Source organism: Pseudomonas rossensis (assembly GCF_039888995.1).
Taxonomy (GTDB): Bacteria; Pseudomonadota; Gammaproteobacteria; order Pseudomonadales; family Pseudomonadaceae; genus Aquipseudomonas; species Aquipseudomonas rossensis.
Window position 1 is genome coordinate 1 of the sequence record NZ_JBBWCB010000003.1, and the last position, 115343, is coordinate 115343.

The window sequence follows — 115343 nt, forward strand, 5'->3', positions numbered from 1 at the left end:
AGTCTGAGCAGTGAAGAAATGGCCGCGATGGCCCCTCCGCCGCCACCGCCACGGGACCAGGCACCGAACACCGAACTGGCTGACGCGCTGATCAGCGCCCTGGACGCCGACGGTGACGGCGCCATCAGCAGCGATGAACTGAGCAACGGTCTGGCCAGCGCCGGCAGCACAGCCGACAGCACAGAAATCTTCTCGGCACTGGACAAGAACGAAGACGGTTCCGTCAGCCAGGACGAACTCGCCGCCAGTCTCGCCCCGCCTCCGCCGCCACCTCAACAAGTGTCCAGCGAAGAACTGTTCAGCCAGCTCGATGCGGACAGCGACGGCAGTGTCAGCGCCACCGAACTGACCAGCGCGTTGCAGACCAGCAGCACCTCATCGACCAGCACCGATACCAGCGCCGCGTTGCTCAAAGTGCTGGATAGCGACAGCAGTGGCGGCGTCAGCAGCGACGAGTTGAAAGCCGCGTTGCAAGCCGGCCGCGAGCGAAACACCGACAGTTCCACCGATCAGTCGAACGTGACCGAAGCCCTGAACAAAATGATCGCCAACCTGAGCAAGCAGTACTCGCTCGACAACGTGGCGACCGTGGGTAAGTACCTGAACGAGGCCACATAAGTCAAAAGCTTCGCGAGCAGGCTCGCTCCCACAGTTGATCTGCATTGATCACATAATTTGTTATCGATATAAAATCAATGTGGGAGCGAGCTTGCTCCGGGCGGCGTTCCGACGAAGAGGCCCTAAGCCCCAACAAAAACCTCAGGGCCGGCGATCCTCAACCCGAGCCTGACTCTTGCTCCAGTCGTTCAGCAGGCTGTAGGCCACCGCCAACAACGTCGGGCCGATAAACAAACCAATAAACCCAAAGGCAATCAACCCGCCAAACACCCCGAGCAGGACAATCACCAACGGCAAATTACCGCCCCGGCTAATCAGGTACGGTTTGAGCACGTTGTCGACGCCACTGATGATGAACATCCCCCAAATTCCGAGAAACACCGCCATCCCGTACTCACCCTTCCAAGCCAGCCAGGCCGTGGCCGGAATCCACACCAGCGGCGGCCCCATCGGAATCAGGCTCAACAAAAACGTGACGATCCCCAGCACCAGCGCCCCGGGTACCCCGGCAATCAAAAACCCGATCAACGCCAGAACCGCCTGGGCCGCCGCCGTCCCGATCACGCCGTTCACCACCCGCTGCACCGTGCCCGCCACCAATTCAATGTAATACCCGGCACGGTCACCAATCAGACGTTCCAGCAACCCGTGAACAAACGCCGCCAGACGCGGCCCGTCACGGTAGAAAAAGAACACAAAGACGATACTCAACGTCAGCTCAAGAATCCCGCCGCCAATCTGCGCGCTGCGCGCCAGCAACCAATTGCCGACCTGACCCAGATAGGGTTTGACCGCCAGCATCATCGCCGCGCCCTGCTGATCGATGCTGTTCCAGACCCCCACCAGCCGCTCGCCGACCAAGGGAATACTGCCCAGCCAGGTCGGCGCTTCCGGCAGCCCGTCGACCTGCACATCCTTGATGAACGCCGTGGCATCGCGCACATGGTCCGCGAGGTTGAACCCCAGCCAAACCAACGGCAACGCCACCAGCAACATCCAGCCCAGCGTCAGCACTGCGGCCGCCAGAGATTCGCGACCATTGAGTAAACGCGTCAGCAAACGCATCAGCGGCCAACTGGCAAACGCCAGCACCGCGCCCCAGAACAGCGCCGACCAGAACGGCGCCATCACCCAGAAGCTCGCGCCAAACAGCACCAGGAGCAGGATCTGCACCAACAGCCGATCGTTATTGATCATCTAGATCTCGAAAAAAGTCAGTCCGCAAAAGAGTCGGCGAACGCAGCGTGTACGTTCGCCTGATAAAGCTTATCGCAACAGTTGGATGTGCAAGCCTGCGCCCTCGACGCTACCGGCTTCCATCCTGGCGGTACGCACACCCTGCCCGATCAGTGCCTGACGCCAGGCTTCGGCCTTCGGCCCCGAAACACTGACCCGCAACGTGGTGTCCAGATTCAGCCCACGAGAGATCAGGCGCAGCCAGGCATCGTCAGGATCGCCGGTCAATTTGGGGAAATCGAGTTCACCGGTGCTTTTGAGTTCTCGAAGCAAGGTTGCAGAAGTCGGCAGCAAATCACCCAGCGGCGCGGCAGCGTCAAACTGTTCGACGTGCAGATAAGCTTTGCGATTGCCGCGCGTGATGCTGTAAAGCGCTACCAGCGTGTTGTCCTGTGGGGCCGCCAGGCGCAACAGCAAATACGCTTGCTGATCATCAGTGCCATAAAGCTTGGCATTGCCAAAGACATCATTGGCCCACAGGCTGCTTTCGCCGCAATCACGGGCCTGGCACCAGAACAGCAACTCGGCATCCTGCTTCTGCAAGGCTTCACGAGCAGCGGTGAAGGCCTCGGTGGAGGAATGCTCCGGTGGCAACTCGTAGGTTACCGAAGTGGTTTGCCCTCGGGCAGCGACCTGGCCGTCAAAGCGCAACTGGCCGCTGATTTTGCGGATCGAGCCCAGTGGATAGATCCGCTCAAGTTCGGCGACCGGACGATAGTCAACGATCTGCGCATCGGCCATACGCGGCATGATCGGCAGGTCCTGACTGCCCGGGACATCGGCGGCAAATAACAGCGGACTGAAGCAACACAGCGCCAGCAGACTGAATGAACGCATGGATAGACTCATCGGATCAGCATGGCCTGGGCACCCTTGATGATACTGGCGTCATCGATGCGCTCAGGCACCAGCAAACCGCGCTGTACCGCCGGACGCGCCTCCATGGTTGCCATCCAGCGCTGCAGGGCCGGCAAACCGTCGACCTCGACACCCGACCACTCATGGCCACGGACCCACGGATAAGTGGCGATGTCGGCAATGCTGTATTCACCGGCCAGAAACTCGACGGCTTGCAGGCGCGTGTCGAGCACTTCATAGAGGCGGCGGGTTTCATGTTGATAGCGATCGATGGCGCCCTGGAGCTTCTCCGGGAAATAACGGAAAAACACGTTGGCCTGGCCTTGCATCGGGCCGATTCCACCCATCTGGAACATCAGCCATTGCAGGACCACCGAACGCCCCTTGGGGTCTTTTGGCAGCAGTTTGCCGCTCAGTTCAGCCAGGTAAATCAGGATCGCTCCGGATTCAAACACGGCGAAATCGCCGTTGGCGCGGTCGACAATCGCCGGGATCCGGCCATTGGGATTGATCTTGAGGAAGCCCTCGGACTTCTGTTCCTTTTTGTCGAAACTCAAGGCGTGCACCGTGTAGGGCAGGCCGAGTTCCTCGAGCACGATAGAGACCTTGTGGCCATTCGGGGTCGCAGCGGTGTAGAGATCTATCATGGTTGTCTCCCATTTCAACCCGCCCAGCCTCGACAGTTGCCCGGCGCAAGTCAAGGAACGGCGAAGAACCGATTGAAACAGTCTGCGACAAGGTCGGCACCGGGTTCGTCATTCAGGTGTAAATGATGGCCGCCAGGCAGCTGTTCACGGCTAAAGGGTAGACGCTCCAGCAACTCGGGATGTTTGGCGAGCATACCGTCGGCAGCCACCACCAGTTTTGCAGGACAACTGACTCGCTGGACGAAAGCCATCGCCTGTTCGGAGGTCAGACGCAGCGGCGACGGTAAGGTCAGGCGGTTATCGGTGCGCCAGGTATAACCGCCCGGCACCGGCATCAATCCGCGCTGGGCCAGCAGTTCTGAGGCTTCGCGACTGACAGCGACCAAGCCTTTCATCCGCGCCTCGATGGCCCGGTCGAGGGTGTTGTAGACCGGTTTGCGCTTCTCCCGCAAATCCAGCTGCGCTTGCAGGGCCATGCCCATCCGTTCGGCAGCGTTTTCGCCTTTGTCTGTAGGAGGAATGATGCCGTCGATCAATGCCAGATGGGTCACGCGTTCCGGTAAAGAACCGGCCAGCACCAGCGAAACGATCGCGCCCATGGAATGCCCCAGCAGCCCAAAGCGCTTCCAACCCAATTGCTCGGCCACTTGCAGCACGTCATGGGCGTAGTCCCACAGTGCGTAACCGGCTCCGGTCGGCCGATGCCCGGAATGACCGTGACCGGCCATGTCCAGCGCAATGATGCGCAAGCCTTTGAGCTTCGGCGCCAGCCGGGCGAAGCTGTTGGCGTTGTCCAGCCAGCCATGCAAGGCGATCACCGGCATGCCGTCTTCGGGGCCGAACAAGTGCGCTGCCAGTTCGATGTGCGGCAGGCTCAGGCGAACTTCTTCAACGACGTTGCTCATGCGCAATCCTGTTGGCGGCGACCTTCCCAACGGCTGAGCAGGTTCTTCAACAGCGTGGCCGTGTCCTGGGGACGTTCGAGGGGAAACATGTGGCCGCCAGGCATGGTCAGGGACTCACCCAGCGGCAAGCGCCCCACGAGGCTTGCGTGATGACGCATCACCACCCGGCTCTTGTACCCCCGAACCACTGCCAGCGGCACTTTCAGTTGCCGTGTGCGGCCGGGACTGGTGTGCGGCACGCCACGGTAGATACTGATTTCCGTGGCCGGGTCGAAGCGCAGGCGCAACTTGTCGCCCACCTTGTGCAAACCGTGTTGCAGGTAAGCGTCGAAGCATTCCGGGTCGAAACTGCGAAACAGGGTTTTGCCAGCGAAATAGAGTCGGGCCGCTTCCAGATCGGTGAACTCTTCCCGACGTCCCAACGTACGGCCGGCCGGGGTCAGACGATCGATGAAACCGAAGCGTTTGGCGGCGCGGATCACCCATTGATCAGCGCGGGTCAGCACCGGCGAATCAAGCATCACCACGCCGCGATAGAGCTCGGGGCACCGCAACGCCGCGTGCAGATGCAGCACGCCACCGAAGGAATGGCCGACGCCCCACACAGGTTCCGGTTGCTGCTTGAGGTGATGAATCAGCTCGTCGACCAGGTTGTACCAGTTGTCGTCCGCCGGAAAACGCGGGTCATGGGCGTGCTGCTGCAGATGCGTCACCTGATACTCGGGCGCCAGCGCCGCGAACAACTTGCCGTAGGTGCCCGAGGGAAAACCGTTGGCGTGGGCGAAAAATATCTGTTTCGACATACCGGTGATCCATCAACGAAAACAAGGGTTGATTGTCCGTAAGACGACGTCCTACAGCAATGACCGTAAGTGCCAGGAATGATGACAGTCCGGTCAACAGGATTTCTGATGAAGATCTGTGTAGCAGCTGCCGAAGGCTGCGTCCGGCTGCGCAGCAGTCGTAAATCCAGCGACCTCAATCTTCCTGAACCAACGCAGTGAATGGTTTTACGATTGCTGCGCAATCGAACGCAGGCTTCGCCAGCTGCTACATGGAATCGTGTTTCAGCGGGCGGGCGGATTCTCACCCAACGGCACCACCGCCATGGTCAACCGCGATACACAACTGGCCTTCCCCTCATCGCTGGTCAAACGGATATCCCAGACATGCGTCGTACGGCCAATGTGAATCGGCTTGGCCACCGCCGTGACCCGCCCGCTGCGCAAGCCGCGCAAATGGTTGGCGTTGATTTCCAGGCCCACGCAGTAAAACCTGCTGGCGTCGATGCACAGGTAACTGGCCATCGAGCCGACCGTTTCGGCCAGCACCACCGAGGCGCCGCCGTGCAGCAAGCCATAAGGCTGGTGAGTGCGATGGTCGATGACCATGCTCGCGGTCAGGGACGCTTCGTCGAAGGCTTCGAAGCGAATATCCAGCACTTCGCCGATGGTGTTTTTCTGGATTGCGTTCAACTGCTCGACGTTGGGAGTGGTACGCCACAGACTCATCGTTGCTGTCCTTTGTTGGTTTTATTCGTGACTCAATCCTGCCACAGCACCGCTTCACTGCGCTCGCTCCATTCTTCGAAACGGGCACCGTAGACGGCTTCGATCACGTTGCGTTTGATCTTCAGGGTCGGCGTCAGGAAGCCGTTTTCCACCGCCCAGCTGTCCTTGACCACCACCAATCGATGCAAGCGTTCGTGTTTGTCGAGGACGCCATTGACCTCCTCCAACAGTTTTTCCAGGCTTGAATGCAGGCCCGCCCGCGCCGTTCCGCTGGCGTCCTGCTGACCGACCGCCGAGAGCACGCACAAACCCAGCGGCGCACTCAGGCCATCGCCGACCACGCAGACCTGCTCGATGCGCGAATGCTCCGCCAGACGATTTTCGATCGGTGCCGGGGCGACGTATTTGCCCTTGCTGGTCTTGAATATTTCTTTCAGTCGCCCGGTCAGGCGCAGGTTGCCTTCGGCGTCTTCCTCGCCCTTGTCTCCGGTGCGCAGGAAGCCGTCCTCGGTGATGGTTTCGGCGGTTTTCTCAGGCTCCTTGAAATACCCGAGCATGGTCGCGCCACTGCGCACCATGACCTCGCCCGACTCAGCGATCCGCACCTCGACCTCCGGGCAGGGCTTGCCGATCCAGCCGGGTTTGTTCTGGCCCGGCAGGCCAACGTGCGAATAGCCGCAGCTTTCGGTCATGCCGTAGACCTCCAGCACATCCAGCCCCAGTTTGCGGTACCACAGCAGCAAGGTCTGCGGCACTGGCGCGGCGCCGGACAAGGCGATGCGCAAGGCATCCAGCCCGAGCCCGGCCAGGACTTTGTGGCCGACCCGCCTGCCGATGATCGGCAGACCGAGCAGGAAGTCGAGGCGCTTTGCCGGGATCTTGCTGTACACGCCCATCTGGAATTTGGTCCAGATCCTCGGCACACCGAACAGCGCGGTCGGTCGTGCACGGCGCAAATCGGTCAGGAAGGTATCGAGGCTCTCGGCAAAAAACACCGTTTGCCCGGTGTAGATCGACGCCAGCTCGACGAACATCCGCTCGGCGACATGGCACAGCGGCAGGTAGGACAGCAGCCGATCCGACTCATTCAAGCCAAACAACTGCGTGCCGCGAGTGGTGGCAAACCCCAGGTTGGCGAAACTGTGCATCACGCCTTTGGGCGTGCCGGTGGTGCCGGAGGTGTAAATGATGGTCGCCAACTGGTCGGCGGACGGCTTGGGATCGTCCTGGATCGGTGAGCTCTTTTGCAGGTCGGCCCAGCTGAAATCGAACGTGCCGGGTGGATGCAACGGCAGGCTGATCGTCGGCAGATCAGCGCTGACCCCGCGAGACATGCCTGGCCAGTCATCGAGTTTGCCGATGAACACCAGTGCCGCTTCGGAGTGTTCAAGGACCTGGGCCACGGTCTCGGCGGTGAGGTTCGGGTAGAGCGGCACCGACACGTGGCCCGCCATCCAGATCGCCAGGTCGGCGATGATCCAGTGCGCGCAGTTTTTCGAGATCAGGGCGATGTGGCTGCCTTGGGGCAGTTCGCGTGCGCGCAGCCAATGCGCGGCGCAGCGCGCCTGATGACCGACGTCGGCCCAGCTCAGGGTCTCGACCTGTCCGCCACCCACGGGCTGGACCAGAAAGCGCTGGCGGGGATGACGGGCCTCACGCTCGTAGAAGACGTCCAGCGGCAAACGAAAAGCAGCAGGCATGCGACTCGCTCCTTTGTTTTTGGTCTGGAGCAAGCGTAGTCAACCAAGCAACTGCTTGGTTGACTATTTCACACAAAAATCAGGTACGAAGCAGAACCTGTGGGAGCGTGGCTTGCCCGCGATGCAGGCGCTGCGGTCTGTCAGGTAGACCGCGTTGATGCCATCGCGGGCAAGCCACGCTCCCACAAAGAGCAGAGCTATGGGTGCTTGATGCCCTTGAGCTTCATCGCGCCGGCCAGCGGCAAATCGCCTTCAAGTTCTGCAAGGCCGGCGGTTTTCACCGCTTCCGGGTCTTGCACATGGCCGTGCTGCAAGTAACCCAACAGGTTGCCCACCAGCGGGTTATGACTGATCAGCAACGCGTGATCCACAGACACCAACTGCTCCGCCACCGCTTGCGGGCGGTTATCGGGGGTCAGCCAGTCGACGGTGCGAATCTCCGGCGCGAAATTCAGCGCTGTACGGACAATTTCTGCGGTCTCCTGCGCTCGCAGGTAAGGACTGGCATAGATCGCGGTCAGCGGCTTGCCGGCCAGCTCGGCAGCAGTGCGCAGCACTTCTTCACGACCATGGGCCGTCAGTGCCCGTTCCGAATCAGGACGCTTGCCGTGTGGCTCGGCTTCACCATGACGCAGTATCCAGAGTTTCATAGCTTTGGCTCCTCATCTCGGGCCGGGTGTGGTGCCGGCGCCACAGTGTGCGGCGCTTCACCTTCCGGTGTACGCGGCGTCGGCCAGTCGGCGAACGGCCACGGTTTCTGGTCGCTGTGGAAGCTGCCGAAACGACCGATCTGCGCCAGAAACTGGCTCAGGCTGTCGCCGAAGTTCATCAGGCTGGCGCTCGGGGCGCCATATATCAAACGATAGATCAGTTGAACCAACACCACGGCACCAAGGATGAACTGCGCCACTTGCCAGACCAGCACGTAGACGATCATCCACAACACGCGCAGCAGGATGGATTCGTACTTGGCTTCTACTTTTGGATCGTTCATGTCTCGCTCCCTGCCCCTGTCAATTGAGTGCTCAGTTGAAACCGCTGGTGGAAATAAAGTCGACGTCGGTTTTCGGCTCGGCACGCATCAATAGACCGATCACCTGCTCCAGCGTGCGCCCTTCGAACAGGATGGCATGCAGCCCGGCGACCAGCGGCATGTACACGCCCACCTCCTGGGCCTTGGCCTTAAGCACCTTGAGGGTGTTCACGCCTTCAGCGACTTCGCCCAGGCGCGTCACTGCATCTTCCAGGCTCAAGCCCTGGCCGAGGGCGAATCCGACCTGGTAGTTACGGCTTTTCGGCGACGAGCAGGTGACGATCAAATCGCCGACGCCCGCCAAACCGAGAAAGGTCATCGGGTTGGCGCCCTGATTCACCGCAAAGCGGGTCATTTCCGCCAGCGCCCGGGTGATCAACATGCTCTTGGTGTTTTCGCCCATGCCCAGCGCCACCGCCATGCCGGCGATGATCGCGTAAACGTTTTTCAACGCGCCGCCCAACTCCACGCCGAAGCGATCGGCGCTGGCGTAAACGCGAAAGGTCCGACCATGCAACGCCTCCTGGACCCGCTGGCAGAGTTCTTCGTCTTCGCTGGCGACCACCGTGGCGGTCAGCGCGTGTTCGGCGATTTCACGGGCCAGGTTCGGCCCGGACAGCACGCCGATGCGCGCTTGCGGGGCGATCTCTTCGAGGATTTCGCTCATTAACTTGAAGGTGTGGGCTTCGATGCCTTTGGTCAGGCTCACCAACAATTTGCCGCTCAAACGTTCGGCGTGCGGCATCAATACCGAGCGCAGCGCGCTGGACGGCAGTGCGACGAAGCACAGGTCGCAGGCTTGCAGAGTGGCCAGCAGGTCGGTGACCGCTTCCACGGCCGGCAGAATCTTGATGCCTTTGAGGTAACGCGGGTTCTCGCGATTGACCCGAATGGCCTCGGCCTGCTCGGGGTCACGCATCCACAGCCGGACCTGATGCCCGTTCTCGGCCAGCAGATTAGCCACGGCGGTACCAAAACTTCCGCCTCCCAGGACCGCAATTGGGCGCTGTTCAGTCATATGCAATCCGTTAATCCATACCAGTGGCGATGTCGGCATTATACGGAGCGGCCCAGTGGCGGCCAGCCCCCGCATCAATTACCGGCACTTGTAGGAAGAAGACCAAGAAAACCGAGGAAAATGCCCACAACGTGACTGGAAAAGTCATTGCGCTCGGTTAACATGCGCGCCAATTGTTCGCTATCAAGGATGTGTTGTGTCGTTTGGCTCTCCATCACCTCGCTCACCTCTGGTACTGGCGCTGATTTTCAGCTCGCCATTGCTCGCCGACGACTTGTTCCTCGACAGCGAGCCGCTGCCGCAAGTATTGACCGCGACGCGACTCAAGCAGTCGCCGGCCGCGGTACCGGGGAGCATGACGGTGATCGACAGCGAACTGATCAACGCCAGTGGCGCCCGGGACATCAGTGAGTTGCTGCGACTGGTGCCGGGAATGATGGTCGGCAACATCAACGGCAACCAGGCGGCGGTGAACTATCACGGCACCAATGCGACCGAAGCGCGACGCATGCAAGTGTTGATCGACGGCCGTTCGGTGTACCGCGCAGGCCTGGCCACGGTGGACTGGAGTGACATTCCGGTGGCCCTGGAAGACATCGAACGCATCGAAGTTTTTCGCGGCCCGAACACCGTCAGCTATGGCGCCAATGCGCTGATGGCGGTGGTCAACATCATCACGCGCAACCCGGCCGACAGCCACGGCACGCGGATGAAAGTCACCCGTGGGCAGCGCGGCATCGACGACTTTTACGCCAGCCAGGGCGTGGGCTGGGACGGCGGCGACCTGCGCCTGTCACTCTCCGGCCAGCAAGACGACGGCTTCGACTCGGACCGTCATGGCGCCGACTACCGCGACAGCCGCCGCTTGAACCGCTTCAACCTCGCCGTCAGCCAGACGCTCACTGAAAACCAGAGTATCGACTGGCAATTGAATGCCAAGGACGGGGCCAACCAGCGTCCGTATACCTACCGCCCGGTCTTCTCGGGGATTACCGCTGCGGGGAACAATTCCGACGTCATCGCCAAGGACTACGCCGGCTCGCTGCGCTGGAACCTCGACATCAATCCCGATCACAGCCTTTACATTCAGGGCTCGGCGCAGCACTGGGATCGTCAGCAGACCTGGCGTGCGTGCGATGCCGAGGTTTCGTTCAGCCCGCAGTTGACCGAACTCTGGCAGCTCAACCCGAATTACACCGAACGCCTGGCGCGCAACGTGGAGCGCTACACCGGCCCCGGCGCGCCCGCAGGTGACCCGGCCCAGCGCGCACTGGCCAATCAAGTGCTGGACCAATGGCGAAACGGCGCCCGACAAACCCTCTGTGGCGATATTGACCAGAGCACCCGGGAATCGCGCTACGACCTTGAATTGCAGGACACCCTCAGCCTGTCCGACAGTCTGCGGCTGGTCAGCGGCATGAACTATCGTTACGACCGGGCAGATTCCGAGACTTACTTCAATGGCACCCTCGACGACACCACCTGGCGGGCGTTCGGCCAACTCGAGTGGCGCGCCACCGAGCATTGGTTGCTGCAGGGCGGAGCGATGTTCGAAGACACGCAATTGATCGGCAGTTCGCTCACCCCGCGGGTGGCGGTCAACTACCTGATCAACCCGCGCCATGGCCTGCGGGCGGTGTACTCGGAAGCCATCCGCTCGCCGGACATGTTCGAGAACAACGTCAACTGGAGCTATCAGGTAAAGAACCTGCGGCCCAGCGCCTATGGCCAGTCCAGCGCCCGTTATTTCGTCAAGACCCGTGGCCCCGGTAACCTCGAACAGGAACACATGCGCTCCCGGGAGCTGGGCTATAACGGCTACTTTGCCGACGTGGGGCTGGCGGTCGATGTGAAGCTGTTCTACGACGAAATCACCGGGATGATCAGCGAACCGCTGCGCAACAATCAGTACATCGCCAGCAACTCGAACAACGCGCGCTTCTCCGGGGCAGAAACCCAGCTCGACTGGCGAATCAGCAGCGCCGATCGCCTGCGCCTGACGTATGCCTACGTCGATGCCGAGGCGAGCAACCCACAGGATGCACAACAGACCGCTCGAAACAGCGGTTCCGCCGGTTGGCTGCGCAACTGGGGCCACGGCTGGAACAGCGCGCTCTTCTACTATGGTGACGATGCCCTGAACGGCTACCGCTTCGAACGGGTCGACACGCGCATCGCCAAACGCATCGGCCTGGGCAAGGCCAGCCTGGAACTGGCCGGTGTGCTCCAGCAACGCCTCGACAGCCAGCCCACAACCTTCGTCGACAACAACTACGACGAACGCCGGGTGCTTTACTTCAGCGCAGAGCTGGCGTTCTAAGATGCTGTATAGCCCGTCACGCAAGACGCCAATCCTTGGCCGCCTGCTGGCCGTTTTGTGCCTGGTGTTTGCCGGACTGCTGAGCAGCCTGGAGGCCACCGCCGCGGACATTTTGCTGACCGGCGCCGAGGACAGCCCGGGCATGCAATCCTTCACCAAGGCCCTGAGCGCCTTGCGGCCTGCCGATAACGTGCGCTTCCAGCCACTGGCCAGTCTGCCGGCGCCAGGCAAACTGCCCGCCGGCACCCGTTTGATTCTGCTCGACCTGCCGAGCCTCGACTGGCGCCTGCAAGACACCCAGGGCCCGGCGACGCTAGTGCTGCGCATCAGCCGCCTGCAAGCCCGTCAGCATCTGGGGGCCATCCTGCCCCCGCGCCTCAGCCTGCTCTGGAGCGACCCGCCCCTGGACCGACAATTGCGCCTGACCCGACTGCTGCTACCTCAGGCCAAACGGGTCGGCGTGCTCTTCGACAGCCACAGCGAATTCCTCTTGAAAGAACTGCATCAGGCCGCCCACTCCCTGGGCCTTGAAGTGGTCACCGAGCGCTGGGATAACACGAACGACAGCCGGCCGCTGCAGACCTTGCTGAAAAACAGCGACGTGTTGCTGGGCCTCGACGACCCCGATCTGTACAACCCGAAAACCGCGAAAAACCTGTTGCTCAGCAGCTATGCACGGCAACTGGCGCTGATCGGCCCTAACGCCGGGTTCGTCAGGGCCGGGAGCCTGGCCAGCACCTACAGCGATCAGAGCGATTGGCTGGCGATGCTCGACGAACTGCTCGACCGGCCACCGGCCACGTGGCCACGCACGCACTACCCGCAACGCTTCAAAGTCTTAAGCAACCCGCAAGTGGCTCGTTCATTAGGGATTGAACAGATGAATGAAGCGTCTGTCGCAACACAGTTGGCCGAAGGAGAAAATCGCCCATGACCTTCCGTCGCCGTTGGGACATCAACACCCGCACGCAAATCATCAGCCTCGGCCCTGCCCTGTTGCTGACGTTGCTGTTGATCAGCTTCTTCACCTTCGTGCGGATCCAGGACCTGCGTCAGGAGCTCAATCACACCGGGCAACTGATCGCCAACCAACTGGCGCCGGCCACCGAATACGGGGTGATCTCGGGCAACAACGAGGTGCTCGACAGTTTGCTCAAGGCCACCCTGGCCACGCCCAATGTGCGCTTTCTGGAAGTCCAGGACAGCGCCAACCGGATTCTTGTGTACGTCGAGCAACCGTCGGAAACCCACAACCGCTCGCACCAGGTCGAAGTGTTCCAGGCCCCGGTGCGGCTGCAACGAATCCAGCTGCACAATGATTTCCTGCAGGGCAGCCGCGTCGCCAACACGGCGCCCTCCGAGGACTATCTGGGTCGGGTGATCGTCGGCCTGTCCAATGACGCCTTCAACCAGCGTCAGCAGGAAATCCTGCTCAAGGCCGGGATCCTGGCGCTGTTCGCCCTGCTGTTTACTTTTCTGGTCGCCCGGCGCCTGGCCGGCAGCCTGTCGCAACCGATCCGCGACATCGGCAACGCGGTCAAGGCGATTCAGGACGGTGACTACAAAACACCGCTGCCGATCGTCGACGACACCGAGCTGGGCGCGTTGTCGCAACACATCAACAACCTCGCCAACGGGCTCGAACAAGCCAGTCGCGAACAGCATCAAGCGATGGCGCAGTTGATTCAGACGCGCGAGGAAGCGGAAAAGGCCAACAGCGCCAAATCCGATTTCCTTGCAATGATGAGCCACGAACTGCGCACGCCGATGAATGGCGTGCTGGGCATGCTGCAACTGCTGGAAACCACCGAGATGACCGAGGAGCAGGTCGAATACGCGGCGCTTGCCTCGGAGTCCACCGAACACCTGCTCAAAGTCATCAACGACATTCTCGATTTCTCGCGCATTGAGCGTTCGGAACTGGAGCTGGAGCACATTCCATTCCACCTCGCAGACCTGATCGGCAGTTGCGCCCAGTCGTTCTCGCACAGCGCCGTGCAACGCGGGCTCGACCTGGCGCTGTCGATTCCGGACGACATGCGCGCGTTGCAGGTTCAGGGCGACCCGACGCGGATCCGGCAGATCCTGGTCAACCTGATCGGCAATGCGCTGAAATTCACCGAACAGGGCCGCGTCAGCATCGAACCGCAATGGCAGTCGCTGGATCACGAATTGCTGTGGTTCACCTGCACCGTGCGCGACAGCGGGATTGGTATCTCGGCTGAACGCCTGGAATTGATGTTCAACGCCTTCCAGCAGGCCGACAGTTCTATTTCGAGGCGATACGGTGGCACCGGGCTGGGCCTGCCGATTGCTCGCACGCTGGCTGAACGCATGGGCGGCACGTTGCGCGCCCAGAGCGAGGAAGGTCGCGGCTCGGTGTTCACCCTGGAAATCCCGCTGGCGCTCTATAAACAGACGCTGCCCGTGCTGGCGCCGCGCATACCGACCGGCAGCGGTGATGGCGAAGGGCGCAACGTGTTGCTGGTGGAAGACAATCCGGTCAATCAGACGGTCATCGAAGCAATGTTGCGCAGTCTGGGCTTTACTGTCAGCGTCGTCACCGATGGTGCCCAGGCAGTGCGCAGTGCGGAGAGTCTGATTTTTGAAGCCATTTTGATGGACTGCCGGCTACCGATCATCGACGGCTACGAGGCTACCCGACAAATCCGACAATTGCCCGGCTGCACAGACTTGCCGATCATCGCGCTGACCGCCAACGCCTTGCAGGGTGACCGCGAAGCCTGTTTATCGGCGGGAATGAACGATTACCTGGCCAAGCCCTTCAAACGCACAGATTTGCAGCAAATTCTGCAACGCTGGGTGCAGTAGTGCAGGCCTTTCGGCTATCTGCGACTGGCGTGAAAGGCGAAAGTGCGGCAGTCTTAGGCACCCGAACAGGCCCGAAAAGGGGCTTGAATAATAATTTCAGTGCACAAGTGTACATTCATGTCCTTGGTGCTGTGACTTTCACCACAACGCAATAGTCTATGAGTAGGCTGCTGACTCGAGGCATGAACGCTTCGATCGGCCGGGAAGATTTGCCCCACCTGCCGCATGGGACTATTGAGGAGCTCGCATGACCCAACAAAACGCCTTTACTCGGGAAGACCTGCTGCGCTGCAGTCGCGGTGAGCTGTTCGGCCCAGGTAACGCACAACTGCCCGCCCCGAACATGTTGATGGTGGATCGCATCACCCATATCAGCGCCGAGGGTGGCAAGTACGGCAAGGGTGAATTGGTCGCCGAGCTGGATATCACTCCGGACCTGTGGTTCTTCGCCTGCCACTTCGAAGGTGATCCGGTGATGCCAGGCTGCCTGGGCCTCGACGCCATGTGGCAACTGGTCGGCTTCTTCCTCGGCTGGCAAGGTCTGCCAGGCCGCGGTCGCGCCTTGGGTTCGGGCGAAGTGAAATTCTTCGGTCAGGTTCTGCCGACCGCCAAGAAAGTAACCTATAACATTCAGATCAAGCGCGTACTGAAGGGCAAGCTGAACCTGGCCATCGCCGATGGTTCGGTCAGCGTCGACGGCCGCGAGATCTACACCGCCGAAGGCCTTCGGGTCGGCGTTTTCACCTCCACTGACAACTTCTAAGGGTTATCCGCATGCGCCGCGTCGTTATCACTGGTCTGGGCATCGTTTCGTGCCTGGGCAATGACAAAGAGACCGTCTCCGCTAACCTGCGTGCAAGCCGCCCTGGCATCCGGTTCAACCCGGAATATGCCGAAATGGGTCTGCGTAGCCAGGTTTCCGGCTCCATTGACCTTCCCCTCGAAGAGCTGATCGATCGCAAGATCTTTCGCTTCGTCGGCCACGCGGCGGCTTACGCCTACCTGGCCATGAAAGACGCCATCGCCGACTCCGGTCTGACCGATGAGCAAGTCTCCAACCCGCGTACCGGCCTGATCGCCGGCTCCGGTGGCGCCTCCACGCTGAACCAGATGGAAGCGCTGGACATCCTGCGCGAGAAAGGCGTCAAGCGCGTCGGCCCATACCGTGTCACACGGACCATGAGCAGCACCGTTTCCGCTTGCCTGGCAACGCCGTTCAAGATCAAGGGCCTGAACTACTCCATCGCTTCTGCCTGCGCCACCAGTGCTCACTGCATCGGTACCGCCATGGAACAGATCCAGATGGGCAAGCAGGACATCGTGTTCGCCGGCGGCGGTGAAGAAGAACACTGGAGCCAATCGTTCCTGTTCGACGCCATGGGCGCACTGTCCAGCCAGTACAACGAAACCCCGGAAAAGGCTTCCCGTGCCTACGACGCCAAGCGTGACGGTTTCGTCATCGCCGGCGGTGGCGGCATGGTCGTGGTCGAAGAGCTGGAACACGCTCTGGCCCGCGGCGCGAAGATCTACGCCGAAATCGTTGGCTACGGCGCGACCTCCGATGGCTACGACATGGTCGCCCCAAGCGGCGAAGGCGCCATCCGCTGCATGCAGATGGCCATGTCCACCGTTGACGCTCCGATCGACTACCTGAACACCCACGGCACCTCGACTCCGGTCGGCGACGTCATGGAAATGAAAGGTGTGCGTGAAGTGTTCGGTGACAAGGCTCCGGCCATCAGCTCCACCAAGAGCCTGTCGGGTCACTCCCTGGGCGCCGCCGGCGTTCACGAAGCGATCTACTGCATGCTGATGATGGAAGGTAACTTCATGGCGGGTTCCGCCAACATCGACGAACTGGACCCGGAAGTGGCTGACATGCCGATCCTGACCAAGACTCGTGAAGACGCCACCATCAACACCGTGATGAGCAACAGCTTCGGCTTCGGCGGCACCAACGCCACGCTGGTACTGAAGCGCTGGGCCGGTAAGTAATACCCCCGCTACGCTGCACACAAAAACGCCCCGACTGGTTCGGGGCGTTTTTATGTGTGTTTGAAACACATAGCCTTGGCCAGGTACAAAACCTGTGGGAGCCGAGCTTGCTCGCGATGAGGCCATTTCATTCACCATCATCATCGACTATGAGACCGCCATCGCGAGCAAGCTCGGCTCCCACAGGTTCTGTACCTTCGGCCTCAATCAACGGTTTTGTTTCTCACGAACATGAAGCTTTTGTCATGAAACTCAACGCCCTGCGACCGAATGCCGCGTGTTTGGCGGGCTGCAGGACTTTTACCAAATTCGCAAAAATCCGCTACCGAACTCAGTCGTTTACTTAGCCAGCTAACCAAACATATAACGGAGTCCTGCACACGCCTTGCTGCAGATAACAGAGATTGGAGCTAGCAGATGACTGTAAAAGTAACTGAACGCGACGATTCACATATGTCCCACGAAGGCGTAGCCGCCGGTATCCGGATCTGGGACGTGCACCAACAAGACATGCTGGTGGGGATGTTCCACTCCGAAACCGATGCCCACAGCTACAAGGCCGAACTGGAAAAACTGGAGCAGCAACGAGAGCTCCAATCCGCATAAGCAATGACAGCATTGAAAACGACAAACCCCGCCATGAGCAGGGTTTGTCGTTGTTGCAGCCTTTAACGGCTTACCACATCAGATCGTCCGGGATCTGATAGGCCGCGTACGGATCGTCTTCGACAGCGACTTCTTCGGTCTTCACATTCAGCTGCACGATACGCTGTGGATCGCGCTCCTGGATCTTCAGGGCCGCCTCACGCGGGATCACTTCATAACCGCCGGCGTGGTGCACGATGGCCAGCGAACCGCTGCTGAGCTTGTTGCGCATCAGCGTGTTGACGGAGATGCGCTTGACCTTCTTGTCGTCAACGAAGTTGTAGTAGTCCTCGGTCGTCAGCTTCGGCAGACGCGAGACTTCGATCAACTGTTTGACCTGGGCGGCGCGAGCCTTGGCCTCGGCCTTCTCCTGTTGCTGACGGTTCAGCTCCTGATCGCGCTTGACCTTCTCGGCCATGGCTTCCTGAGCCGCCCGCTGCTGCGAGTCATCAAGTTCGCTCTGACCTTTGTGGGCCAGACGCTGCTGTTTCTGCTTCTCTTTGCCGACCTGTTTGGCCTGCTTCTGGTTGACCAGCCCTGCTTTGAGCAACTGGTCGCGAAGGGAAATGCTCATGGTGCTTATTACTCACTTAGGCAACTGCTCAACCGCAGCTGGGCAAATTCTTTTCCTGACGTTTGGCTTCGCCCCACAAGGCGTCCAACTCTTCGAGGGTGCAATCTTCTATGGGACGGTGGGTGTCGCGCAATGCCTGTTCGATAAAACGGAAGCGTCTTTCGAACTTGCTGTTGGCGCCACGCAGTGCAGTTTCGGGATCGACCTTGAGATGGCGTGCCAGATTGACCACGGAAAACAACAGATCACCGACTTCATCGGCAATCGCTGCCGAGTCATTGTCGGCCATGGCTTCGAGCACTTCATCGAGCTCTTCGCGCACTTTGTCGAGCACCGGCAAGGCGTCCGGCCAGTCAAAACCGACCTGCCCTGCACGCTTCTGCAACTTCGCCGAACGGGACAATGCCGGCAGTGCTGCGGGTACATCGTCGAGCAAGGACAGTTGTTCGGGCGCCGAAGATTTCTCCGCCCGTTCTTCAGCCTTGATCTCTTCCCAGCGCTGCTTGACCTGATCTTCATTCAGACGCGGAACATCCAGCGGTGCGTACAAATCACCCGTGGGAAACACGTGAGGATGACGGCGGATCAGCTTGCGAGTGATGCTGTCGATGACACCGGCGAATTCGAAGCGCCCTTCTTCCCGTGCCAGCTGGCTGTAATAAACCACCTGGAACAGCAAATCCCCCAACTCACCCTGCAAGTGATCGAAGTCACCGCGCTCGATGGCGTCGGCGACTTCGTAGGCTTCCTCAAGGGTGTGCGGGACGATGGTTTCGTAGGTTTGCTTGATGTCCCACGGGCAGCCGTACTGCGGGTCGCGCAGAAGGCTCATCAGGTGCAGCAAGTCTTCAAGGCTGTACATCGGTTTCACGGCGTCCGGTTACGACGGGTTTCGATGATGTTCGGCAACTGGGAAATCCGCCCCAGCAACCGCCCCAGTGCATCCAGCCCCGGAATCTCGATGGTCAGGGACATCAACGCGGTGTTGTCCTCTTTGTTCGAGCGGGTGTTGACCGCCAGCACATTGATCCGCTCGTTGAGCAGCACTTGCGAAACGTCACGCAGCAGACCGGACCGGTCGTAGGCGCGGATGATGATGTCCACCGGATAGGTGAGCACCGGCACCGGCCCCCAGCTGACCTGGATGATCCGCTCGGGCTCGCGCCCGCCCAGTTGCAGCACCGAGGCGCAGTCCTGGCGGTGAATGCTCACGCCGCGGCCCACGGTGATGTAACCGACGATCGCATCCCCCGGCAGCGGCTGGCAGCAGCCGGCCATTTGGGTCATCAGGTTGCCGATGCCCTGGATCTGGATGTCGCCGCGCTTGCCTGGTTTGTAACCGGTGGCCTTGCGCGGAATCAGTTCCAGCTGTTCGTTGCCGCGTTCCGGCTCGACCAGTTGCTGCGCCAGGTTCACCAGTTGCGCCAGGCGCAAATCGCCGGCGCCCAACGCGGCGTACATGTCCTCGGCCGTCTTCATGTTGGCCTTATCGGCCAACTTGTCGAAGTCCACCGCCGGCAAACCGAGGCGATTGAGTTCGCGTTCGAGCAAGGTTTTACCGGCCGCGACATTCTGATCGCGCGCCTGCAATTTGAACCAGTGAACGATCTTCGCCCGTGCCCGCGACGTAGTGATGTAACCCAGGTTCGGGTTCAGCCAGTCACGGCTCGGGGTACCGTGTTTGCTGGTGATGATCTCGACCTGTTCACCGGTTTGCAGGCTGTAGTTGAGCGGCACGATGCGCCCGTTGATCTTCGCGCCACGGCAGTTATGACCGATTTCGGTGTGCACGCGGTAGGCGAAGTCCAGCGGCGTCGCGCCCTTCGGCAAGTCGATGGCGTGACCGTCCGGGGTGAAAATGTAGACCCGGTCCGGTTCGATATCGACCCGCAGCTGTTCAGCCAGGCCGCCGATGTCGCCCAATTCTTCATGCCACTCGAGGACCTGACGCAGCCAGGAGATTTTCTCTTCGTAGTGATTGGAGCCGGATTTGACGTCGGTGCCCTTGTACTTCCAGTGCGCGCACACGCCCAGCTCGGCTTCTTCGTGCATGGCGTGGGTGCGGATCTGCACTTCCAGTACCTTGCCCTCGGGGCCGATCACTGCGGTGTGCAGCGAGCGGTAGCCGTTTTCTTTCGGGTTGGCGATGTAGTCGTCGAATTCTTTCGGGATGTGCCGCCACAGGGTGTGGACGATACCGAGCGCGGTGTAGCAGTCGCGCATTTCCGGCACCAGCACGCGAACGGCGCGCACGTCGTAGATCTGGCTGAATTCCAGACCCTTGCGCTGCATTTTGCGCCAGATCGAATAGATGTGTTTGGCCCGGCCGCTGATGTCGGCATCGACGCCGGTGGCCTGCAATTCATTTTTTAGCTGAGTCATCACGTCGCTGATGAAGCGCTCGCGATCCAGGCGCCGCTCATGAAGCAACTTGGCGATCTGCTTGTACTGATCGGGCTCAAGGTAACGGAAGGACAAGTCCTCCAGTTCCCACTTGATGTGACCGATACCGAGACGGTGAGCCAAAGGCGCGTAGATGTCGAAGACTTCACGGGCGACGCGGTTGCGTTTTTCGTCATCGGCGGTTTTCACCGCACGGATCGCACAGGTGCGTTCGGCCAGTTTGATCAGCGCAACGCGAACGTCGTCGACCATGGCGACCAGCATCTTGCGCAGGTTTTCGACCTGGCCCTGCGTGCCCAGCACCAGGGATTGACGAGGGCTGAGGCTGGCGCTGATCGCCGCCATGCGCAACACGCCGTCGATGAGCTTGGCGACCACCGGACCGAAGCGCTGGCTGACCGCCGGCAACTCAATCTGGCCTTCGCGCACGCCGCGATACAGGATCGCGGCAACCAACGAATCCTGATCGAGTTTGAGGTCGGCGAGAATCTCGGCGATCTCAAGGCCCGTGCGAAAACTCGAGGTCCCTTCGGACCACAGGTTTTTCGCCGCATTGGCTTGTTGTTCAGACGCACGAGCAAACTCGCACGCTTCCTTCAAGGCTTCGCGATCCAGTGCCGGATCGACACTGACCGCGTGATCGAGCCAAGCCTCGAGATTGATACTGCCGTCGGTGTTGATCGGCTGGTGTGCTCTCACCTGTACCATCTTGCTTACCTTCCCTACGACGCAGATTCAATGCGTCAAATCGCTGGCCTTCGTTGCCCGTGTGCCCACGTCAGGGCCGGTACGCGGCTGCACGGGCGGGCCAGTCGGACCAGACGAGCCGTCCTAGCTCGCTTCAAATAACGCCATGGCCTCGACATGTGCCGTCTGAGGAAACATATCGAGAATCCCGGCACGTTTTAACCGGTAGCCCTGCTTGATCAATTCGACCGTATCGCGCGCCAGCGTTGCCGGATTGCACGACACATACACCAACCGTTTGGCGCCCAGGGACGCAAGCTTGCGCACTGCCTCGAAAGCACCGTCACGCGGTGGGTCCAAGAGTACCGCACAAAAGCCTTCGCGCGCCCATTCGACATCGGTCAAAGGCTGGGATAAATCGGCCTGAAAAAACTTCGCATTATGAAGATTGTTGCTAGCAGCGTTCGCGGCTGCTCGCTCGACCATCGCCTGCACACCTTCCACCGCCACCACTTCGCGAACGACCTTGGCCAGCGGCAACGCAAAGTTACCCAAACCACAGAATAGATCGAGAACTCGTTCATCCGCCGTCGGCTTCAGCCAGTCCAGCGCTTGGGCGATCATCGCTTCGTTGACCCCGGCGTTGACCTGGATGAAATCCCCCGGCCGGTACGCCAGGTTCAAATCCCACTGCTCGAGTCGATAACCCAACGACTGGTCCGCCTCGACCGGTTGCGGTTCACCGTCACCGTGCAGCCACAGTTGGGCTTCATGGAAGGCGCAGAAATCCTTGAGGATCGTCATGTCGGCGTCGGACAGCGGCGCCATGTGCCGCAACAAAACGGCCAACTTCGATCCTGCAAATAATTCCACATGCCCGAGCGCCTGAGGTTTGCTCAAGCGCCGAAGCATTTCCGGCAAGCGGGTCATGATCGGTTGCAAGGGCTGTACCAGCACCGTGCATTCGTTGATCGCAACGATGTCCTGACTGCCCGCCGCGCGGAAACCGACTTCGAGTTTTTTCGCCTTCATGTCCCAGCGCACCGCCACTCGGGCGCGACGCCGGTAACCGAATTCCGGACCGCTCAACGGCGCGGCCCACTCTTGGGGTTCGACACCGGCGACCTTGGACAGTTGCTCGGCGAGCATGCGCTGTTTCAGGGCGAGTTGTTCGTTGTGCGGCAGATGTTGCACGCTGCAACCGCCACAGCGACCGGCATGCGGGCACGGTGCCGGGCGGCGCAGTTCGCTGGCCTGGAACACCCGTTCGGTGCGCGCCTCGACCACTTTGCCGTGGGCACCCAACACGCGTGCTTCGACTTCCTCACCGGCCAATGCGCCGATGACGAACCAGGTGCGACCTTCAAAAAACGCGATACCGCGACCGTCATTAGCCAGGCGCTCAATACTCAAGCGCTGCTTTTTGCCGGTCGGAATTTGTGGGGCCTTGCTGCCGCCGGTGGGCTGGAAGCGCAGGCCTCTCTCTTGCTTGGCCATCAGTTGGGCGCGTCGAAAATGCCGGTCGACAAGTAACGGTCGCCACGGTCGCAGATGATCGCGACGATCACCGCGTTTTCAACTTCTTTGGACAGACGCAGCATCGCTGCCACCGCACCGCCCGAGGACACTCCGCAGAAGATGCCTTCTTCGCGGGCCAGACGACGGGTCACGTCTTCGGCTTCGCTTTGCGCCATGTCGACGATTCGGTCCACGCGCTCGGCCTGGTAGATCTTCGGCAGGTATTCCTGTGGCCACCGACGGATGCCCGGAATCGCCGAGCCTTCCATCGGTTGCAGACCGATGATCTGCACGCTCTCGTTCTGCTCTTTCAAGTAGCGCGAGACGCCCATGATGGTACCGGTGGTGCCCATGGAGCTGACGAAATGGGTGATGGTGCCTTCGGTCTGACGCCAGATTTCCGGGCCGGTGGTGGTGTAGTGCGCTTCGGGGTTGTCCCCGTTGGCGAACTGATCCAGCACCTTGCCGCGGCCTTCGGCCTCCATTCGCTGGGCGAGGTCGCGGGCGCCTTCCATGCCCTCTTCCTGAGTGACCAGAATCAGCTCGGCGCCATACGCCGTCATGGCGGCTTTACGTTCGGCGCTGGAGTTGTCCGGCATGATCAGGATCATCTTGTAACCCTTGATCGCGGCGGCCATCGCCAGGGCGATCCCGGTGTTACCCGAGGTCGCTTCGATCAGCGTATCGCCGACGTGGATCTGCCCGCGCAATTCAGCGCGGGTGATCATCGACAGCGCCGGACGGTCCTTGACCGAACCCGCCGGGTTATTCCCTTCGAGCTTGAGCAAAAGGGTATTGCTGGTGGCGCCAGGCAGGCGCTGCAAACGGACCAGCGGAGTGTTGCCGACGCAATCGGCGATGGTTGGGTACTGCAAGGTCATGGCGTATTCGCAATCCAGACTGCGGGGGCGCCTATCATACCGGCAAACCTTCGCAGGCCATATCACGCAAAGTACGGTGCTTATGGTTTATGGGAATAAGGGGTTGGATCAGTACTCTTCGCCTTGTGCGACATTCAATGCGTAGAACTCATGCAACTTGGCCTGCAACAACTGTTTGTCCGGTAGCTGCACCTGGTATTCAGCGATCAGCGCTGGCGACAGGCTGCGGTTAAGGGCGTACTCGACCACCTCGTCATCCTTGCTGGCACAAAGCAACACACCAATGGCCGGGTTTTCGTGGGGTTTGCGCTCCTTGCGATCCAGCGCTTCCAGATAGAAGTTCAGCTTGCCCAGATACTCCGGTTTAAAACGACCGACCTTAAGCTCAATGGCTACAAGACAATTAAGGCCTCGGTGGTAGAACAGCAGATCCAGGGCAAAATCACACCCACCCACTTGAAGCGGATACTCGGAACCGACAAAGCAGAAATCGCGGCCGAGCTCGCTCAGGAATTCTTTGAGCCGCGCCATCAACCCTTTATGCAGATCAGTTTCGGCATGGCCGCCCGGCAGGTCGAGAAACTCGAGCATGTAGGCGTCACGGAATATCTCAAGCGCTGCCGGGTGGGCTTGTCTCAGCACTGCTGAGATTTTTGCTGGTTGGGTCACGCTTCGTTCGAACAGTGCGGTTTTGAACTGACGCTCTAGTTCGCGCTTTGACCATTTTTCCTGAACGGCCAAACGGACGTAGAACTCCCGCTCTTCCGGCCGTTTACTCTGGCTGAAAATGATCAGGTTGTGCGACCAGGACAATTGTCGCACCAGTGGTGCGACTTTCTCTTCAGCATGATAAGTCTCATAGAATTGTCGCATCCGGAACAAATTCGACCGGGTAAACCCGCGCAACCCCGGTTGAGTCTGAGCCAGATGCTCAGCCAGTTGGCTGACCACAGAATCGCCCCACTCAGCTTGTTCCAGCTTGCGACTGATGTAAGCACCCACCTGCCAATACAGCTCGATCAACTGGGTATTCACCGCCTGTATGGCTTGCTGCTTGGCACTTTGAATCAGCGCAAGCACTTCATTGAAACGGTCGTCGGCTGCGTTGCCGGAGATGCTGGATACATTCATGCCGAACTCCTGGAGGACGAGGAAAAACGCGAGTCTATTCCGTCAAGTCAGGCTTAAGGTGTCGGTGATACCCTTTAGGAAAGGTCGTACAAAATAACGGGAACGCTCCGGCAAACTCAGAACGGTGGTGCAGGAGAGGGCCTCTTCGCGAGCAGGCTCGCTCCCACAGGGTTAAGGGTTGATCACACCATTTGTGACCGACACACATCCACTGTGGGAGCGGGCTTGCCCGCGAAAGCGTCATCACTGACGCCATCAATATCAGCCACCAACCGCATATTCAGCCGCAATCCCTGCCCGGTGTTCTCAGCCCAAAGCGCCCCGCCCTGGCGCTGCATCGCATTCCTGGCAATGCTCAACCCCAAGCCAAATCCACCATCCCCCGGCCGCGATCCATCAAGCCGGATGAACGGCGAGAAGATCCACTCAAGATCCGCCCCAGCCACCCCGCCACCCTCATCCTCCAGCCACACATGCCAGAAATCGCCATCACGCTGCCCACCCAGACGCACCACGCCGCCCTGCGGTGAATGACGAATGGCATTGCGCAGGATGTTTTCCAGCGCCTGAGCCAACGTATTGAGATGGCCGCGTACCCAGCAGGACGAATCCACCGCACACTGCAACTGGCTCGCCGGCCAGCCACTTTCATAGCAGGCATTTTCCGTGAGCATTTCCCACAACGCCTGAATCTGGATCGATTCGTCGGGCAGCGGCGCGCGGTCGGTGTCGAGCCAGGCCAGTTGCAGGGTGTCTTCCACCAGACGCTGCATGCCATCGACCTCTCGGCCAATGCGCTCGCGCAATTGCGTCAACCCCTGCTCGCTTTCGCTGGCCACCCGCAGGCGACTCAGTGGCGTGCGCAATTCGTGGGACAGGTCGCGCAGCAGTTGTTGTTGCAGGGCCACCGTGCTTTGCAGACGCTCGGACATGTGATCGAAGGCCCGGCCCAGTTCACCCAGCTCATCCGGGAGATGGGTGATGCGGCTCGACAACCGCACGTTCAACTGGTCGGCACGCCAGGCATTGGCCTGTTCGCGCAGACTGTTCAAAGGCACCACCAGTAACCGATACAGACCGACGCACAGCAGCAAGGTGAACAATCCGGGAATCACCCCGTTGGTGATCACCCGCCAGAACACCCGGTAACGGCCAGGCACGAAACGCTGGGGCAGTTCGATCACCAGACTGCCGGCGGACGGATCGTTGGGAAAAGGCACTCTCAACCACGGCAAACCTTTGGTATGGCGACTCGTCGGCCAATCCAGACCGCGTAAAAAGGTCAGGCGCTGGGTTTCTTTTTCCGTCAGCGGGTAACTGCTCAATGACTGCAAATCGCCGCCAATCACACCGACCCATGTCGACTCGCGATGGCCGACGCTCTGCAACCAAGCATCGATGCCCGCACTCTGGCGCTCATTCCACACCTGCTCGGCCTCGGCTGCGTAGCGCATCAGCGTGCCCCGTGCCTCGTCGGACAGGAACAGGTTTTTCTTTTCCATGTAGCGCCCCCAGGACCAACTGAGCCAGATCATCAGCAGACAGAACGCCACCAACAAACACGCCAGTTTCCAGAACAGCGAATGTCTGCCCGGCAGGTCAGTCCACTTCATCGACAGCACTCAATACGTAACCCTTGCCCCACACCGTGCGCACTTCGCGCTCGAGGTAACCGACAGCCTTGAGCTTGCGGCGGATCTGACTGATATGCATGTCGAGGCTGCGGTCATGGGGCGCGTAACCGCGCTGCAGTACATGTTGATAAAGGAAGGCTTTGCTCAGGACTTCATCGCCGCTGCGGTTCAGCGTTTCCAGCAACCGGTACTCGCTGCGGGTCAGGCCGCCAGCGTGTTCGCCATAAAAGACATCACAGCATTCATCGTCGAAACGCAGGCTGTCCGCCGAAGAGGCAATCGGTGCCGGCGCTGGCCGGCGGTCGAGCGCGACGCGCCGCAGGATCGCTTCGATGCGCACCCGCAACTCGACCATGCTGAAGGGTTTGGGCAGGTAATCATCGGCGCCCAGCCGAAAACCACTGATGCGATCCGCCTCGGCACCGAGCGCCGACATCAGCACCACCGGAGTGGAATGGCTCTGGCGCAACTGCGTCAGTACGTTCAGCCCGTCCAAGCCCGGCAGCAGAATATCCATCAGCACCACATCGAAGGCTTGCTGGCGGGCGATGGTCAAGCCTTCCAGACCGTTCTGGCACCACGTCACCTGAAAACCGCAACGTCCCAGGTGCTCATGAACATAAGCACCGAGTACGAGGTCGTCTTCTATAGACAGGATACGAGGATGGCCAGCAGCGATGGGAGTCATGACTATCTGCAAATAATTCTCAGTTGGCGATTATTCAAGATTGCCTCGCTGCGGGCAACACAAGGTTTGCCCGTGAGGTAAAAGTGGGGATCCAGCCGACGAATGCCGACATCAATTTTACGAAGATTGCCCGCCTGCAAATCGCTACACTGCGCAGGTGGCGCGTGCTGGACGTACGTGCAGGTCATTAAATAGCTGGATGCAGGAGAGATGCGTGCTCAAGAAACTGGGAATTAAAGGCCGCGTGCTATTGCTGACCCTGTTGCCGACCAGTCTGATGGCCTTGGTTCTGGGCGGCTATTTCACCTGGATGCAGCAATCCGACCTGCAAACCCAGCTCATGCAGCGTGGCGAGATGATCGCCGAACAACTGGCGCCCCTGGTGGCCCCGGCCATGGGCCACAAGAACACCGAGCTTTTGGAACGCATTGCCACCCAATCGCTGGAACAACCGGACGTTCGCGCCGTTTCGTTCCTCGCGCCCGACCGCGCCCTGTTGGCCCATGCCGGCCCGACCATGCTCAATCAGGCGCCGATCGGCAACAGTTCGCAGATGCTGCGCCGCAGCGGCAATGACGCGACGCGTTACTTGCTGCCGGTGTTCGGCAAGCACCGCAATCTGGCGGGTGACTTGATTCCCGAAGAAGCCGAGCGCCTGCTGGGTTGGGTAGAACTCGAACTGTCCCACAACGGCATGCTGCTGCGTGGTTATCGCAGCCTGTTCGCCAGCCTGTTGCTGATCGGCGCAGGCCTGGCCGGTGCGGCGTTGCTGGCGTTGCGCATGGGCCGGACCATCAATCGGCCGCTTAGCCAGATCAAGCACGCGGTGGCCCAACTCAAGGACGGTCATCTGGAAACCCGCCTGCCGCCCCTCGGCAGCCAGGAGCTGGACACACTGGCGTCCGGCATCAACCGCATGGCCGGCACCCTGCAGAACGCGCAGGAAGAATTGCAGCACAGCATCGACCAGGCCACCGAAGACGTGCGTCAGAACCTGGAAACCATCGAGATCCAGAACATCGAACTGGACCTGGCGCGCAAGGAAGCCCTTGAAGCCAGCCGGATCAAATCCGAGTTCCTGGCCAACATGAGTCATGAAATCCGCACGCCGCTCAACGGCATTCTCGGCTTCACGCATCTGCTGCAAAAAAGCGAGCTGACCCCGCGCCAGCTCGACTACCTGGGCACCATCGAAAAGTCCGCCGACAGCCTGCTGGGGATCATCAACGAGATTCTCGACTTCTCGAAAATCGAGGCCGGCAAACTGGTGCTTGACCATATTCCGTTCAACTTACGCGACCTGCTCCAGGACACGTTGACCATCCTCGCCCCGGCCGCCCACGCCAAGCAGCTGGAGCTGGTGAGCCTGGTTTATCGCGATACGCCGCTGTCGCTGGTGGGTGACCCGCTGCGGCTCAAGCAGATTCTCACCAACCTGGTCAGCAATGCGATCAAGTTCACCCGCGAAGGCACCATCGTCGCCCGGGCCATGCTCGAGGAAGAGCACGAAGACAGCGTGCAACTGCGCATCAGCATTCAGGACACCGGCATCGGGCTATCGAACCAGGACGTGCGGGCCTTGTTCCAGGCCTTCAGCCAGGCCGACAACTCGCTGTCGCGGCAACCCGGCGGCACCGGTCTGGGGTTGGTGATTTCCAAACGTCTGATCGAACAGATGGGCGGCGAGATCGGTGTCGACAGTACCCCCGGTGAAGGCTCGGAATTCTGGATCAGCCTGAGCCTGCCCAAAACCCGCGACGACGCCGAAGACCTGCCCGGCCCGCCGTTGCTCGGGCGTCGGGTGGCAGTGCTGGAAAATCACGAACTGGCCCATCAGGCATTGCAGCATCAACTGGAAGACTGTGGCCTCGAAGTTACTCCGTTCAATACATTGGAAAGCCTGACCAATGGCGTGACCGGCGCGCATCAGACCGATCAGGCGATCGACCTGGCGGTGCTCGGCATCACCAGCAACGACATGCCGCCAGAGCGCCTCAACCAGCACATTTGGGACCTCGAACACCTGGGCTGCAAGGTGCTGGTGTTGTGCCCGACCACCGAACAGACGCTGTTCCACCTCTCGGTGCCTAATCCGCACAGCCAGCTCCAGGCCAAACCGGCCTGCACCCGCAAGCTGCGGCGGGCCTTGTCCGACCTGGTCAACCCGCGTCAGCACCGCAGCGAACCTGGAGAACCGGTGTCCAGCCGTGCGCCAAAAGTGCTTTGCGTCGACGACAACCCTGCCAACTTGCTGCTGGTGCAAACCCTGCTCGAAGACATGGGCGCCAAAGTCCTCGCGGTGGAAAGCGGTTACGCGGCGGTCAAGGCGGTGCAGACCGAAACCTTCGACCTGGTGCTGATGGACGTTCAGATGCCCGGTATGGACGGGCGGCAAAGCACCGAAGCGATTCGCCAGTGGGAAAGTGAACGGCATTGCACGCCGCTGCCGATCGTTGCCCTCACCGCTCACGCCATGGCCAACGAAAAGCGTGCGCTGCTGCAAAGCGGCATGGACGACTACCTGACCAAACCGATCAGCGAACGGCAACTGGCCCAGGTGGTGCTGAAGTGGACCGGCCTGGCGCTGCGCAATCATGGGCCGGAGCGCTCCAGCGACAGCCACGGTGGTAGCCATGAGTTGCAGGTGCTCGATCACGAAGAAGGTTTGCGCCTGGCCGCCGGCAAGGCTGATCTGGCGGCGGACATGCTGGCAATGCTGCTGGCGTCGCTGGAAGCCGACCGCGAGGCGATTCGCTTCGCCCGGGAAACCAACGACCAGAACGCCCTGATCGAGCGCGTCCATCGCCTGCACGGTGCGACCCGCTATTGCGGCGTCCCGCAACTGCGCGCTGCCTGCCAGCGCAGCGAAACCCTGCTCAAGCAACAGGACCCGAAAGCTCCCAGCGCGCTGGAAGACCTCGACCGGGCCATCAATCGCCTGGCGGCCCATGCCCGTATAAATGCTTGATGAATACCTGTAGCAGCTGGCGAAGCCTGCGTCCGACGGCGAAGCCGTCGTAAAATCAGCCGATGCGGTCTTTCAGGTAAACCGCGTTTGCCGGATTTACGACGACTGCGGTCGAGCGCGACCCCGGACCGAACGCAGGCTTCGCCAGCTGCTACATAAAGCGTGACCGAGTCAAATGGAGGACCGCATGCGCACGATTCTTTTCAGCAGCCAGACCTACGACCGCGACAGTTTTCTCAGTGCCGAGCTACCGGCCGGCATTGAACTGCACTTTCAATCGGCGCGACTGAGTCTTGATACGGTAGCGCTGGCCGAGCATCACGAAGTGGTCTGTGCCTTCATTAATGATGACCTCAGCGCGCCGGTGCTCGAACGCCTGGCCGCGGGCGGCACACGCCTGATCGCCCTGCGCTCGGCCGGTTACAACCATGTCGATCTGGCAGTGGCAAAGCGCCTGGGGCTGGCGATTGCGCGCGTCCCGGCCTACTCGCCCCACGCGGTGGCGGAACATGCGGTGGCGCTGATCCTGGCGCTCAACCGGCGCCTGCACCGCGCCTACAACCGCACGCGCGAAGGGGATTTCAGCCTGCACGGACTGACCGGCTTCGACCTCGTGGGCAAGACCGTCGGCGTGGTCGGCACCGGGCAGATCGGCGCGACCTTCGCGAAAATCATGAACGGCTTTGGCTGCCAATTGCTGGCGTACGACCCCTTCCCCAACCCGCAAGTCGAAGCCCTCGGCGCCCGTTACCTGAGCCTGCCGGAACTGCTGGCCGAGTCGCAGATCATCAGCCTGCACTGCCCGCTCAACGAACAAAGCAAACACTTGATCAATCGCGAGTCACTGGCGCACATGCAAGCGGGTGCGATGCTGATCAACACCGGCCGCGGTGGTCTGGTGGACACACCGGCGCTGATCGACGCGTTAAAGGACGGTCAACTGGGTTATCTGGGGCTGGATGTGTATGAAGAGGAGGCACAGCTGTTCTTCGAGGACCGTTCCGATCTGCCGCTGCAGGACGATGTGCTGGCGCGGCTGCTGACCTTTCCGAACGTGATCATCACCGCTCACCAGGCCTTCCTGACCCGCGAAGCCCTGGGCGCGATTGCCGCGACCACCCTGCTGAACATCGCAGCCTGGGCGGCGGGTGGGCCTGCGAATCTGGTAAAGGGTGACTGAACCAGATCGAAGGTCATACGCCCGCGCCATGCTGCGCCGATGTCCGTGCTAGCATGCCGCGCATATTTGGAGGACCCATGGTCGAACACGATTTCCGCTATAGCCTGATGAACCCGCAACACACCCTCACCGAATGCCGCGCCCTTGTGCCGGGGCGTTATCAAGTCACCGGCAACGGCGGCTCGATTCGTAACAACGACGTGCTGGTAGTGACCCTCAAAGGCGCCAAGGACTTGTCCATGCGCCTGACCGTCGAAACGGTTCGCCACTTGATCAATCCGCCAGGCCAATGGGTCGCGGTGGCCAGTGGTCCGGTGTTCGGTGAACTGGCGATCCACACCTGGAAAGTGAACTGCGACAGCTGCGCCAAAGAGCTGAACTTCGAGTTTGCGGTCGACGCCAAGCTGGGCAACAAGGCTGAAAAGCCTGCTGCCACCGCACGGATCGCCGAACTGGGCTGGACCACGGTTGGCGAGAAGCACCTGTGCCCGAAATGCCAGGAGCCCGCGTGATGAAACGCCTCGCTCTGACCGCAATGGTTGGCGCCAGCCTGCTGGGCTGCGCCGCCGAGCCGGTGCAATTGCAACACAACCGCAGCTACATTCTGGAGTGGATTGGCGAACGTCCGTTGATGGATTACAGCCACCTGACCGTCACCCTCGGTGAAGATGGTCGGGCCTACGGCAACGGCGGCTGCAACCACTGGTTCGCGCCGTACACCCTGGAAGGCGACAAGCTGAGCTTCGGCAAGGTTGGCAGCACCCGCAAACTGTGTGCACCGGCGCTGATGGAGCAGGAAAAGCGTTTCCTCCAGGCGTTGGAAAACGTTCAGCGCTGGGACGTCTCGCCGATCGACCAGATGCGCTTCTGGCCGGCCGAAGGCAAGCCGCTGCGTTGGTGGCTTGAAGAGGGTTGATCATCAGCCCCGAAAAGATCGCAGCCTCGCCAAGGCTCGACAGCTCCTACATGGATTACCGAACACCCTGTAGGAGCTGTCGAGCCTTGGCGAGGCTGCGATCTTTTGCTTCTAGTTCTTGGCCTGCAACGCCTCAAGCTTCGCCATCACCCCCGCCGCCGTCTGCTCGCCCATCAACTGCTCCCTTACCTTGCCCTTGTTATCGATGATGTAAGTCACCGGCAACGCCTCACTGCGCGGCAACTCAAAAAGATCGGCCGGATCAGAAGCCAGCACGGTGAACTTGATGCCCAGTTTTTCACTGGCGCTTTTCAGCTCTTCACCCTGCACATTGTCGAAGTTGACCCCGAACACACCAATCTTCTTGTCCTTGAGCTGATCGGACAAGGTGTTCAGTTCCGGGATCTCGGTGCGGCACGGCCCGCACCATTCAGCCCAGTAATTGAGCACCAGCCATTGTTTGTCCAGACGTTCGGCGGCGACTTTCTGGCCGCTCTGGTCGATGCCATAGTCGTTACCACAGCCCCCCAGCAATAACGTACCGATGATCGCCAATGCCGCTGCCAGTCGCCTAGTCATGTCGTATTCCTTGTTCAAAATTGAATGCGCCTGCGACCCATCGCCTCCCAAGGTTCTGGATTACGCGCTGCACAGTTAGAATAGCCGTCACCTTACGCAAGATGCGAACCGCACATGACCGATCTGACGCTTTATCACAACCCGCGCTGCTCGAAATCCCGCGGTGCGCTCGAACTGCTCGAAGCCCGTGGCCTGACCGCAACGGTGGTCCGCTACCTGGACACCCCGCTGGACGCTGCGCAAATCCAGAGCCTGCTGACCAAGCTCGGCATCAGCGCCCGGCAACTGCTGCGCACCGGTGAGGACGAGTACAAAACCCTCAACCTGGCCGACAACAGCCTGAGCGAGGCGCAATTGATCGCCGCCATCGCCGCCAACCCGAAACTCATGGAGCGACCGATTCTGGAAGTCGGCGACAAAGCCATCATCGGCCGTCCGCCGGAGAATGTGCTGGAGTTGCTGCCGTGAGTGCGCCGTACATTCTGGTTCTGTATTACAGCCGCAGCGGCTCGACCAATGAAATGGCCCGGCAGATTGCCCGTGGCGTCGAGCAGTCCGGGATGGAAGCGCGCCTGCGCACGGTGCCGCCGATTTCCACCGAGTGCGAAGCCGTGTCACCCGATATTCCGGACGAAGGCGCGCTGTACGCCAGCCTCGACGATTTGAAGAACTGCGCGGGCCTGGCCATGGGCAGCCCGACCCGGTTCGGCAACATGGCGGCGCCGCTCAAGTACTTCCTCGACGGCACCAGCAACTTGTGGCTGACCGGCGCGCTGGTGGGCAAGCCGGCTGGCGTTTTCACCTCCACCGCGAGCCTGCACGGCGGCCAGGAAACCACGCTGCTGTCGATGATGTTGCCGTTGCTGCACCACGGCATGCTGATCACCGGCCTGCCGTACAGCGAATCGGCTCTGCTGGAAACCCGTGGCGGCGGCACGCCTTACGGCGCCAGCCATCACGCCGGGGCCGATGGTAAAAGCGGTTTGAATGAACATGAAGTCGCGCTGTGTCGGGCCTTGGGCCTGCGCCTGGCGAAGACTGCACAGAAACTGGGGAACTGACGTGGCCAAGAAGCCGAAGATTCTGCCCTCCATCGAGTGGCTCGAACCAAGGGTCCGGGCGATGCGTGTCATCAGTCTGCTGTGCTACTTCGGTTTGGTGGGTTTGCTGTGCGCCTACTACCTGGTGGTCGCCGACCTGCACGGCGCCCGGCCGTGGGTGATTCTGCTGATCGAACTGGTGCCACTGCTGTTGCTGGCGCCGGGGATGATTATCGGCAGCGCGCGCGGGCATTCATGGATGTGTTTTGTGGTGAACCTGTATTTCATCAAGGGCGCATTGGCGGCGTATGACCCGAACCGGCAGCTGTTTGGTTTGCTCGAAATGGGCGCGAGCCTGGCGGTGTTCTGCTCGGCGCTGTTGTATGTGCGGTGGCGGTTTCAGTTGAACCGCAAGTTGGCGGGTGAAGGCGAAACCTCCGCCGCCTGACACACCGCCATCGCGAGCAGGCTCGCTCCCACAAGGACAGCGTGAACCCTGTGGGAGCGAGCCTGCTCGCGAAGGGAGCGACTCGGTGTTAATGATTCACTGTGTAGGCGAGCATCATCGAAATCTGGCTCATCGGCCGCCCACCACTTTCTTCATGCCACTGGTTGAACACGCCCTGCACCGTGGCCAGGTCTCGCAGACTGGTCGGCACCTTGTCGACGATCTTCTGCGCATTCAACGCCGCGACCACGTCGTAGCTCGGCACAAACGTATCCTTGCCCACCATCCGCAAGAACCGCGGTGCCGACAACCCGCCCAATTGATGACCGCGCTTTTTCAGGCAGGTCCACAACCCAACGATATCCGTGACCGGCCAATCGGCGATCAACGCGCCGAAGCTGCCCTTCTCATGCGCCACATCCAGAATGAACTGCGCGTTGCGCGGCACGCTCTTGAGTTTGCCCAGGTGACGAATGATCCGCGCGTCCTGCATCAGACGCTCAAGGTGTTCGGCACTCATCAGCACGACTTTCTCAGGGTCGAACTTGAAGAACACTTCTTCGAACGCCGGCCATTTGGCGTCCACCAGACTGTGCTTGAGCCCGGCGCGGAAGACGCGCAGCGCCATGGTCGAGAGGTAGCGGTCGTCGCTGATCTTGCGCAATTGCGCCGGGGTTTTCGGAACGGGCAGATGGGCTTCCAGTTCAGCCGCTGAACCGAAGCGGTTCAGACAGTATTCGTGCAGCCACTTGTAATCGCGCATGCCCTCTCCTGATGAGTAAGTGAATAGACTCATGTGGGAGCCAGCCTGCTGGCGATAGCGGCGGGTCAGTCAACAATGATGTGCCTGACCCACCGCTATCGCCAGCAGGCTGGCTCCCACAGTGATTGTGTTTAGAGGTTTACAACATTGACGAAGCGCGAAGCCGCCGTTTCGTCGATCTTGAGGCTGGTGAAGTCGAACAGGTTGCGGTCCGCCAGCTGCGACGGGATCACGTTCTGCAAGCTTCTGAAGATGCTTTCGGTCCGGCCTGGCGTCTTGCGTTCCCATTCCTGAAGCATGTCCTTGACCACCTGACGTTGCAGGTTTTCCTGAGAACCGCAGAGGTTGCACGGGATGATCGGGAATTGCTTGAAGTCCGAGTAGGCCTGAATGTCTTTTTCGTTGCAGTAGGCTAGCGGGCGGATCACCACGTTGCGGCCATCGTCGGCGCGCAGCTTCGGCGGCATGGCTTTGAGCGAACCGTTGAAGAACATGTTCAGGAAAAAGGTCTCGACGATGTCGTCGCGGTGATGACCGAGGGCCATCTTGGTCGCGCCGATTTCGTCGGCGAAGGTGTAGAGCGTGCCGCGACGCAGGCGCGAGCACAGCGAACAGGTGGTCTTGCCTTCCGGGATCAGCTCTTTGACCACCGAATAGGTGTCTTTCTCGACGATGTGGTACTCGATGCCCAACTCTTTGAGGTAGGCCGGCAGCACGTGTTCAGGGAAACCCGGCTGTTTCTGGTCCATGTTCACGGCCACGATCTCGAACTTGATCGGGGCGACCTTCTGCAAGTGCATCAGCACATCGAGCAGGGTGTAGCTGTCCTTGCCACCGGACAGGCAGACCATGACCTTGTCGCCGCCTTCAATCATGTTGAAATCGGCAACAGCCTCACCGGCCTGGCGGCGAAGGCGCTTTTGCAGTTTGTTCTGGTTGACCGTAAGAGTGCCCATGACGCGAAATCCGTGAGGTGTGACGAAAGGTCGGCATTTTACGCAAATCGCCGGTAGATCAAAAGATCGCAGCCTGCGGCAGCTCCTACAAGTCATAACCGCGATTAAGCCTGGGGTTTACAGCGCAATTTGCTCTAAAGCCCTGCAACCTGCGTCGTTAAGACCTTTCTATACTGCGACATAAGGTCGCACACATATCCAGACCTTTCCTTACTCGGCCACTTTGGCCCGTAGGCGCTCCGCTGGGGGGCGACGGTAAAAATAAGAGGAGTGACTGGCATGATCCATCACGTAGTGGGGCTCTTCACCCACCCTGACCAAGAATGGAAAGAGATCCGTGGCGACCAGGAGGAAAGCATCAGCCACATGTATCTCACTCATACCCTGATTCTGGCGGCGATCCCTGCGGTGTCGGCGTTTATCGGCACCACTCAGGTCGGCTGGGTCATTGGCAGTCGCGCACCGGTGATGCTGACGGTGGAAAGCGCGATTTGGATGACGGTCATGTCGTACCTGGCGATGCTCGGCGGTGTGGCGGTAATGGGCGCGTTCATCCACTGGATGGCTCGCACCTATGACGCCAACCCGAGCCTGGCACGCTGCGTTGCCTTTGCGACCTACACCGCGACACCGCTGTTTATCGGCGGTCTGGCGGCGCTGTACCCACACATGTGGCTTGGGATGATCGTCGGCACCGCGGCCATCTGCTACACGGTGTACCTGCTGTATGTGGGGCTACCCACTTTCATGAACATTCCATCAGACGAGGGATTTCTGTTTTCGAGTTCGGTGCTTGCGGTAGGCCTGGTGGTGCTGGTGGCCATCATGGCGTTCACGGTAATTGTTTGGGGACTCGGCGTGGGGCCGGTCTATACGAACTAGCAACACATCACCCAAAAACAAGATCTGCCAACACAGGCCGCCGCAAGGCGGCCTTCTAATGCTCAAGGATAGAAAACGGTGACGACCATTCGGCGCCTCGGCGATTCGCAACTCTCGAGGGTTGCGGCATACTCGACGTCTCTGGAGATCCATCAAGCATGCCCGAGCAACTCAATACCCGCGTCGAAGACTGTTACCAACTAGCCGAATCCTTTTTCAAACGACCTTTCAAACGCCCCGTGGTGAGCCTCAAGCTGCGCGGGCAAAAAGCCGGTGTCGCGCATTTGCACGAGAACCTGCTGCGCTTCAATCCGCAGCTGTACCGGGAAAACACCGAAGACTTCCTCAAGCAGACCGTGGCCCACGAGGTTGCACACCTGATCGCCCATCAACTGTTCGGCGACCGCATCCAGCCGCATGGCGAAGAGTGGCAACTGATCATGCGCGGCGTGTACGAGCTGCCACCCAATCGCTGCCACACCTATGACGTCAAACGCCGTAGCGTGACCCGCTATATCTATAAATGCCCGTGTGCGGACAGTGACTTCCCGTTTTCCGCCCAGCGCCATGGTTTGGTGCGGCAAGGGCGGCGTTATTTGTGTCGGCGGTGTCGTAGCACGTTGGTGTTCAGTGGGGAAATGCGGGTCGAGTAGCAAGATTTGTGGTGTTTTTGCCGACTTCTTCGCGAGCAGGCTCGCTCCCACTGGGGATCTCCTGCGTGACACAAATCCAATGTGGGAGCGAGCCTGCTCGCGAAGGCGTCTGATCAGACGCTACACAACCACCTTGGTACGGCGCAATTCTGCAATCCGCTCAGCACTAAACCCCAACTCCCCCAACACCTGATCCGTATGCTGCCCCAACACCGCACCAATATGCCGCGGCTCCGGCAACCCCTCTGAAAACTTCAACGGACAGGCCATTTGCGGCTGCGTAGAACCATCCCCACGCGGCACCTTCGTCACCAACTCCCGCGCCTGCAACTGCGGATGCTGCACCGCCTCGCCCAAACTCAGCACCGGCTCGACACACGCATCGACCCCGGCAAACAACTCGTACAGCTGCGCAAAGTCATGCTTTTCGAATTCGGCTTTCAACTCATTCTTCAGCGCCTGTTGCTCGGCGGGTTTGGGCGACAGGCCCTTGGCCGCCAGTTCCGGCCGCCCCAGCGCACTACACAGTTGCTGCATGAAGGCCGGTTCCAGACTGCCCACCGATAACCAGCGCCCGTCCCGCGAGCGGTAATAGTCGTAGAAGCTGCCACCGTTGAGCATCTGATCCTCCCTGCCCGGCTCCACGCCACAGGCCAGATACCCGGCGCCGGCCATGGCGTTCAGGCTGAACACACAGTCAGTCATGCTCACATCCAGATGCTGCCCCTGCCCGGTTTGCTGTCGGGCGATGACCGCCGCCAGCAGCCCGATCACCCCGTGCAACGAGCCACCGGCGATATCCGCCACTTGCATACCCAACGGCAGCGGTCCGCTGTCGGCGCGGCCGGTGTAGCTCGTCAGCCCCGCCAGCGCCAGGTAGTTGATGTCGTGGCCGGCGCGGTCCTTGTAGGGGCCGGTCTGGCCGTAACCGGTGATCGACACGTAGATCAGTTTCGGATTGATCGCCTTCAAGGCTTCATAACCCAGGCCCAATCGTTCCATCACGCCGGGGCGGAACTGCTCCAGCACAATGTCGTGGTCCTGCAGCAACTGCTTGATCACCTCCAGCGCCTCAGGCTGCTTGAGGTCCAGCGCCAGGCTGCGCTTGTTGCGATTGAGGTAGGCGTGGCTGGCGGAGACGCCCTGATCGTGAGGCGGCAATACCCGCAGCAGGTCCATGCGCGTTGGCGATTCGATGCGCAGCACCTCGGCACCCATGTCTGCCAGCAACAACGAGGCGAACGGCCCCGGCAGCAGTGTCGAGAAATCCAGAACCTTGAGTGATGCCAGTGGACCGAGCATGGGCGTTCTCCGTAAACGATGTTCCCAGACTAGGCAGCCGACGGCATTGCAGCAATCACCTTATGCGTCAGATGCGCTGACCGTTACGCTCAAATCGCAGGCATGAAAAAACCCGCCGAAGCGGGTTTTTTCAGTGCAGCCGTCTTACTTGACGTTGCTTGGGGTTGGGCCTTCGGCCACACCCAGGTCGTCTTCTTCACGCTCGTCGGAGATACCGCGACCGCCGGAAGCGAGCTCGACTTGCAGCTTGTCTTCGTCCAGCTCTTTCACCCACTTGGCCACGACCAGGGTCGCAACAGCATTACCAACAAGGTTGGTCAGCGCACGGGCTTCGGACATGAAGCGGTCGATACCGAGGATCAGCGCCAGACCGGCCACCGGCAGAGTACCTACGGCCGACAGGGTGGCCGCCAACACGATGAAGCCACTGCCGGTCACGCCCGCAGCACCTTTGGAGGACAGCAACAGCACCAGCAGCAGAGTGATCTGGTGGGTGAGGTCCATTGGGGTATCAGTCGCCTGAGCGATGAACACAGCAGCCATGGTCAGGTAGATCGACGTACCGTCGAGGTTGAACGAGTAACCCGTCGGGATCACCAGACCCACTACCGATTTATCCGCACCCAGGCGTTCCATCTTGATCAGCATGCGTGGCAGCGCGGATTCCGAAGAGGAAGTGCCCAGCACGATCAGCAGTTCTTCACGGATGTAGCGGATCAGCTTGAGTACGCTGAAACCGTGCGCGCGGCAGATGGCGCCCAGTACCAGGACCACAAACAGGATGCAGGTGATGTAGAAGCAGATCATCAGCTGACCCAGCTGCACCAGCGAGCCGACACCGTAGGCACCGATGGTGAAGGCCATCGCACCGAACGCGCCGACTGGAGCGAGCTTCATGATCATGTTGATGATGTTGAACATCACGTGAGCGAAGCGATCGATGAAGTCCAGCACCGGTTTGCCGTAGGCACCCAGGCGATGCAGGGCGAAACCGAAGATCACCGAGAACATCAGCACTTGCAGGATGTCGCCGTTGGCGAAGGCGCCGACGATGGTGTTCGGGATCACGTTGAGGACAAAGGCGATGATGCTCTGGTCTTTACCGGCCGAGATGAAGCCCGCGATTTTGCTGGTGTCCAGAGTCGTCACGTCGATGTGCATGCCGGCGCCCGGTTGCACGACGTTGACCACGACCAGACCGATCAGCAAGGCAATGGTGGAAACGATTTCGAAGTACAGCAGCGCATAGCCGCCGGTTTTGCCGACCGACTTCATGTTCTGCATGCCGGCGATACCGCTGACGACCGTACAGAAGATGATTGGCGCGATGACCATTTTGATCAGTTTGATGAACCCGTCACCCAGCGGCTTGAGGGCTACACCGGTCTGCGGGTAGAAGTGACCGAGCAGGATGCCGATGGCAATAGCAACGATCACCTGGAAATACAGGGATTTATACAGTGGCTGACGAGTCGTCATTGCAAAGTTCCTCAAGAGTGCCCCAGTAACAACATCCATCTGTTGTCCCTGACACCTCAATTGCGAACCCTCCTGCACTGGAGGGATTTGTTTTGTCGAGCTGCACGATGGCAGACCTCTGCGGCTTGTATCGCAAGGCCCGTGCCACCTTCGTCAAATCGCCAGCAAGCCTTTTGACATCAAGGGTTGCAGGTTTTTCTTTGTCACCAAACGGTTACGGCAAAGTGGCGGATTTCCGCCCATCGACCAAACCGCGTCCTACAATTTGGCGGATATCCGCCTTGTTCACCCTCGGCCACCACAGCTACCATCCGCCGTTCAATGGACGGACTTGCCCTCTATGCGCGAACGCACCATCGCCAGCCATTTCGCCCGCGCCGCCCTCGGTGGCGCGCGTCGGCGTGGCTACGACTATTCAAGTCTGTTGCAGCAACTGGGGATCAGCCCCGAGTTGCTTGAGGAGCCGCGCGCCCGAATCGCACCCGAGCAGTTCGCTCGATTGATCCAGGGGCTGTGGCTGGCCTTGGACGACGAATACCTGGGCTTCGGACAGGCGCCGAGCAAACCCGGCAGCTTCGCGATGATGTGCCATGCGGTGATCCACTGCCGCAATCTGGAGAAAGCACTCCACCGCGGCCTATTGTTTTACAGCTTATTCCCCGACAGCCCGCGTCTGACCCTGACCCGCGAAGACGACATGATCCGCCTCAGCCTCGACGATTCGCAGTTCCGCGACCCCGACCACTTCCTCACCGAGAGCCAGCTGATGGTGTGGCATCGACTCGGCAGCTGGCTGATCGGCCAGCGCATTCGGCTGGAACAGGCGACGTTCAGCTACCCGAAACCCGAGCACGGCGCCGAATACGATTTGCTGTTCCCCTGCCCGATGGAGTTTTCCACGACTCAGAGCAGCCTGCTGTTTCACAGTCGCTACCTGAACATGCCGCTGTTGCAGGACGAACGGACACTCAAACATTTCCTCGAACGCTCTCCCGCCGACCTGTTGTCGCGCCCGGACGACGGCGACAGTTTGAGCAGCCAGTTGCGCCGGTTGCTCAGCCGCGACAGTTCACGCTGGCCGGACCTGGAAGCAGTGGCCGCGAACTTGCACATCAGCCCGCAGACCTTGCGGCGGCATTTGCGGGAAGAAGGGTCGAGTTTTCAGGAATTGAAGGATCAGCTGCGGCGGGACATCGCGATTTATCACCTGGGGCGGGCGGATTTGTCGTTGCAGCAGATTGCCGAGCAACTGGGGTTTTCCGAGCCTTCGGCGTTTCACCGGGCGTTCAAGAAGTGGACCGGGTTGACGCCCGGGGCTTACCGCGCGCAAGAGAACTGAGTTCTTGCGCTGGTTTTTCGGGCGTAGCCACTGACCCCATCGCGAGCAAGCTCGCTCCCACATTTAACCTTCAGTGAACACAGCATTTGTGTACGACAGAAATAAAAAGTGGGAGCGAGCTTGCTCGCGATGAGGCCCTAAAGAACACCGCATAGCTCTTGCAACCAGCAATGCTTTTGTGGCGTTCCGACAAGCCCCCTCGCCACAGGTCCACGCTAGCCTTGCGGATCGATGTTATCCAGCGCCCGATTTACCGCCAGCTCCCCCAGCATGATGATCTGCGCAATACCCAACAGCGAATTGCGACTCGGCCCCTCCATATGATCCGCCAGGTCCATGGTCATGACATTGGCCGAGGCCAGCGACTCGCACGCGTGGGCCAGCAGGGTTTCGGTATCGAGCTCCGGGTTGACGATGAACATGGTGCCGGGTGTGCGCGGGGAGGCTTTGATGTGGGCGGCCGGGTTGAGGTAGTAATCGAGGGCGCGGTCGGCGGCTTCGTTGAGTATTTTGGAATCGGGGGTTTCGTGCGGGCAAACCGTGTCGGTTTCCGGGGGGTTGGGTGTGATCTTGAACATTTGAGCTCCTAGAGTGATGGAGCCGCAACGTATCGCTGCTAAACGAAAAAGGGGTGGCGGCTGTACGCGGGTTAGCAGACCAGGACTCTAGAACCCGGCGCACCGAAGTGCCCCACGCAAAGCCGCCATAACATCAGGGAGACGATAGAGCCCCAGACCCAAGGCGCACAAGCCGGCGGATTCTGGCGTAGACGTAGGCAGCGGCGCAAGGATGTGTAGCCTGAGTGAGTGTCTGGAGATGTGTTTTAAACACCGCTGTTTATAGGTCTTATCTGCACGTTTTGTAGTGAATGGGCCGGCCTCTTCGCGGGCAAGCCCGCTCCCACAGGTTTCGAGTCCGAACACAAAATTTGTGTACGACATAGCCCACTGTGGGAGCGGGCTTGCCCGCGAAGAGGCCCGTAAGAACACCATCAAACCACCGGAAAATGAATCCGGAACGCCGCCCCACCCATCGGCGAATCCCCCAGCGTCAACTTGGCGCTGTAGCTCTCGATAATGTCCTTGACCACCGCCAACCCAATCCCCTGCCCCGGATGCTGGCGATCCAGCCGCTCTCCCCTTTGCAGAATCCGCGCTCGCTGATCCGGTGGCACACCCGGCCCGTCATCCTCAACGCACAACTCAACCCCGCCAAGGCTTTCACTCACGCTGATGCGCACTTCGCCGAGGCACAGGCGATAGGCGTTTTCCAGCAGGTTGCCCATCATTTCCAGCAAGGCGCCCTGTTCGATCGGCACGTAACACTGTTCCGGCAGATCGAAAGCCACCCGCACGCGTTTGTCGCGGTAGACCTTGTCCAGTGTGTCGCACAGGCTTTGCAGCACCGGGCGCAGGCGTACCTGATGGCGCACAAGACCGCTTTTGCGCAGGCTGGCGCGTTGCAGTTGATAGCTGATCTGCTGGCTCATGCGTTCGATCTGGGTTTGCAGCACCCAGGCCTGATCGCGATCGGCCGGGCGCTGGGCCATGTCTTCGCTGACGCCTTGCAGCACGGTCAGCGGGGTTTTCAGGCTGTGGGCCAGGTCGTCGAGGGAATCGCGATAGCGGCTGCGTTGTTCGCGCTCGCTGTGCAGCAAGCGGTTGAGGGAGCCGGTCAGGCGCAGCAGTTCGCGCGGGTGTTGTTCGCTGAGGCTTTCGCGAGTGCCGCTTTCGATCTCGTCCAGCTCCTGACTGAGCCGGCGCAATGCCTGCAAGCCCCAGGTCAGGCCGATCCACAGCAGCGTGAGCAACACCAGCAAGGCTGCACCGAATCCGAGGTAGAGGTTTTCCCGCAGGCCTTCGAGGGTGGCTTCGTACTCGCGCACCGGTTGCAGCGCGACGATGCTGAACGCAGCGCTCTTGCCGCCGAGCAGTTTGACCTCGACGTCATAGACGAAGAATTCCTGGCCGTTGGCTTCGCTGATCCTTGCGAACTCGTTACCGCGTCCGTCGTAACGCGGTTTGTAGTTGATGTTCTCTTCCTGGGTGCCTTTCGAGCGCCAGACCAGATGCCCTTCGCGGTCATAGATGTAACCAAGCAAACGGCCGTCAGTGAGGTTGAAGCGCTCATCGGGCAACTGCGCCGGCATCTGCAAGCGGTTGTTCTCCACCCGGGCGGCGGAGATCAGGGTGGTGACGTCCGACGCCAGGCGCTGTTCGATCGAGTCCTGCAACGCGAGGCTGAACGCGCCCTGCATCGCCGGCAGCAACGCCAGCATGAACAACACCGCCAGGATCGTGGCGGCGAGCATCAACCGGACACGAAGAGAACGAATCAAGTGCAGCGCTCATTGAACAGGTAGCCGAGGCCACGCACGGTATCGATCGGTTTGAAGCCGGCCGGGCCTTCAAGTTTGCGGCGCAGACGGCCGACCAACACTTCGATCACGTTCGGATCGCGCTCGTCGTCGTCCGGGTAGAGCTGCTCCATCAAGCGATCCTTGGCCACCACTTGCTGGTGATGCCGCATCAGGTACTCGAGGATCCGATACTCGTACGCCGTCAGCGCCAGCGGTTGTTCATCGAGGGACGCCTGTTTGCGATTGAGGTCCAGCAGCAACGGCCCGGCGACGATGGTCGACTGGGTGAAACCGCTGGAACGGCGCAATAACGCGTTCAGCCGGGCATCGAGTTCTTCGAACTGGAACGGCTTGACCACGTAATCGTCGGCGCCGGCGGCGAGGCCTTCGACCTTGTCCTGCCAGTTGCCGCGGGCGGTGAGGATCAGGATCGGGAAGGTCTTGCCGCGCGAGCGCAGTTGACGAATCAGGTCGAGCCCGCCCATGCCCGGCAGGCCGAGGTCGATCACCGCCAGGTCATGGTTGAACTGCTCGGTCTGGTACAGCGCCTCTTCGGCATTGGCCACGGACTCGACCACGTGGCCGCTGTCTGTCAGACGGGTTTGCAGGTGATGGCGCAACAGCGCTTCATCTTCGACGACCAGCAGTTTCATAACGCTCTCCCAGGCAAATCATCATCTCCAGAGGCATGCGTACCTCGATGGCTAACATGGCGACGCCGGATCAGTCTTTTGGATTGATCCGGCGCAGGCCTTTTCGGACGCGCTTCTTAGAAAGCGTAGTTCGCCGACAGGTAGGTCTGAGCGCTGCTGGTCAGGTCCAGCGAACCCTGTTTGCTGCCACCGCGCTCGCTCATCTCGGTGCTGGCGTTGCTGCGCAGGTAACGGTAACCCAGTTCCACCGAGGTGTTCTGCGAAACCTGTTGCAGGACACCCAACTGGCCGCCGATGGCGTAACCGATGTCGCTGTCGCGGCTGAAGCCTGGCGAATCCTGAGTCATTTTGGTCAAACCGGCCGTGGCGCCGCCGAACAGCTTGGTGCTGCCGCCCACCGGGTAGAACAGATCGTAACTGCCCAGGAGGTTTTCCTGACGCAGTTTAATGCCATTGTGCGAGCCCGACACGTTGTCGTAAGTGGCGTAGTAGCGGCCCTGGCTGTTTTGCTGGCCCAGACGCACACCCCAGGTGTTGTCTTTGCCGATCACGCCGTCAGCGTTCGGGCTGTTGAGGTTGTCGTTCAGGGCGTGGGACTTTTTGACCTTGTCGCTGGTTTGTCCAAAAGTAAGGCTGGCGAAATTGTCGTCGGAAGCGAAAGCCGCGGTACTCGCGCTCAGGACAGTGAAAGCCAGAAGCAGTTTTTTGAAGCCAGTCATAGGGGGAGTTCCTTATGTGCTATTTGCTATTTGGGTACGGGGCAAGGTTACTCACCCGGCCCTGAACTCCCCCTGAACGCACTCTGAACCTGAGCTGAATCAAATCGACTCAGCTGTTTTGATGACTTTTTTGCTGGAGACCCGACGATGCGTATTTCCCTCGCCCTGGTATTACTGGCCTTGAGCGGGCTCAGCCAAGCCGCTATCAAGACTCAGGAAATTCTCTATCCAAGCGTCGCGCCCGTGATCTCGCCGGTCTGGGTTACAGCGCGCTGGCCATCGACATGTATGGCGATGGCAAAAACACTGAGCATCCCAAGGACGCCATGGCGTTCATGCAGGCTGCGTTGAAAGACAGTGGCGCGGCGAGCGCGCGCTTTCAGGCCGGGCTCGATCTGCTGAAGAAACAGCCGCAAACCGATCAGTAATCCTGATGCGGATCGTCTGAGCCATGGCGATCATGCCGGGCCGGATATTGGCTACAACAAAGTGGCGGATGAAAAATCCTGGGCGGATATGCAGGCGTTCTTCAAGAAGATTTTTGGTTGAGCCGGTAGACCGCGGCGGGGCCATCGCGAGCAAGCTCGCTCCCACAGGGATTTATGGTGCTACATAGATCCAGTGTGGGAGCGAGCCTGCTCGCGAAGGCCACGACGCCGATCTGAACCTTTGCACTACCCAGCCCGAGAGCAACCCGGCAAAATGCCCCACATGAATCGCGCCCCCGCCCTCCCCGTCTGCTGCACTCCACTCGATGCCCATTGGCCGCTGCCGTTTGCGCTGCCCGATACGGTGCTGTTGAGCACTCACTTCGATACCTCGCAACTGGCCAGCGATGATTTCCAGCGCAGCGCCATCGAGCCGCCGCCCACCATCCAGCGTTCGGTCGCCAAGCGTCAGGCGGAGTTCCTCGCCGGGCGGGTTTGCGCTCGGGCGGCGTTGCAACAGTTGGAAGGGCTAAGCTTCATCCCGGCCATCGGCGAGGACCGGGCACCGGTGTGGCCGACGCACATCACGGGTTCGATCACCCACAGCACCGGCCGGGCCTCGGCGATTGTCGCGAAGAAAACCCACTGGCGCGGCCTGGGGATGGACCTGGAAAATCTGCTCAACCCTGAACGGGCCGAACGACTGGCCGGGGAAATCCTCACCCCACCTGAGTTGCAACGCATGACCGCTGGCCGTCGCGATCAGTTGGCGATGCTGGTAACCCTGACGTTTTCGGTGAAGGAAAGCCTGTTCAAGGCGCTGTATCCGATCGTTCAGCAGCGCTTTTATTTTGAACATGCTGAAATGTTGGAGTGGACCGAAAGCGGTGAAGTGCGGCTGCGGCTGCTGACTGATTTGTCCAGCGAATGGCGCAATGGCACTGAGCTGGATGCGCAGTTCGGGGTGGTGGATGGGCAGTTGTTGAGTCTGGTCAGCATCAAGGCCTGAATATTTATAGCGTCTGTGAGGGCCCCATCGCGAGCAAGCTCGCTCCCACATTGGATCTATGCAATACCACAAATCCCTGTGGGAGCGAGCTTGCTCGCGATGAGGCCAGAACAGACACCAACAATCTCACCGCTTCTCCTGATTCCTCGGCCAGCTCAGGCTGAAACACGCCCCACCCAAACTCTTGCTCTTGCTGATCAACGCCCGGCCATCATGCCAATGGATGATTCGCCGCACGATGGACAGCCCCAACCCATGCCCACCGGAGGCGCGGGTGCGGCTGTCATCGAGGCGCAGGAATGGTGTGAAAATCTTCTCCCAGGCCGTTTCCGGTACGCCCGGCCCGTCATCCTCGACATCCACTCGACAGCGCTGCTGCCCGACCTGATAGCTGACGGTCACCCGTGATTGGGCGTGGCGCATGGCGTTGCTCACCAGGTTCTGCAACGCCCGGTGCAGGTAACGCGGCTCGGCCTCGACCCAGGCGTCGTCGTTGTCAGCGGCGGACAAACACAAACCGCGCTGCACCGTGACCTCGGCGCGTAACGGCGCCAGTTCTTCGATCACCTGATTGACCAACGCATCCAGATCGATCCGCTGAAAATTCAGCGCCGGCGAACCCTGCTCCAGTCGTGCGTAGGTGAGCATCTCGTCCACCAGTCGATCGAGATCTTCGATGTCGTGGTCCATGCCTTCACAGTATTTTTCCAACGCCTGCGGCGTGGTGGCCGAGCCGATCATTTCCAGACCAAAACGCAACCGCGCCACGGGTGTGCGCAGCTCATGAGACACAGCGCGCACCAGCTCACGCTGGATCGCCAGCAACTGCTGCAAGTGCTCGGCCATGCCGTTGAACGCCGAGGCCAGCCGTCCCACCGAGTCCGCGCCGCGTGCCGGCACGCGGGTTTCCAGGCTGCCCTTGGCGATGCGCGTGGCGGCCGCTTCCAGGCCACGCAAACGGCGTTCAAGTTGGCGCACCAACAAATAGACGATCAAACCGATCAGGCTCAAACCCAGGGCGGCGATCAGCACCAGCCACTCCGGCGGATAAGGATTCATCTGATACAACGGACCGATTTCCAGCACCCACGGCGTACCGACCATGCCGGCAAATACCCGGATCGAATCGCCGCCCTTGCCCAGCGCCATCACCGTGTCGCCCTCAGACACCCGGCGACTCTGGTCCTCGTCCATGTCCGCCTGTTCGATCGTCACCAGCCGCAAGTCGAAACCAAACCCTTTATCGCGCTTCAACTGCGCCAGGCGCTCGGGCTGCTCGGCCACCGGGTAGCGCACCAGTTCGTCGGCCAGCAGGTAAATAGTCGCCCGGGCCAGTTGTTCGCTGATCTGTTGGACTTCACCGGTCAGCACCAGCTGTTCCTTGTCGCTGACCAGTCGATACACCTTCGCTGCATGCGGACCGGTCTGCTCCACCAGCGCCTGACCGCGGAGCACTCGGGTGCGCTGGGTGAGGTCGAGGTCGGTTTGTGCAAAGGTCTTCAGCGCCAGAGGAATCCCCAACAACCGTTCCCACACCAGCAAGGCACGGTGGCGCTCGGTTTCGTTCATCGGGTTCAGATTGTCGGCCATCAGCGAGAACGTGCCGTGGGCGAGGCGTTCGCGGTATTGCTCGCCGCGCACCTGGTTGAGCAGGTGCAAGGCCAGCACGCCGAGTACCGCCACCAGAATCAGCGCCGCGCACATGCCGCCATAAATGCGCAGGAAGATCGAGTTCACAGCGTGCAGGCTTCAGGAACGAACAGATAACCTTTGCTGCGAATGGTCTTGATCAGCCGCGGATGCTCCGGGTCATCGCCGATTTTCGGGCGAATGCGCGAGATGCGCACATCGATGGAACGGTCCTGGCCGTCATAGCCAATGCCACGCAGTGCGGTGAAAATCTCTTCCCGGGACAGGATGCGTCCGGCGTTGGCGACCAGCAGCCAGAGCAAATCGAACTCGGCGCTGGTCAACTCGATGCCGTTGTCGTTCAGCCAGGCTTCGCGCAATGCGTTGTCGACCACCAAGGGACCGAACTGCAGACGCCGTTGTTTTTCCGGCGCCACTTCAGGAGTTTCACTGCGTCGCAACAGGGCCTGGATGCGCGCCAGCAGCAGTCGTGGGCGAACGGGTTTGCACACGTAGTCGTCGGCGCCCAGGTCCAGGCCAAGAATCTGATCGGTGTCGTCGGTGCGGGCGGTGAGCATCAGGATCGGGCCGTCATACTTGTCGCGGACCTTGCGGCAGATGCTCAGGCCGTCTTCGCCCGGCAACATGAGGTCGAGGATCACCAGGTCCGGTTTCTCCTTGATGATCCGTGCCGCGGCCAAGGCGCCGTTGCCCTCGATCGATACGCGCAGACCATTGGCTTCCAGGTAGTCGCGGGTCAGTTCGGCCAGACGCTGGTCGTCCTCCACAATCAATACCTGCCAGGCTTCTTGCTCCACGGTGACCTCTGCTTGCCAACAACACTTAATAAGGAAGGATCCGCCCGTCTTTTTGTAATGATTGGGGAGGATAAGAATGCATCTGCATTGGCCGATTGTATAAACGCCGCTCGCCAAGAACACAAGCCGGTAAATGCGTTCGGACAACGCGGTTTTTTGTGATAGGGTTCGCGCCCTTAAAAATCCAAATGACCGTTTTCAATCATTGAAAATCAGTGAAAAACGGTCCGCTCCAGCTAGGTCGCGGCCTACACGCTCGTTCTACGTTTCACACACAATTTACGCACAGGTTTATCCACAGGTAGTACGTTGCAACACCCTCCAAAACGCATTATCTTGTACCTCGCCGCGAAAAAAACCCTACATGTAGGGTTTTACGCCAAAAACCAAACACAAACCGGACACCGATTTCAAGCGCTTTTATTGCCTCTTTCCGGTTGAACCAAACGTATTTTTGAAAGACCAAACCGCGCGTGCGGATGGCTACTGTTTTTGAGCCGAAAACGGCGTTAACGGTACGGGTGTTGCAGTCAATTACTGTCACCCAAAAGGATCCCGGTTTCAGGTTCAAGGCCTGGGACCAAAGACTTCGGCATGGAAGCGGCGCCCCAATTGCCCCTTCCTGATCTGTCCCGAAGTTGGTATGCCCGGCCCCTCGCCGGTTGTAGTGCTTCAGGACGGAACGGTGGGCACCGTGATGGTGCCCAAACAAACATAGAGAATGTGGAGACAACCCCCCATGCAAACCGACACAACTCGCGAGAACCCGCAGGGCACCTTGCCGCAGGCCGCTGATTCGACTTCGGATCTGTCCGCCACCGCGCCTGGCCAACTGCGCGTGATCAAGCGTAACGGCACTGTCGTTCCTTACACCGATGACAAGATCACCGTCGCCATCACCAAAGCGTTTCTCGCAGTTGAGGGCGGCACCGCTGCCGCTTCGTCGCGAATCCACGACACCGTTGCCCGTCTGACCGAACAAGTCACCGCGACCTTCAAGCGTCGCATGCCATCGGGCGGCACGATCCACATCGAAGAAATCCAGGACCAGGTCGAACTGGCCCTGATGCGTGCCGGCGAGCAGAAAGTGGCGCGTGACTATGTGATCTACCGTGACGGTCGTTCGAAAGAACGCGCTGCCCACGCACCGGCCGAAGAAGCGGTCAACGCTCACCCGTCGATCCGCATCACCCGCGCCGATGGCACCTTTGCTCCTCTGGACATGGGCCGCCTGAACACCATCGTTACCGAAGCGTGCGAAGGTCTTGCAGAAGTCGACGGCGACCTGATCCAGCGCGAAACCCTGAAAAACCTGTACGACGGCGTGGCTCTGACCGACGTCAACACCGCGTTGGTGATGACCGCCCGTACGCTGGTCGAGCGTGAGCCGAACTACTCGTTCGTCACCGCCCGCCTGCTGATGGACACCCTGCGTGCCGAAGGCCTGAGCTTCCTGGAAGTCGCCGAAAGCGCGACCCACCACGAAATGGTCGACCTGTACGCCAAGGCCCTGCCTTCGTACATCGCCAAGGGTATTGAATTCGAATTGCTGAACCCGGTCCTGGCTACCTTCGACCTGGAAAAACTCGGCAAGGCGATCAACCACGAGCGCGATCAGCAATTCACTTACCTGGGCCTCCAAACCCTGTACGACCGTTACTTCATCCACAAGGACGGTATCCGCTTCGAACTGCCACAAATCTTCTTCATGCGCGTGGCCATGGGCCTGGCGATCGAAGAGAAGCAGAAAGAAGACCGTGCGATCGAGTTCTACAACCTGCTGTCGTCCTTCGACTACATGTCGTCGACCCCGACCCTGTTCAACGCCGGTACTCTGCGTCCACAGCTGTCGAGCTGCTACCTGACCACCGTGCCGGATGACCTGTCGGGCATCTACCACGCGATCCACGACAACGCCATGTTGTCGAAATTTGCGGGCGGCCTGGGCAACGACTGGACCCCGGTTCGTGCACTCGGTTCATACATCAAGGGCACCAACGGTAAATCCCAGGGCGTTGTTCCGTTCCTGAAAGTCGTGAACGACACCGCCGTCGCCGTTAACCAGGGTGGCAAGCGCAAAGGCGCTGTCTGTGCCTACCTGGAAACCTGGCACATGGACATCGAAGAGTTCATCGAGCTGCGCAAGAACACCGGTGATGACCGTCGTCGCACCCACGACATGAACACGGCCAACTGGATCCCTGACCTGTTCATGAAGCGCGTCTTCGATGACGGCAAGTGGACCCTGTTCTCGCCGTCCGAAGTGCCGGACCTGCACGACCTGACCGGCAAGGCCTTCGAAGAGCGTTACGAGTACTACGAAGCCCTGTCCGAGTACCCGGGCAAGATCAAGCTGTTCAAGACCATCCAGGCCAAAGACCTGTGGCGCAAAATGCTGTCCATGCTGTTTGAAACCGGCCACCCATGGCTGACCTTCAAAGACCCGTGCAACCTGCGCAGCCCGCAGCAGCACGTCGGCGTGGTTCACAGCTCAAACCTGTGCACCGAGATCACCTTGAACACCAACAAGGACGAGATCGCCGTTTGCAACCTGGGCTCGATCAACCTGCCGAACCACATCACCAACGGCAAGCTCGACACCGCCAAGCTGGAACGCACCGTGAACACCGCCGTTCGCATGCTCGATAACGTTATCGACATCAACTACTACTCGGTGCCACAAGCGAAGAACTCCAACTTCAAGCACCGTCCGGTCGGTCTGGGCATCATGGGCTTCCAGGACGCGCTGTACCTGCAGCACATTCCTTACGGTTCCGACGCTGCCGTCGAGTTCGCCGACAAGTCGATGGAAGCGGTCAGCTACTACGCGATCCAGGCTTCCTGCGACCTGGCCGACGAGCGCGGCGCCTACGAGACGTTCCAGGGTTCGCTGTGGTCCAAAGGCATCCTGCCGCTGGATTCGCAACAGATCCTGATCGAGCAACGTGGCCAGAAGTACATCGACGTTGACCTGAACGAATCCCTGGACTGGGCACCGGTTCGTGCCCGCGTTCAGAAAGGCATTCGTAACTCCAACATCATGGCCATCGCACCGACCGCGACCATCGCCAACATCACTGGCGTATCGCAGTCGATCGAACCGACCTACCAGAACCTCTACGTGAAATCGAACCTGTCGGGCGAATTCACCGTAATCAACCCGTACCTGGTTCGCGACCTGAAGGCTCGCGGTCTGTGGGACTCGGTCATGATCAACGACCTGAAGTACTACGACGGTTCGGTGCAACAGATCGAGCGCATCCCGCAAGAACTCAAAGAGCTCTACGCGACAGCCTTCGAAGTGGACACCAAGTGGATCGTTGACGCGGCAAGCCGTCGTCAGAAGTGGATCGACCAGGCTCAATCGCTGAACCTGTACATCGCTGGTGCATCGGGCAAGAAGCTGGACGTGACCTACCGCATGGCCTGGTACCGCGGTCTGAAAACCACTTACTACCTCCGTGCCCTGGCCGCAACCAGCACCGAGAAGTCGACCATCAACACCGGCAAGCTGAACGCTGTTTCCAGCGGCGGCAACCACGGTGAAGATTCGGTCCTGACAGCACCTGCCGGCCCTGCTCCAGTGCCGAAGGCTTGCGCCATCGACGAGCCGGATTGCGAAGCTTGCCAATAAGCTGAGCCGGTAGGCGCCGCAAGGCGCTGACTCGAAACCCCCGACAGGCCTCTGGTTTGTCGGGGGTTTTCTTTTGCCTGCGAGGAAGCAGGATCAAAAGATCGCAGCCTCGTTGCACTCGACAGCTCCTACATAAAACCGCGTTCACCTGTAGGAGCTGTCGAGTGCAACGAGGCTGCGATCTTTTGATCTTTATCCAGCCCACAAAAAGCCCCTCGATCGAGGGGCTCTTTATGCAGCGCTTTCAGCTAACCCGCATCAGGTCATCTGAATGATGGTCTGCATGATGGTGCTCTGAGTCGAGATGGTCTTGGCGTTCGCCTGGTAGTTGCTCTGCGCCTTAATCAGGTCGACCAGTTCATTGGTCAGGTTGACGTTGGACTCTTCCAGTGAGTTGGAGTGGATCTCGCCCAAGGTCCCGGTGTTCGGCGCATCGTAGCCCGGGATACCCGACGAAAAGGTTTCTTTCCAACTGGTGCCGCCTACAGGCTGCAAACCTTGTTCGTTAGTGAAGCTAGCGAGCGAGATCTGGCCGATGGGCTTGGTCTGGCTGTTGCTGAAGTTGGCGAGCATCACACCGCTGGTGTCGATGGTCAGGTTGGTGATCTGGCCGGTGGCGTAGCCGTTCTGCGAAGGAATCGAACGCGCGGTATCAGCGTTGTACTGCGAGGTTTTGTCCATGGAGACCGTAACGACGCCGGAGGCAGCGCCGTTGGCTTTCCACACGCCATTGGTCACGGTACCCGGAATCCAGCCGGTGACTTTCAGGTCAGGGCTGACAATCGGCGTAGGGGTGGCAGGAGTGGTGACGGAAACCAGTTTGCCTGACGAATCGAACGCCATGGTCGACGCGACAGGAGGAGTAAGGGTAGGGTCGCTGCCATCCGGGTTGCGACCCTCGATCAGGGTGTAGGTCTTCCAGGTGTTGTCACCCGTCTTGACCATGTATTGATCCATGACGTGCTTGTTACCCTGGGTATCGTAAATCGGGGTACTAAACTGTTTGGTGAAGGACGCTTCCTTGGACGGGTCAAACGGGTTGGTCGTCTGGTTGATGATGGGAGCTGTGGAGTTCAGGTTGATCGTCGACGAAACCGTGGAGGTGTTTTTTGGCGCCAGGTTCGAAGTATCGATGCGCAGGTCAGTCAAAACGCCATTGAGGATCTTGCCATTGGCATCCACGCCATAACCCTGCAGACGCGCAGAGCCATCGCTATTGGTGACGTAACCGTCCTTGTCGACCTTGAACGTACCGGCACGGGTGTAGGACATCGAACCGTTCTCGCTCAGCACGAAGAAGCCGGAACCGTTGATGCCCATGTCCAGCACGTTGCCGGTGTTGTTGACGTCGCCCTGGGTGAACTGCTGGGAAACGTTGGCCAGGCGCACGCCGTTACCGATGGTTTTGCTGCCGGAACCCAGCTTGGTGGCCGAGTAAACGTCTTCGAATTCTGCACGGGACGATTTGAAACCGGTGGTCGCGACGTTGGCGATGTTGTTGCCGGTCACGTCCAGTTGTTTGTTGGCTGCATAGAGACCGCTAAGGCCGATATTGAAAGACATATTCCACTCCTTTGTGCCGTGTTAGTCGGCTCTACATACCAATGGTTTGTACTTTGGACAGAGCGATGCTGCCCGCCCCGGCCAGGTTGAGCATCAACTCACCGCCGGTCTGGCTGATGGTCACGCTGTTGACGGTGGCCGGCAGGTACGTCACCAGCGAGGTCGCCTTGCCGTCGTAGGTCGCCGTAGCGCCGAAGGTATAGGTACCCGCCTTGGCCACTTCGCCTGCATCGTTTTTTCCGTCCCAGATGAAAGTCGAAGTACCGGCGACCTCGCTGCCCAGGTCGATGGTGCGGACAACCTTGCCATCGGCATCGGTGATCTTGACCTTGACCGGGTCCACCGACGCCGGTACGGCAATGGTGCCGCTAAAACTCTTGGAGGTATCGACCACAGCCTTGTCGGCCGGTGCAATAACCGAACGCCCGACCAGCGACGACGCCTGCAACGCCTGGGACGAGTTGTAATTGCTGGCCAGGCCACTCACGGTGGTGTTGAGCGTGGTGATGCCTTCCAGGCTACTGAACTGGGCCAACTGGGCGACGAACTCGCCGTTGTCCTGCGGTTCCAGCGGATTCTGGTTTTTCAGCTGCGTTACCAGCAACTGCAGGAACGCATCCTTGCCCAGGGCCTTTTTGCCGGTGGCGCTGTTCGTTGCCGCCGCCAGGCCGTCGGCGCTGGTGTTGGTCTTGATCGAGGAGTTGGCCAGGATGTCCTTGAGGCTCAAACCACTGGTGGTATCGGTAACACTCATCTGAGTTGCCCCTTATCACTGACCGAGGGTCAGGACCTTCTGCATCATGGTTTTGGCGGTGTTCATCATTTCGGCGTTGGTCTGGAACGAACGGCTCGCGGAAATCATGTCAGCCATTTCTTCCACCACGTTGACGTTCGGGTAGTAGACGTAGCCCTTGGAGTCGGCCGCCGGATGGTTCGGCTCGTAGCGCGCTTCGAGGTTGCTCTGGTCTTCGACCACGCCCAGCACTTGCACGCCTTGACCGGCCGCGTCCTGGTTCTGGAACAGCGAGTCGCTGCCGCCGCTCTGGCCGCCCTGGAACATGGTGGCGAATACCGGGTGCCGTGCACGGTAGGTCTGGTCGATGCTCGACGAGACGGTTTCGGCGTTGGCGATGTTACTGGCGACGGTGTTCAAGCGAGTGGTCTGGGCACTCATGCCGCTACCGGCAATGTTGAAAACACTGGCTAGAGACATGACTTACTCTCCACGAAGGGCTGACACCAGCCCTTTGAATTTGCTGTTGAGCAGGGTGAAGCTGGCCTGGAAGTTGACCGCGTTTTCCGCGTAGTTCGACTGTTCCAGCTGGGCGTCCACGGTGTTCTGGTCGATCGACGGTTGCATCGGCGTGCGATACATCAGCGACTCGTCGCCATTGCCCAGGCCTTCGGCTTCGATATGACGGCTGTTGGTCATGTTCAAGGCGAAATTGCCGCTCTTGGTCTTCTCGTTCTGCTCGGCGAGCACTTTCGAGAAGTCCAGATCCCGAGCCTTGTAGTTCGGGGTGTCGGCGTTGGCGATGTTGTTGGCCAGGACTTCGGCACGCTGAGCGCGGAAGCCCAGGGCTTGTTCGTGGATACCGAGCGCTTTATCGAAGCTGATGCTCATGTCGGAAACCTTCGGGTGACCTGATTTTTCGTAACATGGACATAGCAAGCGTCGTGCCAATTGAAAAAAGCCCGTAAACCGGGGCTTTGCGGGCAGTGGCAATGTGGCAATGCCAGAAAAGCGGCAACCGATTTCCGCCGCCTGCCGCTTTTCTGCCGCTTTCACCCCCGCAGAACACCACATGACCCTGTGGGAGCGAGCCTGCTCGCGATAGCGGAGTGACAGGCACGAAAATGTCGGCTGAGATGACGCTATCGCGAGCAGGCTCGCTCCCACAGGGGAAAGCGGTGGTGTCGGAATATCATCAGGCAAAAAAAAACGGGAGCCCCTGAGGACTCCCGTTTTTTGATAACGCCAACGAATCACTTCGCCTGGTAAATGATCCCCGGGCTGCACTGGACCATCTGGTAATGATCCGGCAAACCGTTCAGCGCCTCGGAAGCACCGAGGAACAGATAACCGCCTGGCTTCAACGTGCTGTGAATGCGCAACAGGATGTCCTTCTTCACCTCGGCGGAGAAGTAGATCAGCACGTTGCGGCAGAACACGATGTCGAACTTGCCGAGGCTCGCGTAGCTGTCCAGCAGGTTGAACGAGCGAAACTCCACTCGGCTCTTGATCGGTGCCTTGATTGCCCAGCGTCCCGGCCCTTTCGGGTCGAAGTAACGTTGAAGGCGCTCGGGCGACAGGCCACGGCCGATGGCCAGGCTGTCGTACTCGCCGGTCTTGCAGTTGGTCAGCATGGTACCGGACAGGTCGGTGGCAACGATCTGCACACCCATCTTCAACTGGCCCATGTTCACGCGCTCGAACTCATCGATCGACATCGACAGCGAATACGGTTCCTGACCCGACGAACAGGCCGCAGACCAGATCCGCAGACGCTGGCCAGGGGCGGCCTTGATCGCTGCCGGCAACACCTTGTTCTTCAAGACTTCAAACGGATAGGTGTCACGAAACCACAAGGTTTCGTTGGTGGTCATGGCATCCACCACCATCTCGCGCAAACCGCTGCGCGGCTGGGTCTGGATGCGCTGGACCAGCTCACCCAGGGACTTGATGCCTTGCTGTTCCATCAGTTTGTTGAGACGGCTCGAGACCAGGTACTGCTTGTTTTCACCGAGCAAAATGCCACAGGCTTTTTCCAGGAAGACCCGGAACTGTTCGAAATCCAAATTACCCGTAGACAAAGATGCCGCCTCTTAAATCGTATTAACCGTTAGGGGCAAAAGGCCCCTAGCTGATGTCTGCTGCTTTGATCCGGTTGACTACCCGGGATGCCAGGTCATCAGGACGGAATTTGGCAAGGAAGTCATCGGCACCGACCTTCTTTACCATCGCCTGATTGAATACACCTGACAACGAAGTATGCAGGATGATGTGAAGCTTTTGCATGCGAGGGTCGCTGCGGATCTCGGCCGTGAGGGTGTACCCGTCCATCTCCGGCATCTCGATGTCGGAAATCATCATCAGGAACTCTTCTTCCGGCTTCTTGCCCTCGTCGACCAGCTTGCGCAGGTAATCCAGCGCTTGCCGACCGTCGTTCAACGCCACCACTTCGACACCGACCGTCTGCAGGCAACGGGTCACCTGCTTGCGCGCCACCGACGAGTCATCGACCGTCAGTACTCGCAAAGAGAGCGCCTTGTGCTGGGTTTCGACATCCACCACGCCAACGGAAATCGCTTCCGGAGTCGGCGCCACTTCTGCCAGCACTTTCTCGACGTCGATGATTTCGACTAACTGATTGTCGACCCGAGTCACAGCCGTCAGGTAATGATCGCGTCCCGTGCCCTTGGGTGGCGGATGAATCTCCTCCCAGTTCATGTTGACGATGCGTTCCACCGATCGCACCAGGAAACCCTGGGTCTTGGTGTTGTACTCCGTGATGATCACGAAGGGATTGCTTTGATCTTTCAGCGCACCGGAACCGGTCGCCATGGCCAGATCAAGAATCGGAATGGTCGCCCCCCGAATATTTGCCACACCGCACACGACAGGACTGGATTTTGGCATCAGCGTCAGTTTGGGGCATTGCAGCACCTCCCGAACCTTGAACACGTTGATCCCATAGAGCTGCTGGCCGTCGAGACGGAACAACAACAGCTCAAGGCGATTCTGCCCTACCAGTTGCGTGCGCTGGTTTACCGCATCCATTACACCAGCCATGCACAGACTCCTACACCAACGCTTAAGTGTGTTACGACGCGCATTCATCACTAAACGGCACGGCGCTTGCTTTTTAACTCTTATGAACACAGAACCGACATTTTTCCGACGCCTGACATCAAACGCCCGCAAATTGCTTTGCGCGGTGTCGGCCGTCTGCCTGTTCAACGCTGGCTGCCCTGCCCTTGCTAACGCGGTTACCTTGCCTGACATGCTTATCGGCGTCACTCAGGGCTTTCTTGAATTCACCGTAGAAGACTATCTGGCCACCAGTCAAACAGAAGGCCGCTACGAGATCGAGGTCAAGCAGCTTGATCCGCGGCTGCGCATGCCCATGTGCGACAAGGAATTGACAGCGTCCCTGGAGAGCCCGGCCACGCCGCTGGGTCGGGTTACGGTCAAGGTGCGCTGCGAGGGCGCGTCGCCCTGGACGGTCTTCGTACCCGCTCAAGTGCGCCTGTTTCGCGACATTGTGACCACCACCCGCCCGCTGCGACGCGCCGGTATCGTCGAGCCCCAGGATGTGACCCTGCGCGAGCGTGACATCAGTCTGATCAGCCAGGGTTACCTGACTTCCGTCGACCAGGCGATCGGGCAGAAACTTACCCGACCAATGGTCGCCGACCAGGTCATGACCCTGGTGCACATGGAACAGGCAGAAGTCATCAGCAAGGGCGACCAGGTGGTGATTACCGCCCGCAGTGGGACGCTCAGCGTGCGCATGCCGGGTGAAGCGCTGTCCAACGGCGGCTTGCGCGAACAGATTCGGGTGAAAAACCTCAACTCCCAGCGGGTCATCAAGGCGCAAGTCACCGCGCCCGGCCAGGTGGAAGTGGCCATGTAGAACACTGGCGCGCCGCTCGACTGTTCCCTAGACTGTGCCCTATGCAGGGCAAGCGCTGACGCGCGCAAGCTCATTGATAAATGGACCTAAAGTTTTTCCGGGTATGGCCGAAAACATGGCAAGCGTCCAAATACCCAGAGGTTTTTTGTCATGGTCATCGATTTCAGCCGTTTGAACAGTTCCTCGTCACTTACCGGTAGCACACGTACCAGCACCGCGAAGGAAACCGCCGAAACCGGCAAATCCGCGCCGCTGAATACCCCGGCCGAACAGGCCAGTACCGTCAAAAGCGGGGAATCGGTACATCTCAGCAATGAGGCTCAACAGTTGCAGAAGGTCACTGACAAGCTGCGCGATCAGCCTGCCGTCGACAACGCCCGCGTGGCCGAGTTGAAAGCAGCGATTGCCGATGGCAGCTACAAAGTCGACAGCAACCGTGTAGCCAGCAAACTGCTCAACTTCGAAGCCCAGCGCTAGGCCAAGGCCTGCGCCAGGCTTTTGGACGCTTAAAACCCAAGGCCAGCCATGCACGACACTAATTTACTGCAACTGATCACCGACGATTTCGCTCCAGCACAGCACTTGCTGGAGTTACTGCAAACCGAGTCCCTCGCCTTGCACGGTCGCGACATGCCACTGCTCGAAGAGATTCTGGCGCAGAAACAGGCATTGATCATTTTGCTCGATCAGCATGGCCGCAAGCGCAGTGAAATCCTCGCCAGCCTCAACCTGCCGACCAATCGCAACGGCCTGGAGCAACTTGCCAGCCATTCGAGCATTGGCGATCAGCTGTTGGAACAGAGCGATGTATTGACCCATCTTCTCGCTCAGTGCCAGGCGGCCAACGTCAAGAATGGCCAGTCGATCCTGGTGCAACAGGCCGCGACGGCCAATCAGCTGAAAATCCTCAACGGCGGCGAGCCGCCAGCGCTCTATGATGCACGCGGATCAACCTCCATGCTTGCGAAGCCACGCCCGCTCAGTCAGGCTTGAGCCTGCTGAAAAGCGCGCACTATCAAGACGCGCAACATGCTGGCAATATGCTGGCCAGCCGTAGTCATATTTGTCTGGAGATTGATGAACCGTGTTCAATGCCTTAAGCGCGGAAGATGCTCCGCAGCCACCCAAGGTGCTCACCACGCCCCTTGAGATCTCCAGCAACCTGCGCCAGCTGCAAGACAGCCATGATCCGCTGATCATCACGTTCCATGAGCGCAGCCAGCGCTTCCAGAGTTATCTGGTGGACATTGACCGTGACAGCAACATGATTGCCCTGGACGAAATGATTCCCCGCGATGGTGAACGCTTCCTGCTCGCCGGCGAACCGTTCAAGGTCGAAGGCTTTCACGACGGCGTGCGTATTGCCTGGGAAAGCAACGGCCCGTTGACCATCGACGAATCCGGTGGCGGTCGCTGCTACCGTGGCGCCCTGCCGGCCGAGGTGGTTTACCACCAGCGTCGCAATGCATTCCGTGCCGCATTGAAGCTGGCACAACTGGTCAACGTCGATCTGGGCGGTGAAAAACTCAAGTCGCCGATCAGCGGCAAGCTATTGGACATCTCCGCCACCGGCTGCAAGTTGCGCTTCGAAGGCGACATCACGGGCAGCCTGCAACTGGGCCAGGTCTATGACCGCTTCATCGCCGCCCTGCCCTTTGGCAACATGACGGCACCCGTCGAGCTGCGTTACCTGCACTTCGAAGAAAGGATCTCCACCACCTTCGCCGGCGTACGCTTTCACAACATGAGCGGGCTGGTGCAGCGGCAGGTCGAGCGGTTCGTCTATCAGCTTCAGCGCGAAGCGCGGCGCTTCGACAAAGATGACATGTAATACGACGCTTCAATAGAAAACGGGCAGTCCCTTGCGGTGACTGCCCGTTTTTTTATGCGTGGAATTTAAGGCCTGGCCTCAGTAAAACTTTGCTCGCGAGGTGCATCGGGGTCTTCGGGCGGTGGATCGGTTTCGGGCTCTGATTCGGGTTCCGGGTCCGGATCAGGGTTGATCGGGTTCTGCATCTGGTCTTGCACCACCTGCTCATCGACCCGCGGGTCAAGGCAAGCCACCAACGGCGAACTCGACATACTGTCCGGCATGGCGACGTGATGCAGCGGCGCATCGTCGACCTGATGCAGGTTGGTCACCGCTTTCGGGCGAATCCGCCACACCAGCACCAACGCGAAGAAGCTGAAGAAGGCATAGAGCATGTGGCTGCCGAACAGCTTCATCAGCACCCCGGCCACCAGCGGCCCGATACTGGCGCCGACACCGTAGGTCACCAGCAGCATCGCTGTCAGGGACACCCGGCGATCACCCTCGACGTGGTCGTTGGAGAATGCCACCGCCAGCGGATACAGGCAGAACATCACCAGCGAACAGCAGAACCCGGTGATAAACAAAATCTCCAGCGGTACCTGCTGCATGATTGCCAGCGGCAACGCGGTAAGCGCCAGGACCAGCGCAAAACAGCGGATCAACAGCGCCCGGTCATAACGGTCGGACAGCCAGCCCAACGGCCATTGCACCAGCAAGCCCGCAAAAATGCAGCTACCCATGAACAGACCGACCTGCTCCGTGGACAACCCCTGCTGTGAGGCATACAGCGGTGCCAGACCGTAGAACGAACCGATGATCAGTCCCGCCCCCAGCACCGTGCTCAAGGATTGCGGCACGCGCTTGATAAAGAACCGCGGCTCCATCGGTGCCGGGTGCAACGGTGCCGGGTGAATCCGGCGAGTCAGGGCCACCGGCACCAGGCACAGCGCGAAGCACAAGGCGACCAGCATCAGCAGTTCAAGGCCCAGGCTCGGGTGCATGACCAGAATCAACTGACCCAGCACCAACCCCAGGTACGAGGCGATCATGTAGCCGCTGAACACCGTTCCGCGCTGCGAGGCTTCGGCCTGCTCATTGAGCCAGCTTTCGATGACCATGTACTGGCACATCATCCCGAGGCCGACGATGACCCGCAGGAAGATCCAGGCAGGCAACCAGTCCACCAGGCCATGGCCCAGCACCGCCGCGCCGACAATCCCGGCGCAGGCCGAATAGGCTCGAATATGCCCGACCCGGGCAATCAGCCGATGACCGATCTTGCCACCCAACACCAGGCCGAAATAGTTGGCCGCCATCAACGCACCGACCCACAGGCTGTCGACGCGGTCGGCGGCTAGGCGCAAGGCCAGGTAAGTACTCAACAGGCCAGAGCCGATCAACATCATCAGCGAGGCAAAATAAAGCGCTCGAAAGGGTTTCCAGATTTGGCGCATCGGCGTTCCGAGCGGCTCCTTGCAGTGAGAAACGGGCTACCCGAAAAGATAGCCCGAAGACGATGGATCGTCAGGCCTGGGCCGCTAAAACACGCCGCTCCCAGGGAGTAATTTCATCAAAGAAGCTGGTCAACTCCATGGTCTTCGAGGCGATGTAGCCTTCGATGAACTCCTTGCCAAACAGTTCCTTCGCCAATTGGCTACGTTTCAGACGCTCAAGAGCAGCATGCAAGGTACACGGCAACGAAAGATTGTCCGGCACTTCGAATTCACCCTGGATCGGCTCGCTCGGCTCCAGTTTGTGTTCAATGCCATACAACCCTGCGGCAAGGCTGGCGGCGATCGCCAGGTAAGGATTTGCATCAGCCCCCGGCAAGCGGTTCTCGACCCGACGAGCGGCGGGCGAACTGGCTGGAATACGCAATCCGGCCGCACGGTTGTCGTGGGACCAGCAGGCATTATTCGGTGATGCGAAGGGATGGCACAAGCGCTGATACGAGTTCACGTTCGGTGCGAACAACGCAGTGAAATCCGCCATGACGGCCTGCTGACCCGCGATGAAATGACGGAAGGTCGCGGTCGGCTCACCAGCCTTGTCGCTGAACACGTTACGCCCGCTGCCGATCTCGATGATGCTCTGGTGAATATGCATCGAACTGCCCGGCGTGTGCGCCAGCGGCTTGGCCATGCAAACCACGGTCAGGCCATGCTTGAGCGCGACTTCTTTAAGCAGATGTTTGAACAGGAGTGTCTGGTCGGCCAGCAGCAGCGGATCGCCGTGCAGCAGGTTGATCTCGAACTGGCTGACGCCCATCTCGTGCATGAAGGTATCGCGCGGCAAGCCCAGGGCCGCCATGCAGACGTAGACTTCACTGAAGAACGGCCGCAAACCATTATTGGAACTGACACTGAACGCCGAATGACCGTCCTCGCGACGACCGTCCAGGCCCAGCGGCGGCTGGAACGGTTGAGTCGGGTCGGTATTGGGCGCGAAGACAAAAAACTCCAGCTCGGTCGCCACCACCGGCGCCAGGCCGAGGGCCGCGTAACGCGCGATCACGGCTTTGAGTTGGCCGCGGGTCGACAGAGACGAGCTTTCGCCTGTCAGCTCGTCCGCATCGCAAATGGCCAAGGCTCGCGGCTGCTGGCTCCACGGCAAGCGATGGATCTGTGCAGGGTCGGGCACCAGCGCCAGGTCGCCATCATCGCTGCCGTAAAAGCGCGCTGGCGGATATCCGCCCATGATGCATTGCAGCAGCACCCCCCGCGCCATCTGCAAACGCCGCCCCTCGAGAAAGCCTTCGGCGGTCATTACCTTGCCACGGGGTACGCCATTCAAATCCGGCGTGACACATTCAATCTCATCAATGCCCGTCAATCGCTGTGCGAGTGAGCGATGGCCATCGGTTGTCATGACGCAATCCTTTGTTGTTGTGCGAGCCGCGAACGGCGACCCGTACAAAATAGGCTCCGCCTGTTCGGAATATCAAGCAGCGGCCAACAAAAAGAACCGGTCAGGGGAGGTAAAGGCTGAACAACCCGCCACCCAGCGGGCCGCCATTGCTGATTTCGGTGCGTCCGCCCACGCCATTACGTTGATGGAGTGCGGCAATCCGCCCGGCAAAGTACAGGCCCAGGCCAGTGCTTCCGCTGCTGTGGTTGATGCCCTGCACGTAATCGGCCTGACGCTCAATCATCTCGGGTGGATAACCCTCGCCATCGTCGTTGACGGTCAGCACCAGTTGCCCCGCTTCATCGCTGACACCGATCAATACCGCGTGACGGGCGTAACGAATGGCGTTGTTGATGCTGTTGCCCAGCACCGAAGCAATCAGCTCCCGGTCGAAGAAACCCAGAGGGCTCAACGGATCCACTTCATAGGTCGCCATGATGCCGCGACTGGCAAACACGTCCTGGTGGCAGGCCAATTGCGCTTCGATGAAGTCATCCAGTTCATGGTAGGCCGGTTGCAGCGGCATCTGGTTAACCCCGAGTTTGTACAGCCCCAGCAACTGCACCAGCATGCCATTGAGGTGCGCGAACTCGAATTCGATCACACCCTGCTCCGGGGTGTGCTGCTGCGGATCCGGCAAGCGCGCCAACCATTGGCTGTGGGCCTGCATCAACATCGCCAGGGAGTTCTTCATGTCGTGCACGGTGAAGGCAATCACCGTGGAAAAATCGAGTGCCTGTTTGCTGTTGTTCATTCGCCAAACGCCTTGCTTCGCAACTTCTGATAACGGGGAAAACGCGCATCGGTGTCGGGCATCAGGCCGACCATTTTCAGGCACGTCCGACATTCCTCCAGCTCCGCCGAAGGGACATTGGTGTCGGTGCCGTGCAGTAGCGACTGCGCCATGTTCAGCGCGATACTGATGTTCTTGGGTTGCAGCGCCAGGGCTTTGCGGAACACCTGCCGCGCCTCCACCAGGTTGCCGGTCTTGTACACCCGCACGCCCTGACGGTTGAGGTCCGCAGCGGCGTTGCCGGAGTTGAGAATGGTCGGATCGTCGGTCAACTTGGCGATGCCCTTCATCACCGTCGGGTCGTCGCCGTAGATTTCCGCGCAGTTTTTCAACATCGAGGCACCGGCGCTGGCCTGCCCGAGCATCTGCAGTTGCTTGGCCACCAGCAGCGCCGCTTCGGCGCTCATGAACTGTTCCATGCCATCGAGGCGCATCATCGCCTGCTCGGTGAGCTTCTCGGCAGTTTCGGCATCGTTGAGCAGCAGGCTGGTGGCTTTCATCAATCGCGCACGAATCTGCAGACCCGGGTCGGAAGGGTTTTCCTTGGCCACCGCACTCAGCGTCGTGTTGATTTCCAGTCGAGTCCGGGTATCCAGACCTTTTTCGCTGCCTTTACTGATCAAGGCATGGGCCAGGCCAAGGTTGCTCTCCGCATCCTTGAAACGTGACTGCGCGCCCTGTGCCACGGCCTGGCGATAGGCTTTGGAGGCGGTGTCGAAATCTTCGTTGGCCATCGCCAACTTGCCCAGCTGCGCTTGCCGGCGCACCGCCAGCGGCGACAAGCGGATCGCCTCTTCCAGCACATTCTGGGCCGCCTTGGTGTCGCCTTCGGCGACCAGCACATCAGCCATGCCGTCGTAGAGCGCCGGCATCATAGGGAACACTTTCAGGGCTTTTTCATAGACGCCCTTGGCCTGACCGACCTGGCCACGTTTGAACAGCAACTTGCCCAACCCGGCGAACGCCCACGGCAACGGTCGATCAGCAATGATGCTGTCATAGAGACGCTCCAGCGCCTCGTTCTGATTCAGGTCGCGCAAGGCATCGGCGCGGTAGCGCAGGCACAACGGCGAGTAGCGGATGTCTTGTTTGCACAAGGCGATGCAGGCATTGAGCACTTCAACCGGTTTGCCCCGGTCAAGGGCCTGCAGAATCGGCTTGAGCAAGGTCTTGCGTTGCTCCAGCCGCTCCAGGCGTTGAGCCAGGCCGGAACGGTTGAACGGTTTGGTCAGGTACGCATCGGGTTCGTGTTCCAACGCACTGAGCACCATCGCCTGACTGGTCTCGGCGGTGACCATGACGAACACGGCCTCGTGGCTGATCAGCTTCTCGATCATCAGGTCTTCAAGCACCTGCTGACCGTTCTTCTTGCCATCGCCCAGGTGAAAGTCCTGCAGGATGAAATCGTAGGCTTTCTGCGAACACATCCGCAGCGCCTGCTCACCGGAATCGGCGGTGTCGACATCCTTGACGCCCAGCTCGCGCAGCATGGACCTGACGGAACTGCGGAAATCCGAGAAATCATCGACGATCAAAAAACGCTTTTGGTGATACGACAGCATCGAAGATTTCCAGGCAATTTAAGAAGAAGACCATGACTGTTCGGGTTATCGGCCAGTAGTGGCGTTCCCTTGAGAAGTCATACCGCTCAGTACGCGCTAAATAAGATCTGATTTCGAAGGTGTTGAACGTAGCTATCAGGCAAATGGACGACGGCGTATGACCGAGGTGAGTATTTCGATTGGCAAAGTCGAAGGGGACAATCTCGACTAGCCGCGACAACAGAATAAAAAAAGCCCCGCCGGAGAATTGCCCGGCGGGGCTTTTTTTGCCTCTTGGCGCTACCTGCTGACGAGGAGAACATGCCCTGTCAGAAGGTGACCGAAGAGGTACGAATTAATGGTGTCCCAGGGCAGGTTCGAACTGCCAACCTTCCCCTTAGGAGGGGGATGCTCTATCCAATTGAGCTACTGAGACACAGATCGACCACGAAGAAACGCGGTGCAATGGACGGCGTGCATGTTAACGGGCAGGCCTGCTTTTGTCATGTCGTCCGTTGGGCTTTTTAAGTGTAGGCAGACGCCTCGCAGGAGCGTGGCTTTGTTTACCGTGCAAATTGCATCACCGCAAAAAGCCATCATTGCAAAATGCAATGCAGGCACTTCTGGGAAATATCTTAATTCATTGTTTTTAAAGGATTTAATTACCGTTAGACTCTTGGCATGCGGGCTGCTTTAGCTGTTCTCGAAGAACATCGGAGGCAAGCCTCATGAACAGCACCCATTTACTCTCGAACGCGATCGCTCTGGCGATTCTGTTGGGCTTTCATTTTGTCCCCGAGAGCGGTGTTGAGCCGGTTGCTCAACGAATGCCTCATTACCTTCAGGTGCAAAGAGCGCCTCAACTGGCAGTTATGAGCGACCAGCGCAGCTTTGTCAGCCAAGAGGTGAGCCAGGAAGGCATTCTGCTGCCGGCTCAGTCTTCAGAATGTTTGGTATTTTGAATCACCCCATCAGGAGCACCGCATGTCCAAATCAGCCGCAGGGTTTTTCATCCTCGCCTTACTGAGCGGCATTCTTCATCTGTCAGTGTTCCAGGATACGGTCCTCACCCTGCCTTTGATCGCCAGCGGCGTGTTCGGTGCGCTGTTTGTGCTGGCGCTGATTGCCGGGCGCAAGATCAAGTTCGATCCGGTACTGCGTTAATCCTCAACAGGTCCAGCAGATTGGCAACAGTGGTGGTCAGTTCACCTGAATTGTCGAGTCGATGGATCCACGTATCTCCGTTTGAACCCTCTGTCGTGAATAACCCATTGCGATGCAGCCTTGCTTCAATCTCCGCAAAACTCTCGCGACCACGGCGCAGCAGGCGCTCTCGCAGGACCTCATCCTTGACCGTCAAAAGAACCGGCAACAGCGTTGGATACTGGTGCAGCGCCTGAGCCAGATGGCCGCGAGAACCGTTGATCTATTTCGATCGGAATACCGTAATCCAGGCCATTGGCGTTCCAGCACAGCGCGAAATCGCCCTCGACTCTGTGTTGCTCGAACTCTTCCCGGGAAACACCAATCGCATTTTCGCCCACTGATTCGGCCGAACGCGTGATGACCCGACGCACCACTTCACAATTGAGCGTCTGCAACGGCTCTCGAGCGGCTTCGATGAGGCTGTCCTTGCCGGACCCAGAAGGCCCCATCAAGTAAATCAGCCTGCCATCCATCTTGAAATCACCTCGCACTGCACGTCTTCCCCTAGTAAATCGGCCAATTGCCACTATCCTGTACAAGTAAGGAACACTGATCGAATCTGCACAGCATGCGCCTTCAGGCGTCCCAGGACATCACCTGTCGGCAAGAGGAGGCGGTCAGTAATACGGACCAGGGCAAACTTTTCAAACCAGTCCGCATTTCTGATAATTGGTGCTGGCATAACGCCTTTATCCAGTTCAATATTTGTCACAGAATTGACGCCAACGAACTGGCTACTTTGAGGCATGATGCGAGCCTTTATCAATTCAGGTTGAACATTTGGCCAGACCGCTTGTCCTATCAGACATCCTGCGGCCAATCCCGAGAACCGCTCCCCTGAACTAACCGGTTAAATATATGCGCCCATTGAAACAGGCAATTTATTCCAGCCGTACGGCTGACAAGTTCGTCGTACGTCTGCCAGACGGAATGCGTGAACGCATTGCCGAGGTGGCTCGCAATCATCATCGCAGCATGAACTCCGAAATCATCGCGCGCCTTGAGCAAAGCCTTATTCAGGAAGGCGCGTTGGGCGAAGAATTGAGCATGCGCCTGGACAGCCCGGAGCTGTCATTGCACGAACGTGAACTGCTGCAACGCTTCCGCCAACTCTCCCACCGTCAGCAGAACGCACTTGTTTCGCTGATTGCGCATGATGCCGAAATGGCCGCAGACGCTTCCTGATTTCATCCGAAAGTTCAAGCCAGCTTAATCGCTGGCTTTTTTTGCCTGAAATTCGGGCATAAAAAACCCGCCGATTGGCGGGCTTTTAACAACAGGCAAAATCAGAGCAGGAAGATCGTCGCCAACCCGAGGAAGATGAAGAACCCGCCGCTGTCCGTCATGGCGGTGATCATCACACTGGCGCCCATCGCAGGATCGCGCCCAAGCCGCGCCAGGGTCATGGGAATCAACACCCCCGCCAATGCCGCCAGCAACAAGTTGAGCGTCATGGCAGCGGTCATCACCACCCCCAGAGACCAACTGCCATACAGCAGATAGGCGACGACACCGATCACACCACCCCAGACCAGGCCATTGATCAGACCTACCGCCAACTCCTTGCGCATCAGGCGCGAAGTATTGCCGGTGCTGACCTGGTCCAGCGCCATGGCCCGAACGATCATGGTGATCGTCTGGTTACCCGAGTTGCCACCGATACCCGCCACGATCGGCATCAGTGCCGCCAACGCCACCAATTTCTCGATGGAGCCCTCGAAAAGACCGATCACCCGAGATGCGATGAACGCGGTGATCAGATTAATTGCCAGCCAGGCCCAACGGTTACGCAGGGATTTCCAGACTGACGCAAAAATATCTTCTTCTTCGCGCAGACCCGCCATGTTGAGAACTTCGTTTTCGCTCTCTTCACGGATCAAGTCGACCATTTCATCGATGGTCAGACGGCCGATCAGCTTGCCGTTCTTGTCGACCACGGGCGCCGAGATCAAGTCGTAACGTTCGAACGCCTGAGCAGCGTCATAGGCGTCTTCGTCCGGATGAAAACTCACCGGGTCGCTGGCCATGACGTCGGAAACCTGTTTTTCCGGGTCGTTGACCAGCAAACGCTTGATCGGCAGCACGCCCTTGAGCACGCCGTCGTAATCGACCACGAACAGTTTGTCCGTGTGGCCAGGCAGCTCTTTGAGGCGGCGCAGGTAACGCAATACCACTTCGAGACTGACGTCCTCACGGATCGTCACCATCTCGAAATCCATCAGCGCACCGACCTGCTCCTCGTCGTAGGACAACGCAGAGCGGACGCGCTCACGCTGTTGACCGTCGAGGGTTTCCATCAGCTCGTGGACGACGTCTCGCGGCAGCTCGGAGGCCAGGTCAGCAAGTTCGTCGGCATCCATGTCCTTGGCGGCAGCCAGGAGCTCGTGATCGTCCATGTCGGCGATCAGCGTTTCACGAACCGAATCGGACACCTCGAGCAGAATGTCGCCGTCGCGATCAGCCTTGACCAATTGCCAGAGCGTCAGACGATCGTCCAGCGGCAAGGCTTCAAGGATGTAGGCGACGTCGGCGGAGTGCAAATCATCGAGCTTGCGTTGCAACTCGACGAGGTTTTGCCGGTGAACCAGGTTCTCGACCCGGTCGTGATGCGGACCTTCCTGGCGGTGAGTCAGGTCTTCGACCACCCGCTGACGCTGCAGCAGCTCAACAACTTGAGCGAGGCGGTCCTGCAAGCTTTCCTGCGTTTTCTTTACTTCAACTTCAGACATAGGCGAACTCCACTCCCAGCAGCGGGGCACGCAGGAAGGATCAATCAGTCAATTCATGATTGGAAAAACGGGGTACTGAGTAACTACTGGGTAAGTCCATGGAGGTATTCCACAAGCCCCGGCGGGGCTGACGGGCGCAATGATACACCGCCCGACGGTTTAAAACGTTAAAAAATCGCGGCTGAAACAAGCGCTTGCAAGACAAACCTGAGCGCTGCCTGATCCATCAAACTGCGACGACTCATCCTGAAAAGAAAACACACCACAGCCGAAAAATGTAACGACTACCCTTCAGATGGACCGTCATGGAGGACGTTTAATGCCATCAAATGCACCTTATTTTTTGTTGATCACCCTGCTCTGCCCGTCGCCCTGGGCGCTTGCCACGACCGTTCACCGCTGCGAGGCGGCCAACGGGCGCATTACCTTCACGACGTTGAGCTGTACGGCCGGAGACAGCCTTACGCTGCAGGATGTCCGCACCTTCACACCGGGCAGCACGACCGCTCTCATGCCGGAATCCGAGAATCGCGAAACATCAGGTATGAAAATCAAAAGGAGAGATCCGACTGTCGTCGGCAAGACCGAGGACAAATGTGGAAACCTCATCAGCGCCAGAGAGCGCCGCGAAGCCATCATCAATCAGCGGGTTGTCGCCGGCATGAGTCAGCAGGACGTCGAGAGTGCCCTTGGCAAGCCAGACAAGATCAGTATTCGCAACTCGACCACGAGCTACCGTTACGACACCCAGCGAGGTCGTAGCGCACACGTCGAGTTCGATGAGAGAGGATGCACCAAAGGAAAAGCCAAATCCCAGACGGCAAAAAGCCCGCGTTAAACGCGGGCTTTTTGTTGTTTGGTGCACTCGACAGGATTCGAACCTGTGACCGCTCGGTTCGTAGCCGAGTACTCTATCCAGCTGAGCTACGAGTGCATTTGTTGCCGCGCATTATAGGCCGTTTAATCTCTATGTAAAGCACTTTTTCTAGTAATTTCAAACACTTACCGAAGAAGCCAGATTACAACGTACTACGCAAATAATGGCGGAGAACGGGGGATTCGAACCCCCGACACCCTTTTGAGGTGTACTCCCTTAGCAGGGGAGCGCCTTCGGCCACTCGGCCAGCTCTCCGCAACACGGGGCGTATATTAACCAGCTTCTTCCCCGTTTGCAAACATAAAAAACGATAAAAATTAATGGCTTGGTTCTTCGTCCTTCTCTTTCTTTATACGCAGGTAAATTTCCTCACGGTGGACCGCAACCTCTTTCGGGGCGTTGACACCGATACGCACTTGATTTCCTTTGACGCCGAGCACGGTCACGGTGATTTCGCCATCACCAATAATCAGGCTTTCTGCACACCGACGAGTCAGAATCAGCATACCTTTCTCCTCACGCATTTCATTTCAGGGACAACAGTCTGCAAAAAAAAGGCACTCGACCTACAACCTGAACGATCGCAGCCCTACATGCCTGAGTATTGACTAGCGCGAGCAAAAGAACAGCCTCGAGTCGCACCATTCAAAAAAACAAAGGGCGCGGTCAGACCGTGCCCTTTGGCAAACGCATCACTCGCCCTGACGGGCCGGCGCGTCCAGTTCGAAAGCTGTGTGCAGAGCGCGCACAGCCAGTTCCAGGTACTTCTCTTCGATCACTACGGAGACTTTGATTTCCGAGGTCGAGATCATCTGGATGTTGATGCTTTCCTTGGCCAGGGATTCGAACATGCGGCTGGCCACGCCTGCGTGGGAGCGCATGCCGACACCGACGATCGACACCTTGGCAATCTTGATATCGCCAACGACTTCACGGGCACCGATCTCGCGAGCGGTGTTTTCCAGCACGGTTTGCGCTGCCTGGAAGTCATTGCGATGCACGGTGAAGGTGAAGTCGGTGGTGTTATCGTGCGCAACGTTCTGCACGATCATGTCGACTTCGATGTTCGCGCCGCTGATCGGCCCAAGAATCTTGAACGCCACACCCGGGGTGTCTGGCACGCCACGGATGGTCAGCTTGGCTTCATCGCGATTGAAAGCGATGCCGGAAATGATCGGCTGTTCCATGGTTTCCTCTTCATCAATAGTAATGAGGGTGCCCGGACCCTCCTTGAAGCTGTGCAGTACGCGCAGCGGAACGTTGTACTTGCCGGCGAATTCCACCGCACGGATCTGCAACACCTTGGAACCGAGGCTGGCCATTTCCAGCATCTCTTCGAAGGTAATCTTGTCCAGGCGCTGAGCCACGGACACCACACGCGGGTCGGTGGTGTAGACGCCGTCGACGTCGGTGTAGATCTGGCATTCGTCAGCCTTCAAGGCTGCCGCCAGCGCCACGCCGGTGGTGTCGGAACCGCCACGACCGAGGGTGGTGATGTTGCCGTGCTCGTCGACGCCCTGGAAACCGGCGACAACAACCACACGACCAGCCTTCAGATCACCACGAATCTTCTGGTCATCAATCTGCAAGATACGCGCTTTATTGTGCGCACTGTCCGTCAGAATCCGCACCTGGTTGCCGGTGTAGGACACCGCTGGCACGCCGCGCTTGATCAGCGCCATGGCCAACAGCGCAATCGTCACCTGCTCACCGGTGGAGACGATCACGTCCAGCTCACGAGGAACTGGCTGGCCGTCGCCACTGATTTGCTTGGCCAGATCGATCAGACGGTTGGTTTCGCCGCTCATTGCAGACAGCACAACCACCAGGTCATCGCCGGCCTCGCGGAATTTCTTAACCTTGTCGGCGACCTGCTCGATTCTCTCGACAGTGCCGACCGAGGTGCCTCCAAATTTCTGTACGATCAAAGCCATTTCAAAGCCGCCTCTGCCCATGAAGGGCGCCCAAATAATCACTCAAACAGCGTTCCGGCCCGCCACTAGACTGCGGGCCGGACACACTGCCTTATAAACCCTGCTCTACAAATGGAACAGTCAGGGCCAATGCCGCATCCAGTGCGCCAGCGTCAGTACCACCGCCTTGCGCCATGTCTGGACGACCACCGCCCTTCCCGCCCACTGCCGCAGCGGCTTGCTTCATCAAATCACCGGCTTTGAGTTGGCCAGTCAGGTCTTTGGTTACGCCTGCAACCAGAACGACCTTTTCCTCATGGACACTGCCGAGCAGGATCACTGCGCGGCCGAGTTTGTTTTTCAGTTGATCGACCAGCGCCAGCAGCGCCTTGCCGTCCTGACCGTCCAGACGCACGGCCAGCACTTTCACACCTTTGACATCCAGGGCAGAAGCCGACAGATCGTCGCCCGCCGCGCTGGCAGCCTTGGCCTGCAACTGCTCGAGTTGCTTCTCCAGCAGACGGTTGCGCTCCAGCACAGCCGACAGCTTGTCGATCAGGTTGTCGCGGCTACCCTTGACCAGGTTGGCCGCTTCCTTGAGTTGTTCTTCAGCAGCGTTCAAGTATGCCAGCGCTGCGGCGCCAGTGACCGCTTCGATACGACGCACGCCGGAAGCCACGCCGCCTTCGCTGATAATCTTCAGCAGGCCGATGTCGCCAGTCCGGTTGGCGTGGATACCACCGCACAGCTCGACGGAGAAATCACCGCCCATGCTCAGTACGCGCACGCTGTCGCCGTATTTCTCGCCGAACAGCGCCATGGCGCCCTTCTGCTTGGCGGTTTCGATATCGGTTTCTTCGGTTTCAACTTCGGAGTTCTTGCGAATCTCGGCGTTGACGATGTCTTCCAGCGCCTTCAACTGTTCAGGTTTAATGGCTTCGAAGTGGCTGAAGTCAAAGCGCAGGCGCTGACTGTCGACCAACGAGCCTTTCTGCTGAACGTGGTCGCCCAGCACCTGGCGCAATGCTGCGTGCAGCAAGTGAGTCGCCGAGTGGTTCAACGAAGTCGCGTGACGCACTTCGGCATCAACATGAGTCTCTACCGGCGCACCAATGGTCAGGCTGCCCGAGGCCAGCACGCCGTGATGCAAGAAGGCGCCACCCGTTTTAGTGGTGTCGCGTACGTCAAAGCGCGCGTTACCGACCTGAAGAAAGCCGCAGTCACCGATCTGACCGCCGGATTCAGCGTAGAACGGCGTCTGGTTCAGTACGACCACACCTTCTTCGCCTTCACTGAGCACGTCGACCGACTGGCCATCTTTATAGAGACCAACGACTTTCGCCGCACCTTTAGTCGCTTCATAGCCAGTGAATTCGGTGGCCACATCAACCTTGACCAGGCTGTTGTAGTCCATGCCGAAGGAGCTGGCGGAACGGGCACGGACGCGCTGGGCTTCCATTTCGCGCTCGAAGCCTTCTTCGTCGATGGTCAGGCTGCGTTCGCGAGCGATGTCGCCGGTCAGGTCCATCGGGAAACCGTAGGTGTCGTAGAGTTTGAACACTACGTCGCCCGGCACCACGTCGCCTTTGAGCTCGGCCAGATCCTGCTCGAGGATTTTCAGGCCCTGCTCCAGGGTCTTGGCGAACTGCTCTTCTTCAGCTTTCAGTACACGTTCAATGTGCGCCTGCTGGGATTTCAGCTCAGGGAAGGCTTCGCCCATCTCGGCGACCAGTGCCGCAACGATCTGGTAGAAGAAGCTGCCCTTGGCGCCCAGCTTGTTGCCGTGACGGCAGGCGCGACGAATGATCCGGCGCAGCACGTAACCGCGACCTTCGTTGGACGGCAGCACGCCGTCGGCAATCAGGAAACCGCACGAACGAATGTGGTCGGCGACGACTTTCAGCGAAGCCTGAGCGTCGTTGGTGCAACCGATGGCCTTGGCCGATGCACTCAGCAGGCTCTGGAACAGGTCGATTTCATAGTTCGAGTGAACGTGTTGCAGCACGGCACTGATCCGCTCCAGGCCCATGCCGGTATCGACCGACGGCGCTGGCAGCGGGTGCAACACGCCATCGGCGGTGCGGTTGAACTGCATGAACACGTTGTTCCAGATTTCGATGTAACGGTCGCCGTCTTCTTCAGGTGAGCCCGGTGGGCCGCCCCAGATGTCGGCGCCGTGATCGTAGAAAATCTCGGTGCAAGGACCGCACGGGCCGGTATCGCCCATGGTCCAGAAGTTGTCAGACGCGTACGGCGCGCCTTTGTTGTCGCCGATACGAACCATGCGCTCGGCCGGAACACCGATTTCCTTGGTCCAGATGTCGTACGCCTCGTCATCGCTGGCGTAGACGGTGACCCAGAGCTTTTCTTTCGGCAGGTTCAGCCACTTGTCGGACGTCAGGAAGTTCCAGGCGTAGGTGATTGCATCGCGCTTGAAGTAATCACCGAAGCTGAAGTTACCCAGCATTTCGAAGAATGTGTGGTGACGAGCGGTATAACCGACGTTTTCCAGGTCGTTGTGCTTGCCGCCGGCGCGCACGCATTTCTGGCTGCTGACCGCGCGGGTGTACGCGCGTTTTTCCTGGCCCAGGAAGCAGTCCTTGAACTGGTTCATCCCCGCGTTAGTGAACAGCAGGGTTGGGTCGTTGCCCGGAATCAAAGAGCTGGAGGCTACACGGGTGTGGCCTTGCTCTTCGAAGAAGCGAAGGAAGGCTTCACGGATTTCTGCGCTTTTCATTAGGTTCTTCCACGGAGGCTGCGGCCAAAGGCCTGTGCGAAACGTCAACAGACGAAGCGACGGCAAAGGGCCGCATTATATAGGCCCTGCGCGCGGGGTACAGCGTGTTTATACGATAGAAACGGTCAATTGGACCGCTAACGCTATCAGTTGCGCGAAAACTCGACGAATGTCGCGACGACCTGCTCGATTTGAGCGCGGCTGACGTCCATGTGCGTGACCATGCGCAGACGTCCGGCAGCGCTCAGCTTGATCCCGCGTTCAGCGGCAAACGCCTTGATGGCCTCGGCCTTGTCGCCCATCTGCACGTAAACCATGTTGGTCTGCACCGGCTCGACCTCGTAACCCGCCGCTCGCAAGCCTTCGGCCAGCAACTGCGCATTGGCGTGGTCATCAGCCAGACGCTGAACATGGTTATCCAGCGCGTACAAACCTGCTGCCGCCAGAATCCCGGCCTGGCGCATGCCGCCGCCGACCATCTTGCGCAGGCGTCGCGCCTTAGCGATCAATTCGACCGAGCCGCACAGCACCGAACCGATCGGCGCGCCCAGGCCTTTGGACAGGCAGACCGATACGGAATCAAAGTGCTGAGTAATTTCCCGGGCATCGACACCCAATTTGACCGCCGCGTTGTACAGCCGCGCGCCGTCCAGGTGCAGCTGCAACCCCTGTTCACGGGTAAAGCTTCGAGCCCGCGCCAGATACTCCAACGGCAAAACCTTGCCTTGCATGGTGTTTTCCAGCGCCAGCAAATGGGTACGGGCGAAGTGGAAGTCATCCGGTTTGATCGCAGCCGCGACGTGCGCCAGGTCCAGCGAGCCGTCGGCCTGCACTTCCAGTGGCTGCGGCTGGATCGAACCCAGCACCGCTGCACCACCCCCTTCGTACTTATACGTGTGAGCCTGCTGGCCGACGATGTATTCGTCACCGCGTTCGCAGTGGGCCATCAAGCCCAGCAGATTGCTCATGGTGCCCGTCGGAACAAACAGCGCTGCAGCAAAACCCAACTGATTCGCAAGCTCGGCTTCCAGACGATTGACCGTCGGATCTTCGCCGTAAACGTCGTCACCAGTGGCCGCGCCGGCCATCGCGTCGAGCATCCCTGCGGTCGGTTGCGTGACGGTGTCGCTGCGAAGATCAATAACGCTCATGAATCTGGCCTCGGTAAGCAGGGAAAATCCCTTTCAGTCAGGAATTACTGCGGTCATGCGGACGAATAATCAACCCTTGGGTAGGAAAAGACTTCCTGAACCGACGAAAAAGTCGATAGCAATCATCAGATAGCAGCAATGCACAGGTGAGAAATATGTGTTAAAAACGCTTCGTCGCCAAACAATCTGGCGGCAAAACGTTCTCAGGGCGGGGTGCAACTCCCCACCGGCGGTAATTGCGCGCAATGCGCATAGCCCGCGAGCGCTTGGCGACAGGCACGGCAATGGCTGTGATGGCGGCAAGGTCAGCAGACCCGGTGTGATCCCGGGGCCGACGGTCATAGTCCGGATGAAGAGAGAACGGGATTGGCGCCAAAGGGCCGTCCGCAGGCATTCGTGCGAGCGTGCGTACCCTTAAATCCCATTCGATTCATATGCCCTGTTTTTTACATAAACAGGAGTCAGAACATGCAACCCACCGCAATCGATAGCAAAAGCAAAAACCATCAGGGCGAGCGCGTTGCGTTCATCCAGGCCTGCTGGCACAAGGAAATCGTCGATCAGAGCCGTAAAGGCTTTGTGGCCGAAATGATTGTTCAGGGTTATCAGGAATCGGAAATCGATTTCTTTGAAGTCGGCGGCGCCTTTGAAATTCCGCTGCACGCCAAGCTGCTGGCCAAGTCCGGTCGTTATGCCGGCATCGTCGCGGCGGGTCTGGTAGTCGACGGCGGCATCTATCGCCACGAATTCGTCGCCCAGTCGGTGATCAGCGGTTTGATGCAAGTTCAGCTGGAAACCGAAGTGCCGGTGTTCTCGGTGGTTTTGACCCCGCACCACTTCCATGCTGGCGAAGAACATCAGAAGTTCTTCTTCGAGCACTTTGTGCATAAAGGCCAGGAAGCGGCGAAGACGTGCGCGGATACGTTGCACAAGATGCGTGCGTTGCGTCGTAGCGAGCCACGTGCGGTAGCCGTTTAAACTCAAAACCTGTGGTTTGGGGTGAGGTCTTTGGCTTCACTCAAATCAAATGTGGGAGCGAGCTTGCTCGCGATGGCGGACTGACAGCCAACATAACGTTGAATGTTGACCCGCTATCGCGAGCAAGCTCGCTCCCACATTGGTTCTATGCCTGGCATGAGATCAGGGTCAGGCGAGGTTTTCGTCGGTAGTCGGCACAATCAGGATGCCGGCGCGCAGGCCGTTCTTGACCTTGGGGTTCGGGAAGATGATCCGGGCACCCTCCTCCTCAATGATCCACCGGGTCTGTGCGATGTCTTCGGCCAGCAGGTAACCCACTTCCAACTCCGAAAAGTTCTCGATGTCCGCTGGCAGATTCAAGCGGAAGCTATCGCTGTGCTTGATGATTTCTCGCGCCACGCTAAACAGCTGCAAACCGTCCAGCGCCTCTTCGGTCTGGGCTGGTTCGTTGCCTTCGATAATCTGTTTGAGGCGGGTTTCCAGCAGATCGACGTTGACCCCATCGTTCTGCCCGAACGGCCGCGCCTTGCCCAGTTCAAGGGTAAAAGACTCGGCACCAAGTTTGTCGTAAGTGTAGGAGCTGAAAACGATGGACGGCTTGTTTTGCAGCAGCACCGCTTCCATGCCGGCAGCGCGCAGGCGCGCCAGTTCCAGGCGTGAATGCTGACGGCCTTCTTTCCAGGGATACAGCGCGAACTGCTCGATTTTCGAACCGCGAATGGCCGTGTGCAGGTCGTAGTGCAGACGGTTGCGATCCGGCAGGCTGAAGAAACTCGCCGCCAGCCGCTCCAGTTCACACGCGCGCAGGGCTTCGGAGCCGCTGCTTTGTTCGTGACGGCCGTTGAACAGCCGATTGACGTCCTGCTCGATGAAACGCTCGCCTTTGCGAATCGCTTCCGGGTTACCGAACAGGAACAGAATACGTGCGCGGGGCTTAAGATCGCCGCGGGCAATGTCGTGCAACAGGCGATCAAGCAACTCGATCGGAGCTGTTTCGTTGCCATGGATGCCGGCCGATAGCAGCAGATCCAGGCCTTTGTCGCGAGCTTCAGGTGGCCGGACTTCCAGCGCACCTTCGCTCAACCAGCGCATGCGCACGCCTTCGACAGTCAGTTGAGTCTTCTCCGCCGGTTCGCGGCCGGCGAGGGTCAGTTCAAGCAGTTTGCCGAGGGCGAGCATAGAGCGGTTTCCTTAGTGGTCGTGCGCGCAATCCGGGCCGTGCACGTGGTCTTCGTCACCGACTTCAGCCGGTTCCATTTCCAGTTGCAGACTTACCAGATTAGTCGCCAATGGGCGCAGCAGCAGGTTTGCGTATTCAGCGTCACCTTCTTCGACGTCCACGCCGATCAGCAATTGGCCGCGGCCGTCTTGCTGAATCCACAGCTCTTTGCCTTGCCACATGACCGCGACGCGGGTGCAGGAGGTTTCCAGTTGCGTGCCGTCGGTGTCTTCAAGGATCAGCTGCAGGGTATCGCTCATGGTCTTTACGCTCTCGACGTTCAATTGATCTGGAATGGATAAACCGCGCCCAGTTTAAGGATTTGCGTCAGTTCATCCAGTGCCGCCCGGCACTCAAGCAGCAATTGCGGGTCCGCGAGATCGTTTTCGGTCATGCGGTCGCGGTAGTGCTTGTCGACCCATTCGGTCAGCGTGCCGTACAACGGTGCCGTCATGATAACCCCTGGGTTGACGGCCGCCAGTTCGGTTTCGTTGAGCGCGACGCGCAGTCGCAGGCAAGCCGGGCCGCCGCCGTTCTGCATGCTTTGCTTCAAATCGAACACTTTCACTTCGCGGATCAGGCCACCGGAACTGGTCAAACCTTGCAGGTACTGCCAGACACGCTCGTTGCCACGGCATTCTTCCGGCACGATCAACAGCATCGAGCCGTCAGGACGCGACAGCAGTTGGCTATTGAACAGGTAGGAACGAACGGCGTCTTCCACGGTGACCGCGGAACGCGGTACGCAGATCGACTGAAATTTCCCACCGACTTTGGCGAGCTTGCTTTGCAATTCAGCGAGCATCTGCTCGGTGTCGAGGAACGCGTCCTCGTGATAGAACAGCACCTCGCCATTACCCACCGCGATCACATCGTTGTGGAACACGCCCTGATCGATCACCGACGGATTCTGCTGAGCGTAGACCACGCCGTCATCGCTCAAGCCGTGCAGGCGGGCAACCGCCTGGGAGGCTTCGAGGGTCTGACGGGCCGGGTATTTCTGCGGTGCCGGGTAACGGGTGTCGAACGCGCTGCGACCGAACACGAAGAACTCGACGCCCGCTTCGCCGTATTCACGGCAGAAACGGGTGTGGTTGGCTGCGCCTTCGTCCCCGAACTGCGCCACGGCCGGCAAGGCGGTGTGGTGAGCGAAATGCTTCTGATCAGCGAACATCGCCCCCAGCACGCGACTGGTAGTCGGGTGTTCGATGCTGCGGTGATATTTGCAGTTCAGGTTGGCCGCGGTGAAATGCACACGGCCATCCGCGGTGTCGGCGCTCGGGCTGACGGTGGCGGCGTTAGCCACCCACATGCTCGACGCCGAGCAACTGGCCACCAGCAACGGCATCGCATCTTTAGCCGCCTGCTCGATCACCTGAGCGTCGGTGCCGCTGAAACCCAAACGACGCAGGGCTGCCACGTCCGGGCGTTCCTGTGGTGCGAGCACGCCCTGTTGAAAGCCCATTTCCATCAGCGATTTCATCTTCGCCAGGCCTTGCAGCGCGGCTTCCTTCGGGTTCGAAGACTGCTGGCTGTTGCTCTGGGACGCGACGTTGCCGTAGGACAAACCGCCGTAGTTATGGGTCGGCCCCACTAGACCGTCAAAATTGACTTCATAGGATTTCATCAGCGAGGCTCCACGAGAATCTGTTGTTGTAGGCATCTGGTAACTGTTCTTTGAGACCGAGTCGCGGCTATCGCGAGCAAGCTCGCTCCCACAGGTTTTGCGCAATCCTTGTGGGAGCGGGCTTGCCCGCGATTGGGCCTTACGACATGCGCACGCCCGGGGTCAGCGCAGCCGGCAAGGTCAAGCTCGGCGTTTCCAGCGAAGCAACCGGGTACGCGCAGTAATCTGCCGCGTAGTAGGCGCTGGCACGGTGGTTGCCCGAGGCGCCGACACCGCCGAATGGCGCGCTGCTCGCAGCACCGGTCAGCTGTTTGTTCCAGTTGACGATGCCAGCACGGCTTTCCAGCCAGAACTGCTGATAACGCGCCTCGGAATCCGACAGCAGACCGGCCGCCAGGCCATAGTCGGTATCGTTGGCTTCAGCGATCGCCGCCTCAAAATCAGCGTAGCGGATCACTTGCAGCAGCGGGCCGAACAGCTCTTCGTCAGGGCGATCAGCCACTGCCGTTACGTCCAGAATGCCTGGGGTCAGCAAGGCGGCTTGAGCTTGAGGTTGAGTCATTTCCAGCAATGCTACTGCGCCGTTACCCAGCAGATGTTCCTGCGCATCCATCAGTGCTTTCGCAGCGCCGAGGGAAATCACCGAGCCCATGAACGGTGCCGGTTGCTGATCAAACGCGCCGACGTCAATCGTACGGCTGACCGCCACCAGACGCGCCAGCAGCGAGTCACCCCAGGCGCCCTGCGGCACCAGCAAGCGGCGCGCACAGGTGCAACGCTGACCGGCGGAAATGAACGCCGACTGAATGATGGTGTAAACGGCAGCATCGAGGTCTGCGACCTGATCAACGACCAGCGGGTTGTTACCGCCCATTTCCAGCGCGAGGATCTTGTCCGGACGACCGGCAAACTGTTGATGCAGGTGATTGCCGGTGCGGCTGGAGCCGGTGAAGAACAAGCCATCGATGCCCGGGTTCGCCGCCAGGGCGATACCGGTCTCGCGAGCGCCTTGCAGCAGGTTCAACACGCCTGCCGGCAGACCGGCTTCGATCCAGCACTTGACCGTCAGTTCGGCGACTTTCGGCGTCAGCTCGCTTGGTTTGAACAGCACGCTATTACCGGCCAGCAGCGCCGGCACGATGTGACCGTTCGGCAGGTGACCAGGGAAGTTGTAAGGCCCGAACACCGCGACCACACCGTGTGGCTTGTGGCGCAACACGGCGGTGGCGTCGCCCAAGGGGCCGCTCTTCTCGCCGGTACGTTCGCGGTAGCTCTGCACCGAGATGGCAATCTTGTTGACCATGCTGGTGACTTCGGTCGCCGCTTCCCACAAAGGCTTGCCGGTTTCTTCACCGATAGTGCGAGCCAGTTCGTCAGCATTGTTCTTCAGCGCGGCGGCAAAGGCCTCCAGCACTGTGATGCGCTCTTCCAGGGTACGTCGGGCCCAGCCCGGGAATGCCTGGCGCGCGGCTTGCACGGCCGATTCAACCTGAGCAGGGGTAGCGCCTTCGCCGGCCCACAGCACTTGTTGGGTTACCGGGTTCAGCGACTGAAAGGCTTCACCCTGGCCGGCCAGCCATTCACCTGCGATGTACAGCGAATTCATTATTTCGACTCCCTGGCAGCGGACAACGTAACGGCGCGCACTTGATCGCCGGCGTTTAGTTGAAGACGTTTGGCGGTCAGTGGATCGACCACCAGCGTACCGGCGGCGAAACGTGCAGGAGCAGCAGTGATCCGGCAGTCGTCGCGCTTGCGGTTATGAATCAGGAACGGTGTGGCGTCGTCACCCGGCGTGCCGATGGCCAGCACCAGCGCCTGGCTGTCGCGCACTGCGCGGATCTTGCCGGTTTCACACTCAACAGCAGGACCGGCGTCGAAGATGTCGACGTAGCCTTGATAGCTGAAACCTTCGCTTTTGAGCATGGCCAACGCCGGCTCGGTGTCCGGATGAACCTGGCCGATCACGTTGCGCGCATCTTCCGACAGGAAGCAGGTGTAAAGCGGGAATTTCGGCATCAGTTCGGCGATGAACGCCTTGTTGCCCACGCCAGTCAGGTAGTCAGCCTGGCTGAATTCCATCTTGAAGAAGTGACGCCCCAGGCTTTCCCAGAACGGCGAACGCCCCGCTTCATCGGACATACCGCGCATCTCGGCGATGATCTTGTTGCCGAACAGCTGCGGGAACTCGGCGATGAACAGCATCCGCGCCTTGGCCAGCATGCGGCCGTTGAGGCCGGTGCGGTAGTCGGCGTGCAGGAACAGCGAGCACAGCTCGGAGTTACCGGTCAGGTCATTGGCCAGGAACAGCGTTGGAATTTCGCGATAGATGTTCAACTCTTGCGAAGCGCTGACGGTCAAGCCAACCCGGAAGTTGTACCAAGGCTCACGCAGACCGACGGCACCGGCAATGGCGGAAATACCCACCACACGGCCGTCATCATCTTCGAGCACGAACAGGTAGTCCGCATCGCCCCGCCCGGCTTCGCCGCGGAAGGTCTTCTCGGCCCAGCCGACCCGATGGGCCAGACGCTCTTCGTTGGCCGGCAAGGTGGTCAGGCCGGTGCCGGTGCTGCGGGCCAGGTCGATCAGAGCGGGTAAATCGCTGCTGCGTACGGGACGAACGATCATGCTATCTCCTCAAACGGGTCGCAGACGCCACCCGTGAAACTTCGCTGCTTTCTAGGCAATTCTCTCTAGGATTAAAGCAGGCGTTAAACCGCCACCAGGCGCACGCTTGCACCTTCACCGACGCCCAAGGCTTCGGCCGCTTCAAGATCCAGGGTCACGGGCTTGCCCGGCGCGTAATCGAGCTCAAGCAAAACAGCGCGGTAATCCTGCAACTGGGCGTTGGCCACCAGGTACTGACGACCGGCGCCTTTGACCGGCTCGCCGATTTTCACCGGGACGACTCGGCTCTGGGCGATCGAACGGATCCCCGAGACACGGGCATGCAGGGTCGGCCCGCCGTCGAAAATGTCGATGTAGTGATCGGTTTCGAAGCCTTCGCGCATCAGGATGTCGAAGGTGATCTGCGCCCGTGGGTGCACCTGCCCCATCGCCTCTTGAGCGGAGTCCGGCAGCAGCGGCACATAGATCGGGTAATGCGGCATCAACTCGGCCAGGAACGTCCGGCTCTTCAGACCGCACAGACGCTCGGCAGCGGCGTAGTTGAGGTCGAAGAAATTACGACCGATGGCATCCCAGAACGGCGAATCACCATTTTCATCGCTGTAACCGACGATCTCGGTCACCACAGAATCGGCAAAACGCTCCGGATGGCTGGCCACGAACAGCAAGCGACCACGGGAGTTGAGTTCCGACCAGGCCGAACCCACCAGCTCCGGCAGCACGTAGAAACTGGTCAGCAAACTATTGCCGGTCAGGTCGTGGCACTGGGATAGCACGTGGATCTTGTTATGAATCTTCAGCTCGCGGGAGGCGTGCACAAAGGTTTCATTACGGAAGCTGTAGAACGGCTCGGAATAACCGGCCGACGCAACGATGGCCGAACAGCCCACCAGTTTGCCGGTGGTGGTGTCTTCGAGGACGAAGAAATAGCTCTCTTCACCGTTGAAGCTGACTTCGGCGGCGAATGAGGCTTCGCTTGCTGCGATCTTGTCGCTCAGGCGTTCAACGTCATCCGGCAAGGAAGTGACACCAATCGGGCTGTCCGCAGCCAGACGCTGTACCTCGCCCAGATCAGCCATTTGCGCGGGGCGCATCACCAGCATGGTGTCACTCCTTTCTCGAAAAACTCTTTGAGGAAAAATAACCGGGCCAGTCCTGAAAACTCAGAGTCAACTGTGGGAGCGAGCTTGCTCGCGATGAGGCCCTGCCAGTCGCCATCAATGTCGACTGTCAGATAGCTATCGCGAGCAAGCTCGCTCCCACATTGAATCTGGCCCGGCATAAAAATTGGGTTCGACGCCCGAAAGTCAGGCGTCGAATTAACTATCAGGCTTGAGTCAGTTTGGCTGCGGCGCGCTCGAAACGGTCCAGACCGGCATCGATATCGGCGTCTTCAACCACCAGACTTGGCGCGAAACGAACCACGTCCGGGCCGGCTTGCAGAATCATCAGGCCTTCTTTTTCAGCGGCGTTGAAGATGTCCTTGGCCTTGCCTTTCCAGGCATCGTTCAGCACGCAACCAATCAACAGGCCCATACCCCGGACCTGGGTGAACAGGCCGTACTTCTCGCCGATCTGCTCCAGGCGAGCCTTGAACTTGTCGTGCTTGGCGTTCACGCCGGCCAGCACTTCAGGGGTATTAACCACGTCGATCACGGCTTCAGCGACAGCGCACGCCAGCGGGTTGCCGCCATACGTGGTGCCGTGAGTGCCGACGACCAGGTGTTTGGCCAGGTCTTCGGTGGTCAGCATTGCGGCGATCGGGAAACCACCGCCCAGGCTCTTGGCGCTGGTCAGGATGTCCGGCGTCACGCCGTAATGCTGGTAGGCGAACAGCTTGCCGCTGCGGCCCATGCCGGTTTGCACTTCGTCGAAAATCAGCAGCGCGTTGTGCGCGGTGCACAGTTCACGGACGCCTTGCAGGTACTCGAGCTCAGCCGGGATGACGCCGCTCTCGCCCTGGATCGGCTCCAGAACCACAGCGCACGTCTTGTCGGAAATGGCGGCTTTCAGCGCGGCCAGATCGTTGAACGGCACGTGGGTGATACCGGTGATCTTCGGACCGAAGCCATCGGAATACTTCGACTGACCGCCGACGTTCACGGTGAACAAGGTACGACCGTGGAAGCTGTTGAGCGCGGCGATGATTTCGTACTTTTCGCTGCCGAAACGATCGAAACCGACGCGACGGGCCAGCTTGAAGGCGGCCTCGTTGGCTTCGGCGCCGGAGTTGCAGAAGAACGCGCGGTCGGCAAACGTAGCGTCGATCAGCTTATGCGCGAGGCGCAAGGCCGGCTCATTGGTGAAGACGTTGGACACGTGCCACAGCTTGTTCGCCTGCTCGGTCAAGGCAGCGACCAGCGCCGGGTGCGCATGGCCCAATACGTTAACGGCAATCCCGCCGGCGAAGTCGATCAGCTCGCGGCCAGACTGGTCCCAGACGCGGGAACCGGCGCCACGAACAGGAATGAAAGCGGCAGGCGCGTAGTTGGGAACCATTACCTGGTCGAAATCGGCGCGTTGTACCGCAGCGTGCTCAACGGACATCGGAGTCTCCTGATGAGGAACACTCGCCTGAAACTGGCGAGCGATGAGGGGATTGTAAGGACAGTTTTCAGCCCGGCCTTGCCGCCAAGCGACAACTTCTTATAGCGCAAACCCCGGTTTTTCCCGGGTTTACGGCAATGCGACATATAGGGTCGCAAAGGCGCAGTTTAAACCGCCGGCACAGGTTATAGGCAGGCTTGTCGAACGGTGCGGTAAATATGTACCGCACGGAACCGATCATCGTCTGTTTTGCTGGCGGCTCATCCAAAACGCTAAGGGAATAGCGCATGAGCCGATACGAGAACGATCGCCTTTCCACTACTGGAGGCAGTGAATCCGCTACGCAGCCGGACGATCACTACCATCACCTGTTCAACAATCTGCCAGTCTGGGTATTAGAAGCATCGTCCAGTACGCATAGCGCCCTCAAGAACTCCACGCTTATGACGCCGGACTGGCATGGCACCGCAACGCCCCTACAGCACCAGTCGCTGAAAAAGATCAGTCAGGAACACTGGACCCATCGAAATCGTCTGGACTCAATGCTGTCGAAGCTGCGAAGCGCACAAGCCTTTGCCGAACCGCTGCTGAGCGACGCCCTGAAAACCCGGTTTGACCTGGATCTGGACGTCAAAACCACCTTCCTGCGCCTGTACATCCCTCAAACCGTGCCGCTTTTCGGAATCAAGACTGGCGCCGCGCGCACCTGGACCGTGTCGATGCTCGACGCCGCCCTGCATAACTTTCAGGAATCGGAAACAGCGGCAGGGGCTTACGAGTCAGCCTCGACGTTCATCACCAAACCTTCGCCCACAGGACAGTTCGATACGCTGCCGGCGGTCAAGCAAAAGCTCACTATCCCGGCCTTTACCCGGTTATGCCGGGAACTGGATATCGGCGCCCGGTACAACGCTTACCTCAAAGACAATCTGGGGCTCTCCAACCCGGTGGCCGGTGCGGTGTTGAAATCGAAGGTGCTCGGCTCGCACAAAACAGCACTCCAATTTGCGCTGCAGATGGCGCAAGTCCGAAAGGATATTTCAGCGGATGCCCATCTCTCGATCCTGCGCATTCTGGAAGGGCGTTCGGGTGCTCGACTGGATGGGCAGCCGCTGCATGGTCACGACCTGACAATGATGTCCTCCTCGCTGACCAGCATTGTCATTTTCGCGGCGAGCCTGGAGCGAGCACGCACGGCAACACGGATCATTGCCTACATTCCCGATGATCCAGAGCATCCTCTCAAGGAATACCCGAACACATTGGCGTTCATGACCGAGCTCACCCGCAAACTGCGCTCGCCCGCTTATCAAACGTTCTTCAGTCGCTTCGTCGACCACAAGGAAAGAGGACATTTTTTCGCGGACCTCAACCGTCGCCTCCAGAGCGTGACCTGGCATCAACAACGACAGGGCGACCCACTGCCGAGCTGGCGCGAAACACCCATCGACAAGCCTGATTTGCGGTTTTCGGCGATCCCGTTCAGAGCGGACCTGTGGAACCATCTCTATCAGCGACAGCTGAACAAGATCCTCAACGATGCAAACACGCTCGCTGTCTCCACCGCCACTGCCGACAGCAACGCGCGATGGGCATTGTGGAATGCCTTCATCAAAGTGGCCTCGACAATCCTTGAAATCGCGACGTTCGTTGCGTTGCCTTTCGTCCCGTTTCTCGGCGGATTGATGCTGGGCTACATGGCCTACCAGTTACTCGACGAAACCTTCGAAGGCATAGTGGACCTGGCTGAAGGGCTGAAAACAGAAGCGTTCGGGCATCTGATGACGTTCGTCGAAACGGTGGTTCAGGTGGGGACTTTTGCGGTGGGCGGCGCCATCGCTGCCCGAACCCTCAGCCGTCTGCTCTCTCGTGAAGCTATTGCGCTTGTCGACCCACTCAAACTCGTCACAACGCCCGAAGGAAAAACCCGCTACTGGAAGCCGGATCTCAAGCCTTACGAACAAGCACTCATTTTGCCCGAAGGAGCAAAACCCGATCATCTGGGCCTCTATCAAAACGAGGGCAAGATGCTGCTGCCACTGGAGGGAAAACTGTATGCCGTGAAGCCCGACCGCGTGTCAGGCACGTTTCAGATTGAGCATCCGAACCGAACTGATGCCTATCAGCCCCCTCTGCTGCATAACAACCACGGCGCCTGGCACACGGAACTGGAGCAACCGCTGAACTGGGACCGGGAAAAGGTCATGCGCCGCCTCGGCCACAGCGTCGAGTCGTTCACCAGCGCCGAGCGCGAACAGATCCTGCGGGTCAGCGGTTACCACGACAACGTAGTGCGCGAAATGCATGTCGAACATTATCGTCCGCCTTCGCTGCTGACAGACACGATCAAGCGTTTCAGGATCAACCGGGACATCGAAACCTTTATTGAACAGATCGGCAGCGACCAACCCGAGCGCTATCGGAAGGCCGATGTGACCCTGCAACACCAACTGCTGACCAGCTTCGATTCATGGCGTGTCGACACGCCAATGCCGGCACCGGAAACCCAAACGCGAGCCTTCAGAAAACTAACGGCCGAACTCGCCCGCAAGCACGATAAATCGCTATTCGAGACACGCTATCGCGCGCAAGAGAAGACCGGCAACGTGCAGGTCCAGCGACTGCTCGACGACGTGCATGGATTGCCGACCGATGTCGCGCAAGAGCTGGTGAGCAATGCAACCGGGATCGAATTACGCCAGCTGCACAACGGTCGCACGCCCCCACGGCTCAAGGAGGCAGCACTAAAAGCCATGGAGGCCGTACGCGCAACCCGAGCCTGTGAAGGCCTTTATTCCGACATTCTGGACAACACCGACGCCCACCGACTGGCCTTGCAAAGCCTGAGTTCGCTGCCCGGTTTTCCCGCCGAGCTGCGTATTGAAGTGAGGGATTACGCCCATGACGGTCTTGTGCGCGACAGTATTGGCCAGCTTGATGCCCCGATTGTGAAAACACTGGTACGCGCGGAGGTTGGTACTTACCAGGTATATCAAGACAGCGAATCGGTGCCCGGTGATTTTTATCAGGGACTTTTTCAGGCGCTGCCGCAAGCACAGCGTAATGCGTTGAGCCCATCGATCGCAAATGCTCAGGCACTCAAACTACATATCGCCGAACATGCACTGAACCAACCGGCACTACGCAAACTGTTTGCAAAAAATCCCAACCGAAAACCGTTCTACGATCCGACGACCATGCGCTTGCCTGGCGGCTCGGATGGATACCGGCGCAGTTACTTCCCGACGCCGTCCCTCAACGAACGTGTTCGCGAGATTTACCCCAGCCTTTCCGAGGAGGAACTCCAGTCTGTTGTTCTCCAGTTACAAACGCATCCCGACGGCGCTCGCATGGCGCTCTCACGCCTATCCAGCGAGCTCTCGCGACTGCAGCAGGACCTGAACACCTGGATAAACGATTCGCCCACTGTCCACCCGCAAACCCGAGCCCCCTTGAACGAACTGGAACAGCAGGTCGCTCGACACAATCGCAGGCTGCTGGCCCAGGAAATCCAGCGCAGCTGGCGCCGACAATCAGAGCGGGACTTCGATGCCCCGGACGACACGCCGCGCTATGCGCTCAGATTTGCCGAGCCGATCCTTGGCGATCTACCGACGCTGACGGCCGATTTCCCCCATGTGTCATTGCTGTCCCTTGAAGGCGGTCATGCGGTGCAGGGTGTTCCCGAGTTTCTGCAGCGTTTCAATGGCTTGCGCCGCCTCGATTTAAAACGCTTTTCCCTGACCGCCCTCCCCGAGGCCATTCCTCGAATGACGGACCTTGATGCGCTGGTGTTAAGCGATTGCGGAATCAGGTTCGACGCAGCCAACTGGGCGAAACTGTCTTCATTGAACAAACTGGTCATGCTGGATCTATACCAGAACCCGTTCTCTATGGTGCCCAGTGTCGAATCTATGCCTGAGCTTGTTCACCTGGACCTGAGCCGTACCGGCCTGACCGACATTCCCGACAGCGTAGTTCGCCACCCAAAACTTGATACCGCCAAACTCCTGGGCAACAAGATCAGCGAGTTGCCTGCGGAGCTCTTCCAAAGTGAGGTGTACGGTAAGCACGGCATACCCCTGACGCATAACCCGCTCTCGGACAATGCGCGACAAATGATCAAGCTTCACTATTTCGACAGCTCATACGATTTGGGCATCTCCGCCCCAGAGGCAGATATCAACCGAGTCATGGCGCTGTACCCGAACCTGGAGGTCGAACAGGCGAGCGAGTTTGTCTATGAACTGGCAGGCACACTGGCAGACGGCCGAATCGAGCTGACAAATCTTGAAGCGGAGTTGGCACAGCTGAGCAACGACTTGGTGGTATGGACTGCCGACCTTCCGGCCCAACACCCGTTGACGGGCGAACCGTTCACCGCCCAACAACAGCTTGTCGAGCGCATGAACCGTGACCAGTTCAAACAGACACTGGAGCAGTGCTGGCGGCATGAAAGCGAACAGGATGATTTCAATGAGGCGCTAGAGCCGACTTTTGAACTCACTATCCGCCCGATCATCAACGGAGAACTGCCGCCCCTGAGCGCTGATTTCAGCCATGTAACGGTGCTGGAGATTAATAGTGCCAATGGCGTGACACGTATCGGACGATTCCTGGAAGGCTTCCCCAACCTCAAAAGCCTCAAGCTTCGCGACTGTAATCTGGGCAACATTCCCGATGCTGTGTTCAAGATGGGTCAACTGCGGTCGCTGTCGCTCCCTGAGTGCCGAGTCGAACTGTCAGCGGAATCGGCAAGTGCGCTGGCGGGAATGGAACAGCTCGATTATCTCGATCTGGCCCACAACCCCCTGAGGCAAACACCTGACCTGAGTCAGATGAGGGAGCTCACGACCGTACTGCTGAATGACACCGGTATCACCGAAATACCGCACGGTCTGCTGCAAATGACAGAGCTGGACTGGGCCGACCTCAGTGGCAACGCCATCTCCGAAGTCCCCAGCGACGTGCTGGAACTGCCGGTGGAAATCGCTGAAAACATCAGTTTTCGAGGTAATCGATTTTCCGGGGAGAGCCTGCTACGGCTGATCGGTTACTTCGAACGGACGGGCATGGACTTTGGCGTGGAAGAGGTGATCAATCGAGGAGAGATGGAGATCTCGACTTCTGAAGGCTCCGAAATAGAGGAGTAAATCAGCCTCAGCAGGTGACGTGATTGCTCTGTCACCCACGCTCCGAGGGCACCGACGACAATTCGAACGGGCTGCTGCTGCGCCGCTGGTTGCGATCTTCCCGCGGTGTGGCACCGAAGAAGTTGCGGTAGGCGCTGGAGAAATGCGGCCCCGAGGAGAAGCCACACGACAGGCCGATCTGGATGATCGACTTGCTGGTTTGCATCAACATTTGCCGGGCCTTGTTCAGGCGCAGTTCCAGGTAGTACTGGCTCGGCACGCGGTTGAGGTATTGCTTGAAGATCCGCTCCAGCTGCCGACGGGATACGCACACATGCTGGGCGATTTCGTCAGTGGTCAGCGGCTCTGCGATGTTGGCTTCCATCAGCAACACGGCCTGCGTCAGCTTTGGATGGCTGGAACCGAGACGATTCTGCAGCGGAATGCGCTGGCGCTCGCCGCCTTCGCGGATGCGCTCGACCACCAATTCTTCGGAGACCGCACCGGCCAGTTCCGCGCCATGATCACGAGCCAGCACGGCCAACAGCAAGTCGAGTACCGACAGGCCGCCGCACGCAGTCAGACGATCGCGATCCCAGTCGAACAGATGGCTGGTGGCGATGACTTTAGGGAAACGCTCGGTGAAATCGTCCTGCCAGCGCCAATGCACGGCAGCGCGGTAACCGTCGAGCAAACCCAGTTGGGCTAACGGGTAAACACCGGCCGACAAACCACCGATCACGCAGCCAGCACGCACCAGTTGTTTCAGCGCACTGCTGAGTGCCGGCGCGAGTGTGGTCGGCGGCTCATCGGCGAGCAGAAACAATTTCTGGAAGTTTTCGAGCTTGCCGGCCCACGGCTCACCCGGCAATTGCCAGGCGCCTTCGGTCGGCGGTTCGGCCTGCAAAAACGACAGTTCGTAGACAACATCCGGATGCACACGCTGGGCAACACGCAAGGCCTCCTCAGCCAGCGAAAGCGTCAGTGCTTTAGTGCTGGGCCAAATCAGGAAACCAATTCGATGGGCAGTCATGGCGGGCAATCCGAAACGAAAACAGTGATGAAGGCATGGGCCAATGCTAGCCCGTAAATGAACGCATATCTCGAAACCGGCAGAGATCAAATGTGGGAGCGGGCTTGTCGCCCCCCCCCCTGTAGGAGCTGTCGAGTGAAACGAGGCTGCGATCTTTTGATCCTGGCTTTTTAAAAGATCAAAAGATCGCAGCCTCGTTTCACTCGACAGCTCCTACAGGGGTTGGCAAACCAGCTCCCACAAGGGATCGGGGCCAGCCTCTAGATTGCGAAGCATGCACTATCCCGGTGCGCAACGGGAGATCGGTTTACTTGAGGCTACCCGAGAGGAATTGTTGCAGACGTTCGGACTGTGGATTGACCAGCACCTCACGCGGGTTGCCGCTTTCTTCGACGACACCTTTGTGCAGGAACACCAACTGGTTCGACACTTCACGGGCGAAGCCCATTTCGTGCGTCACCACCACCATGGTCCGGCCTTCCAGCGCCAGGGCCTGCATGACTTTCAGCACGTCGCCAACCAGTTCCGGGTCGAGCGCCGACGTCGGTTCGTCGAACAGCATCACCTCAGGTTCCATCGCCAGCGCACGGGCAATCGCCACACGCTGCTGCTCGCCGCCGGACATGTGGCCCGGGTAAGCATCTTTACGATGCGCCACACCGACCTTGTTCAGGTAGTGCTCGGCCTTCTCGCGGGCTTCGGCCTTGGACATGCCGAGCACGTGGACCGGCGCTTCCATGATGTTTTCCAGCGCGGTCATGTGCGACCACAGGTTGAAATGCTGGAACACCATCGACAGGCGCGAACGCATCCGTTGCAGCTGTTTCGGGTCGGCGGCCTTCAGCGCGCCGTCCTTGTTGGCCACCAGTTTCAGCTCTTCGTTGTTGAGCAGAATCTTGCCCGCGTGCGGCTGCTCCAGCAGGTTGATGCAACGCAGGAAAGTACTTTTGCCGGAGCCACTGGAGCCGATGATGCTGATCACATCGCCAGCCGCCGCTTTCAGGGACACGCCCTTGAGCACTTCGTGACTGCCATAGCGTTTATGCAGGTCTTGGACTTCAAGTTTGTACATGCGGTCGGTTCTCACAAAAACAGTCAGTCAGTCGTTGAGCAAGCGCCCGTGACGCAGCGCTTCGCGCCCCGCCACCTTGGCCAGCCAGAAACCGGGTTGGGCATAACGCAGCCGTTCAATGGCAAACAGCACCCCGGACGTACCAGCACACACCGTGCTGACCCGATCCGATAACGGATCGATCACTTCGAAAATCTCATCGCCGGCTTCAATCCATTCACCGGGTTTACGCAAGAAACTGATCACGCCAGGGTGTGGCGCAAATAGTAATTCGGTGCCTTCGAACGGCATGCCTTCGCAAGCATCTTGCGCAGGTTTTGGCCACTCGCCGCTGATCAAGCCTTGCTCGGCGAGGAACGCCAGAATGCCTTCGGCGTAAGCCATCGCCTCTGGGCGACCGGTATCGGCCTGACCACCTAATTCAATGGTAGTCGCCAGGCAGGCCAAGGGAATCTGCGCATCAGGAAACAGACGCGACAGACGCAACCACGGCAGCGAGCAAGCTTCGTCAAACGAACTGCCGCCAGAATCTTCCGCCAGCAGCCCCACCTTTACGTTCAGGTGCGCGGCCAACGAACGCCATTGCGGCCAGTGTTGCGGCAAGGCGTACATGTGCAGCGCCGCTTCGGCATCGCAATGCAGATCCAGCACCACGTCAGCGGTGCAGGCATGGCTGAGCAAAATGCGCTGCATGCCTTGCAACTGACTGGCGGCGGGCGGCAATGCGGCGAGCACATCGCTCATGGCCTGACGGATCAGCTGAATATTGGCGTGCGGATCATCACCCAGGTGCCCTTCCAGCTCGGCGGCCACTGGCGCGCTGAGCTCGACGAAATCCCGGTTGAAGTTCTTGCCGCTGCCCGCCTCGAAACGCCCTTGATGACTGCCCTGAAGCAGTTGGCCGAGGCCCAGTGGATTGGCCACCGGCACCAGTTCGATCACACCGTTGAGCAAGCCTTGGGCTTCGAGTTCGGTCAGGCGCTTTTTCAGCTCCCAAGCCGTACGCATGCCCGGCAATTCATCGGCGTGCAGGCTGGCCTGGATGTAGGCCTTGCGCCCGCCACTGCGCTCCCTATTGCCGAAACAGAACACCGAAATCTGGCGTTCGCTGCCCAAATGGCTCCACGGCAATGAATGATCAATGCGTTCCATATCAGTGCTTCCGCGGGGCCAGATAGCCCAGCCAGCGGCGCTCGGCCAGTTTGAACATCCGCACCAGAATGAAGGTCAGACACAGGTAGAACACGCCGGCGGTGATGTAGGCTTCAAACGGCAGGTAGAACTGAGCGTTGACCGTGCGCGCGGCACCGGTGATGTCGATCAGGGTCACGATGGACGCCAGACTAGTGGTCTGCAGCATCATGATCACTTCGTTGCTGTACTGCGGCAGTGCCCGGCGCAAGGCCGACGGCAGCAGGATGCGCTTGTACATCTTGTAGCGCGACATGCCCATCGCCTTGGCCGCTTCGATCTCACCGTTCGGCGTCGCCCGCAGGCTACCGGCGATGATTTCGGCGGTGTAGGCGCTGGTGTTGATGGCAAACGCCAGGCAAGCGCAGAACGTCGCGCTCGACAGCCAAGGCCAAAAGATGCTTTCACGCACCGCTTCGAACTGCGCCAGACCGTAGTAGATCAAAAACAGCTGCACCAGCATCGGCGTGCCGCGGATCACGTAGGTGAAAAGCCAGGCACTCATGTTCACGACAGCATTCTTCGAGACCCGCATCAGCCCCAGCGGCAACGCCGCCAACAGACCGAAAAACAGCGACAGCGCGAGCAATTTGAGGGTGGTCACCAGGCCGCCGAAGTACAGCGGCAGGGCCTCCCAAATGACGTTGTAGTCGAAGATCATAGATCAGCCGCCCTTACGCCTACCGAGTAGCGCTTCTCAAGGTGACGCAATGCCAGCAACGAGACGCTGGTGATCACCAGGTACATTGCCGCCACTGCGAGGAAGAAGGTGAAAGGCTCGCGGGTGGCATCTGCCGCCTGCTTGGCCTTGAACATCATGTCTTGCAGCCCCACCACCGAAATCAGCGCGGTGGCCTTGGTCAGGACCAGCCAGTTGTTGGTGAAACCCGGAATCGCCAGGCGAATCATCTGTGGCACCAACACCCGGAAGAACACCTGAAAACTGCTCATGCCGTACGCCATGCCCGCTTCTGCCTGACCTTTGGGGATCGCCATGAAGGCACCACGGAAGGTTTCCGACAGGTACGCACCGAAGATGAAGCCCAGGGTGCCGATACCGGCGGCCAACGGGTTCAGGTCGATGTAGTCGTCAAAACCGAGCATCGGCGCGACGCGGTTGAGCAGGTCCTGACCACCGTAAAAAATCAGCAGGATCAGCACCAGGTCGGGAATACCGCGGATCACCGTGGAATACAGGTCGCCCAGCCAGGCCAGCCAGCGAATCGGGGACAGACGCAGCGCAACGCCGATCAGACCCAGAACAACGGCCAAGACCATGGACGACAAGGCGAGCTGAAGCGTCAGCCATGCGCCATCGAGGATGACAGCCCCGTAGCCTTTCAACATGATTCAGGTCCTCGAAAAGGGGGATGAAAAAATGGCGCAAACCTCAGAGATCCTGTTGCTTGCGCCATTTCGGACTTGTCGCCGGGACGTGTTACTTGCCGTAGATATCGAAGGCGAAGTACTTGTCCTGGATTTGCTTGTACTTGCCGTTCTCGCGAATGGCGGTGATCGCGGTGTTGATCTTGTCTTTCAGCGCGTCACCCTTGCGAACCGCAATACCTACGCCGTCGCCGAAGTATTTGACGTCGGTGAAGGCCGGACCAACGAAGGCGAAACCTTTGCCGGCGTCGGTTTTCAGGAAACCGTCATCCAGCAGCGTAGCGTCTGCCACGGTGCCGTCGAGGCGGCCAGCAGCGACGTCGAGGTAAATTTCGTTCTGCGAACCGTAAGGCTTGATCTCGGCACCCAGCGGGGCCAGGACTTCGCGGGCGAAACGCTCGTGGATCGAACCACGTTGCACGCCGATGTTCTTGCCCTTGAGCTCAGCCAGGCTGTCGCTGACTGGAGTGCCGGCCTTCATGACCAGGCGAGCCGGGGTGTTGTAGTACTTGTTGGTGAAGTCCACGGACTTCTTGCGGTCTTCAGTGATCGACATGGACGACAGGATCGCGTCGATCTTGCGCACTTTGAGTGCTGGGATCAGACCGTCGAACTCTTGCTCGACCCATACGCACTTGACCTTCATCTCTTCGCACAGAGCGTTGCCGATGTCGTAGTCGAAACCAACGATGCTGCCGTCCGGCGCTTTGGAAGCGAACGGAGGGTAAGCCGCTTCGATACCAATTTTCAGAGGCTTTTCATCGGCGAAAGTCGGCAGGGACAGCACGGACAGTGCCAGGGCGCCAAGCAGCACGAGTTTCTTCATCTTGGGACTCCATCGGTAAAGGGCTAAAACGGCAGAGTGAGCGACAGCCCAATATGCGAATGAGTGGAACCGCAAAGCGGTGCTGCGTTGCAGGAATCGCGCGCTTTTTTCAACGCGAGCAACAACGAGCGAGTGATCGGCATTCTAACGACAGGCCCGAAGCCGATATTTCTTCAATGCGACAACTAATTACAGAAGCACCGAGAAAGCCGCTTGAGCGCGTTGACAGCCTTGCAAATTCATGCAAGAGCAAAAGACAGTGAACCGATCAATGTTGCAAATTGCGGGCCTATTATTGGCAAACCCTTCTAATCCGGCAAGCGCAGCGTTGTGTCTTATTTTTTGCAGGGGCTGAGGAGGCCCGATGATGGGACTTTGCGTTTCCCAATGCCCCGTATCGGAGCGAGCGGTTACACATTCAGTCACTTTCCTGAAGGCGGGTAACAGTGGGAAATGGCCTATAGGCTAAGCCGATAATTATTCGACGTTGTTGATGTCGTGTCTGACAGATCGCTATCGCGAGCAAGCTCGCTCCCACAGGGGATCTGCGTCTGACACACAATCTTTGGCCACCGGAGATCCACTGTGGGAGCGAGCTTGCTCGCGATGAGGCCCGAACAACCACCACAAAAACATCAGGCCATAAAAAGCCCCGCCAGGCGCAATGCCGGGCGGGGCTTCCATGACTCAGGAACGACGGGTTAAGCGACGTTCATGATCTTGTGTTCATCAATCAAATGCTGCACCACACCCGGATCCGCCAGGGTAGAGATATCCCCCAACCCATCGTATTCGGCCGTAGCAATCTTGCGCAGGATGCGGCGCATGATTTTGCCCGAACGGGTTTTCGGCAGGCCCGGCGCCCACTGGATGACATCCGGCGAAGCAATCGGACCGATCTCTTTACGGACCCAGTTTTTCAGCTCAAGTCGCAGCTGCTCGCTCGGCTCTTCGCCACCGATCAACGTGACATAGACATAGATGCCCTGCCCTTTGATGTCGTGCGGCACACCAACCACGGCTGCTTCGGCGACTTTCGGGTGGGCGACCATCGCGCTTTCAATCTCGGCGGTCCCCATGCGGTGGCCGGACACGTTGAGCACGTCATCCACGCGACCGGTAATCCAGTAGTAACCGTCTTCGTCACGACGCGCACCGTCACCGGTGAAGTACATGCCACGGAACGTCTTGAAGTAGGTATCGACGAAGCGGTCATGGTCGCCATACAGCGTACGCGCCTGGCCTGGCCAAGAATCGAGAATCACCAGGTTACCCTCGGCAACGCCTTCGAGAATGTTACCCAGGTTGTCGACCAACGCCGGCACCACGCCGAAGAATGGTCGCGCAGCAGAACCCGGCTTGAGCGCGTGCGCACCCGGCAACGGGCTCATCAGGGTCGCACCGGTTTCGGTCTGCCACCAAGTGTCGACGATCGGGCAACGGGATTGGCCGACGTTCTTGTAGTACCAATCCCACGCTTCCGGGTTGATCGGCTCACCGACCGAGCCCAACAAACGCAGGCTGCTGCCATCAGCGCCTTCAACGGCGGCCTTGCCCGACGCCATCATCGCGCGGATGGCGGTGGGGGCGGTGTAGAGAATGTTGACCTTATGCTTGTCGACGATCTTCGCCACCCGGGTGATGTCCGGGTAGTTCGGCACGCCTTCGAACAGCAAGGTGGTCGCGCCATTGGCCAGGGGGCCATAGACAATATAGGTGTGGCCAGTGACCCAACCGACGTCGGCGGTGCACCAGTAGACTTCGCCCGGACGGTAGTCGAACACGCGCTCGTGGGTCATCGCCGCGTACAACAGATAGCCGGCGGTGGTGTGCTGTACACCCTTCGGCTTACCGGTCGAACCGGAGGTATAAAGGATGAACAGCGCTTCTTCAGCACCCATTTCTTTGGGCGCGCACACAGTGCCTGCCACTTTCATCAGGTCTTCGTACCAGATGTCGCGATGCTGGTTCCACTTGATGTCGCCACCGGTGCGCTTGCACACGATGACTTTCTGAATGCTGCTGGTTTCCGGGTTGGTCAGCGCATCGTCGACGTTGGACTTGAGCGGGATCTTCTTGCCGGCACGAATGCCTTCGTCGGCCGTGATCACGACTTTGGATTTGCAGTCGATGATCCGGCCAGCCAAGGCTTCCGGCGAGAAACCACCGAACACCACCGAGTGAATCGCGCCGATCCGGGTACACGCCAGCATAGCGACCACGGCTTCGGGGATCATCGGCATATAGATAGTCACCACGTCGCCGCGGTGCACATCCTGGCCGCGCAGGGCGTTGGCGAACTTGCAGACTTGTTCGTGCAGCTCGCGGTAGGTGATGTTGCGGCTTTCGGCAGGGTCATCCCCTTCCCAAATAATCGCGACTTGATCACCGCGCTCGGCCAGATGACGGTCGAGGCAGTTGTAGGAAACGTTCAGGGTGCCGTCGGCGAACCATTTGATGTCGACATGGTGATCGTCGAAGGAAGTCTGTTTCACCGTGGTGAAAGTCTTGATCCAGTCGAGGCGCTTGGCTTGCTCGCGCCAGAAGCCGTCCGGGTTAACGACGGACTGCTGGTACATGGCCTTGTAGGTCGCCTCATCAGTCAGCGTATTGGCCGCAACCTCGGGACGAACGGGATACAGAGAAGCCGCACTCATCTTTGTTACCTCGGTGGAATAGTTGTTTTTGTATGACCCAGTTGTAGCCGGGCCGGGCCTATAGAACCATTCGACGATGGTAGTAACAAGCCCCTACTAAATGTCGTGACTATTCCCACAGGTTTTGTGCAAACGCTCTATTCCGGCCGCCAACGGCCAATGTAGGAGCTGCCGAAGGTTCGGGCCGCGTTCGGACGATCTTTTGATCTTCGAGGACCGCCAAGATCAAAAGATCGCAGACTGCGGCAGCTCCTACAGGGATTGTTACGAAATTCGCCAAAGGTGTTTATCAAAAGCACGCCTATATGAATGTAAACCCCACGCCTAAAATCAGCCTCGCCAACCAGGCAACGTGATTAACCAAGTTGCAGCCCCCACGAAGGCAGTTAATCCAAAACCTAGTACTTAAGTTCTACACGCAACCCCAAAAAGGTTGCGTGCCCCCATTCGACCTCTAAAAGGTAAATTTGAAATGAAAGCTTTATTAGTTCTGGCCCTCAGCAGCCTGTGCGCAACCGCCATGGCAGACGAGGTCCCGACTGATGTCGCGCAGCAGCAACCCGCCATCGAGGAATACACTTACTCCACCCACCTGGACATCGCCAAAGTTATCTCCATGAGCGAAATCCCGAACGTTTGCGAAGTTGTTCCGGCGAAAATGGAATACGACGACTCCAAAGGCCAACGCCACATTCTTCGTTACAGCGTTATGGGTAACGGCTGCTCTAACGGCTAATCACCCGCTCTCACCCTCCCAAGATTCGACCCACTCGCCCGCTATTTAGGGCAGATGAAGCGCCGAACCTTACATATCGAGTTATACGATTTATTTAAGCGTTTATTTGCGCTTTTTAATCAAATTAGCTGGCGTAGTATGAATTCCACACCCAAGGCACAAAACGCCAACGAACCTGGAGCCACTACCATGAAAACCAAACTGATCCTCGCCCTGACCCTCTCTGTCCTGGCCGCTAACACCTTCGCCGCTGACGGCTACGACCGCACTGGCTCGGCTGCTTACAGCACGCAAGCGGCTGTCGCTTCTGATGGTTACGACCATACCGGTTCGGCGTCTTTCGCCTCCGATGGCTCCGACCACACGGGCGCTGCCAAACTCGCTTCTGACGGTTTTGATCACACCGGTGCTGCCAAAGTGGCTGCCGATGGTGCGGACCACGTTGGTGCAGCTCGCCTCAGCTGATCATCGAGCGTGACTTTACAGCCCGGCTTCGGCCGGGCTTAGTTGTGTCTGGAGCCATCGAAAACCGACTCAAAACACAACATGTAGTGAAAAAGGCGATTTTCTGGCTGTTTTTTGAACAAAAAAATTGCCCGCCAAAATTTATGAAAAAAAATCTGCACCCGCGACATCCAGCCAAAGCCCTGTAAACCCTCGCTCTGACCGAAAAACCTGCCTTCTCGACCGCTCCATGCGCGGATTCGCCCCACCACGGCCGCCAAAATTTCCTTATAATGCCGCCTTAAACGGGCCTGCAATATTCCCTTACAGGGATAACAGCCAGTCTGAAGCCCACGCCGAAGTCTTCACCGATTTCTGCGCCCGTCAGAGGCTCTCGGAACCCCGTACAAAATTATGTTTATTTGCCTGCGTGTACCGCTGCAAAAAACGCTATCCACCGCGGCCAGTACGGCCGTGTGAAAAACCAACCTATCAGTTTTCACACGGGCATCTGGCCCTCACGCAGGAGACGACACGTCATGCTGAGCTGGGACGAATTCGACAAAGAAGACAGCGGCGAAACCGTTGTAAAAGGCGCCAACGCTGGGCACGCAACTGAAGCCAACATGGACCGCCTCGACACCGCTGGTGGCGTCGCGGCTCAAGAAGCCCGCGCTGTAACCGCGTCCGACTCCGCCGCAATCGCCCGTGCAAAAGCTGCCCTGGACAACCTCGACATCGCCGAAGGCCTCGCCGAACTCGAAGGCGCCTCCGCCCGTGTGGCTGTCGACGAAAAGCGCATGATCAACTGCCGCGCCGACCTCAACCAGCTCGTACCATTCAAGTACGACTGGGCCTGGCAGAAGTACCTGGATGGCTGCGCAAACCACTGGATGCCGCAAGAAGTCAACATGACCGCCGACATCGCCCTCTGGAAAGACCCGGAAGGCCTGACCGACGACGAGCGCCGCATCGTCATGCGCAACCTCGGCTTCTTCTCCACCGCCGACTCCCTGGTTGCCAACAACCTGGTGCTGGCCGTGTACCGCCTGATCACCAACCCGGAATGCCGCCAGTACATCCTGCGCCAGGCGTTCGAAGAGGCGATCCACACCCACGCCTACCAGTACTGCATCGAATCGCTGGCCATGGATGAAGGCGAGATCTTCAACATGTACCACGAGATCCCATCGGTCGCGAAAAAAGCCACCTGGGGCCTCAAATACACCCGTTCGATCTCCGATCCGAAGTTCGAAACCGGCACCGTCGACACCGACAAAGAGTTGCTGCGCAACCTGATCGCCTACTACTGCGTTCTGGAAGGCATCTTCTTCTACTGCGGCTTCACCCAGATCCTCTCCATGGGCCGCCGCAACAAAATGACCGGCGTCGCCGAGCAGTTCCAATACATCCTGCGCGACGAATCCATGCACCTGAACTTCGGCATCGACGTGATCAACCAGATCAAAATCGAAAACCCGCACTTGTGGGATGCCGAAATGAAGGAAGAAGCTTCGCAGATGATTCTGCAGGGCACTCAGCTGGAGATCGAATACGCGCGTGACACCATGCCTCGCGGCGTGTTGGGCATGAACGCGGCGATGATGGAGGATTACCTCAAGTTCATCGCTAACCGTCGCCTGTCGCAGATCGGTTTGAAGGAAGAGTATCCAGGGACGACTAACCCGTTCCCTTGGATGAGCGAAATTATGGACTTGAAGAAAGAAAAGAACTTCTTTGAGACTCGGGTTATTGAGTATCAGACTGGTGGGGCGTTGAGCTGGGATTGATTCCCGAGCTCGCCGTGATTTGACGATTGCAATCTGAATCGAAGAATCGAAAAAGCAAAAGCCCCGATCTGATCGGGGCTTTTTTATTGGGGAATGAAGATGCTTTTTTCCACCCCTACGCTACGACGCTAAAACTCCTACAGCACTTACAGCTCCGTCCGCATTGATGCCCTTTCAAAGCACCTCTAAGCTCCATTGCAGGTGCCTAAGAAACGCCCAACGTAGAAGCTTGGTCAATCACACAGACACGCAATTCACCCTTTGGTGATTTGTCGTTCGGTTGTGCGAAGGCTTTGCTCGTTGGGATTTTTTAAGTCCACTCTACGTTGGGTTCAGGCCCTCCTAAATCTACACGTAGAGGTAATGGATATGCCTGAACACGATCTACCCCGCACTTTCGCCACTCTGGAGATCAGTCATGACTGATCCCTTCTCTGTAACAGTCTTCACTCGCCACAACCTTGCCCTCCATGCCCTCCTACTAGAAAACCAGCCATGGTTCTGCGCCCGCGATCTGGGTCGTTTAATGGGTTTCCATCTGAGTGATCGTGTGGTCAACAAACTGGACGAGGACCAGCGACAAACGTTGTTGATTGAGTACCACGGCCAACCGGAGAAGCGGTTGATGATCACCGAGTCCGGTGTGTATGCGTTGCTGATCTACCACTACGCGCCGGGGCATCGTTTGTTGCGTGAGTGGCTGACTCATCAAGTAGTGCCAGCCTTGCGCGACGCGGGGCAGTCGAAGAATGCGGATCGGCCAATGTTGAGTTTGTTGGATTGGCCGGAGATGTCGTTGAGTCTGTTGCATTGGCAGGATGAAGGCTGGATTCGGCTGCGGGACATGCCTTATCTGTTGCTCAATCGCACGCGGCGGCGGGTACCGGTGGTTAAGCCTTGGTGGCGGAAGGTTGTGGAGGTGTTTCAGTCGTCGAAGCATTCGGTGGGTTAGTGCGGAAGTGTCATCGTAGGATCGCCTGAACGATTCGTCGCTCTTTTCTGTAGGAATTTTCGTAGACAGGTGTAATGGCCACTCAGTATCGTCCGAGGGTTTTCAACCCTCGGCGATTGTATGGATACGGAAAAGAGCAACAGCGATTGGAGTGACGAGGAGATTCAGGCTGCTGTCGATGCCTATCTCAGCATGCTGTCACGCGAGCAGAGCGGTCAGAAGGTCAATAAAGCTCACGAGAATCGGGTCCTGCGCGAGGATGCTTTAGCGGGCCGCACCAAAGGGTCGGTTGAGTTTCGGATGCAGAACATCTCTACCGTGCTGGTCGAACTCGAACGAGATCGTATTGAGGGATACAAACCCGCCAAGAATGTCGGTGCGAATGTTGCGCACAGCATTCGCGAAGCCCTGAAAGCACCCAGCACTTTAACGCCGGAAGACTTTGCTCCGACCGCTGATGAGGCAACGCTAGAACGACGTGCCGCCAAACTTGAGAAGCAACCGCTCAAGGGCGAACCGAAGGGGATTTTGAAACCGCAACAAGTGCTCGGCTCGGGCAATTCCTTTGTTCGCGATCCTGAGGTTAGAGCTTGGGTGCGGAAAGAGGCTAAGGGTATGTGCGAAGGTTGCGGAAAACCGGCTCCGTTTGAAAAGGATGGCCGGCCGTTTCTTGAGGTTCATCACGTTAAGCATTTGGCGCAGCTTGGGTCGGATCGTCCGAGCAATGCTGTGGCACTGTGTCCGAACTGTCATCGACGTTGTCACCATTCGAGTGATAGGGATGAGTTCACTGCTTTGCTTTATCAAAAGGTCGAACGGTTGAAAGCCGAATGATTGGCTGATCGAAATCTGTGGCGAGGGAGCTTGCTCCCGCGCTTCAGGTTGGTGGTCGGCTTGATGGCTGTGGTGATGATGGGAATCGCGAGCAAGCTCGCTCACAGGTTTGGTTTTTTGCCACATGTTTTGCGGTGTGTTGAAAACAGTCAGTGCAACCCGCCCCGCCTCCCGCTATTAATACCCTTCCCCCCTCAAGGACCCGAGCCCACCATGAAATTCGACCTCGCCTACTGCCTAAGCCTCGACGACAAGCTGTCGATCTATGACGTGCGCGATTTGAATTTCGACGAGACGATGGATTTCGACTCCGCCAAAGAACACTTCCAATGTCCCAATGACGCATGCAGGACGGCCTTCAATGCGGCGAATGTGTTGACGACGTTCAACGCCAAGAATGTGAATTACGTTCGCACCCCACACTTCAAGAACACGCCCAGCACCCGCCATGTTGCGGATTGTCCTTATGTCAGTCTCAAGGCGTCGGCGTCAGGTGTGGACGCGGACGGTACGGAAACGGATGACAGTCGCGAGGAGCATTTCCCGTCGGAGTTGTTGCTGACGCGACGCGAGTATGTGCGTAAGCCGTCGAACGCTGCGGTGGCGGCGGATGTTGTGCGGGACGATCCGAAGCCAACCACTGCGGCTAGCAACACAGAACACCCGAGCCATGAAACAGCGCCGGACAAGACCAGCGTCTTCGCCCACCCGGTGGAGTGTTTTGTGTCGAACTTCGAGGACAAAGAGTTGCTCAAGCGCATGCCGCTGAAGATTGGCGAGCACACGGCGCCTTATGGGTCGTTCTTCAAGAAGATCGAGTATCTGCAGGACAACAAGGGGCTGATTTACTGGGGCAAGATCAAGGAGATCAAAGATTATACGCAGAGCTTTCGCATCGACTTCGAACAAAAGGTCTGGTTCAAGCAAGCGGACGAGGCGAAGAAGAAGCCTTATTCAGTCAACGTTTACTTGAGCAAAAAGCTGATCGACAACTACCGCAAGCGCAAAGCGTTTCTGGAAGAGATCAAGCACGCCAGTGAGAGTGGGAAAGAGTTGTATTGCTTCTTTTATGGCGTGACGCCGGAGTTGAAGCAGGTGCCGAGCAAGAAAAACCCCGAGCAGACGTTCGGGGTGTTCAGTGCGAATATTGAGAACCTGGATCACTTTATTGTTCGTGAAGCGCCGGGGCTCAAAGGTTAAAGGGCCGGGTCACGGCATTATTGCGACGGCTCATTGCGCTTCGAGATTAAGCTGCCTTACGACCTCCCGAATCTCCCGTTTCGCTTCCTTGTGCCGCTCACGGGCTGCTTGAATGCCAAGCTCATCAAGGCCGCCGTAACGGCTTAACCAGTGAACGATCATTTCCTCATCCGGGTAGAAGTAATCCTTGTGTTCTATACCGCCTCTCGGGTAGTTGTTCATGTCGGTATCGAAGCGGCCTGCCGAGAACTCGTCAGGGGGTAAAGAACCTCGTTCGGCAGCACATCCCTCAAACACCCAGGCGATGTCATTGATGTGTTTCTGCGCACCGCGATGTCCGCGTTTGTAAAACACGTACTCGCGACAACTCTCTTGGAATCGCTCCGCTATCAGTTCGTCGTTGAACCAACGAAGTATGTCGTGTTGCCCCGCATGCTGAATCACGCCATTTATCCAACGCTCGGAAAAACGTTGAACGAAACCTTCGATGTCCGCTTTTTTCGCGTCCGCAAAAATCATGCAATAACGAGTTTTCACGTGAATGACGTACAACACATGCTTGCGTTGAACAGTGACGGCGTGAACCAGCCACTGTTCGGCTGACTCATCAGGCACATCATCTTCAATGACGGACGATGGCGGTTTGTCCACCGGGCTGATTTTTTTACCCTTATGCACGCGGCTGAAGAAGATACTTGCCGCTTCGGTGCAATTGAAGATCCACATCCATCGTTCTCTTATAAAAGGGCTGGTGATAACCGTTTTCAGTCCTGTCGCACGATCTCTTCGACCCATTCAAGCTCATAGGGCTGGCGAACGACATCTGAGATGTAGTCCAGCGCATCTTCACTGAGCACTGATAACTCTGCGTCGGTCAGCAAGTCATGCATGACAAACAACCTTAAAGCGGTGAGAGCACTGGAGCGGGATTGGCTGTGATGGTCAAAGGCTCGGGCCATGTCCTTGTTCCGATCATGGATCAAGCCATAGAGCATTCCATATCGAGCGTGAGCAGACAGCGCCCCGTGCAGAGTAATGGCTTTTGCATCGGCAAGAACGCCTTGGCAAAATCGATCGAGCGCAATCTTGCGCAGTTCCTTGAATTTCTTCCAGTCGCTTTCGAGGATCGACATGACATTCTCCCGAGTGAAATCTTGAACAATGCGAAGACGTATTCTTGCGAATAAAGCGAACGATTCCAACCCTACGTGGCGTACATGCTCAGCATCACCAAAACTAGCAAACCCACATATACCCGCGCATGCACCCGATCCGGTATCCGCCCAATCCACGGCGTGGCCAACCGAATCCCCACCAGCGACCCAACCGTCAAAACCGCAAACGCCATCACATCCACATAGCCGACAAACCACGGCCCAAGATCAAACTCGGTGAAACCGGCCACGGCCATGTAAGTCAGCGTCCCAGCCAGCGCCACGGGCAAACTGAGCGGATTGGCCATGGACGTCGCCTGGGACATGCTCAATCCACAACGCCGCAACAACGGCACGGTCATGACGCTGCCGCCTACGCCGAGAAGCGTGGCGATGGTGCCGATTCCTACGCCGCCGCCAGACACTTCTGCCCTTCCCAATCGCCGTGGGATGGCGGTGTCGGACGCTGTAAGAAAGCCGCGTCGCAACACGCAATCGGCGATGGTCACGCCCAGGTACGCGATGAAGGCATAGCGAATCACCTCGCCACTTGCCCACATCGCCGCTATGGCGCCGACTACCGCGCCTACGCCGATAAACCCGCCCAACGGCCACAGGTAATGACGAATGAGATGACCGGCGCGGCGGTGTTTTCCGGTGGCAATCGTTGCGTTGACGATCATGACGCAGGTCGAGGTTGCCACAGCAATGTGCATTGCCGATTGGCTGACGGGGTCGCCTGTGCCGTGGTTGGCCATGAGCATGCGGTAAAGCAATGGCACGACGACAAAGCCGCCGCCGAAACCGAACAGTACCGCGGTGATGCCGGTCATGCAGCCGAAGAGTGCCAGCAGGAGATAGAACATCGGTGTCGTCCGTTGTTGAGAGCGGTCGACGATAGAGCGATGCGCCTTGGCCTGCTTCAGCAAGTCAGCCAATAATGTTTGCGTTTACGCCAACCACTGGGGCTGCTCGATGCGCAATGTTTCGATTGATCTGCTGGACCACACGCCACGGCCGGTGGTGGCCATCGGTACGGATTATTCCCACGGCCATTTGTTGCCTCGTCATACACATCGGCGGGCGCAATTGTTGTACGGCTCCACCGGGGTGATGCAGGTCAGCACGCACGATGGCAATTGGGTGGTGCCGCCGCAGCGGGCGGTGTGGATTCCGCCGGGGGTGGCGCATGAGGTGCTGATGCTGGGGGTGAGTACTCGCAGTTTATATATCGAGCCGGGGGCGGTGGATCTGGGGGATCGCTGCCAGGTGATCAGCGTTTCGCCGTTAATGCGGCACTTGCTGATGGAGGCGGTGGAAATCCCGTTGGCGTATGACGAGCGCGGGCGCGACGGTACGTTGATCGGCTTGCTGCTGCATGAACTGGCGCGCAGCACTCACCTGCCGTTGCACATCCCGCTGCCTGTCGATTCGAGATTGCTCGCGTTGTGCCAGGGTTTTGTGCAGCAACCCGACGCCCACCAGTCGCCGCAGCAATGGGCCGATCATCTGCACATTAGTCTGCGCACTTTCAATCGGCTGTTCCGCCAACAAACCGATCTGAGTTTCAGCCAATGGCGGCAGCGGGCCTGTGTGGTGCTGGCTTTGGCGCGGCTGGCGGTGGGCACGCCGGTGACGCGGATTGCTCTGGATTTTGGCTATGACAGCCCCGCTGCGTTCTCGACAATGTTCCGCCGCGTACTGGGGCAGGCACCGTCCGTCTGGTTGGAGGGGGCGAAGTAGTCAGCCCAAAAAAGAGAGGCCGCTGCCGTTAATACCAGCCAGTTAAGCAATTTCAGCCGCGACGCACACTTTGTAGCAGCTGGCGAAGCCTGCGTTCGGCTGCGTAGCAGTCGTAAAACCAGAGATTGCGGTGCATCAGGCAGACCGCGTCAGTCGGATTCACGACTGCTACGCCCGAGCGCGGACCGAGCCGAACGCAGGCTTCGCCAGCTGCTACAGATCGCATAACGGTTCAACTGACTGGCATTAGCCACTGCCGCTAATGCCTCGGCCTTACAGCAACTCAAAACTCTGCGCCTTCACATCCTGAGAATCCAGACCGATTTGCACCTGGAACTCACCCGGCTCGGCGGCGTATTCCAACTGAGCGTTGAAGAACTTCAAGTCGTTCTCATCAATGCTGAAGTGGACCGCTTTCTCTTCTCCGGCCTTGAGCATGATTTTTTGAAAGTTCTTCAGTTCTTTGACCGGACGGCTGAGGGAGCCAACGACATCGCGGATATACAACTGAACCACCGTTTCGCCGTCGCGCTGGCCGGTATTCTTCACGATGACGCTGGCGACGAGCTTGTCGGTTTTGTTCAGTGTGGCCGAAGACAGGGCCATGTCGGTCAGGCTGAAATCGGTATAACTCAGCCCATAGCCGAAGGGATAAAGCGGACCATGGGATTGATCGAAATATTGAGACGTGTAGTTGCGAAGCCCACCCGGCAGGTAGGGGCGGCCGGTGTTCAAATGGCTGTAGTAATTCGGGATCTGCCCCACGGAGCGTGGAAAGGTGATGGGTAACTTGCCGGAAGGGTTGTAGTCACCGAACAATACATCGGCAACGGCGTTGCCTCCCTCGGAGCCGCTGTACCAGGTTTCCAGAATCGCATCGGCCTGCTTCTGCTCCTTGCCGATGGAAAGTGGCCGGCCGTTCATCAATACCAGTACCAGCGGCTTGCCGGTGGCTTTCAGGGCGGTGATCAATTCACTCTGGCGTCCTGGCAGATCGAGGCTGGTTCGACTGGCCGCTTCATGAGACATACTGCGTGGCTCGCCCACTACCGCAATCACAACATCGGCTTGCTGTGCAGCCTTGACCGCTTCGTCAATCATTTCTGCTGCCGGACGAGCGTCGTTCGCGATTTCGGACACTCCCTGGTACTCCAGGTATTTAACAACCTCCTGATCCTCCTCGAGATTGGCGCCTCGGGCATAGATCAGCGAGCCCTTATCCATAGCGTTTTTCAGCCCGTCGTAGATCGTCACCGATTGCGAGGGCACGCCGCTTGCGGACCAACTGCCCATGATGTCGATGGTACTTTTTGCCAACGGGCCTATGAGCGCGATCAGGCCCTCTTTTTTTAGTGGCAAGAGCCCGTTTTCATTCTTCAGCAGCACCAATGTCTTGCGTGCCACCTCACGGGCCTGCGCTCTGTGCAGACGGTTTTCGGCATTGTTATCAGCGGGGTCTTCACTGGCAACGCCGATGCGCCGGTAAGGGTCTTCGAACAGCCCCATGTCGTACTTGGCCCCCAGGACTTCCCGCACAGCATTATCGATATTGCTCTGGGAAACAGCGCCAGACTCAAGCAGCCCGGGTAGCTCCGGACCATAGGAGAAGTCGTTCATACTCATATCAACACCGGCCCTGATCGCGAGCCTGGCCGCTTCGCGGTGATTCTTCGCAACACCATGCTGAATAAGATCGTTTATCCCGTTATGGTCGCTGATGACCAGTCCCTTGAAGCCCCATGCTTTGCGAAGCAGGTCTTGCATCAACCATGCATTGGAAGCGGCTGGCACGCCATTTATCGAGTTAAGCGCCACCATCATCGCCCCCGCTCCACCCTCAATCGCCGAACGATAAGGTGGCAGGTAGTCCTGGTGCATTCTGGCCAGGCCCATGTCGACGCTGTTGTAGTCGCGTCCACCCTCGACAGCACCATACAACGCGAAGTGTTTGGCGCTGGCCATGATGCTGTCGGGTGCATTCAGGCTTTTGCCCTGGTAGGCCTGAACCATCACTTTGGCAATGCGCGAAACCAGATAGGTGTCTTCACCGAAGCCTTCGGATGTACGCCCCCAGCGAGGATCACGGGCGATATCTATCATCGGTGCAAAGGTCATATCGATACCGTCAGCACTGGCTTCTTTCGCCGCCGTTCGACCGCTCAACTCGATGGCGTCCATATCCCAGCTGGAGGCCAATGCCAGGCCAATGGGAAAAATGGTTCGATGACCGTGTATCACGTCCCAGCCGAAAAACATCGGTATTTTCAGGCGGCTTTGTTGAGCCGCGTCCTGCATGGGTCGGTTTACGTAACGGCTCACAGAGCCGTACGTACCCCCGATTCGTCCGGCGGTGATTTCTTGGTACATCCTTTCGGGAGTCATCTTTTCATCAATCGCGATCAGCCGCAGTTGGCCGACTTTTTCTTCCAGGGTCATCTGATTTATCAGGTGGGTCACAAAGGCATCTTTGTTTGACGATGCCATATCGGCCAGGACGGGCAGACTTGTAAAACCGATCAGGGTACATAGCAGACGTAGTCTTTTCATGATTCCCTTCCCTGCATAACGCTGTGGCGCACTGCCTCTGAAACGCCACCTTTCCTTGTATTGAAAATCAGAAAGCTGACGTTCAAACATTGCTGCTGACGGGTGTTGAAAACCCATTGAGCTTTCAGTCCGCCTAAAAATAGCGTAGTCGGTCCAACGCTCCTGCCTGAGAGGAAAATTAGAACCGATCAAAAAATGAGTTTGATTTGGGCTCAAAACAACTGTACAAAAATACAGTATTTTTTGAATCAGCACTCTTGAGCCCGGAGAACACCATGGCCTCTCTTGCGATGAAAATCACCCTGGAACGTATCGCCCTTTTCCAATTCACCCCGGCGCATAGCGCTCAGGCCCGAGCGATGCTGGGTTGGAGTGTGGAGGAGCTGTCTCGGGAATCCGGGGTTTCGGTTGATGCTATTCAGCGATTTGAGGATGAACGCGATGTGCTGGATGTTACGCGGCTGGCACTGGCTTATCGGCTTGAATCGGAGGGGTTGGTGTTCTTCCCGGGGTTTGCGCCGGGTCGAGGGATGAATGTGAAAGGATCGACGCCTGATCCGGTGGGGCGGGCGGATTATGCGATGGTTGAGTGAGGTGTCGGCCCGGGCCGCTTGCAGGGTAAGCAGCCCGGCTTCACAACGTCATGCGTTCTGAGGCTCCACCTGATCGCCAACGTTTTCCATCTCCGACCACCAAGTGCTCCCCCGCTGCGGATACATCACATTGAACGCCTGACCCATCTGCGGCGTGGTAATCGAAACATTCCGCTCCCAGGCCAACGCCAGAATGCGGTCAAAGGGTTCGTACCAGGCGTGCATCGACAGATCGAACGTGCCGTTATGGATCGGCAATAACCAGCGACCTTTAAGGTCGATGTGCGCTTGCAGGGTTTGCTCCGGCTGCATGTGAACATGCGGCCATTCGACGTTGTAAGCACCCGTTTCCATAAGGGTTAGATCGAACGGGCCATATTGCTCACCGATGCGTTTGAAACCATCGAAATAACCGCTGTCGCCGCTGAAGAAGATTCGCGTGTCGCCGTCGATCATCACCCACGAGGCCCACAGCGTGCTGTTGCCATCGAACAGACCGCGACCGGAAAAGTGCTGCGAAGGCGTGGCGATGAACTGAATACCGTCGACCTCGGTGCCCTGCCACCAGTCCAGTTGTCGGACTTTGCTGGCATCGATGCCCCACTTGATCAAGGTGTCGCCCACGCCCAGCGGCGTCAAAAAGTACTTGGCCTTGCTCGCCAGTCTGAGCACCGCTTGATAATCGAGGTGGTCGTAGTGATCGTGGGACAGGATCACCGCTTCAATCGGCGGCATTTCTTCGAGGCTGATCGGCGGCTGGTGGAAGCGCTTGGGGCCGGCCCATTGCACGGGTGAGGCGCGTTCGGCGAAGACCGGGTCGGTGATCCAGAATTTGTCCCGCAGTTTCAGCAGTACGGTGGAATGACCGAGGCGGTAAACGCTGTGGTTGGGTGCAGCGATCAACGCTGCCTGAGTCAGGGTTTGCACCGGGACAGGCGTCGTCGGGCGGGTGTCGCGCGGTTTGTGGAAGATCATGTTCCACATGATGCGCAGGGTTTTGCGAAAACCTTCGCGCTTTACCAGCGCATGATTTCGAAAGAGCCCTTCTACCTGACGGGAAGCTTCAGGCGTAGAGACGTTATCCGATGGGGAAGTTGATGTGGCCATGACTGAATGACTCCAGAAAAACCGCACAATTCGCGATTTCCGCTTGGGACGATAAATGGCCAAGGCACGCACGCATCAGCCGGAGATTCTATTGTTCACTGCGCAGGATTAACAAAACATTACACTGCACAGTGTAGTTTCTAGGTTGCATCAAAGCTGATCACAAGTAAACTGCCAAGTGTAGTTCTCACTTCTTCCTGCCGAAGCGTACTTATGACAGCTCCACAGCGCCTCACCGACCGAAAACGCGAAGCCATCATTCAGGCGGCGATTGCCGAATTCCGTGCCAACGGTTTCGACATCACCAGCATGGACAAGATCGCCGCCACCGCCGGCGTGTCGAAGCGCACGGTGTACAACCACTTCCCCAGCAAGGAAGAGTTGTTCGCCGAAATCCTCAATCAGTTGTGGGCGCGGGTGACGTCAGAACAGGAAACGCCCTACCACCCTGACCTGCCGCTGCGCGACCAGATGCGCCGGATGCTGATGGCGAAATTGCAGATGCTGGGCGATGACAATTTTCTCGACCTGGCGCGGGTGGCCATCGCCGCGACCATTCATTCCCCCGAGCGCGCGCAGAATATGGTTGCCCGAATGGGTGAGCGCGAAGAAGGCCTGACTGTGTGGATCCGCGCCGCTCAGGCCGACGGTCGTTTGAAACCGGTCGCCCCCGAATTCGCTGCACAACAGATTCAGGGAATGCTCAAATCCTTTGCGTTCTGGCCGCAGATTTCCATGGGCCTGCCCGGCCTGTCAGCCGAAATGCAGAGCACTGTTGTGGAGTCGGCGCTGGACATGTTTCTGGCCTGCTATCAGCTGCAATAAATGACAATGTCCGCCGCTTTAGCGGTGAGCAGTAGCGCGGAATAAAACACCGCAATGTGTTTCAGAATGAAACTGGCGCTGGGGCGGAAATGACCAAGGCCCTCACCGAACGCATCGAAAGCCTGACCTCGGAAATGCATCAGCACTTCGTGCGCAAGGATCAGCCGAAGGTTTAGCGCTCGGTCAAGGCAATCGAAGCGCCCGCCCCAACTCATCGAACAACGTCACCACCGAGCGCAAGGCGCGGCAGTCCGGGCGGGTCAGCAACCAGAGTGCCGTGTCGTAACCGTGTAGTGGCCCGCTCACCGGTTGCAGCCCGTCACCGATGAGGAAGTCCGGCAATGCCGCGACACCGAGCCCGGCCCGCACCAGTTCAGTCACCGACAACATGCTGTTGCAGCGATAACCCGGTGTGACGCCGGGCAACTGCTGACGGCGCCACACAACGGTGGGGTGATCGGGAAGGAAGTCGTCCGGGGCGATCCAGGTCAGCAACGCCAAGTCTTCGGAATCGACCGATCTCAGATACGCCTCACTGGCACAGACTCGATAGGAAACCTCCGCCAATCGCCGGCCCACCAAGTGCTCGGGCGGTGTGCGGGTCAGGCGCAAGGCGATATCCGCATCCCGGCGGCTGAGGTTGGCGAAGTCGTTGGACGTACTCAACTCGATGGTCAGCGCCGGGTAGCCGGGCATGAACTTCGCCAACGCCGGCAGCAGCAAGCCTTGCAAGACCGAATCGGTGCAGGTCAGGCGCACCGTGCCGCTGATGACTTCACCGCCCTGCTCCACGCCAATGCGAGCCGCCTCCAGCGCCTGCTCGGCCCGCTCAGCCTGCTCGGCCAGGGTTTGCGCCAAGGTGGTGGGCAAGTAGCCGGCGCGGCTTTTTTCGAACAGTTGCTGGCCCAGCGCAGCTTCCAGTCGGCGCACGGCGCGAAATACGGTCGAAACGTCGACCTTCAATAGCGTCGACGCCCGGGCCAGAGAGCCGCCGCGCACCAGCGCGAGGATCAGGGACAGGTCGGGATAATCCAGTCGATAGTGCATCGGTGCATTGATCAATTGGGATAACGCCAATATTGAGTGCGTGAACGCCAATCTATAGTGGGTGCCAGGAATCAACAAGCGTGGAGCGCACTCATGGAAAACCGCCCAATTCGCATCGCCCTGATCGGCGATTACGACCCGCACGTCACCGCTCACCAAGCCATTCCCGTCACCCTCGGCATGGCCGCTGAACATGCAGGGCGAGACGTGCAATTCCAGTGGTTGGCCACCGACGGCATCAGCGTCGATGCGCCATTGGCTGATTTCGACGGTTTCTGGTGCGTGCCTGCCAGCCCTTACCGCGATAGGGACGGTGCGTTGCGAGCGATTCGTTTTGCCCGTGAACAGCAACGGCCGTTCCTTGGTACCTGCGGCGGTTTTCAACACGCCGTACTCGAATACGCCCGAAATGTTCTGGGTTGGAAAGATGCCGAACACGGTGAAACATCGCCGGATGCGGCGCGAGCGCTGCTCACGCCACTGACCTGTTCGCTGGTGGAGGCCGTCGACAGCATTCATCTGGTTGAAGGCTCATTGATCGCCGAGGCGTACGAAAGCGCTGAGATTGTCGAAGGCTATCGCTGCCGCTACGGCGTTAATCCAGCATTTGAACGTGAGTTGTTGACCCAACAGCTGTGCGCCGTTGCACACGATTCAACCGGCGACTTGCGGGCGGTGGAACTCAAAGGTCATCCGTTCTTCGTCGCGACGCTATTCCAACCTGAACGCGCAGCACTCAAGGGCAAGCTGCCGCCGCTTGTCCGCGCGTTGATCGCAGCCTGCAAGAGACAGAAGTCATGATCGTCAAGACTCCGTCAGCGCCTTACTACGCGGTGATTTTTACCTCCCTGCGCACCGACGGTGATCACGGTTACGAGCAGGCCGCCAGACGCATGGTCGAACTGGCCCGTGAGCAACCCGGTTTCCTCGGTGTGGAATCGGCTCGGGGTGAAGACGGGCTCGGGATTACGGTGTCCTACTGGGCCAGCGAAGCGGCGATTCTGGCGTGGAAACATCATCCCGAGCACAGTGAGATTCGCGAGCGCGGGCGGTCGACCTGGTATTCGTCTTGTCATACGCGGGTGTGCAAGGTTGAGCGGGATTATCGGTTTCAGCGGTAATTATGTGCGGTGCCCTTCTGGCCGCCATCGCGAGCAAGCTCGCTCCCACAGGGGTTATGTGTCGATCACAAGACCCATGTGGGAGCGAGCTGGATCCAGGCGGCGTTCCGACGATAGGCCCGCACAATCACCCCAAAACTCAGCTCTGCACCAAACGGCGAACCGCCGAAATCTCCGGCACTTCCCGCCGATTCATATAAACCCGCACCGGCTCGGTGATGTTGATCCGGTCATCGATGTTCTGATCCAGCAACAACTGAATCAACTCACGCTTGAGCGTCATGGCCTGCGCGGAACCTGGGGCCCAGACGAATTCGCTGGTGGGGATAATGCCGTCGTCAGCCACGTCCATGCCGAAAGAGTCTTCGCTGAAACGAACGATGTACTGGCCGGTCTTGCGATTGAGGCCGACGAAGCCTTTGAGTTGGTCGGCGGCCTGGCAGATGAGCTCGGAAGTGATGCGCATGATAAACCTCACAAAAGGTCGAAAAGGACC

105 protein-coding genes, 3 tRNA genes, 3 pseudogenes and 1 riboswitch are annotated in these 115343 nt (G+C 58.9%); of the genes and pseudogenes, 42 read left to right on the forward strand and 69 right to left on the reverse strand.

The window, feature by feature from the left end:
- The coding region (gene xopAW / locus WLY71_RS01535; protein ID WP_347802233.1) for a XopAW family type III secretion system calcium-binding effector at nt 1–618 on the forward strand (618 nt) is incomplete at its 5' end.
- 141 nt (nt 619–759) lie between these two features.
- On the opposite strand, the gene WLY71_RS01540 is transcribed toward xopAW, so the two are convergent.
- The 10 genes from WLY71_RS01540 to WLY71_RS01585 all read right to left on the reverse strand — a co-directional run bounded on the left by WLY71_RS01540 (nt 760) and on the right by WLY71_RS01585 (nt 9526).
- Entirely contained in the window at nt 760–1815 is a 1056-nt protein-coding gene (locus WLY71_RS01540; RefSeq protein WP_095132397.1) for an AI-2E family transporter, read from the reverse strand.
- Nucleotides 1816–1884: 69 nt separating this feature from the next.
- On the reverse strand, nt 1885–2691 hold the full coding sequence (locus tag WLY71_RS01545; RefSeq protein ID WP_347802234.1) for a DUF4892 domain-containing protein: 807 nt from the start codon (nt 2689–2691) through the stop codon (nt 1885–1887).
- Nucleotides 2692–2699: 8 nt separating this feature from the next.
- Entirely contained in the window at nt 2700–3359 is a 660-nt protein-coding gene (locus WLY71_RS01550) for a glutathione S-transferase family protein (protein WP_056745055.1), read from the reverse strand.
- Nucleotides 3360–3409: 50 nt separating this feature from the next.
- The gene (locus WLY71_RS01555; protein ID WP_347802235.1) at nt 3410–4264 is read right to left on the reverse strand and encodes an alpha/beta hydrolase; all 855 of its coding nucleotides are present in this window, start codon (nt 4262–4264) and stop codon (nt 3410–3412) included.
- Nucleotides 4261–5067, reverse strand: coding sequence for an alpha/beta fold hydrolase (locus WLY71_RS01560; protein ID WP_347802236.1), 807 nt, complete (start codon nt 5065–5067; stop codon nt 4261–4263). The genes WLY71_RS01555 and WLY71_RS01560 overlap by 4 nt, the downstream gene beginning before the upstream one ends.
- Before the next feature lie 264 nt (nt 5068–5331).
- Nucleotides 5332–5775: a hotdog fold thioesterase gene (locus tag WLY71_RS01565; protein ID WP_347802237.1), complete on the reverse strand. Its 444-nt coding sequence runs from the start codon at nt 5773–5775 to the stop codon at nt 5332–5334.
- Nucleotides 5776–5807: 32 nt separating this feature from the next.
- A complete protein-coding gene (locus tag WLY71_RS01570) occupies nt 5808–7475 on the reverse strand; it encodes an AMP-binding protein (RefSeq protein ID WP_347802238.1) in 1668 nt (555 codons plus the stop codon).
- A 197-nt stretch (nt 7476–7672) separates the two neighbouring features.
- Nucleotides 7673–8125, reverse strand: coding sequence for a phosphohistidine phosphatase SixA (gene sixA, locus WLY71_RS01575; RefSeq protein ID WP_309676260.1), 453 nt, complete (start codon nt 8123–8125; stop codon nt 7673–7675).
- Nucleotides 8122–8469 carry a DUF4389 domain-containing protein gene (locus tag WLY71_RS01580; RefSeq protein ID WP_347802239.1) on the reverse strand — a complete coding sequence of 116 codons (348 nt, stop codon included), beginning with the start codon at nt 8467–8469 and terminating at the stop codon, nt 8122–8124. The genes sixA and WLY71_RS01580 overlap by 4 nt, the downstream gene beginning before the upstream one ends.
- 31 nt (nt 8470–8500) lie before the next feature.
- Nucleotides 8501–9526, reverse strand: coding sequence for an NAD(P)H-dependent glycerol-3-phosphate dehydrogenase (locus tag WLY71_RS01585; protein WP_134419054.1), 1026 nt, complete (start codon nt 9524–9526; stop codon nt 8501–8503).
- Nucleotides 9527–9722: 196 nt separating this feature from the next.
- On the opposite strand from WLY71_RS01585, the gene WLY71_RS01590 reads away from it, so the two are divergent.
- The 6 genes from WLY71_RS01590 (at nt 9723) to WLY71_RS01615 (ending at nt 17279) form a co-directional block, all read left to right on the forward strand.
- Complete coding sequence (locus tag WLY71_RS01590) at nt 9723–11846, forward strand: TonB-dependent receptor plug domain-containing protein (protein ID WP_347802240.1); 2124 nt, start codon at nt 9723–9725, stop codon at nt 11844–11846.
- A 1-nt stretch (nt 11847) separates the two neighbouring features.
- Nucleotides 11848–12780: an ABC transporter substrate-binding protein gene (locus WLY71_RS01595; RefSeq protein ID WP_347802241.1), complete on the forward strand. Its 933-nt coding sequence runs from the start codon at nt 11848–11850 to the stop codon at nt 12778–12780.
- A complete protein-coding gene (locus tag WLY71_RS01600) occupies nt 12777–14678 on the forward strand; it encodes an ATP-binding protein (protein ID WP_347802242.1) in 1902 nt (633 codons plus the stop codon). The genes WLY71_RS01595 and WLY71_RS01600 overlap by 4 nt, the downstream gene beginning before the upstream one ends.
- Before the next feature lie 247 nt (nt 14679–14925).
- Nucleotides 14926–15441 carry a 3-hydroxyacyl-[acyl-carrier-protein] dehydratase FabA gene (gene fabA, locus WLY71_RS01605; RefSeq protein WP_008148022.1) on the forward strand — a complete coding sequence of 172 codons (516 nt, stop codon included), beginning with the start codon at nt 14926–14928 and terminating at the stop codon, nt 15439–15441.
- Between the two features lie 11 nt (nt 15442–15452).
- The gene (fabB, locus tag WLY71_RS01610; RefSeq protein ID WP_033056872.1) at nt 15453–16673 is read left to right on the forward strand and encodes a beta-ketoacyl-ACP synthase I; all 1221 of its coding nucleotides are present in this window, start codon (nt 15453–15455) and stop codon (nt 16671–16673) included.
- Between the two features lie 417 nt (nt 16674–17090).
- The gene (locus tag WLY71_RS01615) at nt 17091–17279 is read left to right on the forward strand and encodes a hypothetical protein (protein ID WP_347802243.1); all 189 of its coding nucleotides are present in this window, start codon (nt 17091–17093) and stop codon (nt 17277–17279) included.
- A gap of 70 nt (nt 17280–17349) precedes the next feature.
- Here the strand turns inward: WLY71_RS01615 and WLY71_RS01620 are convergent, their stop codons facing one another.
- The 8 genes from WLY71_RS01620 to WLY71_RS01655 all read right to left on the reverse strand — a co-directional run bounded on the left by WLY71_RS01620 (nt 17350) and on the right by WLY71_RS01655 (nt 26834).
- The gene (locus tag WLY71_RS01620; RefSeq protein ID WP_347802244.1) at nt 17350–17892 is read right to left on the reverse strand and encodes a DUF2058 domain-containing protein; all 543 of its coding nucleotides are present in this window, start codon (nt 17890–17892) and stop codon (nt 17350–17352) included.
- Between the two features lie 28 nt (nt 17893–17920).
- Nucleotides 17921–18754 (reverse strand): nucleoside triphosphate pyrophosphohydrolase, encoded by an 834-nt coding sequence (mazG, locus tag WLY71_RS01625; RefSeq protein ID WP_347802245.1) that lies wholly within the window; start codon nt 18752–18754, stop codon nt 17921–17923.
- Between the two features lie 5 nt (nt 18755–18759).
- A complete protein-coding gene (gene relA / locus WLY71_RS01630) occupies nt 18760–21003 on the reverse strand; it encodes a GTP diphosphokinase (RefSeq protein WP_347802246.1) in 2244 nt (747 codons plus the stop codon).
- A 123-nt stretch (nt 21004–21126) separates the two neighbouring features.
- Nucleotides 21127–22479, reverse strand: coding sequence for a 23S rRNA (uracil(1939)-C(5))-methyltransferase RlmD (gene rlmD / locus WLY71_RS01635; RefSeq protein ID WP_347802247.1), 1353 nt, complete (start codon nt 22477–22479; stop codon nt 21127–21129).
- Nucleotides 22479–23381, reverse strand: a complete 903-nt coding sequence (gene cysM, locus WLY71_RS01640) for a cysteine synthase CysM (protein ID WP_008148007.1) — start codon at nt 23379–23381, stop codon at nt 22479–22481. Before cysM ends, rlmD begins: the two co-directional genes overlap by 1 nt.
- A 108-nt stretch (nt 23382–23489) precedes the next feature.
- Entirely contained in the window at nt 23490–24512 is a 1023-nt protein-coding gene (locus WLY71_RS01645; RefSeq protein ID WP_347802248.1) for a PDDEXK nuclease domain-containing protein, read from the reverse strand.
- 182 nt (nt 24513–24694) lie between these two features.
- On the reverse strand, nt 24695–26125 hold the full coding sequence (locus WLY71_RS01650; protein WP_347802249.1) for a histidine kinase sensor domain-containing protein: 1431 nt from the start codon (nt 26123–26125) through the stop codon (nt 24695–24697).
- A complete protein-coding gene (locus WLY71_RS01655; RefSeq protein WP_347802250.1) occupies nt 26112–26834 on the reverse strand; it encodes a response regulator transcription factor in 723 nt (240 codons plus the stop codon). The genes WLY71_RS01650 and WLY71_RS01655 overlap by 14 nt, the downstream gene beginning before the upstream one ends.
- A gap of 214 nt (nt 26835–27048) precedes the next feature.
- On the opposite strand from WLY71_RS01655, the gene WLY71_RS01660 reads away from it, so the two are divergent.
- The 4 genes from WLY71_RS01660 (at nt 27049) to WLY71_RS01675 (ending at nt 31898) form a co-directional block, all read left to right on the forward strand.
- On the forward strand, nt 27049–29802 hold the full coding sequence (locus WLY71_RS01660; RefSeq protein ID WP_347802251.1) for a response regulator: 2754 nt from the start codon (nt 27049–27051) through the stop codon (nt 29800–29802).
- A 187-nt stretch (nt 29803–29989) separates the two neighbouring features.
- Nucleotides 29990–30982, forward strand: a complete 993-nt coding sequence (locus tag WLY71_RS01665) for a 2-hydroxyacid dehydrogenase (RefSeq protein WP_347802252.1) — start codon at nt 29990–29992, stop codon at nt 30980–30982.
- Nucleotides 30983–31059: 77 nt separating this feature from the next.
- The gene (locus WLY71_RS01670; protein WP_008147995.1) at nt 31060–31494 is read left to right on the forward strand and encodes a hypothetical protein; all 435 of its coding nucleotides are present in this window, start codon (nt 31060–31062) and stop codon (nt 31492–31494) included.
- Entirely contained in the window at nt 31494–31898 is a 405-nt protein-coding gene (locus tag WLY71_RS01675) for an META domain-containing protein (RefSeq protein ID WP_347802253.1), read from the forward strand. The genes WLY71_RS01670 and WLY71_RS01675 overlap by 1 nt, the downstream gene beginning before the upstream one ends.
- A gap of 111 nt (nt 31899–32009) precedes the next feature.
- Here WLY71_RS01675 and WLY71_RS01680 read toward each other — a convergent pair whose 3' ends face one another.
- Entirely contained in the window at nt 32010–32477 is a 468-nt protein-coding gene (locus tag WLY71_RS01680; protein ID WP_347802254.1) for a TlpA disulfide reductase family protein, read from the reverse strand.
- Nucleotides 32478–32591: 114 nt separating this feature from the next.
- Between WLY71_RS01680 and arsC the strand changes: the two genes are divergently transcribed.
- From arsC to WLY71_RS01695, 3 genes are read left to right on the forward strand one after another with little or no spacing between them, the layout of a single operon-like run.
- Nucleotides 32592–32945 carry an arsenate reductase (glutaredoxin) gene (arsC, locus tag WLY71_RS01685; RefSeq protein WP_347802255.1) on the forward strand — a complete coding sequence of 118 codons (354 nt, stop codon included), beginning with the start codon at nt 32592–32594 and terminating at the stop codon, nt 32943–32945.
- A complete protein-coding gene (wrbA, locus tag WLY71_RS01690; protein WP_046046494.1) occupies nt 32942–33538 on the forward strand; it encodes an NAD(P)H:quinone oxidoreductase in 597 nt (198 codons plus the stop codon). Before arsC ends, wrbA begins: the two co-directional genes overlap by 4 nt.
- A 1-nt stretch (nt 33539) precedes the next feature.
- Nucleotides 33540–33965: a DUF2069 domain-containing protein gene (locus tag WLY71_RS01695; protein ID WP_347802256.1), complete on the forward strand. Its 426-nt coding sequence runs from the start codon at nt 33540–33542 to the stop codon at nt 33963–33965.
- 88 nt (nt 33966–34053) lie between these two features.
- Here the strand turns inward: WLY71_RS01695 and WLY71_RS01700 are convergent, their stop codons facing one another.
- Together WLY71_RS01700 and ttcA are read right to left on the reverse strand one after the other, a co-directional pair.
- Nucleotides 34054–34728, reverse strand: a complete 675-nt coding sequence (locus WLY71_RS01700) for a DNA-3-methyladenine glycosylase I (protein ID WP_347802257.1) — start codon at nt 34726–34728, stop codon at nt 34054–34056.
- A 131-nt stretch (nt 34729–34859) separates the two neighbouring features.
- Nucleotides 34860–35684 (reverse strand): tRNA 2-thiocytidine(32) synthetase TtcA, encoded by an 825-nt coding sequence (gene ttcA, locus WLY71_RS01705; protein WP_347802258.1) that lies wholly within the window; start codon nt 35682–35684, stop codon nt 34860–34862.
- 279 nt (nt 35685–35963) lie between these two features.
- Between ttcA and WLY71_RS01710 the strand changes: the two genes are divergently transcribed.
- Both WLY71_RS01710 and WLY71_RS01715 read left to right on the forward strand, forming a co-directional pair.
- Complete coding sequence (locus WLY71_RS01710) at nt 35964–36566, forward strand: Yip1 family protein (protein WP_008147981.1); 603 nt, start codon at nt 35964–35966, stop codon at nt 36564–36566.
- Nucleotides 36567–36724: 158 nt separating this feature from the next.
- On the forward strand, nt 36725–37219 hold the full coding sequence (locus WLY71_RS01715) for a SprT family zinc-dependent metalloprotease (RefSeq protein ID WP_033055255.1): 495 nt from the start codon (nt 36725–36727) through the stop codon (nt 37217–37219).
- Nucleotides 37220–37339: 120 nt separating this feature from the next.
- Here WLY71_RS01715 and WLY71_RS01720 read toward each other — a convergent pair whose 3' ends face one another.
- Nucleotides 37340–38521, reverse strand: coding sequence for a CaiB/BaiF CoA transferase family protein (locus tag WLY71_RS01720; protein ID WP_347802259.1), 1182 nt, complete (start codon nt 38519–38521; stop codon nt 37340–37342).
- Nucleotides 38522–38665: 144 nt separating this feature from the next.
- On the reverse strand, nt 38666–40000 hold the full coding sequence (locus WLY71_RS01725; protein ID WP_347802260.1) for a dicarboxylate/amino acid:cation symporter: 1335 nt from the start codon (nt 39998–40000) through the stop codon (nt 38666–38668).
- Between the two features lie 340 nt (nt 40001–40340).
- Here WLY71_RS01725 and WLY71_RS01730 point away from each other — a divergent pair, with 340 nt between their 5' ends.
- The gene (locus WLY71_RS01730) at nt 40341–41339 is read left to right on the forward strand and encodes an AraC family transcriptional regulator (protein ID WP_347802261.1); all 999 of its coding nucleotides are present in this window, start codon (nt 40341–40343) and stop codon (nt 41337–41339) included.
- A gap of 215 nt (nt 41340–41554) precedes the next feature.
- On the opposite strand, the gene WLY71_RS01735 is transcribed toward WLY71_RS01730, so the two are convergent.
- The 4 genes from WLY71_RS01735 to WLY71_RS01750 all read right to left on the reverse strand — a co-directional run bounded on the left by WLY71_RS01735 (nt 41555) and on the right by WLY71_RS01750 (nt 45070).
- On the reverse strand, nt 41555–41917 hold the full coding sequence (locus WLY71_RS01735; protein WP_347802262.1) for a DUF6124 family protein: 363 nt from the start codon (nt 41915–41917) through the stop codon (nt 41555–41557).
- A 413-nt stretch (nt 41918–42330) separates the two neighbouring features.
- A complete protein-coding gene (locus WLY71_RS01740; protein ID WP_347802263.1) occupies nt 42331–43677 on the reverse strand; it encodes an ATP-binding protein in 1347 nt (448 codons plus the stop codon).
- A complete protein-coding gene (locus tag WLY71_RS01745; RefSeq protein ID WP_008029360.1) occupies nt 43674–44351 on the reverse strand; it encodes a response regulator in 678 nt (225 codons plus the stop codon). The genes WLY71_RS01740 and WLY71_RS01745 overlap by 4 nt, the downstream gene beginning before the upstream one ends.
- A 116-nt stretch (nt 44352–44467) precedes the next feature.
- A complete protein-coding gene (locus tag WLY71_RS01750; RefSeq protein ID WP_149631649.1) occupies nt 44468–45070 on the reverse strand; it encodes a porin family protein in 603 nt (200 codons plus the stop codon).
- Nucleotides 45071–45288: 218 nt separating this feature from the next.
- Here WLY71_RS01750 and WLY71_RS31210 point away from each other — a divergent pair.
- Both WLY71_RS31210 and WLY71_RS01760 read left to right on the forward strand, forming a co-directional pair.
- Nucleotides 45289–45492: pseudogene (locus WLY71_RS31210) on the forward strand (dienelactone hydrolase family protein); the annotation flags it as partial.
- A 289-nt stretch (nt 45493–45781) separates the two neighbouring features.
- Entirely contained in the window at nt 45782–46507 is a 726-nt protein-coding gene (locus tag WLY71_RS01760; RefSeq protein WP_347802264.1) for a 4'-phosphopantetheinyl transferase family protein, read from the forward strand.
- 126 nt (nt 46508–46633) lie between these two features.
- Here WLY71_RS01760 and WLY71_RS01765 read toward each other — a convergent pair whose 3' ends face one another.
- Complete coding sequence (locus WLY71_RS01765) at nt 46634–48244, reverse strand: ATP-binding protein (protein ID WP_095132467.1); 1611 nt, start codon at nt 48242–48244, stop codon at nt 46634–46636.
- The gene (locus WLY71_RS01770) at nt 48241–48954 is read right to left on the reverse strand and encodes a response regulator (RefSeq protein WP_046046510.1); all 714 of its coding nucleotides are present in this window, start codon (nt 48952–48954) and stop codon (nt 48241–48243) included. The genes WLY71_RS01765 and WLY71_RS01770 overlap by 4 nt, the downstream gene beginning before the upstream one ends.
- 739 nt (nt 48955–49693) lie before the next feature.
- Between WLY71_RS01770 and WLY71_RS01775 the strand changes: the two genes are divergently transcribed.
- On the forward strand, nt 49694–52588 hold the full coding sequence (locus WLY71_RS01775) for a ribonucleoside-diphosphate reductase subunit alpha (protein WP_347802265.1): 2895 nt from the start codon (nt 49694–49696) through the stop codon (nt 52586–52588).
- 258 nt (nt 52589–52846) lie between these two features.
- Here WLY71_RS01775 and flgE read toward each other — a convergent pair whose 3' ends face one another.
- The 6 genes from flgE to WLY71_RS01805 form a co-directional block, all read right to left on the reverse strand.
- A complete protein-coding gene (gene flgE / locus WLY71_RS01780) occupies nt 52847–54151 on the reverse strand; it encodes a flagellar hook protein FlgE (RefSeq protein WP_347802266.1) in 1305 nt (434 codons plus the stop codon).
- Between the two features lie 31 nt (nt 54152–54182).
- Entirely contained in the window at nt 54183–54905 is a 723-nt protein-coding gene (gene flgD / locus WLY71_RS01785; RefSeq protein ID WP_347802267.1) for a flagellar hook assembly protein FlgD, read from the reverse strand.
- A 15-nt stretch (nt 54906–54920) separates the two neighbouring features.
- Entirely contained in the window at nt 54921–55364 is a 444-nt protein-coding gene (flgC, locus tag WLY71_RS01790) for a flagellar basal body rod protein FlgC (protein WP_347802268.1), read from the reverse strand.
- A gap of 3 nt (nt 55365–55367) precedes the next feature.
- Nucleotides 55368–55775, reverse strand: a complete 408-nt coding sequence (gene flgB / locus WLY71_RS01795) for a flagellar basal body rod protein FlgB (protein ID WP_347802269.1) — start codon at nt 55773–55775, stop codon at nt 55368–55370.
- Nucleotides 55776–56137: 362 nt separating this feature from the next.
- Nucleotides 56138–56965 (reverse strand): protein-glutamate O-methyltransferase CheR, encoded by an 828-nt coding sequence (gene cheR / locus WLY71_RS01800; RefSeq protein ID WP_008147958.1) that lies wholly within the window; start codon nt 56963–56965, stop codon nt 56138–56140.
- 46 nt (nt 56966–57011) lie between these two features.
- The gene (locus WLY71_RS01805) at nt 57012–57944 is read right to left on the reverse strand and encodes a chemotaxis protein CheV (protein ID WP_129437603.1); all 933 of its coding nucleotides are present in this window, start codon (nt 57942–57944) and stop codon (nt 57012–57014) included.
- An 82-nt stretch (nt 57945–58026) separates the two neighbouring features.
- Here WLY71_RS01805 and flgA point away from each other — a divergent pair, with 82 nt between their 5' ends.
- The 4 genes from flgA to WLY71_RS01825 all read left to right on the forward strand — a co-directional run bounded on the left by flgA (nt 58027) and on the right by WLY71_RS01825 (nt 60619).
- On the forward strand, nt 58027–58788 hold the full coding sequence (flgA, locus tag WLY71_RS01810; RefSeq protein WP_347802270.1) for a flagellar basal body P-ring formation chaperone FlgA: 762 nt from the start codon (nt 58027–58029) through the stop codon (nt 58786–58788).
- A gap of 150 nt (nt 58789–58938) precedes the next feature.
- A complete protein-coding gene (gene flgM, locus WLY71_RS01815; protein WP_123368749.1) occupies nt 58939–59265 on the forward strand; it encodes a flagellar biosynthesis anti-sigma factor FlgM in 327 nt (108 codons plus the stop codon).
- A gap of 48 nt (nt 59266–59313) precedes the next feature.
- On the forward strand, nt 59314–59781 hold the full coding sequence (locus WLY71_RS01820) for a flagella synthesis protein FlgN (protein ID WP_347802271.1): 468 nt from the start codon (nt 59314–59316) through the stop codon (nt 59779–59781).
- A gap of 91 nt (nt 59782–59872) precedes the next feature.
- Nucleotides 59873–60619 (forward strand): flagellar brake protein, encoded by a 747-nt coding sequence (locus WLY71_RS01825; RefSeq protein WP_347802272.1) that lies wholly within the window; start codon nt 59873–59875, stop codon nt 60617–60619.
- A 65-nt stretch (nt 60620–60684) separates the two neighbouring features.
- Here the strand turns inward: WLY71_RS01825 and WLY71_RS01830 are convergent, their stop codons facing one another.
- The 5 genes from WLY71_RS01830 to WLY71_RS01850 all read right to left on the reverse strand — a co-directional run bounded on the left by WLY71_RS01830 (nt 60685) and on the right by WLY71_RS01850 (nt 66278).
- Complete coding sequence (locus WLY71_RS01830; RefSeq protein WP_347802273.1) at nt 60685–62055, reverse strand: MFS transporter; 1371 nt, start codon at nt 62053–62055, stop codon at nt 60685–60687.
- Between the two features lie 70 nt (nt 62056–62125).
- Nucleotides 62126–63367: a glutamine synthetase family protein gene (locus tag WLY71_RS01835; protein WP_347802322.1), complete on the reverse strand. Its 1242-nt coding sequence runs from the start codon at nt 63365–63367 to the stop codon at nt 62126–62128.
- A gap of 202 nt (nt 63368–63569) precedes the next feature.
- Nucleotides 63570–64262, reverse strand: a complete 693-nt coding sequence (locus tag WLY71_RS01840; RefSeq protein WP_347802274.1) for a sensor histidine kinase — start codon at nt 64260–64262, stop codon at nt 63570–63572.
- Complete coding sequence (locus WLY71_RS01845) at nt 64259–65863, reverse strand: response regulator (protein ID WP_347802275.1); 1605 nt, start codon at nt 65861–65863, stop codon at nt 64259–64261. Before WLY71_RS01845 ends, WLY71_RS01840 begins: the two co-directional genes overlap by 4 nt.
- Nucleotides 65864–66201: 338 nt before the next feature.
- A tRNA-Arg gene (locus WLY71_RS01850) sits at nt 66202–66278 on the reverse strand.
- A 292-nt stretch (nt 66279–66570) separates the two neighbouring features.
- Between WLY71_RS01850 and WLY71_RS01855 the strand changes: the two genes are divergently transcribed.
- Nucleotides 66571–66804 carry a hypothetical protein gene (locus WLY71_RS01855; protein ID WP_347802276.1) on the forward strand — a complete coding sequence of 78 codons (234 nt, stop codon included), beginning with the start codon at nt 66571–66573 and terminating at the stop codon, nt 66802–66804.
- Nucleotides 66805–66826: 22 nt separating this feature from the next.
- Complete coding sequence (locus tag WLY71_RS01860; RefSeq protein WP_347802277.1) at nt 66827–67006, forward strand: PA3371 family protein; 180 nt, start codon at nt 66827–66829, stop codon at nt 67004–67006.
- On the opposite strand, the pseudogene phnN reads toward WLY71_RS01860, so the two are convergent.
- A pseudogene (gene phnN / locus WLY71_RS01865) lies at nt 66981–67521 on the reverse strand (phosphonate metabolism protein/1,5-bisphosphokinase (PRPP-forming) PhnN). The gene WLY71_RS01860 and the pseudogene phnN sit on opposite strands and share 26 nt — an antisense overlap.
- 385 nt (nt 67522–67906) lie before the next feature.
- On the opposite strand from phnN, the gene WLY71_RS01870 reads away from it, so the two are divergent.
- The gene (locus WLY71_RS01870) at nt 67907–68233 is read left to right on the forward strand and encodes an Arc family DNA-binding protein (protein WP_003178899.1); all 327 of its coding nucleotides are present in this window, start codon (nt 67907–67909) and stop codon (nt 68231–68233) included.
- A 101-nt stretch (nt 68234–68334) separates the two neighbouring features.
- Here WLY71_RS01870 and mgtE read toward each other — a convergent pair whose 3' ends face one another.
- Nucleotides 68335–69777, reverse strand: a complete 1443-nt coding sequence (mgtE, locus tag WLY71_RS01875) for a magnesium transporter (RefSeq protein ID WP_347802278.1) — start codon at nt 69775–69777, stop codon at nt 68335–68337.
- Nucleotides 69778–70096: 319 nt separating this feature from the next.
- Here mgtE and WLY71_RS01880 point away from each other — a divergent pair, with 319 nt between their 5' ends.
- Nucleotides 70097–70615: a cell envelope protein SmpA gene (locus tag WLY71_RS01880; RefSeq protein WP_347802279.1), complete on the forward strand. Its 519-nt coding sequence runs from the start codon at nt 70097–70099 to the stop codon at nt 70613–70615.
- 19 nt (nt 70616–70634) lie between these two features.
- Here the strand turns inward: WLY71_RS01880 and WLY71_RS01885 are convergent.
- From WLY71_RS01885 to ltaE, 6 genes are all read right to left on the reverse strand, one after another.
- Nucleotides 70635–70711 (reverse strand) — tRNA-Arg (locus tag WLY71_RS01885).
- Nucleotides 70712–70818: 107 nt separating this feature from the next.
- Nucleotides 70819–70909, reverse strand: a tRNA-Ser gene (locus WLY71_RS01890).
- Between the two features lie 62 nt (nt 70910–70971).
- A complete protein-coding gene (csrA, locus tag WLY71_RS01895; RefSeq protein ID WP_002554426.1) occupies nt 70972–71160 on the reverse strand; it encodes a carbon storage regulator CsrA in 189 nt (62 codons plus the stop codon).
- Between the two features lie 186 nt (nt 71161–71346).
- Nucleotides 71347–72588, reverse strand: a complete 1242-nt coding sequence (locus tag WLY71_RS01900; RefSeq protein WP_347802280.1) for an aspartate kinase — start codon at nt 72586–72588, stop codon at nt 71347–71349.
- Nucleotides 72589–72679: 91 nt separating this feature from the next.
- The gene (gene alaS, locus WLY71_RS01905) at nt 72680–75304 is read right to left on the reverse strand and encodes an alanine--tRNA ligase (RefSeq protein WP_347802281.1); all 2625 of its coding nucleotides are present in this window, start codon (nt 75302–75304) and stop codon (nt 72680–72682) included.
- 146 nt (nt 75305–75450) lie between these two features.
- Entirely contained in the window at nt 75451–76455 is a 1005-nt protein-coding gene (gene ltaE, locus WLY71_RS01910; RefSeq protein ID WP_347802282.1) for a low-specificity L-threonine aldolase, read from the reverse strand.
- Between the two features lie 195 nt (nt 76456–76650).
- A riboswitch (FMN riboswitch) is annotated at nt 76651–76821 on the forward strand.
- Nucleotides 76822–76923: 102 nt separating this feature from the next.
- Between ltaE and WLY71_RS01915 the strand changes: the two genes are divergently transcribed.
- Nucleotides 76924–77433, forward strand: a complete 510-nt coding sequence (locus WLY71_RS01915; RefSeq protein WP_347802283.1) for a 6,7-dimethyl-8-ribityllumazine synthase — start codon at nt 76924–76926, stop codon at nt 77431–77433.
- Between the two features lie 168 nt (nt 77434–77601).
- Here the strand turns inward: WLY71_RS01915 and astE are convergent, their stop codons facing one another.
- From astE to WLY71_RS01950, 7 genes are all read right to left on the reverse strand, one after another.
- Nucleotides 77602–78612: a succinylglutamate desuccinylase gene (gene astE / locus WLY71_RS01920; RefSeq protein WP_347802284.1), complete on the reverse strand. Its 1011-nt coding sequence runs from the start codon at nt 78610–78612 to the stop codon at nt 77602–77604.
- Nucleotides 78613–78624: 12 nt separating this feature from the next.
- A complete protein-coding gene (locus WLY71_RS01925) occupies nt 78625–78912 on the reverse strand; it encodes a hypothetical protein (protein ID WP_033056735.1) in 288 nt (95 codons plus the stop codon).
- Nucleotides 78913–78932: 20 nt separating this feature from the next.
- Nucleotides 78933–80279, reverse strand: coding sequence for an N-succinylarginine dihydrolase (astB, locus tag WLY71_RS01930; protein WP_347802285.1), 1347 nt, complete (start codon nt 80277–80279; stop codon nt 78933–78935).
- A gap of 139 nt (nt 80280–80418) precedes the next feature.
- A complete protein-coding gene (astD, locus tag WLY71_RS01935) occupies nt 80419–81888 on the reverse strand; it encodes a succinylglutamate-semialdehyde dehydrogenase (protein ID WP_347802323.1) in 1470 nt (489 codons plus the stop codon).
- Nucleotides 81885–82910, reverse strand: coding sequence for an arginine N-succinyltransferase (gene astA, locus WLY71_RS01940; protein ID WP_347802286.1), 1026 nt, complete (start codon nt 82908–82910; stop codon nt 81885–81887). Before astA ends, astD begins: the two co-directional genes overlap by 4 nt.
- Before the next feature lie 83 nt (nt 82911–82993).
- Complete coding sequence (gene aruF, locus WLY71_RS01945; RefSeq protein WP_347802287.1) at nt 82994–84013, reverse strand: arginine/ornithine succinyltransferase subunit alpha; 1020 nt, start codon at nt 84011–84013, stop codon at nt 82994–82996.
- A 223-nt stretch (nt 84014–84236) separates the two neighbouring features.
- The gene (locus tag WLY71_RS01950; RefSeq protein WP_347802288.1) at nt 84237–85457 is read right to left on the reverse strand and encodes an aspartate aminotransferase family protein; all 1221 of its coding nucleotides are present in this window, start codon (nt 85455–85457) and stop codon (nt 84237–84239) included.
- 287 nt (nt 85458–85744) lie between these two features.
- Between WLY71_RS01950 and WLY71_RS01955 the strand changes: the two genes are divergently transcribed.
- Entirely contained in the window at nt 85745–90610 is a 4866-nt protein-coding gene (locus WLY71_RS01955) for a dermonecrotic toxin domain-containing protein (protein ID WP_347802289.1), read from the forward strand.
- Nucleotides 90611–90641: 31 nt separating this feature from the next.
- Here WLY71_RS01955 and argR read toward each other — a convergent pair whose 3' ends face one another.
- From argR to acs, 7 genes are all read right to left on the reverse strand, one after another.
- The gene (argR, locus tag WLY71_RS01960; RefSeq protein WP_347802290.1) at nt 90642–91622 is read right to left on the reverse strand and encodes a transcriptional regulator ArgR; all 981 of its coding nucleotides are present in this window, start codon (nt 91620–91622) and stop codon (nt 90642–90644) included.
- A gap of 307 nt (nt 91623–91929) precedes the next feature.
- Nucleotides 91930–92694, reverse strand: a complete 765-nt coding sequence (locus WLY71_RS01965) for an ABC transporter ATP-binding protein (protein ID WP_008154324.1) — start codon at nt 92692–92694, stop codon at nt 91930–91932.
- Nucleotides 92695–92721: 27 nt separating this feature from the next.
- The gene (locus WLY71_RS01970) at nt 92722–93846 is read right to left on the reverse strand and encodes a M14 family metallopeptidase (RefSeq protein WP_347802291.1); all 1125 of its coding nucleotides are present in this window, start codon (nt 93844–93846) and stop codon (nt 92722–92724) included.
- A 1-nt stretch (nt 93847) separates the two neighbouring features.
- On the reverse strand, nt 93848–94546 hold the full coding sequence (locus WLY71_RS01975) for an ABC transporter permease (protein ID WP_347802292.1): 699 nt from the start codon (nt 94544–94546) through the stop codon (nt 93848–93850).
- Complete coding sequence (locus WLY71_RS01980) at nt 94543–95232, reverse strand: ABC transporter permease (protein ID WP_282375564.1); 690 nt, start codon at nt 95230–95232, stop codon at nt 94543–94545. The genes WLY71_RS01975 and WLY71_RS01980 overlap by 4 nt, the downstream gene beginning before the upstream one ends.
- A 91-nt stretch (nt 95233–95323) precedes the next feature.
- Nucleotides 95324–96097, reverse strand: a complete 774-nt coding sequence (locus WLY71_RS01985) for an ABC transporter substrate-binding protein (RefSeq protein WP_008154331.1) — start codon at nt 96095–96097, stop codon at nt 95324–95326.
- Nucleotides 96098–96798: 701 nt separating this feature from the next.
- Nucleotides 96799–98754, reverse strand: coding sequence for an acetate--CoA ligase (acs, locus tag WLY71_RS01990; protein ID WP_347802293.1), 1956 nt, complete (start codon nt 98752–98754; stop codon nt 96799–96801).
- A 472-nt stretch (nt 98755–99226) separates the two neighbouring features.
- On the opposite strand from acs, the gene WLY71_RS01995 reads away from it, so the two are divergent.
- The 6 genes from WLY71_RS01995 (at nt 99227) to WLY71_RS02020 (ending at nt 104710) form a co-directional block, all read left to right on the forward strand.
- Nucleotides 99227–99490 carry a DUF2790 domain-containing protein gene (locus WLY71_RS01995; RefSeq protein WP_038979415.1) on the forward strand — a complete coding sequence of 88 codons (264 nt, stop codon included), beginning with the start codon at nt 99227–99229 and terminating at the stop codon, nt 99488–99490.
- Between the two features lie 189 nt (nt 99491–99679).
- Nucleotides 99680–99955 (forward strand): hypothetical protein, encoded by a 276-nt coding sequence (locus tag WLY71_RS02000; protein ID WP_282482685.1) that lies wholly within the window; start codon nt 99680–99682, stop codon nt 99953–99955.
- A gap of 518 nt (nt 99956–100473) precedes the next feature.
- Nucleotides 100474–101724, forward strand: coding sequence for a ribonucleotide-diphosphate reductase subunit beta (locus WLY71_RS02005; protein WP_150657174.1), 1251 nt, complete (start codon nt 100474–100476; stop codon nt 101722–101724).
- A 418-nt stretch (nt 101725–102142) separates the two neighbouring features.
- Nucleotides 102143–102676 carry a BRO-N domain-containing protein gene (locus WLY71_RS02010; RefSeq protein ID WP_347802294.1) on the forward strand — a complete coding sequence of 178 codons (534 nt, stop codon included), beginning with the start codon at nt 102143–102145 and terminating at the stop codon, nt 102674–102676.
- A 120-nt stretch (nt 102677–102796) separates the two neighbouring features.
- Entirely contained in the window at nt 102797–103510 is a 714-nt protein-coding gene (locus WLY71_RS02015; protein ID WP_347802295.1) for an HNH endonuclease, read from the forward strand.
- A gap of 213 nt (nt 103511–103723) precedes the next feature.
- Nucleotides 103724–104710: a hypothetical protein gene (locus WLY71_RS02020; protein WP_347802324.1), complete on the forward strand. Its 987-nt coding sequence runs from the start codon at nt 103724–103726 to the stop codon at nt 104708–104710.
- 30 nt (nt 104711–104740) lie between these two features.
- Here the strand turns inward: WLY71_RS02020 and WLY71_RS02025 are convergent, their stop codons facing one another.
- From WLY71_RS02025 to WLY71_RS02035, 3 genes are all read right to left on the reverse strand, one after another.
- Nucleotides 104741–105436 (reverse strand): DUF6933 domain-containing protein, encoded by a 696-nt coding sequence (locus tag WLY71_RS02025; protein WP_347802296.1) that lies wholly within the window; start codon nt 105434–105436, stop codon nt 104741–104743.
- A gap of 38 nt (nt 105437–105474) precedes the next feature.
- Nucleotides 105475–105843, reverse strand: a complete 369-nt coding sequence (locus tag WLY71_RS02030; RefSeq protein ID WP_347802297.1) for a hypothetical protein — start codon at nt 105841–105843, stop codon at nt 105475–105477.
- A 71-nt stretch (nt 105844–105914) separates the two neighbouring features.
- Nucleotides 105915–106730 carry a sulfite exporter TauE/SafE family protein gene (locus tag WLY71_RS02035; RefSeq protein WP_347802298.1) on the reverse strand — a complete coding sequence of 272 codons (816 nt, stop codon included), beginning with the start codon at nt 106728–106730 and terminating at the stop codon, nt 105915–105917.
- Nucleotides 106731–106839: 109 nt separating this feature from the next.
- Between WLY71_RS02035 and WLY71_RS02040 the strand changes: the two genes are divergently transcribed.
- The gene (locus WLY71_RS02040; RefSeq protein WP_347802299.1) at nt 106840–107607 is read left to right on the forward strand and encodes an AraC family transcriptional regulator; all 768 of its coding nucleotides are present in this window, start codon (nt 106840–106842) and stop codon (nt 107605–107607) included.
- 273 nt (nt 107608–107880) lie between these two features.
- Here the strand turns inward: WLY71_RS02040 and bglX are convergent, their stop codons facing one another.
- Nucleotides 107881–110154: a beta-glucosidase BglX gene (gene bglX, locus WLY71_RS02045; protein ID WP_347802300.1), complete on the reverse strand. Its 2274-nt coding sequence runs from the start codon at nt 110152–110154 to the stop codon at nt 107881–107883.
- A 275-nt stretch (nt 110155–110429) separates the two neighbouring features.
- Between bglX and WLY71_RS02050 the strand changes: the two genes are divergently transcribed.
- Nucleotides 110430–110747 carry a helix-turn-helix domain-containing protein gene (locus tag WLY71_RS02050; RefSeq protein WP_347802325.1) on the forward strand — a complete coding sequence of 106 codons (318 nt, stop codon included), beginning with the start codon at nt 110430–110432 and terminating at the stop codon, nt 110745–110747.
- A 48-nt stretch (nt 110748–110795) separates the two neighbouring features.
- On the opposite strand, the gene WLY71_RS02055 is transcribed toward WLY71_RS02050, so the two are convergent.
- Nucleotides 110796–111854 (reverse strand): MBL fold metallo-hydrolase, encoded by a 1059-nt coding sequence (locus tag WLY71_RS02055; RefSeq protein WP_347802301.1) that lies wholly within the window; start codon nt 111852–111854, stop codon nt 110796–110798.
- A 213-nt stretch (nt 111855–112067) separates the two neighbouring features.
- Here WLY71_RS02055 and WLY71_RS02060 point away from each other — a divergent pair, with 213 nt between their 5' ends.
- Together WLY71_RS02060 and WLY71_RS31215 are read left to right on the forward strand one after the other, a co-directional pair.
- Nucleotides 112068–112679, forward strand: coding sequence for a TetR/AcrR family transcriptional regulator (locus tag WLY71_RS02060; RefSeq protein WP_347802302.1), 612 nt, complete (start codon nt 112068–112070; stop codon nt 112677–112679).
- An 86-nt stretch (nt 112680–112765) separates the two neighbouring features.
- Nucleotides 112766–112855: pseudogene (locus WLY71_RS31215) on the forward strand (DUF1003 domain-containing protein); the annotation flags it as partial.
- Nucleotides 112856–112862: 7 nt separating this feature from the next.
- On the opposite strand, the gene WLY71_RS02065 reads toward WLY71_RS31215, so the two are convergent.
- A complete protein-coding gene (locus tag WLY71_RS02065; protein ID WP_347802303.1) occupies nt 112863–113804 on the reverse strand; it encodes a LysR family transcriptional regulator in 942 nt (313 codons plus the stop codon).
- A gap of 15 nt (nt 113805–113819) precedes the next feature.
- Between WLY71_RS02065 and WLY71_RS02070 the strand changes: the two genes are divergently transcribed.
- On the forward strand, nt 113820–114527 hold the full coding sequence (locus tag WLY71_RS02070) for a CTP synthase C-terminal region-related (seleno)protein (RefSeq protein WP_347802304.1): 708 nt from the start codon (nt 113820–113822) through the stop codon (nt 114525–114527).
- On the forward strand, nt 114524–114847 hold the full coding sequence (locus tag WLY71_RS02075; RefSeq protein ID WP_347802305.1) for an antibiotic biosynthesis monooxygenase family protein: 324 nt from the start codon (nt 114524–114526) through the stop codon (nt 114845–114847). The genes WLY71_RS02070 and WLY71_RS02075 overlap by 4 nt, the downstream gene beginning before the upstream one ends.
- 139 nt (nt 114848–114986) lie before the next feature.
- Here the strand turns inward: WLY71_RS02075 and WLY71_RS02080 are convergent, their stop codons facing one another.
- Nucleotides 114987–115313 carry a DUF2025 family protein gene (locus tag WLY71_RS02080; RefSeq protein WP_347802306.1) on the reverse strand — a complete coding sequence of 109 codons (327 nt, stop codon included), beginning with the start codon at nt 115311–115313 and terminating at the stop codon, nt 114987–114989.
- Between the last annotated feature and the right edge of the window lie 30 nt (nt 115314–115343).

Coding starts and splice junctions, on each gene's coding strand:
- WLY71_RS01540 (WP_095132397.1), bottom strand. CDS start 1,815: ATGATCAATAACGATCGGCTGTTGGTGCAGATCCTGCTCCTGGTGCTG.
- WLY71_RS01545 (WP_347802234.1), bottom strand. CDS start 2,691: ATGCGTTCATTCAGTCTGCTGGCGCTGTGTTGCTTCAGTCCGCTGTTA.
- WLY71_RS01550 (WP_056745055.1), bottom strand. CDS start 3,359: ATGATAGATCTCTACACCGCTGCGACCCCGAATGGCCACAAGGTCTCT.
- WLY71_RS01555 (WP_347802235.1), bottom strand. CDS start 4,264: ATGAGCAACGTCGTTGAAGAAGTTCGCCTGAGCCTGCCGCACATCGAA.
- WLY71_RS01560 (WP_347802236.1), bottom strand. CDS start 5,067: ATGTCGAAACAGATATTTTTCGCCCACGCCAACGGTTTTCCCTCGGGC.
- WLY71_RS01565 (WP_347802237.1), bottom strand. CDS start 5,775: ATGAGTCTGTGGCGTACCACTCCCAACGTCGAGCAGTTGAACGCAATC.
- WLY71_RS01570 (WP_347802238.1), bottom strand. CDS start 7,475: ATGCCTGCTGCTTTTCGTTTGCCGCTGGACGTCTTCTACGAGCGTGAG.
- sixA (WP_309676260.1), bottom strand. CDS start 8,125: ATGAAACTCTGGATACTGCGTCATGGTGAAGCCGAGCCACACGGCAAG.
- WLY71_RS01580 (WP_347802239.1), bottom strand. CDS start 8,469: ATGAACGATCCAAAAGTAGAAGCCAAGTACGAATCCATCCTGCTGCGC.
- WLY71_RS01585 (WP_134419054.1), bottom strand. CDS start 9,526: ATGACTGAACAGCGCCCAATTGCGGTCCTGGGAGGCGGAAGTTTTGGT.
- WLY71_RS01595 (WP_347802241.1), top strand. CDS start 11,848: ATGCTGTATAGCCCGTCACGCAAGACGCCAATCCTTGGCCGCCTGCTG.
- WLY71_RS01600 (WP_347802242.1), top strand. CDS start 12,777: ATGACCTTCCGTCGCCGTTGGGACATCAACACCCGCACGCAAATCATC.
- fabA (WP_008148022.1), top strand. CDS start 14,926: ATGACCCAACAAAACGCCTTTACTCGGGAAGACCTGCTGCGCTGCAGT.
- fabB (WP_033056872.1), top strand. CDS start 15,453: ATGCGCCGCGTCGTTATCACTGGTCTGGGCATCGTTTCGTGCCTGGGC.
- WLY71_RS01615 (WP_347802243.1), top strand. CDS start 17,091: ATGACTGTAAAAGTAACTGAACGCGACGATTCACATATGTCCCACGAA.
- WLY71_RS01620 (WP_347802244.1), bottom strand. CDS start 17,892: ATGAGCATTTCCCTTCGCGACCAGTTGCTCAAAGCAGGGCTGGTCAAC.
- mazG (WP_347802245.1), bottom strand. CDS start 18,754: ATGTACAGCCTTGAAGACTTGCTGCACCTGATGAGCCTTCTGCGCGAC.
- relA (WP_347802246.1), bottom strand. CDS start 21,003: ATGGTACAGGTGAGAGCACACCAGCCGATCAACACCGACGGCAGTATC.
- rlmD (WP_347802247.1), bottom strand. CDS start 22,479: ATGGCCAAGCAAGAGAGAGGCCTGCGCTTCCAGCCCACCGGCGGCAGC.
- cysM (WP_008148007.1), bottom strand. CDS start 23,381: ATGACCTTGCAGTACCCAACCATCGCCGATTGCGTCGGCAACACTCCG.
- WLY71_RS01645 (WP_347802248.1), bottom strand. CDS start 24,512: ATGAATGTATCCAGCATCTCCGGCAACGCAGCCGACGACCGTTTCAAT.
- WLY71_RS01650 (WP_347802249.1), bottom strand. CDS start 26,125: ATGAAGTGGACTGACCTGCCGGGCAGACATTCGCTGTTCTGGAAACTG.
- WLY71_RS01655 (WP_347802250.1), bottom strand. CDS start 26,834: ATGACTCCCATCGCTGCTGGCCATCCTCGTATCCTGTCTATAGAAGAC.
- WLY71_RS01665 (WP_347802252.1), top strand. CDS start 29,990: ATGCGCACGATTCTTTTCAGCAGCCAGACCTACGACCGCGACAGTTTT.
- WLY71_RS01670 (WP_008147995.1), top strand. CDS start 31,060: ATGGTCGAACACGATTTCCGCTATAGCCTGATGAACCCGCAACACACC.
- WLY71_RS01675 (WP_347802253.1), top strand. CDS start 31,494: ATGAAACGCCTCGCTCTGACCGCAATGGTTGGCGCCAGCCTGCTGGGC.
- WLY71_RS01680 (WP_347802254.1), bottom strand. CDS start 32,477: ATGACTAGGCGACTGGCAGCGGCATTGGCGATCATCGGTACGTTATTG.
- arsC (WP_347802255.1), top strand. CDS start 32,592: ATGACCGATCTGACGCTTTATCACAACCCGCGCTGCTCGAAATCCCGC.
- WLY71_RS01700 (WP_347802257.1), bottom strand. CDS start 34,728: ATGCGCGATTACAAGTGGCTGCACGAATACTGTCTGAACCGCTTCGGT.
- ttcA (WP_347802258.1), bottom strand. CDS start 35,684: ATGGGCACTCTTACGGTCAACCAGAACAAACTGCAAAAGCGCCTTCGC.
- WLY71_RS01710 (WP_008147981.1), top strand. CDS start 35,964: ATGATCCATCACGTAGTGGGGCTCTTCACCCACCCTGACCAAGAATGG.
- WLY71_RS01715 (WP_033055255.1), top strand. CDS start 36,725: ATGCCCGAGCAACTCAATACCCGCGTCGAAGACTGTTACCAACTAGCC.
- WLY71_RS01720 (WP_347802259.1), bottom strand. CDS start 38,521: ATGCTCGGTCCACTGGCATCACTCAAGGTTCTGGATTTCTCGACACTG.
- WLY71_RS01725 (WP_347802260.1), bottom strand. CDS start 40,000: ATGACGACTCGTCAGCCACTGTATAAATCCCTGTATTTCCAGGTGATC.
- WLY71_RS01730 (WP_347802261.1), top strand. CDS start 40,341: ATGCGCGAACGCACCATCGCCAGCCATTTCGCCCGCGCCGCCCTCGGT.
- WLY71_RS01735 (WP_347802262.1), bottom strand. CDS start 41,917: ATGTTCAAGATCACACCCAACCCCCCGGAAACCGACACGGTTTGCCCG.
- WLY71_RS01745 (WP_008029360.1), bottom strand. CDS start 44,351: ATGAAACTGCTGGTCGTCGAAGATGAAGCGCTGTTGCGCCATCACCTG.
- WLY71_RS01750 (WP_149631649.1), bottom strand. CDS start 45,070: ATGACTGGCTTCAAAAAACTGCTTCTGGCTTTCACTGTCCTGAGCGCG.
- WLY71_RS01760 (WP_347802264.1), top strand. CDS start 45,782: ATGAATCGCGCCCCCGCCCTCCCCGTCTGCTGCACTCCACTCGATGCC.
- WLY71_RS01775 (WP_347802265.1), top strand. CDS start 49,694: ATGCAAACCGACACAACTCGCGAGAACCCGCAGGGCACCTTGCCGCAG.
- flgE (WP_347802266.1), bottom strand. CDS start 54,151: ATGTCTTTCAATATCGGCCTTAGCGGTCTCTATGCAGCCAACAAACAA.
- flgD (WP_347802267.1), bottom strand. CDS start 54,905: ATGAGTGTTACCGATACCACCAGTGGTTTGAGCCTCAAGGACATCCTG.
- flgC (WP_347802268.1), bottom strand. CDS start 55,364: ATGTCTCTAGCCAGTGTTTTCAACATTGCCGGTAGCGGCATGAGTGCC.
- flgB (WP_347802269.1), bottom strand. CDS start 55,775: ATGAGCATCAGCTTCGATAAAGCGCTCGGTATCCACGAACAAGCCCTG.
- WLY71_RS01805 (WP_129437603.1), bottom strand. CDS start 57,944: ATGGCTGGTGTAATGGATGCGGTAAACCAGCGCACGCAACTGGTAGGG.
- flgA (WP_347802270.1), top strand. CDS start 58,027: ATGAACACAGAACCGACATTTTTCCGACGCCTGACATCAAACGCCCGC.
- flgM (WP_123368749.1), top strand. CDS start 58,939: ATGGTCATCGATTTCAGCCGTTTGAACAGTTCCTCGTCACTTACCGGT.
- WLY71_RS01820 (WP_347802271.1), top strand. CDS start 59,314: ATGCACGACACTAATTTACTGCAACTGATCACCGACGATTTCGCTCCA.
- WLY71_RS01830 (WP_347802273.1), bottom strand. CDS start 62,055: ATGCGCCAAATCTGGAAACCCTTTCGAGCGCTTTATTTTGCCTCGCTG.
- WLY71_RS01835 (WP_347802322.1), bottom strand. CDS start 63,367: ATGACCGCCGAAGGCTTTCTCGAGGGGCGGCGTTTGCAGATGGCGCGG.
- WLY71_RS01840 (WP_347802274.1), bottom strand. CDS start 64,262: ATGAACAACAGCAAACAGGCACTCGATTTTTCCACGGTGATTGCCTTC.
- WLY71_RS01845 (WP_347802275.1), bottom strand. CDS start 65,863: ATGCTGTCGTATCACCAAAAGCGTTTTTTGATCGTCGATGATTTCTCG.
- WLY71_RS01855 (WP_347802276.1), top strand. CDS start 66,571: ATGAACAGCACCCATTTACTCTCGAACGCGATCGCTCTGGCGATTCTG.
- WLY71_RS01860 (WP_347802277.1), top strand. CDS start 66,827: ATGTCCAAATCAGCCGCAGGGTTTTTCATCCTCGCCTTACTGAGCGGC.
- WLY71_RS01870 (WP_003178899.1), top strand. CDS start 67,907: ATGCGCCCATTGAAACAGGCAATTTATTCCAGCCGTACGGCTGACAAG.
- mgtE (WP_347802278.1), bottom strand. CDS start 69,777: ATGTCTGAAGTTGAAGTAAAGAAAACGCAGGAAAGCTTGCAGGACCGC.
- WLY71_RS01880 (WP_347802279.1), top strand. CDS start 70,097: ATGCCATCAAATGCACCTTATTTTTTGTTGATCACCCTGCTCTGCCCG.
- csrA (WP_002554426.1), bottom strand. CDS start 71,160: ATGCTGATTCTGACTCGTCGGTGTGCAGAAAGCCTGATTATTGGTGAT.
- WLY71_RS01900 (WP_347802280.1), bottom strand. CDS start 72,588: ATGGCTTTGATCGTACAGAAATTTGGAGGCACCTCGGTCGGCACTGTC.
- alaS (WP_347802281.1), bottom strand. CDS start 75,304: ATGAAAAGCGCAGAAATCCGTGAAGCCTTCCTTCGCTTCTTCGAAGAG.
- ltaE (WP_347802282.1), bottom strand. CDS start 76,455: ATGAGCGTTATTGATCTTCGCAGCGACACCGTCACGCAACCGACCGCA.
- WLY71_RS01915 (WP_347802283.1), top strand. CDS start 76,924: ATGCAACCCACCGCAATCGATAGCAAAAGCAAAAACCATCAGGGCGAG.
- astE (WP_347802284.1), bottom strand. CDS start 78,612: ATGCTCGCCCTCGGCAAACTGCTTGAACTGACCCTCGCCGGCCGCGAA.
- WLY71_RS01925 (WP_033056735.1), bottom strand. CDS start 78,912: ATGAGCGATACCCTGCAGCTGATCCTTGAAGACACCGACGGCACGCAA.
- astB (WP_347802285.1), bottom strand. CDS start 80,279: ATGAAATCCTATGAAGTCAATTTTGACGGTCTAGTGGGGCCGACCCAT.
- astA (WP_347802286.1), bottom strand. CDS start 82,910: ATGATCGTTCGTCCCGTACGCAGCAGCGATTTACCCGCTCTGATCGAC.
- aruF (WP_347802287.1), bottom strand. CDS start 84,013: ATGCTGGTGATGCGCCCCGCGCAAATGGCTGATCTGGGCGAGGTACAG.
- WLY71_RS01950 (WP_347802288.1), bottom strand. CDS start 85,457: ATGTCCGTTGAGCACGCTGCGGTACAACGCGCCGATTTCGACCAGGTA.
- WLY71_RS01955 (WP_347802289.1), top strand. CDS start 85,745: ATGAGCCGATACGAGAACGATCGCCTTTCCACTACTGGAGGCAGTGAA.
- argR (WP_347802290.1), bottom strand. CDS start 91,622: ATGACTGCCCATCGAATTGGTTTCCTGATTTGGCCCAGCACTAAAGCA.
- WLY71_RS01965 (WP_008154324.1), bottom strand. CDS start 92,694: ATGTACAAACTTGAAGTCCAAGACCTGCATAAACGCTATGGCAGTCAC.
- WLY71_RS01970 (WP_347802291.1), bottom strand. CDS start 93,846: ATGGAACGCATTGATCATTCATTGCCGTGGAGCCATTTGGGCAGCGAA.
- WLY71_RS01975 (WP_347802292.1), bottom strand. CDS start 94,546: ATGATCTTCGACTACAACGTCATTTGGGAGGCCCTGCCGCTGTACTTC.
- WLY71_RS01980 (WP_282375564.1), bottom strand. CDS start 95,232: ATGTTGAAAGGCTACGGGGCTGTCATCCTCGATGGCGCATGGCTGACG.
- WLY71_RS01985 (WP_008154331.1), bottom strand. CDS start 96,097: ATGAAGAAACTCGTGCTGCTTGGCGCCCTGGCACTGTCCGTGCTGTCC.
- acs (WP_347802293.1), bottom strand. CDS start 98,754: ATGAGTGCGGCTTCTCTGTATCCCGTTCGTCCCGAGGTTGCGGCCAAT.
- WLY71_RS01995 (WP_038979415.1), top strand. CDS start 99,227: ATGAAAGCTTTATTAGTTCTGGCCCTCAGCAGCCTGTGCGCAACCGCC.
- WLY71_RS02000 (WP_282482685.1), top strand. CDS start 99,680: ATGAAAACCAAACTGATCCTCGCCCTGACCCTCTCTGTCCTGGCCGCT.
- WLY71_RS02005 (WP_150657174.1), top strand. CDS start 100,474: ATGCTGAGCTGGGACGAATTCGACAAAGAAGACAGCGGCGAAACCGTT.
- WLY71_RS02010 (WP_347802294.1), top strand. CDS start 102,143: ATGACTGATCCCTTCTCTGTAACAGTCTTCACTCGCCACAACCTTGCC.
- WLY71_RS02015 (WP_347802295.1), top strand. CDS start 102,797: ATGGATACGGAAAAGAGCAACAGCGATTGGAGTGACGAGGAGATTCAG.
- WLY71_RS02020 (WP_347802324.1), top strand. CDS start 103,724: ATGAAATTCGACCTCGCCTACTGCCTAAGCCTCGACGACAAGCTGTCG.
- WLY71_RS02025 (WP_347802296.1), bottom strand. CDS start 105,436: ATGTGGATCTTCAATTGCACCGAAGCGGCAAGTATCTTCTTCAGCCGC.
- WLY71_RS02030 (WP_347802297.1), bottom strand. CDS start 105,843: ATGTCGATCCTCGAAAGCGACTGGAAGAAATTCAAGGAACTGCGCAAG.
- WLY71_RS02035 (WP_347802298.1), bottom strand. CDS start 106,730: ATGTTCTATCTCCTGCTGGCACTCTTCGGCTGCATGACCGGCATCACC.
- WLY71_RS02040 (WP_347802299.1), top strand. CDS start 106,840: ATGCGCAATGTTTCGATTGATCTGCTGGACCACACGCCACGGCCGGTG.
- bglX (WP_347802300.1), bottom strand. CDS start 110,154: ATGAAAAGACTACGTCTGCTATGTACCCTGATCGGTTTTACAAGTCTG.
- WLY71_RS02050 (WP_347802325.1), top strand. CDS start 110,430: ATGGCCTCTCTTGCGATGAAAATCACCCTGGAACGTATCGCCCTTTTC.
- WLY71_RS02055 (WP_347802301.1), bottom strand. CDS start 111,854: ATGGCCACATCAACTTCCCCATCGGATAACGTCTCTACGCCTGAAGCT.
- WLY71_RS02060 (WP_347802302.1), top strand. CDS start 112,068: ATGACAGCTCCACAGCGCCTCACCGACCGAAAACGCGAAGCCATCATT.
- WLY71_RS02070 (WP_347802304.1), top strand. CDS start 113,820: ATGGAAAACCGCCCAATTCGCATCGCCCTGATCGGCGATTACGACCCG.
- WLY71_RS02075 (WP_347802305.1), top strand. CDS start 114,524: ATGATCGTCAAGACTCCGTCAGCGCCTTACTACGCGGTGATTTTTACC.
- WLY71_RS02080 (WP_347802306.1), bottom strand. CDS start 115,313: ATGCGCATCACTTCCGAGCTCATCTGCCAGGCCGCCGACCAACTCAAA.